The sequence below is a fragment of the Pseudogulbenkiania ferrooxidans 2002 genome (assembly GCF_000174355.1).
Taxonomy (GTDB): domain Bacteria; phylum Pseudomonadota; class Gammaproteobacteria; order Burkholderiales; family Chromobacteriaceae; genus Pseudogulbenkiania; species Pseudogulbenkiania ferrooxidans.
Window position 1 is genome coordinate 226,363 of sequence record NZ_ACIS01000003.1, and the last position, 110,809, is coordinate 337,171.

Genomic DNA, 110,809 nt, shown 5'->3' on the forward strand with positions numbered 1-110,809 from the left:
CGTAATGGGCTACATCCTCGTCACGCAGCGTGGCCGCTCCATCCTTCAGGTGCAGCCACTCGTCCTCGACCTTGGCGGCAAAGCCCTGCGGGGTGAGCGCCTTGACCAAGATCTTGATACGCGCCTTGAACTTGTTGTCGCGACGACCATAGCGGTTGTAGACCCGCAGGATGGCATCGAGATAGGTAAGGATGTGACGGGTCGGCAAAAACTCGCGGATCACCTCGCCCACAATCGGAGTACGGCCGAGGCCGCCGCCGACGATCACCTTGAAGCCGATTTCGCCGTCAGCCGCCCGTACCACGTGCAGGCCGACATCGTGCACCAGGGTCGCGGCGCGATCGTCGACCGACCCCGACACCGCGATCTTGAACTTGCGCGGCAGGAAGGCGAATTCCGGATGCAGCGTGCTCCACTGGCGGATGATTTCGCAATAGGGGCGCGGATCGATCAGCTCGTCGGCGGCCACGCCGGCGAAGGCATCGGTGGTGGTGTTGCGTACGCAGTTGCCGGAGGTCTGGATGGAGTGCATCTCGACGTCCGCCAGTTCCGACAGGATGTCGGGCACGCGCTCCAGCGCCGGCCAGTTGAACTGCATGTTCTGGCGCGTGGTGAAGTGGCCGTAGCCCTTGTCGTAAGTGCGGGCGATGTGCGCCAGCCTGCGCAGCTGGCGGCTCGCCAGGTGACCATAGGGAATGGCGATGCGGAACATCGGCGCGTGGCGCTGGATGTAGAGGCCGTTCATCAGCCGCAGGGGGCGGAACTCGTCCTCGGAAAGCTCGCCCGCCAAAAAGCGGCGTGTCTGGTCGCGAAACTGCTCAACGCGCTCGCGAACAATGCGGTAATCGACTTCGTCGTAACGGTACATGGTGTGGCTTTACTCTGTCTCTAGGCCGTTCAGCGCTTGATGATGGAAACGGCGGACTGCTTCACGTGCAAGCCGCATTCCTTGTTCTCGGGGTTCTCCCACCACCAGCGTCCGGCACGGATGTCTTCGCCGACGGAGATGGCCCGGGTACACGGGGCACAGCCGATCGACGGGTAATGGCGGTCGTGCAGCTCATTGTACGGCACCTGGTTTTCGCGGACATACGCCCACACGTCCTTTTCGCTCCACTCGATCAGCGGATTGAATTTCATCAGGCCGTTGGCGGCGTCGAACTCGCGGTCGCCCAGGTCCTGACGCGTCGGCGACTGCTCGCGGCGCAGGCCGGTGATCCACGCCTTCTGCCCGGTCAGGGCACGCTTGAGCGGCTCGATCTTGCGGATATGGCAACAGGACTTGCGGTTCTCCACGCTGTCGTAGAAAGCGTTGATGCCGGATTCGTTGACGAAGGACTCGACCGCCGCGGTGTTGGGGAAATAGACCTGCACCGGGTTGGCCGGATAGCGCTCATGCACCTGCTGCATCAGGGTATAGGTCTCGGCCGGCAGACGGCCGGTATCCAGACTGAAAATGCCGATCGGCAGCTGGAGCTTGGCGATCAGATCGGTCAGCACCATGTCCTCGGCGCCGAAACTGTTGGCCAGCACCGCCGGTGCATGATCGCGGGCGATTTCCTGCAGCAGGGCCTCGGTCTGGGCCAGCTTTGCCTCAAGGGTCATCAAACGCACTCCATAGAAACCTGAACGTAAACTTTTGCCATGCTAACGAACATCCTTATATTCCTAAAAGACTAATGTGTTAGTATTTAATTACTTCTGGTTTTAACGCGGATGTCCATCATGAAGCTGCAACAGCTACGTTATCTGGTCGAAGTCGCCAAGCAGGGGCTGAACGTGTCCGAAGCGGCCGAGAAACTGCACACCTCGCAACCCGGCATCTCCAAGCAGATTCGCCTGCTGGAAGACGAGCTTGGCATCCAGGTTTTCATCCGCAACGGCAAGCGCGTGGTATCGGTGTCCGAACCCGGCAAGGAAGTGCTGCGCATCGCCGAGCGCATCCTGCGCGAAGCCCAGAACCTCAAGCGTGTCGGCGACGAATTCTCGCGCGAATCGGAAGGCGCACTGACCATCGCCACCACCCATACCCAGGCGCGCTACGCTCTGCCCCACACCATCGCCGAATTTCTCAAGCGCTGCCCCAAGGTGCGCCTGTCGATCAAGCAAGGCAGTCCGACGCAGATTTGCGACATGGTGCTCTCCGGCGAAGCCGATCTCGCCATCGCCACCGAAGGCATCTCACTCTACAAAGAGCTGGCGATGCTGCCCTGCTACGAGTGGAACCGCTGCGTGGTGGTGCCCAAGGGCCACGAACTGAGCCAGCTGGACCGCCCCCTCACCCTGGCCGACATCGCCCGCCATCCTATCATTACCTACGACTTCGCCTTTGCCGGTCGCTCCAAGATCAACCAGGCGTTCACCGACGCCGGCCTGACCCCCACCGTGGTGCTCACCGCGATCGACACCGACGTGATCAAGACCTACGTCTCGCTGGGTCTCGGGGTCGGCATCATCGCCAGCATGGCCTACGAACCGGAGCGGGATTTGGCGCTGACCGCCATCGATGCCAGCCATCTGTTCGAACCGTCCGTGACCAAGATCGGCATCCGCCGCGACGCCTATCTGCGCGGCTTCGCCTATACCTTCATCGAACTGTTCGCCCCCCACCTGCACCGCCGCGAGATCGACGCGGCGCTGCTCGCCAGCGAACACGACAACGACTAGGCCGAACTGCAAAAACAAAACGCCCCGCCGGCATCGCGCTGGCGGGGCGTTTGGACGATCCCCGTAAGAGACCGGATCAGAGCGTCAGGCCGCCCGTCACCTCGATCGCCGCGCCATTGATGTAGCTGGCGTCGTCGGACGCCAGGAAGGCGTAGACGTTGGCGATTTCCGACGGCTCGGCCATGCGCCGCATCGGCACCTTCTCTTCCATCGCCTGGATCACCTTTTCCGGCATGGACTTCAGGATGGGCGTGGCAACGAAGCCCGGGCACACGGCGTTGGCGCGAATGCCCTTCTTGCCGAGCTCCTTGGCCCAGGTCTTGACGAAGCCGATCACGCCGAACTTGGACGCGGCGTAGTTGGTCTGGCCGAAGTTGCCGTACACCCCCACCACCGACGACGCGTTCAGAATCACGCCGCCACCCTGCTCGATCATGGTGTCGACCACGGCCTTGGCACAGTTGTAGACACCCTTCAGATTGATGTCGATGACCTTGTCGAACTGCTCGTCGGTCATCTTCGTCAGCTGCGCATCCATCACGATGCCGGCATTGTTCACCAGCACATCGATACGGCCGTAGCGCGCCTTCAGGTCCCCCACCATATCGGCGATCTGGCCCCGATTGGTGACGTTCACCTGATAACCCACCGCCTCGCCACCGGCGGCCTTCAACTCGTCCACCACCGCATTGACCGCGTCGATGTTCAAGTCGCATACCGCCACGATGGCCCCCTCCTTGACGAACTTCTCGGCGGTGGCCTTGCCGATGCCGCTGGCCGCACCGGTGATGATCGATACTTTCCCTCGCAAACGCATAGCATTCCCTTCATAACACGTGAGACTAGCAACCCGAACTTGGGCAGGACGTCGGCTCCACCATCACCCTTAACCCAGGGTCGCCATAGGCTTTTATTGTTGTTCTGGTACAAAACGCGTGATGCAGTGCACATAGTGCACCGCATCACGAAAAATATAGCCTATCCCGTTCACGGGACAAAGCTTTGTTTACAAACGGTTACCTTTATTCCAGGCCCTTGCTGCTCAGGTAGGACTCGTAATCGCCGGTGTAATGTTCGTAGCCACCCTTGCCGTCCAACTCCAGAATCTGGGTCGCCAGCGAGCTGACGAACTGACGGTCGTGCGACACGAAAATCAGGGTGCCCTTGAACGACTCCAGGGCCATGTTCAGCGACTCGATCGACTCCATGTCCATATGGTTGGTCGGCTCGTCCATCAGCATCACGTTCGGCTTGGTCAGGATCAGCTTGCCGTACAGCATGCGGCCCTTCTCGCCGCCGGACAGTACGCGCACCGCCTTGGTCACGTCGTCGCCGCCGAACAACAATCGGCCCAGGGTGCCACGGATCACCTGCTCGTCGTCACCGTCCTGACCCCATTCGCGCATCCATTCCGTCAGGGTCTTGTCGCTGTCGAACTCGGCCTCGTGGTCCTGCGCGTAGTAACCTACCTGCGCCTTCTCCGCCCACTTGATCTGGCCGGCATCGGCCACGACACCTTCGGCCAACTTGGCGTCGTACGCGCCCGCCAGCAGTTTCATCAGTGTCGATTTACCGGCACCGTTCGGGCCAATGATGGCCAGGCGCTCACCGGCGTCGAGGATCAGGTCGAGATTCTTGAACAGCGGCTTGTCGAAGGACTTGGACAAGCCCTCGATCGATACTGCCTGGCGGTGCAGCTTGTTCTTGTCTTCCACTTCAAAGCGGATGAACGGGTTCTGACGGCTCGACGGCTTGACCGTCACCATCTCCGCCTTCAGCTTGTCGGCCTGCTTGAGGCGGCTGGTCGCCTGGCGTGCCTTGGACTTGTTGGCCGAGAAGCGCGCGGCGAATTCGTGCAGTTCCTGGATGCGTTCCTTGGCCTTGGCGTTGCTCGACAACTGACGTTCACGCGCCTGCGTCGAAGCGATCATGTAGTCGTCGTAGTTGCCCGGGTAGATCTGGATGGTGTTGTAGTCCAGATCGGCCATATGGGTGCACACTTCGTTCAGGAAGTGGCGATCGTGCGAAATGATGATCATGGTGGAGTTGCGCTCGTTCAGCACGTGCTCCAGCCAGCGGATGGTGTTGATGTCCAGGTTGTTGGTCGGTTCGTCCAGCAGCAGCACATCCGGGTCCGAGAACAGGGCCTGGGCCAGCAGCACGCGCAGCTTGAAGCCCGGAGCGACCTCACTCATCGGGCCATTGTGCAATTCCAGCGGGATGCCGACACCGAGCAGGAGCTCGCCGGCACGCGCCTCGGCGGTATAGCCGCCGTATTCGGCGAATTTCGCCTCCAGCTCGGCCGCGTGCATGTAGTCGTCTTCGGTCGCCTCGAGGTTGGCGTAGATGGCATCGCGCTCGCTCATCGCCGCCCACATCTCGGTGTGCCCCATCAGCACCACGTCGAGCACACGCTGATCTTCGTAGCCAAACTGATCCTGGCGCAGCTTGCCCAGGCGCACGCCATTCTCGATGGCCACTTCGCCGGAGCTTTGCTCGAGATCGCCGCCCAGGATTTTCATAAAGGTGGACTTGCCGGAACCGTTGGCGCCGATCAGGCCATAACGGTTGCCTTCACCAAATTTGACCGAAACCTTCTCGAACAGAGGTTTCGCGCCAAACTGCATGGTAATGTTCTGTGTACTAATCACGCTGTAGATCCTTCAGCCAGATCGCCGTAAGTATCGGAAAAACGAAGGATTCTAGCACATCCACCCGCCCTTCCGCGATCACAGCACCGATCGGGCGCACGCCCTTTTGCCATGCAGGGGAATTCCGCTACAATCGAAGGCCTCTCGAAACCCTAATAAATAGGCTGAACTATGCTTACCGGTAGCTTGGTCGCGCTGGTCACCCCGATGCACGAGGATGGTCAGGTCGACTTCGAATCCCTCAAGCGTCTCGTCGACTTCCACATTGACAACGGCACGGACGGCATCGTCGCGGTCGGCACGACCGGCGAATCGGCAACCCTCGGCGTCGAGGAGCATATTGCCGTCGTCGAGGCGGTGGTCAAGCATGCAGCCAAACGTGTCGCGGTCGTTGCCGGTACGGGTGCCAATTCGACCGCCGAGGCGATCGAATTGGCAGAGCACGCCCGCAAGGTCGGCGTCGACATGACCCTGTCGGTGGTGCCGTACTACAACAAGCCGACCCAGGAAGGCATGTACCAGCACTTCCGCGCCATTGCCGAATCGGTCGACATCCCGGTCATCTTGTACAACGTGCCGGGCCGCACCGTCGCCGACATGAACAACGACACTGCGCTGCGCCTGGCCCAGATTCCCAACATCGTCGGCATCAAGGACGCCACCGGTGATATCGGCCGCGCGTGCGACCTGGCGCTGCGTGCGCCGCAAGGCTTCGCCCTCTACTCGGGCGACGACCCCACCGGCATGGCCTTCATGCTGTGCGGCGGCCACGGCGTCATTTCCGTTACCGCCAACGTCGCGCCGAAGCTGATGAGCGAGCTGTGCAAAGCCTCGCTCGCTGGCGATACGGCCCGAGCGCGCGCCATCAATGACAAGCTGCAAGGCCTGCACAAGCAGCTGTTCGTTGAACCGAACCCGATTCCGGCCAAGTGGGCACTGCAGCAGATGGGACGAATCCCTGCCGGGCTGCGCCTGCCGCTGACCCCGCTGACCGACGCTGCAACCACGGCCGTCCGCGCCGCGATGCAGCAGGCGGAAGTCCTCTAAAACCCCCATTCAATGGGAGAACGCATGAAACGAAGCGCGCCTGCCGCGATTCTGCTGCTGACCGGCCTGATGGCCGGTTGCAGTACCTCCGAACCGCTCCAGAACAAGCTCGACTACAAGTCGGAAGCACCGGCCCAGACCAACAAGCTGGAGGTTCCGCCTGATTTGACCGCCCCTCAGATCCAGAACCGCTACGAGCTGCCGCGCTCGGGGGTGGCCTCGCTGAACGAGCTCAACCAGGCCCAGGGCAGCAGCAAAGCCCCGGCCAGCACGGAGTCGGCCGCCGTCACCAAGGTCGACAACGTGCGCATGGAACGGGCTGGCTCGCAACGTTGGCTGGTCGCCGAGCACAAGCAGCCGGAGGAGCTCTGGCCGGTGCTGAAGGCGTTCTGGCAAGACAATGGTTTCGTGATCAAGACCGAAGATCCGCAACTGGGCATCATGGAAACCGACTGGGCCGAGAACCGCGCCAAACTGCCGAACGACGTGATCCGCAAGTTCATGGAAACCGTGGGCCTGGGCAACGTCTACTCCACCGCCGAGCGCGACAAATTCCGCATCCGCGTCGAGAAGACCGCCGCCGGGACCGAGGTGTACTTCTCGCACCGCGGCATGTACGAAGTGTTTGTCGACGAAGGCAAGTCGGAAACCAAGTGGCAGCCGCGTCCGGCCGATCCGCAGTTGGAAGCCGAACTGCTCGGCCGCTTCATGATCCGCCTCGGCCAGACCGAAGAAAGAGCGAAAGAAGCGATCAAGCAGACCCAGACCCCGGAAGCCCCGAACAGCCAAATCGTGAACGGCACACTGACGGTCAGCGACGGCTTCGACCGCGCCTGGCGTCGTGTCGGCTTGGCGCTGGACCGTATCGGCCTGGCGGTGTCGGATCGCAACCGCGCCCAGGGCATCTACTACGTCAAACCGGTTAAGGGTGAGGCGGAGAGCGGCAAGACTGAGAAATCCGGCGGCTTCTGGTCGAGCCTCGCGTTCTGGAGCAGTGGCGACAAGAACGAGGCGGCGCCGAAAGACGAGGAGTTCCTGGTACAGCTGAAGGAAGACAGTCCGGGCAAGACCCAGATTGCTCTCACCGATAAGGCAGGCAAACCGCTGCCGCCGGCGCAGACCCGTACGGCGCTTGGCAAGCTGCAGGCCGAGCTCCAGTAAGCCCCGCCTGACCATAAAAAAACCCGCTTCGCGCGGGTTTTTTTATGGCCGGCAGTGCACCGGGCATAAAAAAACCGACCCTAGGGTCGGTTTTTTGAACAGCACCAGATTACTGAGCAGCGGAAGCAGCAGCCGGAGCGGAGGCTTCAGCAGCAGCCGGAGCCGAAGCTTCCGGAGCAGCAGCCGGAGCGGAAGCTTCAACGGCCGGAGCGGAGGCTTCTACTTTCGGAGCTTCTTCTTTCTTGCCGCAAGCGGACAGAGCAACGGCGAGCAGGGCAGCAACGAGGAGCGACTGTTTCATTTTTAAGACCTTTGACTTTAAGTAATGAGAACAATTTTTCAGCAAAAATCGCTCCTGGCTAACCGGAAGCGACTGAAATTTTTCAGTGGGCAAATTGTAGCATGAAAAAAACGGCTGTACAGAGGGCACGGTCGGCAAAACCCCAACAGCACCATGAATTTTTTCTTGCAGTGCAGCAAACGGCTCCAAACAAGGGTTTTCCCACCTAGCAATTCGCTTCCGAACCAGCATTGAGGCAAAACAACCAATATCATGTTGCAATCATGCAACACTGTCGGCGATATGCCAAAACCCTGACAAATAGCCCTCATAGAGAACATCGGTCATCGCATCCGAAAATGCCTGCCCTGCCAGCTTGCGGGCGTTGGCGAAGCGTTGCCAGTCCGCCACGTCGGCTGCGTCGACCTCCAAGCGCTCGCCGTTGCAGTACAGCGCTTCGCCACGGAACAGTATCTGGCTCTTGGCGTCGAGCACCACCCCGGCCAGGGCCGCCTGTGCGGCAAACTCGTCGAATTCGAGCGGCTCGTCTGGCGCATCGTAAAACACATGCGGCTTGGGCTCGGTCAGGTAGTGGCCGAGGAAATCGCCCACCGTGTTGCCATCCCACTTGATGAGCTGCAGCATGCGCTCGACCTGGGTCACCATGGCGTCGCTGATGGCGGCGGGATCGGCCGTCTGCGACTGGAGGTCGGGATCGGCATAGCGGCCATCGAAGCAGGCCCGGTCCTGCAGGTATACCAGGAACTGGGTGGTCAGCTCCTGAACCGAAGGCGCCCTGAAGCCGATGGAGTAGGTCATGCCCGGCTCCAGCGCAACACCGTAATGGGCGTAGCGCGGCGGCAGGTAGAGCATGTCGCCGTGCTCCAGCACGAACTCCTGCTCCGCCTCGAAGTGCTCCAGCACCTTGATCGGGGCATCCTCGATGAAAGCCTCATCCTTCTGGGCGGAAATCTGCCAGCGCTTCTGGCCGCCGACCTGCAGCAGGAACACGTCGTAAGAATCGAAATGGGGACCGACCGTGCCGCCGGGGGGGCCGTAACTGATCATCAGGTCGTCAAGGCGCGCGTACGGAATGAAGTTGAAGCGCCACAGCAGTTCGTCGATATGCGGCACGTGGTGATTCACGTTCTGCACCAGGATGGTCCAGTCGCTGGCCGGCAGGCGCTTGAAGCGCGAGGGGCGGAACGGACCGCGCTCCAGCTTCCAGCGCCCCTGGTTGAATTCGATCAGGCGCGACTCGACATCGTCCTGCATAGCCAGCTCGGCCAGCCAGTCGAAATCGACGTGCGGTCCGACCTCCTTGAGCGCGCCACGGATCAACAGGGGCTTCTTGTGCCAGTATTCTTTCAGGAATTGTTCGGGCGTGATGCCGCCCAGGAGGCTCAGGGGAGTCATGGCAGTTTCTCGGTTAGCGGGTGCTGCAATGGTTTACAATACGCTTCAGGCGGTACCGCCCAGCATCTGTTTGCTGCAGGCGCAGGGAACGCTAGGCGTTCCGCGCCTGTCGAATTTATCTATTTATTGCACGGACAACTCTCATGCAAATCGCCAAAAATACCGTCGTTACCCTCCACTATGAGATGTTCGACGCTGACAATACCCTCCTCGACAAAACCGAGGAGCCCATCAGCTATCTGCACGGCGGCTACGACGGCATCTTCCCGCTGGTGGAAGAGGCACTGCAAGGCAAGGCGGTCGGCGACTCCATCGACGTGAAGATGGAGCCGGATGATGCCTTCGGCACGCCGGAAGAAGAGCTGGTCCGCGTCGAACCGCTGGACGTGTTCCCGGCCGACGTCGAAGTGGGCATGATGTTCGAGGCCGACGATCCGGAAACCGGCGATGTTCTGCTGTTCCGTGTCACCGACATCGCCGACGGCAAGGCCGTGGTCGACGCCAATCACCCGCTGGCCGGCCTGACCATCCGCTTCGTCGCCAAGGTGGTGGAAATCCGCGCCGCCAGCGCCGACGAAGTCAGCCACGGCCACGCCCACGGCGAACACGGCCACCACCACTGATCCCGGGCGGCCTTCGTGCCGCCTGCTTCAGCGCCGGAACCGGAGCAAGCCCAGCAGGGCGACGCCGGTTCCGATCGCCTGCCTCACCTCGTATTCCTCATGATGCTTCGGCCAACCTCGCACGGCCGCAAACACCATCACCAGCAGCAATAGCCCGCTCAGCACCAGCAGCAGCCGTTCCGTCACCCTCGCCGGCCATCCTTGCGGCCAGGCATGGTGCAGCGCCAGCCGCATCACACCCCAGCCCAGCAATGCCCCGGCCAGCACATCGAGCGGCCAGTGCACCCCGATCGCAAGGCGCGACCACCCGACCAGCGCCGCAGCCACGATCAGCAATGCCGTACTCCAGCGCCCCGCCTTCGGGTCGGCGCTCCAGGCCGTTGCCAGCAACGCCGACGCCATGGCATGACCGGAAGGAAAGGATCCGTTGCGCGGCAAGGCATCCAGCAACTGCACCGTTCCCGCCGGCAGAACCAGTGGCGGGCGCGGCACCGCGAAGAAAGCCTTGAGCAAGATCGCCAGGAGGATCGCCAAGAACGACCCCGCGATCAGTGCCGGCAAGCGCTGAGGCTGGCGCCAGGCGAGCGGCAGCAACAACGCGATCACGGTTTTCCAGTCGCCGAAAACGCTGGCGAGACGCCAGAACGCCCCCGGCAGCCGGCGGGCCGATTGGTGCAAAAACAGGAAGAGGTGCTGGTTCCAGTCGGGCCATAGCGCCAGCGTGACGGCCGGCAGCACGAGCAGCAGCGGCCACAGGCGGCAGGCCCGCTGCATCATCAGGTTGCCCTGCGCCCCAGCGTCACCCGGTCGAGCCCCGCCAGATCGGGCAGGGTCTCGACCTCGGCCAGACCGACGGCGTGGAACAGCGCACGCACGGCGTCGCCCTGGTCGTAGCCGTGCTCGACCATCAGCCAGCCGCCCGGCAGCAGCCGCTCAGGGGCACCGGCGGCGATTTCGCGCAGGCAGCTCAGCCCGTCGTCTTCGTCGGTCAACGCCCGGCGCGGTTCGAAGCGCACGTCGCCTTGCTCCAGATGGCGATCCGCCGCGGCGATGTAGGGCGGGTTGGACACGATCAGGTCGAAGACCGCGGCCGGAGGCAGCGGAGCATACCAGCTACCCTGGAAGAACGTCACCGGTGCCATCAGCCGCGCCGCGTTCTGGCGCGCGATCGCCAGCGCGGCGTCGGACACGTCCACCGCGCTCACCTGCCAGTGCGGTGCCTCCAGCGCCAGCGTCACCGCGATCGCACCGGATCCGCACCCCAGATCGACCACCTGTGCCGGGCTTCGGCCAACCCTGGCCAGTGCCGCCTCGACCAGGTGCTCGGTTTCCGGACGCGGGATCAGCACCGCCGGCGAGACCAGGAACAGGCGGCCGTAGAATTCGCGCTCGCCCAGCAGGTAGGCGATCGGCTCGCCACTCAGACGCCGTTCGGCCAGCGCGGCAAAGGCCGCCTCCTGCACCGGGCTCAGCTCCAGCTCGGGATAGCCGACCAGCTTGGCCGGGGTGAAGCCGGTCACCTGCATCAGCAGCAGCCGCGACTCCAGTCGCGGCAAGGGATAACGGCGCAGGGCTTCGTCGATGGTCATGATGGGCTTACAGCAGCAACAGGGTCGCCAGACCGAGGAAGATGAAGAACCCGCCGGAGTCGGTGCAGGCCGTGATCATCACGCTGGAGCCGACCGCCGGGTCCTTGCCGAATTTTTCCATGGTCAGCGGGATGTACACCCCCATGGTCGCGGCCAACATCAGGTTGAGGGTGGTCGCCGCCACCATCACCAGGCCCAGCGCCAGGTTGCCGTACAGGGCCCAGGCCAGCAGGCCCAGCACGCTGCCCCACACCAGCCCGTTCATGGCGCTGACGCCCAGCTCCTTGCGCCACAGCCGCGCCGCCTGCCCGGGTTGCAGCTGCCCCATGGCCAAGGCGCGCACGATCATGGTGATGGTCTGGTTGCCGGAATTGCCGCCGATGCCGGCGACGATCGGCATCAGCGCGGCGAGCGCGACGATCTTCTGGATCGACCCCTCGAACGCGCCGATCACGCGCGAGGCGACGAAGGCGGTGCACAGGTTGATCGCCAGCCAGGCCCAGCGGTTCTTCACCGAGTCGATGACCGGGGCGAACAGGTCTTCCTCTTCCTTCAGACCGGCCAGGTTGAGCACTTCGCTTTCCGACTCTTCGCGGATCACGTCGACCATCTCGTCCACGGTCAGGCGGCCGATCAGCAGGCCCTTGTCGTCGATCACCGGCGCCGTCACCAGGTCGTAGCGTTCGAACGCCAGCGCGGCGTCGGCGGCCTCTTCCTCGGGATGGAAGGTTACCACCTCGGTAGCCATCACCTCCTGCACCTGGGCGTCCGGGTCGGAGACCAGCAGCTTGCGCACCGGCAGCACGCCCTTGAGCACGCCCTCCTCGTCGGTCACGAAGATCTTGTCGGTGTGCGACGGCAGTTCGTCGAAACGGCGCAGATAACGCAGCACCACCTCGCAGCTGACGTCGGCGCGGATCTTGACCAGCTCGAAGTCCATCAGCGCGCCGACCCGGTCCTCGTCGTAGGACAGCGCGGACTGCAGCTGGGCACGCTCCTGCTCGTCGAGGCTGCCCATGACCTCGTACACCACCTGGCGCGGCAGGTCGGCGGCGAGATCGGCCAGTTCGTCGGTGTCGAGCTGCTCGGCGGCGGCCACCAGCTCGTGCTGCTCCATCGACTCGATGAGGGTTTCCCGCACCGCGTCGGAGACTTCCAGCAGGATTTCGCCGTCTTGCTCGGCCTTGACCAGATCCCATACCAGCAAACGGTCTTCGAGCGGCAGCGCCTCCAGAATGTGGGCGACGTCGGCGGGGTGGAGCTGGCTCAGCTTGTGCTGCAGTTCGACCAGGTTCTGCTTGTGAACCAGGTTCTCGACCAGGTCGTGCTTTTCCATCTCCTGGCGATGGACCAAGTCTTCGACCAGCCGGTGGCGCTCGATCAGGCGCTGCACCTGGCTCAGGTTTTCCTGCAGACGATCAGTGGGTTGTTTCTTTTCGACAACCGTCATGCACGCCTCCTTCCGCCTCAGCGGAAGTGCACGCGCACTGCGGTCCTGAAGGCGGGGATTATTCGATAATAGAGTAACGGGATTTCGTTACAGGATAACTGGGTAAGTCCATGCGTTAATGCCGTGCGCGGCACGGCCAAACGAAAAGAAAGGCGGGATTCTAGCACGTGAAGGCCCCGGGTTCCAGCCGGAAACCCGGGGAAAGCACGCCGGATCAGGGCAATTCGGCGTAGGAAAGGCGGCGCTGGATGATATGCGCCTTGCGCGCCAGGCCGCGCGCTCCGCGGTGCTCGTCGTAATAGCGCGGATTCGGCACCATGGCGGCCAGTCTGGCGGCTTGCGACGCGGACAGGTTGCTGGCTGCGGTGCGGTAGTAGTAGCGGGAAGCCGCCTCGGCGCCGAACACCCCGTTACCCCATTCGATCACGTTAAGGTAGATCTCGAAGATGCGCCGCTTGTCCATCACCGCTTCCAGCATCACCGTGATCATGGCTTCTTCCAGCTTGCGCCAGGGGGTCTTGTGTCCGGACAGGAACAGGTTCTTGGCCAGCTGCTGGCTGATGGTCGAGCCGCCGGCGACAATCTTGCCCCGTTTCATGTTCTTCTCGAAGGCACTCTCGATGCCGTCCCAGTCGAAGCCCTCGTGGTCGACGAACTTGGCGTCCTCGGCGGCGATGATGGCGCGCTTGAGGTTGGCCGAAATGCGCTGATACGGCACCCACTTGTGGTGCAGCTCGGCGTCCGGGTTCTCTTCCTGCAGGCGCGCCAGCTGCTCGTTCATGAAGGCGCTGGCGGACGGGTTGTTGGTGCGCCAGTACAGCACGTGCCCGAAAATCCACAGGTTATACAGCACAAGGGCGGCCACCAGGGCCGCCCCGATCTTGAGCAGGAGACGCATCAGGCCAGCACGTCTCGCAGCATGTTGGTGACCTTGCGGGTTTCCGGCTGCACGCCGTGCCAGATCGAGAACGATTCGGCGGCCTGCTCGACCAGCATGCCCAGGCCGTCGGCCAGCATGCCGGCGTTTTCCGACTGGGCACGCTTCAGGAACGGCGTCAGGCCCTTGCTGTAAACCATGTCGTAGGCCAGGGTGCGGGCGGTGAACACGCCGTACGGGACCGGCGGCAGCTCGTTGCTGAGGCTGGTCGAAGTGGCGTTGATCACCAGGTCGAAGGTCTTGCCTTCCAGTCCTTCATAGCCGGTGGCGTTGATCTCGCCCCAGGCGGCAAACTGGTGCGCCAGCGCCTCGGCCTTGATCAGGGTGCGGTTGGCGATGGTCAGCGCGGCCGGCTTCTGCTCCAGGATCGGCGCCAGCACACCGCGCACCGCGCCACCCGCGCCCAGGATCAGCACGCGCTGACCGGCGATCGGGAAGTCGAGGTTTTCCACGATGTCGCGCACCAGACCGACGCCGTCGGTGTTGTCGCCGTAGACCTTGCCGTCGCGGAAGGTCAGGGTGTTCACCGCCTCGGCGGCGCGCGCGCGCGCGGTCAGTTCGGTTGCCATGCGATAGGCGTTGCCCTTGAACGGCAGGGTGACGTTCATGCCCTTGCCGCCCGCCGCGACGAACTCGGCGACGACCTGCTCGAACTTGTCGAGTTCGGCGAACAGCTTCTCGTACTGGATGTCGAGCTGGCAGGCGCGGGCGAACTCCGTATGGATGAACGGAGACTGACTGTGGGAGATGGGGTTGCCGATGACGGCGTAACGGTCGGTCATGATTCTGCTTTCTCGATATTGCTCAACGACGGCCAATACGCTTGCAGCGCGCGGCGACGTCATTAATGGTAATTCTTTCAACTCTGCACTTTGCCGCGAAGCCCGACAAACATCAACCATTTATCCCTGAATCCAGGGCAAACCACGCCCTTTCCAACCATTGATCCGGCCGCGGTGCTGCTCGCCGTCCTTGTCGCCCTCGAATCCTTCCAGCACGTTGTAGACCGTGGCGTAGCCCGACGCCGTGGCCAGGCGTGCGGCTTCGTCGGAGCGGGCACCGGAACGGCACAGGAACAGCACGACCTTTTCCTTGTCCACCTGCTGCATCAGCTGATTGGCAAAATTCGGGTTGGGCACCATGCCGGGAAAGCTGCGCAATTCGATGCGCAGGGCGTCGGGCACCACACCGACGAACTGCCATTCGGCCTGGCTGCGCACGTCGACCAGCACCGCCTCGGGAATGCCCTGCAACAGTTCATACGCCTCATCCGGCGTCACCGCGCCGGCATAAGGCAACCCTTGGGAACTGCCGCGCTCGCCGGCCCGGTGCAGAATCTCGTTGATCTTGCTCATCATCACTCTCCTTGCAAGGGGATTACATTATTTGTTTACAGTGATTATCGGGAAAGCCCCGCTCCGGCGCAAACCATGCCGTATGCACCAATATCGAGCATGGCAATAATGTGACGCACCAAACCGGAGCCTGCCATGGCACGTGCAAGTCCGGCGAGGCTTGTGCCACAATGGGCAAGCCCGCCGGAACGGGCTGGCACGCTTCCTGCTAGTTTTAGTCGCAAACCCTTAGTACAACGCATACTCTGATGCACGTAGCCCAACAGGAGAACACCATGGCGGTTGCAGACGTTTTGAAACTGATCAAGGACAACGACGTCAAATTTGTAGATCTTCGCTTTACCGATACCCGCGGTAAAGAGCAGCACGTTTCCATCCCGGCCCACGTCGTCCTCGATGACGGCGAAGAGTGGTTCGAGCACGGCCACGCTTTCGATGGCTCCTCGATCGCCGGCTGGAAAGGCATCCAGGCTTCCGACATGCTGCTGATGGCCGACCCGGCCACGGCCAAGATCGACCCGTTCTACGACGAGCCGACCGTGTTCATGTCCTGCGACGTGATCGACCCGGCCGACGGCAAGGGCTACGACCGCTGCCCGCGCTCCATCGCCAAGCGCGCAGAAGCCTACCTGAAGGCATCCGGCATCGGTGACACCGCCTACTTCGGTCCGGAACCGGAATTCTTCGTGTTCGACTCCGTGACCTGGGGCGCCGACATGTCCGGCTGCCACGTCAAGATCCAGGCTGAAGAAGCTGCCTGGGCGTCCGCCGAACAGTTCGAAGGCGGCAACATGGGCCACCGTCCGGGCGTGAAGGGCGGCTACTTCCCGGTTCCGCCGGTCGACTCCTCGCAAGACCTGCGTTCCGCCATGGTGCTGCTGCTGGAAGAACTGGGCGTGCCGGTCGAAGTGCACCACCACGAAGTGGCTACCGCCGGCCAGAACGAAATCGGCACCAAGTTCAGCACCCTGACCCAGCGTGCCGACTGGACCCAGATCCTGAAGTACGTGGTGCACAACGTGGCCCACAGCTACGGCAAGACCGCCACCTTCATGCCGAAGCCGATCGTCGGCGACAACGGCTCGGGCATGCACGTGCACCAGTCGATCTGGAAAGACGGCGTGAACCTGTTCGCCGGTGACGGCTACGCCGGCCTGTCCGAAACCGCCCTGTACTACATCGGCGGCATCATCAAGCACGCCAAGTCGCTGAATGCGATCACCAACCCGGGCACCAACTCGTACAAGCGTCTGGTTCCGCACTACGAAGCGCCGGTGAAACTGGCCTACTCCGCCAAGAACCGCTCCGCCTCGATCCGTATCCCGCACGTGGCCAGCCCGAAAGGCCGTCGTATCGAAGCCCGCTTCCCGGATCCGTTGGCCAACCCGTACCTGTGCTTTGCCGCGCTGATGATGGCCGGTCTGGACGGCATCCAGAACAAGATTCACCCGGGCGATGCCGCCGACAAGAACCTGTACGATCTGCCGCCGGAAGAAGACAAGCTGATCCCGACCGTGTGCGCCTCGCTCGATGAAGCCCTGGCCGCGCTGGATGCCGACCGCGAGTTCCTGACCCGTGGTGGCGTGTTCTCCAACGAGTGGATCGACGCTTACATCGAACTGAAGATGCAGGAAGTGAACCTGACCCGCATGACCACCCACCCGGTGGAATTCTCGATGTACTACAGCCTGTAATTCACGGCCCGTACTCGAATCGAACGGCAGCCTCGGCTGCCGTTTTTTGTTTTTCTGCCCTGCTGCACGACCCGCCGGCTTATCCCCATGTGACGGATGACGCGGATTTGCTTATGATGAAATCACCTATCAGGATAGACCATGCAGGTTTCCCCCCACCCATGAAGACCATGATTTTCGGCCTGTTGCTGGCGTGCAGCCTGGCGCAGGCGCAGACCATCTACAAGTACGTCGACCCCAGCGGTCACGTCACCTTCTCGAATACCCCGATGAAAGGCGGCGTGCCGGTGAAATTGTCGCCGTTGTCGACGTATTCGAGCGAGGAGGCGAAGCCGAGCAGCTCGGCGCCGACCACCACCCCCAGCACGCCGCCCTTCAGCAGCGGCCGCTATCCCAACGTCGACAACGCCACCCAGCAGCAGCGCGACAACGGCCGGCGCAAGATCCTGGAACAGGAGCTGGCCAACGAGCAGAAGGCACTGGTCGAGGCCCAGAAGGCGCTGGAGGAAGGCCGAGCCACTCGGCTTGGTAACGAGCGCAACTACCAGAAATACCTCGACCGGGTGCAGCAACTGCAGAACCAGGTCACCGAGCACCAGAAGAACGTGGAAGCCTTGCGGCGCGAGTTGGGGCAGTCCGCTTCCAATGCACCAAAATAAGGCATAGCATCCCGGTAAAGAGGCTTGGGTCCGCTTGCCGCGCTGGCGTGGATATTGCTATACGGATAGCGGACACACTCTTCACGACCGGATTTCCATGACACCATCCAGCTTTGCCGGACTCGAACTGCTCGACACCCCGGTGCTGATCGTGCGGACCGACGGTTCGCTCGACTACGTCAATCCCGCCAGTGAAAACCTGTTGGCACTGGGACGGCGCGAACTGCTGCGCCATCAACTGACCGGACTGTTCCAAAACAGTGCAGCGCTGAAGCAGGCGCTGGATACCGCGTTCAAGAACAACGTCAGTTTCATCGAACACGACCTCGAACTGAAACTGCTGCACAACGAGCAGCCGCTGCACGTCGCCCTGTCGATCACGCCGATCGACAACGACGGTTCGCGCGCGCTGGTGGAGCTGCGCCCGCTCGACCAGCAGCTGAAAATCGCCAACGAAGAACGGCTGCTGCTGCAGCAGCAGGCCAACCGCGAACTGATCCGCAACCTGGCGCACGAGATCAAGAACCCGCTGGGCGGCATCCGCGGCGCGGCGCAACTGCTGGAGCACGAGCTGGGCGAACGCGACGATCTCAAGGAATACACCGAAGTCATCAAGGAGGAGGCGCTCCGGCTGCAGTCGCTGGTGGACCGCCTGCTGGCGCCGCATCGCCGCCACGTCTCGAGCGAGATCAACATCCACGAGGTGCTGGAGCGGGTGCGCAGCATCGTGCTGGCCGAATACCCGCAGGGGCTGATCATCTGGCGCGACTACGACATCAGCCTGCCGACGCTGGTGGCGGACAAGGAGCAGCTGATCCAGGTGGTGCTCAACATCACCCGCAACGCCATCCAGGCGATGAAGGGCAAGGGCGAGATCATCCTGCGCACGCGCGTGGCGCGCCAGGTCACGCTGGCGCGCAAGCGCTACACCCTGGCACTGAAATTGCAGATCATCGACAACGGCCCGGGCATTCCGGAAGAGATCCGCGACCACATTTTCTACCCGCTGGTCACCGGGCGCGCCGAGGGCACCGGCCTCGGCCTGACGCTGGCACAGGCCTTCGTCCACCAGCACGGCGGCAGCATCGAGTTCGAGTCCCGCCCGGGCTGCACCTGTTTCACCGTGATGCTGCCGCTGGGCACCTAGCCTGCCGGCAGCACGCGACAAATACACCGAGAGGGACACCATGCATACAAACCCGGTCTGGATCATTGACGACGACAAGGCGATCCGCTGGGTCCTGGAAAAGGCCCTGGCACGCGGCGGCATCGGCTTCGAGAGTTTCGCCAGCGCCGACGATGCGCTCAACGCGCTGTACGACGCCAGCCCGCGCGTCATCATCAGCGACATCCGCATGCCCGGCACCGACGGGCTGAAGTTCCTGTCCCGGGTCAAGCTGGAACATCCCGAGATACCGGTCATCATCATGACCGCGCACTCCGACCTCGATTCGGCGGTGGCGGCCTTCCAGGGCGGCGCCTTCGAGTATCTGCCCAAGCCGTTCGACGTCGACCAGGCCACCGCGCTGATCGAGCGGGCGCTGGCGGAGACGCGCGGCCCCTCCGAGACGCCGAACGGCGAGGAGGAGATGCCGGCCTTGCTGGGCCAGGCCCCGGCGATGCAGGACGTGTTCCGCGCCATCGGCCGCTTGAGCCAGTCGAGCGTGACGGTGCTGATCACCGGCGAATCTGGCACCGGCAAGGAGCGCGTGGCCGAGGCGCTGCACCGTCATTCGGTGCGCGCCAGCAAGCCGTTCATCGCGCTCAACACCGCCGCGATCCCGAAAGACCTGCTGGAGTCGGAACTGTTCGGCCATGAGAAGGGCGCCTTCACCGGCGCGCTGGCGTCGCGCCGCGGCCGCTTCGAGGAGGCCGAGGGCGGCACGCTGTTTCTCGACGAGATCGGCGACATGCCGATCGAGCTGCAGACGCGCCTGCTGCGCGTGCTGTCGGACGGGCACTTCTACCGCGTCGGCGGCCACACCCCGATCAAGGCCAACGTGCGCGTGATCGCGGCGACGCACCAGAACCTGGAGGAGCGGGTCAAGAGCGGCCAGTTCCGCGAGGACCTGTTCCATCGCCTGAACGTGATCCGCCTGCGCCTGCCGCCGATGCGCGAGCGCAGCGAGGATATCCCGATCCTGACGCGCTACTTCTTGTTGCGCAGCGCCAAGAACCTGGGGGTGGAGCCAAAGCGCCTGTCGGACGCGGCGATGGAACTGGTACGCCATTACCCCTTCCCCGGCAACGTGCGCCAGCTGGAAAACCTGTGCCAGTGGATCACGGTGATGGCACCGGGGCAGACGGTGGAGCTGAGCGACCTGCCGGCCGACATCCGCGACCCGGCGCTGCACCCGGTGCTGGAAGCCGGCGGCGAGGCCGCGGCCGGCCCGGCCACGGTGTTCGGCGGCGACTGGATGAAGGGCCTGGCCGACGAGGTGGCGCGCCGCCTGCGCGCCGGCGAGATCGGCATCATCGACGACCTGACGCGGCGCTTCGAGGAGACCTGCATCCGCAGCGGCCTGGCGCACACCGGCGGGCGCAAGGTGGAGGCGGCGCACCTGCTGGGCTGGGGCCGCAACACGCTGACGCGCAAGATCCAGGAGCTGGGCATGGAAGCGGCACACGGCGAGGAAATGAACCACGGCTGAGCGCCCTCGCCCATCCCGACCCCGCAATGGGAAGTTTCCCCTCACCGCCCGCCGTCAGTACCGCGGGCGGTTTTGTTTGCCAGGCAGACTACAACACCGTCAGCCCCGGTAGCGTGGCGAAGCTGGTTTCGCGCACCGTGGCGAGGAAGTCCTGCATGTAGGCGCTCTGGGCGTCGTCCTCGCGCAGCGCGGCGTAGAGTTCGCTGTTGAGCCCGGCCGCACCGATCGGCCGCGCCACCACGTAGCCGCGCTCGAGGTAGGGCTTGACTGCCCAGAACGGCAGCGCCGCCACGCCGCGCCGGCTCGCCACCAGCTGGATGATGGCGATGGTGAGTTCGCTGGTGCGGCGCGCCGGGTTGACGCCGGCCGGTGCCAGCACCTTGCGCACCAGCTCCAGCATGTCGTCCGGCACCGGGTAGCTGATCAGCGTCTCGCCGGCGAAGTCCGCGGCCGACCAGCTGCGCCGCTCGGCGAGCGGATGGTCGCGCGCCATGATCACCACCATCTCGTAGGAGAACAGCGGCTGGTGCACGATGCCGGGCTGCGCCTCGGCCTCGGAGACGATGGCGAGGTCGGCGCGCTGCGTCAGCAGCAAGCCGACCGGGTCGGCATGAAAGCCCGACACGATATCGAGCTCGACCGCCGGCCAGTGCTGGCGGAAGGTATCCATCGCCGGCATCAGCCAGTCGAAACAGGTGTGGCACTCCACCGCCACGCGCAACTCCCCCGCCTCCCCCTGGCGCAGCCGCATCAGGTCGCGCTCCGCCGCTGCCACCTTGCCCACCAGCTCGCGCGCCAGCGTAAGCAGCCGCTCGCCGGCCAGGGTGAAGCGCAGCGGCTGGCTCTTGCGCTCGAACAAGGCCAGGCCGTAGTGCTCCTCCAGCTGCTTCAACTGGTGCGACAGCGCCGACTGCGTCAGGAACACGCGCCGCGCCGCCTGAGACACGCTGCCGGTTTCGGCCAACGCCAGCAGGGTCTTGAGATGGCGGATTTCCAGGGCACTGTTGTTCATGAATGAAATCGATACAAAACGTCAAAATAATGAGTTTGTATCATACAGCAAAACCGCTCATGCTTGGCTCCAACGATTTTCGATTCTGCCTTTGACTTCCCTATCGATGACAAGCCTGCTTCAGTAGGCGAGCGAGCCAAAACAGCTTGAGCGTCGCCAGCGCACAGGAACCGGAATGGACAGGTAGTCCATGAGGGTTCCGAGCACTGCCGGCGCTCAAGATGTGAAGGCGCAGCCGCCTAATGGAGCAGGCTCCACAGGAGCATTGCCATGACTACTATCCATCTGCTCGGCTTCCCGCGTATCGGCGCCCGGCGCGAACTGAAGCAACTGCAGGAAAGCTACTGGCAGCAGGCCATCGACGAGGCCGCCCTGCTCAAGGGCGCGCGCGAGCTGCGCCAGCGCCACTGGCTGCTGCAGAAGGGCGCCGGCGTCGAGCTGGCGCCGGTCGGCGACTTTGCGCTGTACGACCACGTGCTCGACGCGCAGATCCTGGTGGGCGCCCTGCCCACGCGCTTCGGCTTCGACGCCGCCGCCCTCACCACCGCGCAGTACTTTGAGCTGGGACGCGGCAACGCCCACCAGCCGGCACTGGAGATGACCAAGTGGTTCGACACCAACTACCACTACCTGGTACCGGAATGGCACGCCGGCACGGCGTTTTCGGCCAACCCCGCAGCGCTGCTGGCGCAGCTGGGCGAGGCGCAGGCGCTCGGTCTCAAGGCGAAGCCGGTGCTGCTGGGGCCGCTGACCCTGTTGTGGCTGGGCAAAGTCAAGGGCGCCGCGTTCGACCGCCTCCGCCTGCTACCGGCGCTGCTCGAATGCTACCGCGAGCTGCTGGCCGCGCTAGCCGCCGCCGGCGCCGAGTGGGTGCAGCTCGACGAGCCGATCCTGGCGCTCGATCTTCCCCCCGACTGGCTCGCCGCGTTCGCGCCGAGCTATCAAAGGTTGGCCGAAGCCCCGGTGAAACTGCTGCTGGCGAGCTACTTCGGCAGCGTGGCCGAGCACGCCGATCTGCTGAAAGCCCTGCCGGTGGCCGGGCTGCACCTCGACCTGGCTCGCGCCCCGCAGCAGCTCGACGCCTTCCTCGCCGACTGGCCCGCCGACAAGGTGTTGTCCGCCGGGGTGATCGACGGGCGCAACGTGTGGCGCGCCGACCTCGGCGCCCTGCTGACGCCGCTCGAAGCGGCACGGGCACGACTGGGCGAGCGGCTGTGGCTGGCGCCGAGCTGCTCGCTGCTGCATTGCCCGGTGGACCTGGCGCAGGAGCTCACCCTCGACGTCGAGGTGAAGACCTGGCTCGCCTTCGCGGTGCAGAAGCTCAACGAGCTGAAGCTGCTGAAGCGCGGGCTGCGCGACGGCCGCGACGCCATCGCGCCGGAACTGGCCGGCAGCGACCACGCCCAGTCCTCGCGCCGCGCCAGCCCGCGTATCCACCGCCCGACGGTGCAGGCACGGCTGGCGGCGCTCGCCGGCGGCGGCAGCCAGCGCCACCGCCCTTACCCGCAACGCGCCGCCGCGCAGCGCGCCTGGCTGAACCTGCCCGTACTGCCCACCACCACCATCGGCTCGTTCCCGCAGACCGCCGCGATCCGCGCCGCGCGCGCCGCCTTCAAGCAAGGCGAGCTGGAGGCCGCCGGCTACGACGCGGCGATGCGCCGCGAGATCGAACTCGCCATCCGCCGCCAGGAGGCGCTCGGCCTCGACGTGCTGGTGCACGGCGAAGCGGAGCGCAACGACATGGTGGAATATTTCGGCGAGCAGCTTTCCGGCTACGCCTTCACCCGCTACGGCTGGGTGCAGAGCTACGGCAGCCGCTGCGTCAAGCCGCCGATCATCTACGGCGACGTCGAACGCCCCGCCGCGATGACAGTGCGCTGGGCGGTGTACGCGCAGAGCCTGACCTCGCGTCCGGTCAAGGGCATGCTGACCGGCCCGGTGACGATGCTGCAGTGGTCGTTCGTGCGCGACGACCTGCCGCGTAGCGAGGTGTGCCGACAGATCGCGCTGGCCTTGAACGACGAGGTGCTCGAGCTGGAAAACGCCGGCATCCGCGTGATCCAGATCGACGAGCCGGCCTACCGCGAGGGCCTGCCGCTGAAGCGCGCCGAGTGGCCGGCATACCTGGCCTGGGCCAGTGCGGCGTTCCGGCTCTGCTGCGCCGGTCTCGACGACGCCACGCAGATCCACACCCACATGTGCTATTCGGAGTTCAACGACATCCTGCCCGCGATCGCCGCGATGGACGCCGACGTCATCACCATCGAGACCTCGCGCTCGGACATGGAGCTCTTGAGCGCCTTCGGCGACTTCGCCTACCCCAACGAGATCGGGCCGGGGGTGTACGACATCCACAGCCCGCGCGTGCCGGGCGAGCAGGAGATCGAGAATCTGCTGAAGAAGGCGCTGGCCGTGATCCCGGCCGAGCGGCTGTGGGTCAACCCCGACTGCGGCCTGAAGACGCGCGGCTGGCCGGAAGTGGAAGCGGCGCTGGCGCACATGGTGGCGGTGGCACGCCGCCTGCGCGCCCGCCTCGCCGAAACCGTGGCCTGAGCCGCGCCGCAATATGAACACAGGGCAGCGTCGCCCGACGCTGCCCTGTGTTCATGCCCGAACCGGAGCAGAGTCTACTCGCTGCTGGTCAGCATGCCCGGCGTCATCATGACCTTGAGCCGCACCGACTCGAAACCGTGGCGCTCGCGGTGGTTGAGCCACCAGATCGCCCCCTTCTTCACGCTCCACAGGTCGGGCTGGCCCGACATCAGCTGTGCCGCCAGCCGGCCGAGGTAGGGCTGGTGCCCGACCACGACCACGGTCTTGCCCGGCTCGGGCCAGCCAGCCGCCTCGAGCACGCTCTCCGGCGAAGCGTCGGGATTGATCTCGGGCAGCACTTCGTAACTCTTCATCAGGAAGGCGGCGGTCTGCTGCGAGCGGCGCGCCTCCGACGCCAGCAGGGTGAATTCGCGCGGCAGGCGCACGCGCAGCCACGCCGCCATCAGGTGCGCCTGCTGCTGCCCCTTGCGCGTCAGGCGCCGCGCCAGATCGTCCGCGCCATCTTCGGCCTCGGCGTGGCGCCACAAAATCAGGTCCATGTCGTCCTCCTCGCTCCTTGTCGTTATCGCCCCGTTCCAGCATAGCGCCGGGGCAGGCAGACGGGCAGTGTAACCAGACCGGATGTCAGCTTGGTGTCAACGCGCTTAAAGGTGCATGAAGCCGAGCACGATCGGCACCAGCACCGCCGTCACCAGCCCGTTCAGTCCCATCGCCAGGCCGGCGAAGGCGCCCGCCGTTTCCGACAGCAGGAACACGCGCGCGGTTCCGATGCCGTGCGCCGCAATGCCGGTGGCCACCCCCATCACCAGGTCGTCGTCGAGGCGCAGCCGGGAGAACAGCGGCTTGACGATCACCGCGCCGAAGATGCCGGAGACGATGACGAAGGTCACCGCCAGCGCCGGAATGCCACCGATATGTTCGGCGATGCCGATGGCGATCGGCGTGGTCACCGCGCGCGGCATCAGCGACAGCAGGATTTGGTGCGGCAAGCCGAACGCCGCGCCGAGTCCCACCGCGCTGAGGATGCCGGTGAGACTGCCGGCGAGCAGGGTCAGCGACAACGGCAGCGCGGCGCGCTTGAGCCGCGACAGGTTGTGGTAGAGCGGAATCGCCAGCCCCACCGTGGCCGGGCCCAGCAACAGCTGGATGAACTGCGCCCCCTTCATGTACTCGGCGGGCGAGATGCCGCAGCCCAGCAGCACCGCGATCACCAGCAGGCTGCCGATCAGCACGCTGTTGGTGAGCGGATGGCCATGGGCACGGCGGTTGAGCCACAGCGCCAGGCGGTAGGCGGCCAGCGTCAGGCCGAGGCCGAGCAGCGGCGAGCCGCGCAGCCAGTCCAATGCAGGGGTGACGTTCATGCGGCGTCCCCCCGCCGCCGGCGCGCCAGCAGCAGCTTGAGCAGCACCGCCGGCACCAGCAGCGTGATCAGCGTGGCGCCGGCGAGCGTCGCCAGCAGCGACCAGCCGTGCGCCGTCAGCAACGACCAGTAGACGATCACGCCGGCGCAGGCCGGGATGAACAGCAGCGAGAAATGGCCGAGCAGCTGCGGCACGTGCGTGTTCAGGCTGGCGGGGATGCCCTTCTTCACGCACAGCGTCAGAAACAGCAGCAGCATGCCGAGCACCGCGCCGGGCAGCGGCAAGGCCAGGCTGCGACAGATCAGCTCGCCGGCGAGCTGGTAGCCGATCAGCCAGATCAGGGTTTCGATCACGATTCGATCCAATCAAGGTCAACAGAGGTAACGCCCACTCCGGCAGGCGAGCGGGCCGAAGCCACGGGGGTGCCGCCGAGACATGGCAAGCCTCCTTCAACCTTAACAAAATCACCGCGTCTGCACGACCGCGGGTTAACCCTCGCACGCGACACCCCGTGCCGTGCCGCAGGCGGAAACAGGACAGCGTTCGGCGGCTTTGGCATAATGCGCGCCATGCTTCCGGATACCGCTTGGGCTGCCACGCCCCCCTCCCTGCCGCCGGCCCTGTCGAGCTGCCTGACCGAGCCCGGCTCGCTCACCGAGCGGCTGATGCACTGCGGCCACGCTTTCGCCGTCCGCGTGCTGGCGCAGGGCGACGACCGCGTCCACGCCGACGAGGTGGAGCTGCTCGGGCTGCCCGCCGGCGCCGCGCTCTACGCCCGCCACGTGGCGCTGACGCTGGACGATACCCCGGTGGTGGTAGCGCGCAGCGTTACCCGCCTCGCCTGCCCGGCCTGGCACCCGATCCTGCAACGCGGCAGCCGCTCGCTCGGCTTCACCCTGTTCGGCGGCCACGCCGGCATCGTGCGCGAGCCGCTGGCCTACCGCGAGATCGACGCCTCCCACCCGCTGTTCGCGCTGGCGCAGGCGCACGACCCGGCTTCGGCCAACCTTTACCCCGCGCGCCGCTCGCGCTTCCTGCTGGCAAACACCCCGCTGATCGTGTGCGAGCTGTTCCTGCCGGCACTGGAGAGATTCCTGCCATGAACGCCCGCCTCGCCGACCGCTTCACCGTCTACAGCCAGCTGATGCGCATCGACAAGCCGATCGGCACCCTGCTGTTGCTGTGGCCGACGCTGTGGGGGCTGTGGCTGGCCGGCAACGGCCGCCCCGACGCCCTGGTGGTGACGATCTTCATCGCCGGCACCTTCCTGATGCGCTCGGCCGGCTGCGTCATCAACGACTACGCCGACCGCGACTTCGACGGCAAGGTGGAACGCACCAAGGCGCGCCCGTTCGCGCGCGGCGCCGTGAGCAAGAAGGAGGCGCTGCTGCTGGCCGCCGGGCTGTCGCTGATCTCCCTGCTGCTGGTGCTGCCGCTCAACCCGCTGACGCTGCTCTTGAGCGTGCCGGCGGTGTTCCTCGCCGGCAGCTACCCGTTCACCAAGCGCTTTCTGCCGATTCCGCAGGCGTATCTGGGCATCGCCTTCTCCTTCGGCATCCCGATGGCCTTCGCCGCGCTCACCGGTCACGTGCCGATGATCGCCTGGCTGCTGCTGCTGGCCAATACCTTCTGGACCCTGGCCTACGACACCGAATACGCCATCACCGACAAGCCGGACGACCTCAAGATCGGCATCAAGACTTCGGCCATCACCTTCGGCGACTACGACGTGGCGGCGGTGATGCTGTGCCACGCCGTGTTCCTGGCGCTGATGGTGCTGGTGGGCCAGGAGGCGCACCTGGGCGCCGCCTACTACGCCGGGCTGGCGCTTTCCGCGCTGCTGATGGTGCAGCAGTACTTCGCCATCCGCGGGCGCGACCGCCAGCGCTGCTTCAAGTCCTTCCTCGACAACAACCGCGTCGGCGCGGCGATCTTTGCCGGGCTGGTGCTGGACTTCTTGCTGCGCTGAGTTGTCCGAGTCGGAGAAGGAAAACGGGCCAGACGGCCCGTTTTTGTTGGAAGGTGAGGAGTCAAGTCGGCCAGCACGGCCAGCTCGTCTCCGCCGAGCAGTGGCTCGCGCAGCTGAACCAGTACCAATTCAGACCTCGCCGTTCGCACCTCAAGGAAGGCCTCGACATCGATTTCGTACACGCAGCTGGCAGCATACATATACGGCAGTTTCAACGACGTCAGGATCGGCCACTAGCCGGCATCATCAGCCCCACGGTGTACTTCCATGCGAAGGACCTGTACCTAAATATATGGCTGCCGAGCATGCACGGACCGCCCGGGTACATCAACTCGCCGACGTCACCCTCTACGATTTTGTTCATTCTCCCTCAGTATGAAAGCTTACTTTCCAGCTCATCGGCACGCTGGTCTGTTTTTTCCATGACACAGCGGGAATTGATCACTGTCTCACCACCCAGTTCTTCCTTGCATTCGTTATCACGTTGCCGTATCCAGCTGCGCTGATGTTGACGTAATGCCACTTTGTCAACAGACGAGCTTCCTTTCATCACCGCCTGGTAAGCGCGGTTTAGTCGGGCATCCTGCACAGCCATTTCCTGCTGATAACATACTGAGCGCTGTACATCCTTGCTGCCAGCCCTTTGCACACATAGGCGAAACTCCGCAGAGGGTAAGGCATTCGCACAAGATACAGAAACCATCAGCATTACGGCGACCCAAATTTTCTTCATGGCAAACATCCTTAGGGTTATAAAGACGCGCATTATTTCACTCTTGGCCCAATAAATACATTGGCATTTTTCCGTAGTACTCATGGCACAGGAGGGTCAGGAGGCCGACTCGGCATCACCTACCCTGCCGGGCAGGGGGTGGCGGTGCTATTGAGGGCCAGCAGCCATCCGCGGCCGCGGCCGCCAGCGCTGCTTCAAGTCCTTCCTCGACAACAACCGCGTCGGCGCGGCCATCTTTGCCGGGCTGGTGCTGGACTTCCTGCTGCGCTGATAGCCATCCGGCAAAAACACGAAACGGGCCAGACGGCCCGTTTTTGTCTATGTAGGATGAATGAAGCGTAACGCAACCCATCACGCGCTGACGATGGGTTACGGCACTGCGCATTACCCCCTGCTACGCCTTAAGCTCTCACGATGTCTGGAACGGCAGGCGATAACGCTGCCCTTCAACCTCCAGCGTCATGATCCAGTCCTGGCGCTGGCTCACGCACATCGGCAGCGTCACGCGCGCCTGCCAGCCGCCCGGCGCGGCCACGAAGCGATAGCGGTTGAAGCCCATGTCCATGTCGCGCATGCTGAACTCGGCTCCCGGCGCCTCCTTGGCCGCCCCGGTGAGGCGGATCTGGAACGGCTGTCCCGATTTGGCCGGGCTGGCGAACTGCAACTGCATGCCGTTGGGCAGACGGCAGCTGCTCTCGGCCGGGTCGCACGCCACCTCCTGCACCGCTGCCTCCGCCGGACGGCTCAGGTACCAGCTGATCAGCGCGAACTTCACCGCGCCCAGCAACACCAGCGCCACGCCGATGGTGGCCCACTTCAGCTGCGTGCGGGTCATCGCCACGCCCCTCGCATCAGCGCCACACCGTGCGCGCCGTGGGCGCGGGCATCGATCAGATCGGCGGCGCTCAGGCCACCCAGCGCGTACACCGGCAGCGGCGTGCCGCCGGCCAGCCGGCACTCGAAGCCGTCCCAGCCCAGCGGCGCGGCGCCCGGATGGCTGGCGGTGGCCTTGACGTGACCCAGCAGGGCGTAGTCCAGCCCCAGCCCGGCGGCTTGGTTCAATTCCGCGGTCGAGTGCACCGACGCCCCCACCCAGGCGAACGCCGGCCGCGCCGTGGCTTCGGCCAACCTCTTGCCGTTCAGGTGCACGCCGTCCACCGGCCAGCCGGCCAGCCAGGCCGGGTCGGCGTTGACCACGACCTTGCCGCCGCGCGGGTGCACGATGGCCGCCACGCGCTCGGCCAGCGCCGCCAGTTCGTCGCGCCCCAGCTGCGGCTCGCGCAGCTGGATCAGCGTCAGCTCGGGCCGCGCTTCCAGCGCCTCGAGAAAGGCCTCGATGCCGATCTCGTGCGCGCAGCTGATGGCGTACACGTCCGGCAGCTCCAGCGACTTCAGGATCGGCCCGTTGGCCGGCAGCATCGGCCCCACGGTGTAGTGCCCCGGCTGCTGCCAGGCGAAGGCCTGCTCCTCGTGCGGCTGCGGTGTGCCCTCCCAGGCCCAGATACGGTAGAAGGTCAGGTGCACCGAGGCGTGCTCGTAGTGATGCACCTTGGTCAGCCACGGCGTGGCGTGGGTGACGGTGATGCCCATCTCCTCGTGGAATTCGCGCACCAGCGCCGCGAACGGCGCCTCACCCGGCTCGACCTTGCCGCCGGGAAACTCCCAGTAACCGGCGTAGGGCTTGCCTTCGGGGCGGCTGCCGAGCATGAACGAGCCGTCCGGGCGCATCAGCGCGCCGGCGACGACGGGAATAATTTTGTGATCGGACTGCATGGGGGAACCGGAAAGCGATGGATGGCCGGAATGATAGCGCGTCGGGGCGGCTTTGTGTCGGACGGGGCGGATAAGTACCGGTTCTAGCAGGATTCTCCGCTCGGTCGAGGCCGCACGCGGAAAGGTTGGCCGAAGCCGCCGCCGTGGCATAGGCTGAACGATGGCCGAACCGCGCCGCAGGAGATCGCCCCATGAGCAAAGTATTCTTCGACGTTGCCGTCTCGCTCGACGGCTACATCGCCGGGCCCCATGCCCACCCGCACAACCCGCTGGGCGACGGCGGCCTCGGCCTGCACCAGTGGATGTTCCAGACCGCCACCTTCCACGAACGCCTCGGCAGCGGCGGCGGCGAGCGCTCGCCCGACGACGCGCTGGTGCGTCACGTGTTCGAGCGCGCCGGCGCCTACGTGCTCGGCCGGCGCATGTTCGACGAAGGCGAAGTCGGCTGGCCCGAGAACGCGCCGTTCCGCGCCCCGGTGTTCGTGCTGACGCACACCGCACGCGAACCGTGGGTGAGGCCCGGCGGCACCACCTTCTACTTCGTCACCGACGGCATCGACAGCGCCCTCGCCCAGGCACGCGCCGCCGCCGGCGGCAAGGACGTGCGCATCTCCGGCGGTGCGAACACCATCCGCCAGTACCTCGCCGCCGGCCTGATCGACGAGTTCACCCTGCACCTCGCGCCGGTGCTTCTCGGCGGTGGAGCGCGGCTGTTCGAGCCGCTCACGCCTGAGCAGCTCCGGGTCGAGCAGACGGCGGTGAGCCACTCCCCGCTCGCCACGCACCTCAGCTACCGGGTCATTACGGACACACCGCGCTGACGCCAGGTCAGTCCCAGGCCCACGCGAGCGCGACGATCAAAAGCGCCCACGCCTTCGCGGCGGGCGCGAAAAGGAGCCCTCATGCGAAAGATCATCGTATCCGAGTTCGTGACGCTGGACGGCGTCATGGAAGCCCCCGACGGCGAGCCCGGCCACCCGCACAGCGGCTGGGTGCGCGACTTCATGGGCCCCGAGCAGCTGCGCTACAAGCTCGACGAAGTGCTCGAGGCCGAATCGCTGCTGATCGGGCGGATCACCTACGAATCGTTCACCGCCGCTTGGCCGCAACGCTCGCAGCCCGGCCACGGCGCCGACCCGGACCTGGAACGGGTGGCCGAGCAGCGCAGCGAGATGCAGCAGTTCGCCGACAAGATGAACGCCATGCCCAAGCATGTCGTCTCCACCACGCTGCGCGACCCGCAATGGAACAACGCCCACGTGATCGGCGGCGACGTCGCCGGGGAAATCGCCCGGCTCCAGCAGCAAGAGGGTGGACCGATGCTGGTGATCGGCAGCCGAATGCTGGTGCACACGCTGATGGCGCACGATCTCGTCGACGAGTACCGCATCATGATCTTTCCGGTGCTTCTCGGCAGCGGCCGGCGGCTGTTTCCCGACTCGCCCGACAAAACGGTGTTGCGGCTGACGGACAGTCGAGTGTTTCCATCGGGAGTGGTGGTACATAGCTATTGCCGGGCGGCTGGGTAGGTTGGGCTGAACACAGTGAAGCCCGGCATTGCCTCGTTAAATGCAGGCAGACCTTTTTGAAGGCGGCTGATTGGCTGGGCTTGCCGGTCCCGCCCGGCAAACCCTTAATGTCATAAGAAAAGGATGCAATCCTAAAATGTCAATCAACGAGGGCTATTACTCCGCCCGCCGCTCTTCCTCCCCGCGCCCCGCCCAGTCGCAGGCAAACTGCCATGCCACCCGTCCGGAACGGCTGCCCCGCGTCAGGCTCCACTGCAGCGCCGCACGCTCGGCCTCGGCGTCCATCGCCAGCCCGAAGTGCTGCAGCCACTGCCCCACCGCCGCGAGGTAGGCGCGCTGGTCGAAGGGGTAGAACGACAGCCACAGCCCGAAGCGGTCAGACAGCGACACCTTCTCCTCCACCGCCTCGCCGGGGTGGATTTCGCCGTCGTGTTGCTGCGTCTGGCGGTTTTCGCTCATGCGCTCCGGCAGCAGGTGGCGGCGGTTGGAGGTGGCGTACACCAAGAGGTTGTCGGCACGGCGTGCCAGGCCGCCGTCGAGCGCGGTCTTGAGCGCCTTGTAGCCGTCGTCGCCTTCCTCGAACGACAGGTCGTCGCAGAACAGGATGAAACGCTCGGAACGGGTGGCCACCAGGTCGACGATCTGGGCGAGGTCGGCGAGGTGGTCCTTGTCGACCTCGATCAGGCGCAGCCCCTGCTCGGCGAACTCCGGCAGCAGCGCCTTGATCAGCGACGACTTGCCGGTGCCGCGCGCGCCGGACAACAGCACGTTGTTGGCTGGGCGGCGCTCGATGAACTGGCGCGTGTTGCGCACCAGCTGGGCGAGTTGGCGGTCGATGTGGGTAAGGTCGGAGAGGCGCACGCTATGTGGCGCGGGCAGCGCTTCGAGCCAGCCCGCCATGCCCTGGCGGCGCCAGCGGAAGGCCCGGGCGCTCCAGTCCGGCTCGGGGCGGGCTGGCGGCAGCAGCGGCTCGAGGCGCGCCAGCAGGGCTTCGGCGCGGGTGAGGAAGGATTCCAGCTTGTCCATGGGTCTCGTTCTTTCTCTTGAAGGTTGGCCTGGCGAAGCGCAAACGGAGGGCGTAAAAAAGGCCGGTTACCCGGCCTTAATCTTACAAACGGTTCCGGCCGCGGCGCGAGTCACAGCAGTTGGAGTGCGACCCCAAACGCAGGATGGGCGGAGCAAGGCGAAACCCATCGCTCAACTGATGGGTTACCGCCTCCACCCATCCTAACGTCGGCTCGAGACGCGCAGGAGCAGCCGCCTTATGTTCAGTCGCGCAGCGTGATTACCGGCCAGCCCTTTTCCTCGGCGTGCGCGCGCAGCGTGGCGTCCGGGTCGACCGCCACCGGGTGGCTGACGATGGACAACAGCGGGATGTCGTTGCGCGAGTCGCTGTAGAAGAAGCTCTGGTCGTAGCTCGCCAGCGTTTCGCCGCGCTGGGCGAGCCAGTCGTTGAGGCGGGTGATCTTGCCGTCCTGGTAGCTCGGCACCCCGGTGGGCTTGCCGGTGTAGTGGCCGTGCTCATCCACTTCCAGCTCGACCGCGATGAGGTGCTCGACGCCCAATTCGGCGGCGATCGGCCCGGTGATGAAGCGGTTGGTGGCGGTGATGATCAGCACCACATCACCCTGCGCCTCGTGCGCGGCCAGCAGTTCGCGCGCCTTCTGCGGGATGATCGGCTTGATGTGCTCTTCCAGGTAGTCGGCGTGCAGCGCGGCCAGTTCCTCGCGGCTGAAGCGCGTCAGCGGCTGCAGCTGGAAGTCGAGGAATTCGTAGATGTCGAGCGTGCCGGCCTTGTACTGTTCGTAGAAGTAGTCGTTCTGGCGCGCATGGTGCTCGGGGTCGAGCAGGCCGCGCTTGATCAGGAATTTCGGCCACTCGGTATCGGAGTCGCCGGCGATGAGGGTGTTGTCGAGATCGAAAAGGGCGAGGTTCATGGTTCCGTTGGGGCGGTGTGAAGGATATTCTTGACCAGCGGCACGGTAATCGGCCGGCGCAGCGCCAGCGAGTAACGGTCGAGCAGATCGAGCATGCCGATCAGGCTGGAGAGGTCGCGCCGCCAGTGCGTGAGCAGATAACGGAACACGTCGTCGGGAATCGCCAGCTGACGCTCGGCGGCGTGGGCGTGCAAGGCCGCCAACTTGTCGGCGTCGGACAACGGCTTGACCTCGAACACCAGGCCCCAGCCCAGGCGGGTACGCAGGTCGTCGCGCACCACCAGCGCCATCGGCGGCAGGCGCCCGGCCATCAAGAGGCGGCTCTCGCCGCCCTCTTTCAGCGAGTTGTAGAACGAGAACAGCGTGATCTGGTCGTCCGGCGCCAGGTCGTCGACGTGGTCGACGGCGATGAAGCTGGCTTCGCGCGCGAAATCGGGCAGGTGCTCGCGCTGGCCGTCGAGGTAGATCGAGGCGCGCCCCAGCGTCTCGGCGTGGGCGATCCAGGCCTGCAGCAGGTGGGTCTTGCCACTACCCGGTTCGCCCCAGAGGTAGATGAACCGCTCGTCGCCCGGATGGGTGAGCGCCGTGATCACTTCCCGGTTGCGTTCGGCGACGAAATTGTCGAAGGCGGGAAGCGGTGTGGGCGTGAGATCGAGAATCAGCTGGTCCAAAATAAGCGCAGGGCCGGAATTAAGTAGCCCATTTCATCAGGCGGCTGCGCCTTCGCATCTCGAGCGCCGGCAGTGCTCGGAATCCTCATGTACTTCATGTACATTCCGGTTCCTGTGCGCTGGCAGCACTCAACCTGCTGTGGCTCGCTCGCTTGCTGAAATAGGCTGCAAGTCGTCAAAAGCCTGATTTTACGCTGATCCGACGGGGTCGCGAAACCCGCAGGCCACACTCGCAACGCCCCAGCGCGTCCGCGACGGCAAAAAAGCGGCGGCACCGCAGCGTTCCCGGCAAAATTCGGTTAAAATACAGGCGCTTTTTTTCGCCCGCGACCGGAAAACCCGTTGCCGGCGGATACCCCAATCGGTTTGTTTCACCCGGCGAGCGCCTCCCGGGAGCTGAAACCGGCGCCTGGCGCCGACTCGGACTCCTCTGTGCGCGGGCCTCGCGGGGGGAAGAGCACAGACGCCGGAATTGACTGAACCGGTCAATGAGGCTGTCGCACGGCGCAGCAGCCCAGACCCGGGCCGCGCAGCAAGATTATGAACAGAAAGTGAGCTGACCTTGAACACCACGTCCCTCAGTTACCGTGATGCCGGCGTCGACATCGACGCCGGCGACGCGCTCGTCGAAAACATCAAGCCGTTCGCCAAGCGCACCATGCGCCCGGAAGTCCTCGGCGGCCTCGGCGGTTTCGGCGCACTGGTGGAAATCTCCAAGAAATACCAGGAACCGGTACTGGTTTCCGGCACCGACGGCGTCGGCACCAAGCTCAAGCTCGCCTTCGACTGGAACAAGCACGACACCGTCGGCATCGACCTGGTGGCGATGAGCGTCAACGACATCCTGGTACAGGGTGCCGAGCCGCTGTTCTTCCTCGACTACTTCGCCTGCGGCAAGCTCGACGTTCCCCAGGCCACCGACGTGATCAAGGGCATCGCCGCAGGTTGCGAGCAGGCCGGTTGCGCGCTGATCGGCGGTGAAACCGCCGAGATGCCGGGCATGTACCCGGTGGGCGAATACGACCTGGCCGGTTTCGCCGTCGGCGTGGTGGAAAAGAGCAAGGTCATCACCGGCCGCGACATCAAGCCGGGCGACGTGGTGCTGGGCCTGAAATCCAACGGCGTGCACTCCAACGGCTACAGCCTGGTGCGCAAGATCATCGAGCGCGCCCAGCCGGAACTGGACGCCGAGTTCGACGGCGGCAAGACCCTGCGCGAAGCCATCATCGCTCCGACCCGCATCTACGTGAAGCCGCTCTTGGCGCTGATGCAGCAGCTCAACGTCAAGGGCATGGCGCACATCACCGGCGGCGGCATCACCGAGAACACGCCGCGCGTACTGCCGGAAAACACCGTGGCGCAGATCGACGCCAAGAGCTGGGAGCTGCCGAAGCTGTTCCAGTGGCTGCAGGCCGAAGGCAATGTCGACGCCCAGGAAATGTACCGCACCTTCAACTGCGGCATCGGCATGGTGGTGATCTTGGATGCCGCCGACGCCGACCAGGCCGCGGCCATCCTGACCGAGCAGGGCGAAACGGTATCGCGCATCGGCGTGATCCGCGCGCGCAACGGTGACGAGCACCAGACCCAGGTAAACTGAGCGTCCCCGTTTGAAACACAACGCCGCTGGCTGACGGGCTGGCGGCGTTTGTCTTTGGTAGACTGACTGCGGCAAGGACGCTTGCCCACGTTCAAGCACCATGAAAAACATCGTCATCTTGATTTCCGGGCGCGGCTCCAACATGCAGGCCATCGTCGAGGCGCAGATTCCCGGTGCCAACATCGCCGCGGTGATCAGCAACCGCCCCGACGCCGCGGGTCTCGCCTGGGCCGCCGAACGCGGAGTGCCCACCGCCGCGCTCGACCACAAGGCCTTCGCCAGCCGCGAAGCGTTCGATGCCGCGCTGGCCGAGCTGATCGACGGCTACGCCCCGGACCTGGTGGTGCTGGCCGGCTTCATGCGCATTTTGACCCCGGACTTCACGCGCCGTTACGAAGGCCGCATGCTGAACATCCACCCCTCGCTGCTGCCCTCGTTCACCGGCCTGCACACGCACCAGCGCGCCATCGACATGGGCTGCAAGGTGGCCGGCTGCACCGTGCACTTCGTCACTGCCGATCTCGACCACGGTCCGATCGTGGCGCAGGGGGTGGTGACGGTGCTGGACGACGACAGCGAGGACACCCTGGCGGCGCGCGTGCTGAAGATCGAGCACCAGCTGTACCCGGAGGCGGTGCGCCGCTTCGTCGCCGGCGAGCTGGCCATCGTCGACGGCCGCGTCAAAGGCCGCGCCCAGGACGCCGGACAATGGCTGATTTCGCCCTCCCTGAACTGAGCCATGGCGCTTGGCGGGAACGTCCCGCCTCCCGCGCCGCTCGAATAGCCATGCGACTCTACCGTCCCCTGCTGCTGGCACTGGCGCTCTCGCTGCTGCTGCACTTGGGCGTGCTGCTGTCAGGCCATCTGCCGCACGCGGCGAGCCTGCCGGAACCGGCCAAGCTGCAGCCCTTGTCGGTGGCGATGCAGGCGATGACGCTGGCCCCGGAAGCCGGCCCCGTGCCGGCCGCGGCCCCGTCCAGCGGGCTGGTGGCCGTCCCGGCCGCGCACACCCCGGGCGTCAAGCGCCACCACCGCGCCCGCGTCGCGCACCGCGCCGATGCCGCATCCGCCCCCGTCGCCGAAGCGCCCCCAGCGGCCAAAGACATGCTGGCCGCCGCCACGGAAGCCCCCGCCGCCAAAGACGCGCCGGCCACCACCGAGCCCAGCCCGGCCGCGCCGCCGGCGGAACAGCAGGCCAACGGCAACAGCGAACCCGCCGCACCGCCGCCGCAAGCCGACGACAGCAGCGCTCTGGAAGCCAAGGGCGCCGCCAAGACGCGCCGCTTTCCCGACAACTCGCGCGTCGACTACCAGATCTACTACGGCAGCCTGATGGCCGGCCACGGCGAGATCAGTTGGCAACGCAGCGGCGCCAACTACACCCTGGACGCGCGCCTGACGCCGATCATCGGCCCCCACCTGCGCTACCAGTCGCGCGGCAGCGTCGGCAAGCGCGGGCTGACTCCGCTCGCCTACCAGGCCTGGCGCGGCGACAGCGAACGCGAATCGGCACGCTTCGACTGGAGCGCCAACACCCTCGCCTACGGCGACCACGGCGACAAGCAGGCCGAACTCGCCCCGGGCACGCAGGACATCCTGAGCCTGGGCTACCAGCTGGCGCTGACCGGCGGCAGCCTGCTGCCGCCGCAACAACGCATCACCACCGGCAAGAAGGTGTACGACTACCCGCTGGCGCCGGGTGGCGAAACCCGCTACCCGCCCGACCACGGCACGCTGCGCGTGGTCGTGTTCCGCGCCAAGAACGGCGACGACGTGACCGAATTCTGGCTGGCGCCGGACTTTGCCAACCTGCCGGTGCGCATCCTGCGCATCGACAAGGACAAGACACTGGACCAGCGCGCCCGCCGCATCGACATCAACGGCAAGACCGTCTGGTCTCTGTCGGAAAACCCCTAACGGAACCACGATGATCAACCAGACCCAGCTCTTCCACATCGAAACCGTGCTCGGCAAGATGGTCCGCTTCGACCGTCCCGCCGACGCCGTGCTGAGCGCCTACTTCCGCGAGCACGCCAATCTCGGCGCCAACGACCGCCACGTCATCGCCGAAACCGCCTTCGCCTGCCTGCGCCGCTTCAGCCAGCTCAAGGCGGTGATCGCACCGCAGAAGCCCACCCCGCGCCGTCTCGCGCTGGCCACGCTGGCGCGCGTGCGCGGGCTCAACCTGAAGGAATTCGGCGGCAGCCTGAAGGAAGAGGAACGCAACTGGGTGGCCGAGCTCAAGGGCAAGACGCTGCCGGACGAACTGGCGGTGCAGGCCGAACTGCCGGCCTGGGTGATCGAAAGGTTGGCCGAAGACACCCCGGAACAGATCATCGCGCTGGGACGCGGCATGATCGAGAGCGCGCCGCTCGACCTGCGCGTCAACACCCTGAAGATGAAGCGCGACGACGCCCTGCTGGCCTTGCGCCGCGACGGCTTCGAGGCCGAACCGACGCCGTTTTCGCCCATCGGCATCCGCCTCAAGGGCAAGCCGGCGCTCAACCGCCACCCGCTGTTCAAGGACGGCAGCATCGAGGTGCAGGACGAAGGCAGCCAGCTCCTGGGCCTGATCACCGGCGCGCGCCGCGGCGAGATGGTGGTGGACTTCTGCGCCGGCGCCGGCGGCAAAACGCTGCTCTTGGGCGCACAGATGGCCTCCACCGGTCGCCTCTACGCCTTCGACGTGTCGGAAAAGCGCCTCGCCAACTTCAAGCCGCGCCAGGCCCGCTCCGGCCTGTCCAACGTGCATCCGCAGCTGATCGCGCACGAGAACGACACCCGCGTCAAGCGCCTGGCCGGGAAGGCCGACCGCGTGCTGGTGGACGCCCCCTGCTCCGGCCTCGGCACCTTGCGCCGCAACCCCGACCTGAAATTCCGCCAGAGCCCGGAGAGCGTGGCCGAACTCAACGCCAAGCAGGCCTCCATCCTCGCCTCGGCGAGCCGCCTGGTGAAGGCCGGCGGACGCCTGGTCTACGCCACCTGCAGCCTGTTGCCGCAGGAAAACCAGGCCATCGTCGAAGCCTTCCTGGCCGAGCACCCCGACTTCACGCTGGTGCCGGTGTCGGACGTGCTGGCGGAACAGAAGATTCCGCTGGAGATGGGCGACTACCTGGCGTTGCGTCCGGACCGTCACAACACCGACGGCTTCTTCGCCGCCGTGCTGGCCAAACAAAAGCCGTGAGTCTATGATGAAACCCTGATATAGGTTTTCATCCACCCGCCCGACAACAGGCCGCCCGCGAGGCGGCCTGCGTTATTCGACCACCATGTCATATATCGCCCCCCAATGGCGCCGCCGCGACCGCCGCCTGGTGCTGCTGCACGACCTGATCAACCACTTCCGCTGGCGTACCCGCCTCACCCTCTGGCTCACCGCCGCGCTCGCCGGGCTGGTGGTGGCGGGCTTCGCGGTGCTGTCCGAGCAAGCCCAGCACGCCTTCCTGCGCCTGGTGGCGTTCAACCCGCTGTGCGCCTGGCTGCTGCCGGTGGTGGTGCCGATGCTGGCGGTGTGGCTGACCCGGCGCTACTTTCCCGGCAGCCAGGGCAGCGGCATTCCGCAGGCCATCGCCGCGATCCGCCTGAGCAGCGAGCGCCAGCCGGTACACCAGCTGGTTTCGCTGCGCATCGCCCTGGGCAAGATCCTGGTCGGCTGTTTCGGCTTGCTGGGCGGCATCTCGGCCGGGCGCGAAGGGCCGTCGGTGCAAGTGGCGGCCAGCATCATGCACGCCGCGCACCGCTGGCTGCCGCACGGCCGCGCCATCCGGCCGCAGGATCTGATCCTGGCGGGCAGTTCCGCCGGCATCGCCGCCGCCTTCAATACCCCGCTGGCGGGGATCGTGTTCGCGGTGGAGGAAATGGGACGGCGCCTCGAGTCGCGCACCAGCGGCGTGCTGCTGTCCACCATCATCCTCTCCGGCCTGATGGCGATCTCGCTGCTGGGCAATTACAGCTACTTCGGCTCGCTGCACATCCCGGCGCTGAGCAGCGCCATCGTCACGCCGATCATCGTCTGCGGCATTGGCTGCGGCCTGCTGGGCGCGTTGTTCAGCCGTGCCATGCTGTGGCCGCAACGCTACGCCGGGTGCCGCCTGTGGCGCTGGCGCGCCGCCCACCCGGTGCGCTTCGCCGGACTGTGCGGGCTGCTGCTGGCGCTGATGGGCTGGCTGAGCGGCGGCAGCTCGTTCGGCAGCGGCTACGCCGCCACCTCGCACCTGATCGACGGCAGCGCCACCTTACCTTGGCATGCGCCTATCCTGCGCTTCGGCGCCACCCTGGTCACCTACTTCATGGGCGTGCCGGGCGGCATCTTCGCCCCCTCGCTGGCGGTCGGCGCCGGCATCGGCAACGACTTGGCGAGCTGGTTCTTTCCGCTCGCCGGCCAGCACGTCATCATCGCCCTGTGCATGGCGAGCTTCCTCGCCGCGGTGACGCAGGCACCGCTCACCTCGGCCATCATCATGATGGAAATGATCGACAACCATGGCATGGTGATCAGCCTGATGGCGGCCTGCGTGCTGGCACGCTTCATCAGCGCCCGCATCAGTCCCGCGCTGTACCATCAGTTGTCGGAAGGGTTCATGCCGCCGTCGGTGCGACAAGATGAGCGCCGTGTCCGCGCGCAAATTGACCCGCCGCCAGCCGGACCGTAAAATAACCTATTGAAACGCTCGGGTATTGCGTCGCCAGACAGGGTTGCCTGTTCCGGAGCGCCAGCCTCAACCAACGCAAGGATTCTGCCATCCATGGATATCCAGGAAACCATCAAGCAAACCGTCACCAGCAGCCCGGTCGTACTGTTCATGAAGGGCTCGGCCCAGTTCCCGCAGTGCGGCTTCTCCGCGCGCGCCGTGCAGATCGTCAAGGCCTGCGGCGTGGACGACTTTATGACCGTCGACGTGCTGCAGAATCCGGAAATCCGCCAGGGCATCAAGGACTTCTCCAACTGGCCGACCATTCCGCAGCTCTACGTCAAGGGTGAATTCATCGGCGGCTCGGACATCATGTACGAGATGTTCCAGTCCGGCGAACTGCAGGAACTGCTGAAGGATATCGCCCAGGCGTGACCATGCGCCTGAGACGCCACAACCCGGTCGCCGCGCCGGGTTTTTTGTTGCCCGCACCAGACAGGGTTTTTCATTCGTCATATAATGAAAAGCTTGTATGTGCCTCCCGCATCGACTGACGCCATGACTGACGAATTTCTGCCCTATCAAGACGACGCCACCGAGCGTCTGATGTCTGCCAGCGCCATGTCCATCGACGAAATCTGGCGGGCGCTGGTCAACGACCAGCTGGTGCCCTACTTCCAGCCGGTGGTCGAGCTGCGTTCGCGCAAGGTACTCGGAGTCGAGGCCCTGGCGCGCTGGCGCCATCCCGCACTCGGGGTGCTGTCGCCGGTGACCTTCGTGCCGATCATGGAAGAGCGCGGCATGATCCGCGAACTGACCGAACTGATCCTGGAAAAGTCGCTGTACGCCTGCCGCGACTGGCTCGATCACGGCCGTCAGCTCACGGTGTCGATCAACCTGTCCGCCCTGTCGCTCACCGACCGCAACCTGCCGGGGCTGCTGGAAAGCAAGTGCCGCATCGCCGGCCTGCCGTCCTCCAGCCTGATCCTTGAGCTGTCGGAAAACACCCTGCGCCAGCACTGGGAGTTGGCCGAACCGCAGCTCGGCCAGCTGCGTGAGCGCGGTTTCGGCGTGGCCGTCGACGAATACGGCATCGGCAGCGGCCTGGCGACGCGCCTCAACGGCGAGCACTTCTCGACGATGAAGATCGACCGCGCCTTCGTGCACGGCGCCGGCAGCAATCCTCACCTGCGCGCCATCCTGCAGGAGAACCTGCTCCTGGCGCAGCGGCACGGCCTGTTCACGGTGGCCATGGGGATCGAGGAGAGCGCCGACCTGGCGCTCCTGAGCGAACTGGGCTGCGATGCGGTGCAAGGCTACCTGTGCTCGGCCCCGCTGCCCGCGGAAGGCTTGTTGCCGTGGATTTACCAGTGGGAAAAGGGCTAAAATCGCGGCATGGTGTAAACACCCGTTTAATCCCGCGTGAACGGCAGCGACCCTGCCGTTCACGGACACAATGCCAAACAGCCGGTATCCCGAAACGGGACGACCCGGCTGTTTTTTCACGAGCGAAGGAAGCCGCATGAACATCACCGTAGTGCACCACCCGCTGGTGCAGCACAAGCTCGGGCTGCTGCGCGAAGGCGCCATCAGCACCATGAAATTCCGCCAGCTGACCCAGGAACTGGCACGCCTGCTGGCCTACGAGGCCACCCGCGACTTCGAGCTGGAAACCGTCACCATCGAGGGCTGGTGCGGTCCGATCGAGGTGCAGCAGATCAAGGGCAAGAAGGTCACCGTGGTACCGATCCTGCGCGCCGGCCTCGGCATGCTCGACGGCGTGCTCGACCTGGTGCCGTCGGCCAAAATCAGCGTGGTCGGGCTGTACCGCAACGAGGAAACGCTGGAACCGGTGCCCTACTTCGACAAGTTCGTCGACAGCCTCGACGAGCGCATCGCCATCATCATCGACCCGATGCTGGCCACCGGCGGCTCGATGGTCGCCACCATCGACCTGTTGAAGCGCAAGGGCTGCAAGCAGATCAAGGCGGTGGTGATGGTGGCGGCACCGGAAGGCGTGAAGGTGGTGAACGAGGCCCATCCCGACGTGCAGATCGTCGCCGCCTCGCTCGACAGCCACCTCAACGAGCACGGCTACATCATCCCCGGCCTGGGCGACGCCGGCGACAAGATCTTCGGCACCAAGCACGGCTGATTCCCCCGACACGCCGCCGCCGAGCGCTCGTCCCGGCGGCATCGTGTCGAGATTGGGCGCGACACAGGAGGCGAGGCATGGACAGGTTCCGGCAGATTGACCACGATTTTCTGCTGCGGTTTCCCGCTGGGCTGAGCGATCCGGCCTGGCTGGAGCTGGGCAAGAAGCACCGCAGCGTGAACACGGTGATCGCACTGTGCCAGCAGGAACTGACGCAGCCAGCACTGGCGCGGGCGATCGCGCAGGGCCGTTACGCCCAAATCACGGAAGCCTGCCGCCAGATCATCGGCCGTTGCAGCACGGTCAGCACCTTCGAGAAGATGGCGTTCCGCAATTACCTGGGATTTGGCGACGTGCACCCGGCCTTCGTGCAGGCCCTGCACGACGTGCTGTTCTGTTTCGGCCCGGCAAGCTTCGAGCATTTCGTCGATGCACTGTCGTTATGCCGCCACGACAAGAACGCGAACGCCGCCAAATGGCCGATCGTCACCTGCTTCCTGGCCTACAGCGACCCCGAGCGGCACGTGTGCATCAAGCCCACCACCATCAAGACGCTGGCCGCCAGACTGGGCATCGACATCGCCTACCAGGCGCGCCCCAACTACGCCACCTACCAGCGCGTGCAGGAGATGGTGCGCGAATTCCGCCGCCACAGCCGGCTCGCCGCGGACCAGAACAACATCATCGCCCAGGCGGTCATGTACTGCACCGTCTAACGCCCGGCGCGGCTGCCGCGCCATTTGCATAACAAGGAAAAATCCATCATGTTCCAGCATGTAAAACTGGCCGTCTCGGGTGCCCAGATCCTGTTCGTCGCCTTCGGCGCACTGGTTCTGGTCCCGCTACTGACCGGCCTCAATCCGGCCATGGCCCTGCTCGGTGCCGGCGTCGGCACCCTGCTGTTCCAGCTGTGCACCGGCCGCCAGGTGCCGATCTTCCTCGGCTCCTCGTTCGCCTTCATCGGACCGATCATCTACTCGATGCAGACCTGGGGCATAGGCGCCACCATGTTCGGCCTGTTCTGCGCCGGCTTCATGTATTTCGTGTTCGCCGCCATCGTCAAATGGCGCGGCATGGAGCTGGTCAACCGCCTGCTGCCGCCGGTGGTGATCGGCCCGGTGATCATGATCATCGGCCTCTCGGTGGCGAACGCCGCGTCGAACATGGCGATGGGCCGTGCCGGCGGCCAGCAGGTGATGCCGTACGAGACCTCGCTGCTGCTGGCTGCGGTATCACTCGCCACCACCATCGTGGTGTCAATCTTCGCGCGCGGCATGTTCAAGCTGGTGCCGATCCTGGCCGGCGTCACCGTCGGCTACATCGTCGCCGCACTGCTGGGCGTGGTCGACTTCGCCAAGCTGGCCAACGCGCCGTGGTTCGCCGTGCCGCAATTCCACAGCCCGGAGGTGAACTGGGCGGCGGCGCTGTTCATGCTGCCGGTGGCGATCGCCCCGGCCATCGAGCACATCGGCGGCGTGATGGCGATCGGCGGCGTCACCGGCCGTGACTACACCAAGAGCCCGGGCCTGCACCGCACACTGTCCGGCGACGGCCTGGGCGTGTGCCTGGCCGGCCTGATCGGCGGGCCTCCGGTGACGACTTACGCCGAGGTGACCGGCGCGGTGATGATCACGCGCAACTTCAACCCGGTGGTGATGACCTGGGCGGCGCTGTTCGCCATCGCCATGGCGTTCTTCGGCAAGTTCAACGCGCTGCTGCAGTCGATCCCGATGCCGGTGATGGGCGGCATCATGGTGCTGCTGTTCGGCACCATCGCCTCGATCGGCCTGAAGACGCTGATCGAAGCCAAGGTCGACCTGATGGAGCCGCGCAACCTGGTGATCATCTCGGTGGTGCTGACCGCCGGCATCGGCGGCCTGGAGATCAAGCTGGGCTCGTTCGGGCTCGCCGGTGTCGGCTTGTGCTCGCTGCTGGCGATCGTGCTGAACCTGATCCTGCCGCGCCACGCCGCCACCCACGACGGCATCGTCGAGGGACAGGACCTGTAACAGCGGCTTCGACCAACCTGACAACGCCAACCCGCCCCGGCAACGAGGCGGGTTTTTTCATGGTCACGCCGGGCCACCCGGAAAAATGTCGCAATGCACAATAACAATGTCCTGATCGTGAACGACTCTGGCGTGTCAGGCTGGAACAATGTATCCAGTCAATCGAAGGAGCCCCGCCATGCGTACCCTGATCGCTTTCTGCCTGCTCTATTTCCTGCTGCTGCCGATGCTGGGCGGCGCACTGGCCTTCCTCGGCGGCACGCTGCGGGCGCGCTTTGCCGAGCAGCGCAAGGCCTACGCCGGCTACCATCCGATGAACCCGTTCTATCGCCTGTCGCCCTACCATTTCGGCAAGCGCTGACCTCCTGTCTTTCTCCTCCGTCAGTATTGGCGCCACGGTTCGATGGCGCTTTTTTTGTGCCTCGGGCGCTGGGGCGGACGGTTCCCCCCGACGGCCCGGTGCTGGCCGCTGGCGCCTCAGCTACGCCCACACAGAGGACCGCGCAGGCGAGCCATCAGCAGGCCGTCGACGAACTCGCCGTCGCGGAACGAATCGGCACGCAGGCGCCCCTCCTCCTCGAACCCCAGCTGTCGGTACAGCGCGATGGCCCGCTCGTTGTCGGCGTAGACGTGCAGTTCGAGCCGGGTCAGTCCCAGCCAGTTGTCGGCGTACTCCAGCAGCGCCCCCAGCAACCAGCGCCCCACCCCTTTGCCTTGCCAGTCTTCGTGCACCGCCAGCGCCAGCGAGGCGGTGTGGGCGCGGCGCAGCTGCGGCGGACGCATCACGGCGCCATAGGCGATGGCACGGTCCTCCGCGTCGCACGCCACCAGCGCGTGCGTGCTGTCCGGCAGCTCGGCCAGGCGCGTCTGCCAGTGCGACAGCGAGGGATACGGCAGCTGCAGCGAATTGCGCACCACCGAGGGACAGCTGAACAGGGCCTGCAAGGCGGGGGCGTCGGCGACGTCGGCACGGCGGATGGGGTAGCTCATGGCATCTCCTCGAGAAGGGAACAGCGGGCAACGCCGCGGGTCGCGCCGCGCCAGCCCGGCGTTCGACCATGACATAAAAACCGCGTCCCGCCCAGCCAGGACGGGTCCCGCGCGCGGAAGGCACGAAAAAGCCGCCCGCAGGCGGCTGGTACCAGGCTCTCGGCGCGCTCAGCCGGGGCGGCGCGTGGCGCGGTCCACCAGGTACATCAGGTGCTGGTAGGGAATGCCGGCGTGTTCCGACAGCCCGATCTCGCAGGTGGCGCTGGTGGAGAAGCCGCCGCAGCAGCCGTCCACCTGCTCCTTCAGCCCAGTCAGCGCCGAGGCGTTCAGTTCCGGATAGGTGAAGCCCTTGTCGCCGGCGAAACCGCAGCAGGTGATGCCGGCGGGCTCGGTGACCCGGCTCGAGCAGCGCCGCGCCAGCGCGTTGAGCGTCGCGCCTTGGCCCAGCTTCTTCATCGAGCACACCACGTGCAGCGCCACGTGCTCGTCGAGCGGGGTGAAGTGCAGGTGGGCGGCGGCCTCGGTCTCGATGAAGGTGGTGACGTCGACGATGCGCAGACGCGCATCCTGGATGCCCTCCAGCATCGCCGCGGTGCACACGCCGTTGTCGACGATCACCGGCCAGCGGCCGTTGTCGCTCGCCGTCAACAGCGCCGCCTTGAGCTCGGCCAGCTTGGCGGCGGCGGCGTCCAGCGCCCCCTTCGACTTGAACGGCGTGCCGCAGCACAGATTGTCCAAACCCGCCGGGTAGAGCAGCTGGTAGCCCGCCTTGCCCAGCACCGAGGCCACCACCTCGTTGAGCGGGCGCGGGTCGGGCATGGCGCCGGACGGGGCGAAGGTGCGGGTGAGGCAGGACGGCAGGTACACCACCTTGCGCGCGCTGCCGGCGGTGCCGGCGCCCAGGCGCGGCTTGGCCGCCGCGCGCGGGAAGTACGGCGTCCAGTGCGGCACGCGCCGGCCGAACACGCGGCGCAGGCCGCGCATCACCGCCCCGGTGGCGGCGTCGCCGGCCACGGTGTGGGTCGCGTCGAGCAGCGTGAGGCCGAGCCGCGCCCCGCGCGTGGCGCTGTCGTAGTGTCCGGCCAGCCAGTTTGCCGCCGCCCAGCCGGTGTCGCTCTGGTGGCCCTGGCGGATCTGCGTGGTCAGCTTGCCGGTGTTGATGCCGACCGGGCAGGCGGTTTCGCACAGGCCGCAGGTGGTACAGGTGTCGTCGCCGGCGTACTGGTACAGCGCCTCCAGCTCGGCCAGGCGGTCCGGCGCGTCCCCGGCGCTGCGCAGCGCCGCCATCTCGCGGTTGGCGACGATGCGCTGGCGCGGCGTCAGGGTGATGGCGCGGCTCGGGCACATCACTTCGCAGAAGCCGCACTCGATGCACTTGTCGACCAGCGCGTCGACCACCGGGATCGGCTTGAGGTCCTTGACGTGCAGCAGCGCGTCGCTGGTCAGGATCACGTCCGGGTTGAGAATGCCCTGCGGGTCGAAGATCGCCTTGATCTCCTGCATCACGCGGTACGCCACCGGCCCCCATTCCATCTCCACGAACGGCGCCATGTTGCGGCCGGTGCCGTGCTCGGCCTTGACCGCGCCCTCGTAGTCCACCGCCACCAGCCGGCATACCGCCTCGATGAAGGCCTCGTAGCGCGCGACTTCTTCGGCACCGGAGAAGTTGGGGGTGAACACGAAGTGCAGGTTGCCCTCCAGGGCGTGGCCGAAGATGATCGCCTCGTCGTAGTGGAACTGTTTGAACAGCGCCTGCAGGGCCAGCGTGCCTTCGGCCAGGTGCTCGATCGGGAACGCCACGTCCTCGATGATCACCGTGGTCTCGGCGGCGCGCATTGCGCCGACGCTGGGGAACATGCCCTTGCGGATGTTCCACAGCTGGGTGTACTCGCTGACGACGTCGGTGAAGGCCACCCCGGTCAGGGTGTCGATGTGGCCGATGAAGCCGGCGATCGCCGCGGTGTTGGCGGCCAGCGCGGCCGGGTCGGCGGCGCGGGTCTCGATCAGGATCGCGGCGGCGTCCTCCGACAGCGTCTTGATCAGCGCCGGCACGCCGGCCTTGTTCTCCACCGAGCGCAGGCTGGCACGGTCCAGCAGCTCCGCCGCGGCCACCACGTCCTTGTGCTGCGCCAGCACCTGTACCGCATCGCAGGCGGCCTTGATGGTAGGGTAGAACACCAGGGCCGAGGCCTTGTGCGGGTGCTCCACCACGGTGTGGTAGGTCACCTCGGAGACGAAGGCCAGCGTGCCTTCGCTGCCGACGATGAGGCGGGTGAGGATGTCGAGCGGGTCGGTGAAGTCCACCAGGGCGTTCAGGCTGTAGCCGGTGGTGTTCTTCATCTTGTACTTGCGGCGGATGCGGGCGGCCAGTTCGGCGTCGTCCCGCACCCGCGCCGCGAGCGCCGCCAGTTGCCCGAGCAGGCCGGCGTGGCTGGCGCGGAACGCCGCCACGCTGGCGGCGTCGGCGGTGTCGAGCACGCTGCCGTCGGCCAGCACCACGCGGATCGCGCGCAGCGTCTGGTAGCTGTTCTGCGCCGTGCCGCAGCACATGCCGCTGGAGTTGTTGTTGACGATGCCGCCGATCATGGCCGAGTTGATCGTCGCCGGGTCCGGGCCGATCTTGCGTCCGAACGGCGCCAGCGCGGCGTTGGCGGCGGCGCCGACCACGCCCGGCTGCAGGCGGATCGCCGCGCCGTTCTCCAGCACCTCCAGCCCCTTCCAGCCGTAGCTCGCCACCACCAGGATCGAGTCGCTGACGGCCTGGCCGGAGAGCGAGGTGCCGGCGGCGCGGAAGGTGACGGGCAGCACGAATTCCGCCGCCAGCGCCAGGATGGCCTGCACCTCGGCCTCGGACTGGGTCTTGACCACGATCTTGGGCGTCAGCCGGTAGCAGGAGGCGTCGGTGCCGTAGGCCAGCGTGGAGAGCGGATCGGTGTAGATCCGCCGCGGCTCGATCTGCTCCTGCAAGCGGTGGTGAAACTCGCGATACGCTCCCTGCAACATGGCCCTGTCTCCTCCTGCGTAGCGGACCGCCAGCGCCCGTACGCGTTCTATCGTGTCGATGAACGCGATGGTGCCACATTTCATCCTTCGGCCCATCAAGGGATAGCCCTTGGTCCGGTGCGGTCTTGCCGCCAGCGCGGCACGGCTGCTAGGCTCACGGCTGACACTTCGGGAAAAGGAGACGACATGCTGATGCAACGCGACAAGGCCACGCTGCTGGTGGTGGACATCCAGCAGAAACTGGTGCCGGCGGTGATCGATCCCGATGGGGTGGTGGCACGGGTGCGCTGGCTGCTCGGCGTGGCCCACGACACCGGCCTGCCGGTGGTGTTTTCCGAACAGTATCCGCAGGGCCTCGGCCACACCGTGCCGGAACTGCTGGCGGCCGCCCCCGCCGCCCCCGTGGTGGCGAAGCGGCATTTCTCCTGCGTCGCCGGCGACTGCCTGCCGGAGACGCTGCTGACGCGCGACCAGGTCATCGTCTGCGGCATGGAAACCCACGTCTGCGTGCTGCAGACGGTGCTGGAATTGCTGGCGGCGGGAAAACAGGTGTTCGTGGTGGCCGACGCGGTGACGAGCCGCTCGGCGCGCGATCTCGAACTCGGCCTGCAACGCATGCGCGACGCCGGCGCGGTGCTGGTGAGCCGCGAGATGGTGCTGTTCGAAATGCTGCGCGAAGCCGGCTCCGAGCTGTTCCGCAGCATGAGCAAGCGCTATCTGCAGGGCGTACAACCCTGAGGCGGAAAGGTCATTCGGGACGAGACGGCGGGCCAGAAAAAACGAAAGGTTGGCCGAAGCGGCTTCGGCCAACCTTGTCTTTCTCGAGATGACGGCTGAGCCGTTCTAGTTCTCCTCTATTACTTCCACTTCCGGCCCTGTCGAGCAGAAGTGCAGACTTGGCTCTGCTGCATGCACTACCATGGTGCATTCATCACCATAACGACGCAGGAAAAGGCGCCAAACAGGTGCAACCCTCCCCTTTACCCCGCATCGAAGCGGCGGCACGCTGGATAACCACAGCCTATTAAGCAAAAATCGTGCCAGGACATCTGTAAACGGCCGGCCAAGGCATCCCCAGCGCGTCAGTCCTTTCTTCAACGCCCTGCGGCCATGTGCTGACGGCGACCGACACGCTGCCACGAGCCCACGGCCCACGACTTCAATGACTGCCCTGCACCGCCTCCGGAGCAGAGTCCGCAGCGAAACGGTTGCTGCCAACACGATGGTAAACTACCGCCGAGATCCCACTCGAGGCATGCTGAGCGCCGGCAGGGCTGGCGCCAGCAGCGAGCGCCCCGACACCCCGATAACATCAAGGAAAAAGCAATGACCACATCCGCCAGCTTCAAGGACATTCTGGCCACTCTGCCCGACACCGCCGGCATCGCCGCACTGGTGCTGCTCGACGAACACGACGAACCGCAGGCTCGCCTGGAAAACCAGCCCGGTACCGCCGGCTCGGTCAAGGTCTACTACGCGCTGGTGCAGCGCTTCGGCCACATCGACCGCACCGCGGCCGCAGAAGGGCTGGCGCTCTACGCCGAGCACACCGCCGACGCCCGGCTCAACCCCGGCAAGCACCCCAATATCGACCGCCTGCTGGCCATCGCCGAAGCAGGCGCCCCCGGCCTCAAGGCGCGCCTCGTACTGCAGGGCGACTGAACACCTCCGGCCGCGGCGGCCAAACATGAAAAAAGCCCGCACATGTGCGGGCTTTTTGACGATTCCGGTATAACCGGGAATCAGGCTTCCGGTACCACGACAACCTTGATCGCCACAACCACGTCGTGGTGCAGGGCGACTTCCAGGTCGTATTCACCGATGGCCTTCAGCTGGCCGTTCGGCAGGCGAACTTCGAAACGCTTCACCGGCACGCCGAAGGCGGTCACGGCTTCAGCGATGTCGACGTTGGTTACGGAGCCGAACAGACGGCCATCCACACCGGCCTTCTGGGCGATGGTGATGGTAGCGTCGGTCAGCTTCTCGGCACGAGCCTGAGCGTCGGCCAGGATTTCGGCTTGCTTGGCTTCCAGTTCGGCGCGGCGAGCTTCGAAAGCTTCCAGGTTGGCGGCGTTGGCACGCTTGGCCTTGCCCTGCGGGATCAGGAAGTTACGAGCGTAACCGTCCTTGACCTTAACCACGTCACCCAGTTGACCCAGGTTGGCCACTTTTTCGAGCAGAATGATTTGCATCTTGTCGTATCCTTTCCCGGCTTAGTGTTGGTCGGTGTACGGCAGGAAGGCCAGGAAACGCGCGCGCTTGATCGCGGTGGTCAGCTGACGCTGATAACGGGCCTTGGTACCGGTGATGCGGGACGGGATGATCTTGCCGTTTTCGGCGATGAAATCCTTCAGGAGATCAACGGATTTGTAGTCGATTTCCTTGATGCCTTCTGCCGTGAAACGGCAGAACTTCTTGCGCTTGAAGAGTTGACGAGCCATTTTGACTAACCTTTTACAAATTCAACGTGTTCGATATGCAGTACTAACCGCGGGTTGCGCAGGCTGCGCTGGCTGAGGAAACCGCTGACGGTGACCATCTTGCCTGCCAGACTGCCGGAAAACTTCCGGGCCGCTTCGCCGATCAGGAGTGCCTGCACTTCGCAGCTCACATCCCTTTCGAACCCCGCTTCACGCTGCCGGGACTGATGCCTGAGCCACATTTCCAGCACCGGCAGGCCGGCGGGGGTGTATCTCAGGGCGTCTTCGCGTTCGACAGCGGCGGTCAGTACCAGCTGGTTCTGCAAGGTGGAGTCGCGATCAGGCAGCGACTTCAGCCTCGGCGGCCGGCTGTTGCGGTTCCAGCAGATTCTTGGCCTTCTCGTCCTTCATCATCGGGGACGCTTCGGTCACGGCGCGGTCCAGCTTGATGGTCAGGTGGCGCAGAACGGCGTCGTTGAATTTGAACGCGTGTTCGATCTCGGCCAGGGTCTCTGCTTGGCACTCGACGTTCATCAGAACGTAGTGAGCCTTGTGCAGCTTCTGGATCGGGTAAGCCAGTTGACGGCGGCCCCAGTCTTCCAGACGATGGATCTTGCCTTCGGCGGCCAGAACCATGCCCTTGTAGCGCTCGATCATGGCCGGAACCTGTTCGCTCTGGTCCGGATGGACGATGAACACGATTTCGTAATGACGCATGTGAACTCCTTGTGGCTATAAAGCCTTTCCGCCATGCGGTAGCAGAAAGGCAAGGGTTGAGAACCGCAGAATTCTACGCACCTTTACCGGAGAGGGCAACGAAAAACAGCCGCCGCCCCATGGATTTGGGCCAGCGGCTGTGGCGTCGTTGCCGAAACGATCAAATCATGGGCGGCGCTTGTGAAAGAAATCGTCGCGAGCGACCCAAGGCCGGCTTGAGAAGCGCAGCCGTACAAATGGTACGGCGAGTATCGCAGGGCCGGGATTGGAGCGCGCAGCAGATTTATTCACAAGCGCTCAGCCGACCACGTCGTAGCCAGCGTCACTCACCGCCTCGGCCAGCATGCCGCGCGTCGGCATGCCGGCGTCGCACAACACTTCGACCTTGCCGCTCGCCAGGTCCACTTCCACCTGGCGCACCCCTTCCAACTGACCCAGGGCGTTCTTGATACTGTTGGCGCAACCGTTGCAGGTCATGCCCTCGACGTGCAGGATGATTTTTTCCATGAAGCTTCCTTTCTCAGAATTTCTTGTAGCGTTCGATATCGCTCACCCGCCCGTTGCGGAAGGTGATGGTGGTGGTATGCGGCTCGACGCCATCCGCGTACCAGGTCATGGACTTGCGGTCGCCGTAGGCAAAGCCATGCCGCGTGCGGTAACGGACCGAGCCGCCGTCGCTGACGTAGTCGGGCGGCCCGGTGAGCTCGAGCACCTCGGCCTCGCTCATGCCGGTGTCGAGCCGGATGAAGACGCTGAACGGAATCGGCGCCGCCAGCGCGGCGAGCGGCCCGCACCACAGCGCGAGCATGAGCGCGCGCACCAGCCTGTCCATGTTTACCTCCCGCCGCCCTGGGCGGCGTCATTCCAATGCGCCTTAGAAACGATAACTTTGGCGGCGGCGTTGCGCGGACCGCGTGCGAATCTATCGCAGAGATTCGCTCAGGGAGCACTTGCCGTACTACTTGTGCTGTCTGCGGCCCCGCTCACTTGCCTTCGCGTTCTCGTTCCTAATGCTTTTTGGAATCAGCGCACCTTCTTCACCACGTCGATCAGCTCGGTCACCACGCCGGTGGCGTCGCCGGCGCGCAGCGCCTGCGCCACGCAGCCCTTCATGTGGTTTTCCAACAGTTGCAGCGACACCGCGTCGAGCGCCGACTTCACCGCGGCGATCTGGGTCAGTACGTCGACACAGTAGCGGTCGCCGTCGATCATGCCGCTGATGCCGCGCACCTGCCCTTCGATCCGCGCCAGGCGCTTGAGCAAGGCGCTCTTGTTGGGCTGCACGACCAGCTTGTCGCTGCCTGGGGGTTCATGGTCACAGCACTGCTGCATGACGACTCCTTGGAGGGAAAGGCAATCCGGCATTGTGACGTATCCGGCGCCCCGGTCAAAGGGCGCCCCCTGTTATCAGTTTAGGCCGGCGGCCACTCAGGCGCGCACCAGCAACTGTCCCATCATGCCCTGGTCCTCGTGCTCCAGAATATGGCAGTGGAACATGCGCAGGCCGGGCAAATCCTGGCGGAAGCGCAGCCGCACGCTCTCGCCGGCGGCGACGTTGACCACGTCGTGCCAGGCCAGGAACGGCTCGTCACGCCACTGGCCGTCCTCGGTGCGCGCCAGCACCTGGAACTGCGTGCCGTGCAGGTGGAAGGGGTGGTCCATGTGGGCGTTGCCGACGATCTCCCACTCCTCCACCTGGCCCACCTTGCCTTCGAAATCGATGCGCGCCATGTCGTAGGTCTTGCCGTTGATCAGGAACATCGCCTTCGGATCGGCCATGTTCTCGGAGAACTCCACGCGCCGCTTCACGGCCGGCGCCGGCAGCGCCGGCACCTCGGCGAGACGGGCCGGCAACGGCGCACTGGTGCGGCGACCGTGACGGTTCAGCGTCATGAGCGGCAGCACCGTGTCTTGCTCCGGGTGCATCGCCTTGCCGCGCGCGTACGGCAGCGCCACCAGGCCGGGCGTCTGGCCGGCACCGAAACGCCCGGTCACCACCAGCTCGGCGCGCTCGCCCGGCGACAGCAGCAGGTGCTCGATGCGGCGCGGCGAAGCGATGGCCCCGCCGTCGGTGCCGACCAGGTGCACCTCGTGCGCCGGCAGCGCGATCTTCAGGATGCGCGCGCTGGTGGCGTTCCACAGGCGCCAGCGCTGGCGTTCCCCCTCGGCCAGCGCCAGGGTTGGCCGAAGCGCGCCGTTGACCAGCACGAACTGGCCTTCGCGACCGTCGTGATGGTCGGCCATCGAGTTGGCAGCGATGCTGCCGTCGCCATCCAGCTTGAGGTCGGACAGCACCAGCAACTGCTCGGGCAAGTGCGCCAGCGGGTCGTCGCGACGACGCACGATGAAGGTCCCGGCCAGCCCCATGTAGGCCTGCTGCCCGGTGTAGCCGTGCGGGTGCGGGTGGTACCAGTAGGTGCCGGCCGAGCCCTTGGGCAGGGTGAAACGGTAGTGGCGCGAAGCTCCCGGCGGCACCGGGTCGTGCGGGTTGCCGTCCTGCTCGGCCGGCACCGGCATGCCGTGCCAGTGGATGGTGGTGGGCTGGGCGAGCCGGTTGGTGAAGGCGATCTCGACCGTGTCCCCCTCGTAGGCCTCGATCAACGGCCCCGGCACGCTGCCGTTGTAGGCCCAGAACGTGGTCGGCTGGCGCCCCGGCAGCAGCGGCAGCTTGATCGGCGCGGCGACCAATTCGCCGCTCACGCCTCCGGCGCCGCCGCGATTGACGAGCCGCTGCAGCGGCGGCAGCGGCCGCCCTTCGGGCAGCGTGACGCCGCCGGCATCGCCTGCCATCGCGGCCATGTCATGGCCGGCATGCGCGCCATGGTCCATGCCCGGCATGGCGGGCGGGGTGGCGGCCCAGGCCTGGCGCACGATCAGCGGCAGGGCGGTCAGCCCCAGCGACAACTCCAGGAAACGACGACGGTGCATGCGGTTCTCCTTCTCGGTTCTCTCGAATCATATACCCCTACAGGGTATTTTGAAAGATACCGCGCCAACACAAAAAGTTCCGGGGGAGCGGCACGCCGCTCAACGTTGGCCGAAACGAAACACCCCCGCGCAAGGCGGGGGTGTCGAAGGCCGGGCGGGAGCAGGCTCAGGCCTTGGCCTCGCCCTTCAGCACGCGCTGGCGCCGGCTCTCGGACAGCACCATGCCGGACGACACCGAGACATTGAGGCTCTCGACGCTGCCGAACATCGGAATCGACACCAGCACGTCGCAATGCTCGCGCGTCAGGCGGCGCATGCCCTCGCCTTCCGAGCCCATCACCCAGGCCAGCGGGCCGGCGGCGTCGAAGTGGTAGAGGTCGGTGTCGGCCTCCATGGTGGTGCCGGCGATCCACACCCCGGCGTCCTTGAGGTCGCGCAGGGTGCGCGCCAGGTTGGTGACGGTGATGTAGGGCACCACTTCGGCGGCGCCGCAGGCCACCTTGGAGACGGTGGCGTTCAGGGTGGCGGAGCGGTCCTTGGGCGCGATCACCGCGTGCGCGCCCATGGCGTCGGCGACGCGCAGGCAGGCGCCGAGGTTGTGCGGGTCGGTGACGCCGTCGAGGATCAACAGCAGCGGCGGTTCGGACAGGTTTTCCAGCACGTCGTCCAGACTGACGTAGCTGCGGCTGGCGTCGATCATCGCCACCACGCCCTGGTGGCGCGCGTTGCCGCTCATGCTGTCCAGGCGCGCCTTGTCGACGATGTGCAGCTTGATGTTTTCCGCCGCGGCCTTGTCGAGCACCGCCTGGGCGCGGGCGTCCTGACGGCCGCCGGCGAGCCAGATCTCGAGCAGGCTCTTGGGGTTCTGCCACAGCCGGGCGTTGACGGCGTGGAAGCCGTGGATGAGGCGCTTGTTGCTCATGAGGGAAAAGCCTGAAAACGGAAATGGCGGCTATTGTACCGCCATCGCCGCGCCTCAGCGCACTATCGCGCCACGCTCGCGCGTCAGCGGCTGTGGGCTTCGCTGCTGCAGGAAGGCCGGCAGTTCCGCCGCCGGCAGCGGCCGGCTGAACAGATAGCCCTGCAGCAGCTGGCAGCCCTTGGCACAGAGAAAGGCCGCCTGCGCCTCGGTTTCCACCCCCTCGGCCACCACGCTGAACGACAGCTTGCGCGCCATCGCCAGGATCGCCTCGGCGATCGCCGCGTTGTCGCCGTCGCCCGGCAACCCCTCGATGAAGGAGCGGTCGATCTTGAGCGTGTCGAGCGGGAAGCGCTTGAGGTAGGACAGCGACGAGTAGCCGGTGCCGAAATCGTCGATCGACAGCCGCACCCCGAGCGCCTTGAGCTCGCCCAGCAGCGATACCGCCTCGCTCGGGTTCTGCATCACCATGCTCTCGGTCATTTCCAGTTCCAGCCGGCCGGCGGCGATGCCGGCCTCGGCCAGCGCGCCGGCCACCTGCATGATCAGCCCCTGCTGCTCGAACTGGCGCGCCGACAGGTTGATCGCCAGGCGCGGCACGTGCAGGCCCAGGCAATCCCACTCGGCCAGCTGGCGGCAGGCCTGGCGGATGACCCAGTCGCCGATCGGGCGGATCAGGCCGGTTTCCTCGGCCAACGGGATGAAGCGTACCGGCGACACCAGGCCCAGCTCGGGGTGGCGCCAGCGCAGCAGCACCTCGAGCGCCTCCAGGCGATACGTCGCCGCCGCCACGATGGGCTGGAAGTGGAGCTCGAATTCGCCGCGCTCGAGCGCCTGGCGCAGGCCGCGCTCCAACTGCAGCCGTTCGATCGCCTGGGCGTTCATCTCGGCAGCGAAGAACTGGTAGGTGTTCTTGCCGGCCTCCTTGGCACGGTACATCGCCACGTCGGCGTTCTTGAGCAGGGTGCGGGCGTCGCTGCCGTCGTGGGGGTAGACGCTGATGCCGAGGCTGCCGGTGACGATCAGCTCCTGCCCCTCCAGCCACAAGGGTTGCGCCAGCACCGCCAGGATGTCTTCGGCCAACGTCGACAAGGTGGCCTGCGAGGCGAAATGGCTGACCAGCAGCGTGAACTCGTCACCGCCGAGGCGGGCGATCTGGCCGCGCCCCCCCACCACCTGCTCCAGGCGGCTGGCGGTCTCGCGCAGCAGCTCGTCGCCGGTCTGGTGGCCGAAGGAGTCGTTGATCAGTTTGAAACGGTCGAGGTCGAGGAACATCACCGCCACTTGCTGCCCGGAACTGGCGATCTGCTGGATGCGGTCTTCCAGGCACGCGATCAGCCAGCTGCGGTTGGGCAGGCGCGTCAGCGGGTCGTGGTTGGCAAGGAATTGCAGCCGCTCCTCGGCCTGCTTGCGCACCGTGATGTCGGCGAACACGCCGACGTAGTTGGTGATCGCGCCGGCGTCGTCGCGCACCGCCGAGATCGACAGCTCGGCCGGGTACCACTCGTGCGAGCGGCGCCGGTCCAGCATCTCGCCCTGCCAGTGGCCGTGCCGCGCCAGCCCGTCCAGCATCGCCACGCTCCAGCTGGTATTGTCGCGGAAGATGCGCGACACGCGCCCGATGACCAGCTCCGGCGGATAGCCGGTGATGCGGGTGAAGGCCTGGTTCACCGCGATGATGCGGTAATCGGCCCCGGTGATCAGGATGCCCTCGGCGGCGTTCTCGAACACCTTGCTGGCGAGCTTCTGGTTGGCGTCGGCCTGCACCCGGTCGGAAATGTCGACCACCACGCCGATGATGGCCGACCGGCCGCGATACTCGAACAGCCGGCTGTGGATTTCCACGTCCAGCAACTGGCCGTCCTTTCGCACCAGCCGCGCCGAGAAATGCATGATGGAGATGTTCTCGCTCAGGCGCTGGGTGATCTGCTGGCGCAGCCGCTGTCGCTCCTCGTGCGCCAGCACCGTCTCGATCCGCTCCCCCTGCAACTCCTCGCCCGGGTAGCCCAGCATCTCCGCCAGCTTGTCGTTGACGTAGGCCAGGCACTCGTCCTGAAGGATGTAGATACCGACCAGCGACTGCTCGATCAGGGCGTGATAACGGTTTTCCGCCTCCTGCTTGGCCTGCCGCTCGCGCTTGTTCTGGGTAATGTCGGTGGCGATACAGCCGATGCCGGCCGGCAGGCCGTCGGCGTCGAACAGCGGAAACTTGGTCACCAGGAAATCGCCGGGCAAGCCATCCAGCGTCAGCGTCTGCTCGTACTGGCGCGACTCCAGCGCGCTCAGCACCTGACGGTCCTGCTCGGCCGTCGCCCGCGCCTCCTCCGGCGGCAGGAAATCGGCGCTCTTCTTGCCGATCAGCTCGGCCGGGGCCTTGCCCAGCGCCCGCGAGTAGGCGCGGTTGACCAGCAGGTAACGCCCCTCCAGGTCCTTCAGCGACATCACGTTGGGGCTGTTCCGCAGCCAGGCTTCAAAACGCGCCAGCGAGTCCTGCAGCTGACGGATGCGGCGCGCCGCCGCTTCCGACTGCGTCGCCACCAGCTGTGCCGACAACACCAGCGCCAGGTTCAGCACGATGCCGTTGGCCGGCAGGGGGACGGGCTGGAACGACGGCCCGTCGAGAAACGTCGCCAACACCAGGATCAGCAGCCCCAGCAGTGTCGCGCCGCCGATGCCGGCGCGGCAGGCCGCCCACAACAGGCAGGGGTAGAGCAAGAGGTGGATGGGCACCAAGGACACGTGGCCGGCAACGAACACGGCGACCCACAGCGCCAGCGTCACCAGCGCGATGAGCAGCAACTCGAGGTAGCGGCGCCGGCTGTATTCGACCCCGGCGAACGCGGCCGGCACGCACAGCACCAGCGCCAGGGCCAGCGCACCGCATTGCAGCAGCGCCTGCACCAGCGGCACCCCGACCCCGGAAAATGCCTGCACACCCCACAGCAACAGCGCCGCCGCCGCGGCCGGCGCCAGCAGCAGCGACGACAGCAGCCGCAACAGCGACGAGAGCGAGTTCAGGGTCAGCCGGGCGTGGTGGATGCCGGCGAGCCGGGCGGCCCCGGCCACCAGATAGAGCGACAGCGCCAGCCCGCCGGCCCACAGCGGCCCGGCCCACTGGCTCGCCAGCCCCCAGGCCAGCAGCGGCCACAACCAGACGGAACGGGCGGGATGCCGCACCGCCCACAGCAGGAACAGGCCGTGCGGAATGAAACTGGCCGGCCCCGGCGCGGAGGTGGCGGCGTGCGGCCACAGAAGCAGCGAGGGAAGAAATACCAGCAGCGCCAGGCAGGAAGCCAGCCACTCCTTTCTGTTCACCATAAATCCTTTGTCGCGAGCCGCCGTCCCGGCGGGCCCTGGGTTCTGTTGTTATCGTCGTGTCGTCCGCGCATGGCGCCCGGCTGTACGGGATGACAGGCTGGTATAATACCGCGAGTCCCCTTCTTGTGAAGTCGTATGTTGACCACACCTCCCCCGCTGCCGCCGGCCGGCCAGAAGACCCGACTCGCCCCCCTGCCCGAGGGCCTGGACGCCGCCCTGTTCGCCCGTCTCGCCGGCCAGGGCCGGCTGGTCCTGGTACTGGCGGCCGACGCCCAGAGCGCGCAACGGCTGAAGGCGGAAATCCCGTTTTTCGCCCCGGACTGCCGCGTGGCGCTGCTGCCGGACTGGGAAACCCTGCCCTACGACCACTTCTCGCCGCACGCCGATCTGGTCAGCGAGCGGCTGGCCACGCTGTGGCAGATCCGCCAGCGCGAATGCGACGTGGTGATCGCGCCGGTCTCCACCGCGATGACGCGGCTGGCCCCGGTGGGCTACCTGCTGGGACGCACCTTCTTCCTCAAGGCCAAGACCCGGCTCGATGCCGACCAGCTGCGCGCCGACCTGGTTACTGCCGGCTACGCCCACGTCACCCAGGTCATGGCGCCGGGCGAGTTCTCGATCCGCGGCGGGCTGATCGACCTGTTCCCGATGGGCTCGGCGCTGCCCTACCGCATCGACCTGTTCGACGACGAGATCGACTCCCTGCGCACCTTCGACCCGGACAGCCAGCGCACGCTGTACCCGGTGCCGGAGATCCGCCTGCTGCCGGCGCGCGAGTACCCCAGCGACGAAGCCGGCATCACCGCCTTCCGCCAGCACTACCGCGAGCGCATGGAGGGGGACCCGTCCAAGAGCCGCATCTACCGCGACGTCAGCGCCGGGATGTCGCCGGCCGGTATCGAGTACTTCCTGCCGCTGTTCTTCGACACCACCGCGACGCTGTTCGACTACCTCGGCGAGGACGCGCTGGTGGTGACCCACCGCGACGTGGCGGGGGCGGCCGACACCTTCTGGCGCGAGGTCCAGGAGCGCCACCAGATGGCGCGCGGCGACACCGAGCGCCCGGTGCTGGCGCCGGCCGAGATCGTGCTGCGCCCGGACGAACTCATGGCCGCGCTCAAGCCCTATCCGCGCTTCGAATGTCCGGCCGAGCCCGCCCCGTCCGGCCTGCCGCCGCTGGCGGTGGAGCGCCGCACCGACAACCCCTTGCAGAAGCTGGCCGACTTCCTGGCGGGCCACCCCGGCCGCGTGCTGCTCTCCGCCGAGAGCCTGGGGCGGCGCGAGACCATGTACCAGTTCCTCAGCGAGAACGGCATCAAGCCGGTGCCAGTCGACAACTGGGCGGAATTTGCCGGCGGCACGATGAAGCTGGCGCTCACCGTGGCGCCGCTGTTCAGCGGCTTCGCCGTGGCCGAATCGCAGCTCGCCATTGTCACCGAGAGCGAACTCTATCAGCACGTGGCGCGCAGCCACACGCGCCGGGCGCGCGCCCGTGCCGGCTCCGACGCCATGCTGCGCGACCTGGCCGAGGTCAAGGTCGGTGACCCGGTGGTGCACGAGCAGCACGGCATCGGACGCTACCTCGGCCTGGTGTCGATGGACCTGGGCGAAGGCGAGACCGAGCTGATGCAGCTGGAGTACGCCGACGGCGCCAAGCTCTACGTGCCGGTGAGCCAGCTGCAGCTGATCAGCCGCTACGCCGGCGGCGCCACCGAGCAGCTGACGCTGCACCGCCTGGGCAGCCCGGCCTGGGACAAGGCCAAGAAGAAGGCCGCCGAGAAGGCGCGCGATACTGCGGCGGAACTCCTGAACCTGTACGCCCAGCGCGCCGCGCGCGAGGGGCATGCCTTTTCGCTCAACCACCACGACTACGACGCCTTCGCCGCCGGCTTCGGCTTCGAGGAGACGCCGGACCAGGCCAGCGCCATCGAGGCGGTGATCGCCGACATGTGCTCGGGCAAGCCGATGGACCGCCTGGTGTGCGGCGACGTCGGCTTCGGCAAGACCGAGGTGGCGTTGCGCGCCGCCTTCGTCGCGGTGCTGGGCGGCAAGCAGGTGGCGGTGCTGGTGCCGACCACGCTGCTGGCCGAACAGCACTTCCAGAACTTCTCCGACCGCTTCGCCGACTGGCCAGTGAAAATCGCCGAGCTGTCGCGCTTCAGGAGCGCCAAGGAAAGCAAGGCGGCGCTCGCAGGGTTGGCCGAAGGCACGGTGGACATCGTCATCGGCACCCACAAGCTGGTGCAGCCGGACGTGCAGTTCAAGAACCTGGGCCTCGTCATCATCGACGAGGAGCACCGCTTCGGCGTGCGCCAGAAGGAACAGCTCAAGCGCCTGCGCGCCAACGTCGACGTTCTGACGCTGACCGCGACGCCGATCCCGCGCACGCTGTCGATGGCGCTGGAAGGGCTGCGCGACTTCTCCGCCATCACCACCGCGCCGTCGCGCCGGCTGGCGGTGAAGACCTTCATCTCTCCGCTCGCCAACGGCGTGATCCGCGAGGCGGTGCTGCGCGAGCTGAAGCGCGGCGGCCAGGTGTTCTTCCTGCACAACGAGGTCGACACCATCCAGAACATGCAGGAGAAACTGGCCGAACTGCTGCCCGAGGCGCGCATCGGCGTGGCGCACGGCCAGCTGCGCGAGCGCGAGCTGGAGCAGGTGATGCGCGACTTCCTGCAGCAGCGCTTCAATTTGCTGTTGTGCTCGACCATCATCGAAACCGGCATCGACATCCCCAACGCCAACACCATCCTGATCAACCGCGCCGACAAGTTCGGCCTGGCGCAGCTGCACCAGCTCAGGGGCCGCGTCGGCCGCTCGCACCACCAGGCCTACGCCTACCTGCTGACGCCGGACGGCATGACGCGCGACGCACAGAAGCGGCTGGAGGCGATCCAGCTGTCCGAGGAACTGGGCGCCGGCTTCTACCTGGCGATGCACGACCTGGAAATCCGCGGCGCCGGCGAGGTGCTGGGCGAGGGCCAGTCGGGCGAGATGCAGGAAGTCGGCTTCGCACTGTTCACCGAAATGTTGAAACAAGCGGTGCGCGACCTGAAAAAAGGCAAGACGCCGGACCTCGACGCGCCCTTGGGCGTCACCACCGAGATCAACCTGCACAGCCCGGCGCTGCTGCCCGACGCCTACTGCCCGGACGTGCACGAGCGGCTGGTGCTGTACAAGCGGCTCGCCAGCTGCGAGAGCGAAGCCGACATCGACGCCATCCACGAGGAACTGATCGACCGTTTCGGCCTACCGCCGCAGACCGTCAAGACCCTGGTCGACAGCCACCGCCTGCGCCTGGCGGCGCGCCGGCTCGGGGTGCAGAAGCTCGACGCCAGCGAGGCGGGCATCCAGCTCACCTTCGTCAAGAACCCGCCGCTCGACCCGATGAAGATCATCCAGCTGATCCAGAGCAGGAAGAACTACAAGCTGGCCGGCCAGGACAAGCTGCGCGTCGAGGTCAAGGTCGACGACGTGGGCTTGCGCGTGGTGCGGGTGAAGGAACTACTGAAGGAACTGCAGTAGCCCGCGCAAAAGGTTGGCCGAAAGCCGAGCGCAGAATCAAAAAAGCCGTGCCCCCCTGGGGGCACGGCTTTTTCGTGGAAAACGCGCAGGGCTTGGGAACCTGTTCAGGGTCTGTCGCGAGCGGCCTTCAGCGGGGTGAAGAGCAGCGCAGAAACCGGAATGGACATGAGTCCATGAGGATTTCCGATCGCTGAGCGAATGCAAGATTCGCACGCAGGGCACATGAACCCCGATCAGGGACGCGCAGCAAGACCATGAGCAGGTTCTTACACCGCTTCCAGCGCCAACAGCTCCGCCATGGTCTGGCGGCGGCGGATCAGGCGTACCGCATCGCCGTCGATCAGCACCTCCGGCAACAGCGGGCGGCTGTTGTAGTTGGAGGACATCGACGCGCCGTAAGCGCCGGTGTCGTGGAACAGCAGGTAATCGCCCACCTGGCACGGCGGCAGATCGCGCGTCACCACCACGCCGCCGTCTTCCTGGGTGAACACGTCACCCGATTCGCACAGCGGCCCGGCCACCACGGTCGGCAGCAGCGCGTCGCCCGCCGGCTGCGGGCGGCCTTGGGCGACCAGCGAGATGCCGTGGTAGCTGCCGTACATCGACGGCCGCATCAGGTCGTTGAAGCCGGCGTCCACCAGCACGAAGTGACGGCTGCCCATATCCTTGACCGCGCGCACCTCGGCCAGCAGGGTGCCGGACTCGGCCACCAGGAAGCGGCCCGGCTCGATCTCGAGGCGTACCGGATGGCCCAGCCTGGCCTCGATCTCCTTGCGCGCCGCGTCCCACAGCCCGAAGTAGTGCGCGGTGTCGATGCGCGCCTCGCCGTCGCGGTAGGGAATCGACAGCCCTCCGCCGGCCGAGATCGCCTCGAGGTCGTGGCCCATGCCGGCGACCAGTTCCACCATGGCGCCGCACACCTGCTGCAGGTGGCCGTAGTCCACACCGGAACCGATGTGCATGTGCAGGCCGACCAGGGTGAGGCCATGTTCACGGATCACCTGCAGCGCGTCCGGCAGCTGTTCGTGCCAGATGCCGTGCTTGCTGTTTTCGCCGCCGGTATTGGTCTTGTTGCTGTGGCCGTGGCCGAAACCCGGGTTGATGCGCAGCCAGACGCGATGGCCCGGCGATGCTGTGCCGAGCTGGCGCAGCATGTCGATGGAACCGGCGTTGACCGGGATCTGCTCCTCGACCACGCGCGCCAACGTGGCCTGGTCGAGCAGGTCGGCGGTCAGCACGATGCCGGATGGCTCGTCGCCGCGGCCAGAGAAGCCGGCGGCCAGGGCGCGCTCGATCTCGCCCAGCGACACCGCGTCCACCACCACGCCCTGCTCGCGCATCAGGCGCAGGATATGGATGTTGGAGCAGGCCTTCTGCGCGAAGCGGATCACGTCGAAGGCGCGCAGCTGGGCGACGCGCTCGCGGATCACCGCGGCGTCGTAGAGCCATACCGGGGTGCCGTACTGGCGGGCGACGGCATTGAGCAGCTCGGGATTGCGGATAGTCATTCGAAAAAGCTCCTGGGCCACGGTGCAGCGCGGCGCGGTCAGTGAAGAAGCGGCATGGGGTGCCGGAACATACCCGTCATCATGCCCGAGCGGTGCCATTTCATAAAATATCGTTTTTCACCCTATCCATTCATGTACGATATGGATTGATTCCCTACCGCCACGCCACACCATGTCCCTCAGCCTGCGCCACATCGAAATCTTCTGGGCCGTGATGACCTCCGGCAGCGTCACCGGCGCCGCCGACCTGTTGCACACCTCGCAACCCACCGTCAGCCGCGAGCTGGCGCGGCTGGAAACGCTGACCGGCCTGACCCTGTTCGACCGCGTGCGTGGCCGGCTGCAACCCACGGCGCAGGCACTGATGCTGTTCGAGGAAGTGCAGCGCTCCTACTTCGGGCTGGAGCGCATCCGCAACACCGCCGCCTCGATCCGCCAGTTCCAGCAGGGCCAGCTCTCCATCGCCTGCCTGCCGGCGTTCTCGCAATCGCTGCTGCCCGAGGTGTGCCGGCGCTTCCTCGCGGTCTACCCCGAGGTCAGCCTCTCCATCGTGCCGCAGGAGTCGCCGCTGCTGGAGGAATGGCTGTCGGCACAGCGCCACGACCTGGGCCTGACCGAGCACGGCACCGCCCCGGCCGGCACCCGCATCGCCCCGCTGATGCGTGCCGACGAGGTGTGCGTACTGCCGGACGGCCATCCCCTGCTGGCCAGGACGGCGCTCGCCCCGGCCGACCTGGCGGGCCAGAACTTCATCAGTCTCTCCGCCACCGACCCCTACCGCCAGCAGCTCGACAGCCTGTTCGGCCAGGCCGGCATCGAGCGCCGCCTGGTGGTGGAGACGCACAGTGCAGCCTCGGTGTGCGCCATGGTGCGCGCCGGGCTCGGCGTGGCCGTGGTCAACCCGCTCACCGCGCTCGACTACGCCGGACATGGCCTCGCCATGCGCCGCTTCACGGTGTCGATTCCGTTCACCGTCAGCGTGGTACGCCCGGAGCACCGCCCCTCCTCGCAGTTGGCCGAACACTTCATCGAAGCGCTGCAACAGCAGGCGGCGGAACTCACCGAGCGCCTCGCCGCCGCCCTGGCGCGGGCATAAAAAAGCCCGGCCTGGGCCGGGCACGTCGCCGGGAGACCCGGATCTACGACGGCTGCGCCGCGCCGAGCTGGAAGAAGCGGCCGCTATTGACGAGATCGCGGATGCGCGCCGGATCGGTCTCGCCGTTGATGTTGGTGATCACCAGCTTGCCGTAGCCCTGGCGCAGATCGTTGCGGAAGTCATAGAAGGCGCCGATCACCGATAGCTTGCCCGACTCCACCTCTCCCGCGAACTTCAGCAACGCGGCGTCCACTTGGTTGTTGACGTTGAGCAGCACGCCGTCGGTGACGTCGATGCCCTTGGGAATGTTGATGGTGGCGAGTTCCTTGGCGATGGCCGGCTCGATGCCGGAATAGTCGCCGGAGGCCGCCTTCACCGCACCACACACGGCATGGCCGACGATCAGCAGCAGCGGCGTGTGCAGATGGCGCACGCCGTACTCCACCGATCCCTCGGCGGTGGCGAGCTGGTTGCCGATGTCGCGCACCATGAACAGGTCGTTGACGGCGTCGGCGGCGAAGCCGGCGGTCTGCACCCGCGAATCGGAGCAGGTAATCACCGTGGCGCGCGGCGTCTGCTTGTCGGCAAAGCGCTCGAAGTAGCCCGGCGCGTGCGTCTGCATGTAGCGCAGGTTGGCGTTGACAATGGCGTCGACCGCGCCCTTCACCTGGGCCAGCTCGGAACCGTGGCCATGTTCGTCGGCGTGGACGGATGTCGGCGCGGCCTGGGGAGCGATGGAGGGCGATTCGGTGGCCTGGGCCGTGCCAATCAGCAGCGCCAGGCCGCCAGCCAGCAGGCGGGCCGTCAGCGAAACGGTTCGAGTCATGAAGCGGGTTTCCTTGTTCAGCGTTTTGTCATGCCGAACTGTAGCGACCCGCCGCGTCGCGAATCAAGCCTGCGTGGTTTGGGCGCTCGCCCCCGGCTTGCGCTGGCTGATCAGCACCCCGCCGAACACCAGCAGGCAGGCGAGCTGCTGCTGAGCCGACAGCGTCTCCCCCAGGATGATCCAGGCCAGCAGCACCGTGAACACCGGGATCAGGTTGACGAAGGCCCCCGCCATCACCACCGGCACGCGGCTCACCGACCAGGTATAGAGCCCGTAGGCGCCAAGCGTGATCCCCGCCCCCAGGTACAGCACCCACAGGCTCGGCCACAGCGGCAAGGTCTGCGGCAGCGTCACCCACGGCGTGAACAGCAGCGCGCCGAACCACAGCATGCCGAGCACGGTCTGCGCCGCGGTGATCACCAGCGCCGAGTAGCGTACCGACAGCTTCTTGGCGATCAGGATATAACCGGTGGCGCACACCATCGCCAGGAACTCCAGCGCGTTGCCGAGCAGGGGGTTCGGTGCGTCGGCGCTCTGCTCGCCGGTCAGCGTCAGCCACAACACACCGGCGAACGATACCGCAATGCCCAACCAGACCGTACGCCCCAGCCGTTCCTTGAGAAACAGCAAAGCGCCAAGCGAGGTCAACAGCGGCAGCGTGGCGGTGATCACCCCAGCCTGCGAGGCACTGGTATACACCAGCGCGCGCGCCTCCAGCAGGAAGTACAGGCAGGGTTCGGCCAGCGCCAGCGCGGCAAGCCATTTCCAGTCGCCTTGCTGATAACGCCGTCGTACGCCGGGACGCAGCATCAGCGGCAGCAGGCAAAGCGTGGCGATCACCATGCGGGCAAACAGCACCACCATCGGGTCGAATACCGAAAACACGTATTTCAGCGCGATGAACGAGCTTGCCCACAACAACATGGCGAGCGACAGGGCCAGGTACGGCAGCATGACGGTCCTTGAAGAATGACAAAAGCGGCCACCAGGCTGAGGTGGCCGAGTTGAATAGACAAGTGTATTGTCGCAAAGACGGCTGGCGATTGTCGAACGTAGACGGCATACCCGCGGCCCTGTCGCGGACGACGGCGGCAAGCGCCGCTCGAGCAGGGCACACCGGCGCTGCCTGCCGGAAGGCCGCAGCGAAACCGGTGCCACAGAAGAAATCGGTCGCTGGCCGGCCCTGATCGCACAGGGAACAGCCCGGAACAGGATGCCCTCACTGTTCAGAAAGTAGCCATGCACAAAGCATAGACTGCCGTTAAACTAGTAAAAATAGCGGTAACAGCAACACATTGTTCTGACATGAAAACAACCTCGCACATCCCCTCCCCGGACGCCCTGCTCGCCTTCGATGCCCTGGCGCGCCTCGGCAGCTTCACCGCGGCGGCCGAGGCCATCGGCTGCGCCAAGAGCCGGATCAGCCAACTGGTAAAGGATCTGGAGCACGATCTGGGGACGGTGCTAGTGCTGCGCAACACCCGCCGCGTGGCGCTGACCGAGGCCGGGCGCCGCCTGGCCTGCCACGCCGCGCAGCTACGCAGCATGCTCGACAAGGTGCGGCCGGACATCGAGGAAGCCCAGGGCGCCATCGGCGGTCCACTGCGCGTGAGCTCGACCATGTCGTTCGCGCAGTACCTGCTGGCGCCGCTCTTGGGCGAGCTGGCCGAGCTCCACCCCGCGCTGGAAATGGAGCTGGTGGCCGAGAACCGGCTGCAGGACCCGGTGGAGGCCGGCCTCGACTTCTGCCTGCGCACCCGGGCGGTGCACGACGACCGGCTGGTGGCCAAGTCGATCGGTTTCGTCTATGAGGAGCTGTACGCCGCGCCGGCCTACCTGGCGCGGGCCGGCATGCCCCAGACGCCGGAAGATCTGCTCAAGCACCAGCTGCTGCACAACAGCTACAACGAAACCGGCCTCGACTGGCGCCTGGAAAAGGACGGCCAGTTCGTTTCGCTCGCCATCCGGCCGACGCTGCTGTGCGACCAGTACGCCGTAATCGCCAACGCCGCCTGTGCCGGTGTGGGCATCGGCCTGTTGCCGCAGTACGTAGTCAGCCCGCAGCTCGCGCGCGGCGAGCTCTGCCCCGTGCTGCCCGGCTGGCGCACCTCCGGCTGGCCGGTGTTCCTGGTCTATCCCTACCGCCATCCGATGCCGAAGAAATACGAAGCCTTCCTGCAGAGGGTGGTGCCGCGCCTGCGCGCCTTCCTGGGCGAGGACGGAGCCCATCCCTAGCGGCGATGTTATCCACCACACCGGCCTGACCAATGGCCTGCCTCAAGGCGAAAAAAGCAGGCCTTGGTGAAGCTAAGGCCAGACCTGACAGCGCCACAGAGGGCAGTTTGTGCGCCCAAGCTTCAGTCCTCGACGCGGAACCCGACCTTGATCGTGACCTGCCAGTGGGCGATGGCACCGTCGACGACATGGCCACGCGTCTCCAGCACCTCGAACCAGTCGATATGCTTGAGCGTGGCGCCAGCCTTGGCGATGGCGGTGCGAATGGCATCATCGCAGCCCTCGGAGGAGGAACCGACCAGTTCCACCATCTTGTAGACATGCTTGCTCATGTTGTTCTCCCTAGGTGATACGAAAGATCCCGTCCTGGCGGGTACAACTTCAGCATAGTGCCCGGCACGGCAACTGCCCGACGAATCGCCCCCCTCCTCCAGACCGTCGACGGCAGCGCACGGCAATAAAAAAGCCGCCCCGGTCAGGGGGCGGCTTTGAAGCCAGCGTAATGATCGCCGCTCAGCGCTTGTGAGCGATCAGGCGTTCAGTTCCTTGGCCAGGTAAATCCAGGTTTCGACCACGGTGTCCGGGTTCAGCGAGATGGTCTCGATGCCCTCTTCCACCAGCCACTTGGCGAAGTCCGGATGATCGGACGGGCCTTGGCCACAGATGCCGACGTACTTGTTCAGCTTGCGGCAAGCCTGGATCGCCATGTGCAGCATGGCCTTCACGGCGTCGTTGCGCTCGTCGAAGGTCGAGGCGATCGGGCCGCCGGAGTCGCGGTCCACGCCCAGGGTGAGCTGGGTCATGTCGTTGGAGCCGATGGAGAAACCGTCGAAGTGCTCCAGGAAGCGCTCGGCCAGTACCGCGTTGGTCGGCAGTTCGCACATCATGATCAGGCGCAGGCCGTTGTCGCCACGCTTCAGGCCGTTGGCGGCCAGGATCTCGATCACTTTTTCGGCTTCGGCCAGGGTGCGCACGAACGGGATCATCACTTCCACGTTGGTGAGGCCCATCACGTCGCGTACTTTCTTGATGGCGCGGCATTCCAGCTCGAAGCAGTCGCGGAACGATTCGGCCACATAGCGCGCGGCGCCACGGAAGCCCAGCATCGGGTTTTCTTCGTGCGGCTCGTACATCTGGCCGCCGATCAGGTTGGCGTACTCGTTCGACTTGAAGTCGGACATGCGCACGATGACCTTTTTCGGGTAGAACGCGGCCGCCAGCGTCGACACGCCTTCGGCGATCTTGTCGACGTAGAAGTCGACCGGGCTCTTGTAACCGGCGATGCGGTCGGTGATGGTGGCTTGCAGCTCGGCCGGCAGCGTGTCGAACTCGAGCAGCGCTTTCGGGTGGATGCCGATCTGACGGTTGATCACGAACTCCATGCGCGCCAGGCCAACACCTTCGTTCGGCAGCTGCGCGAAGTCGAAGGCCAGTTCCGGGTTGCCGACGTTCATCATGATCTTGACCGGGGATTCCGGCATCTTGTCCAGTTCGAGGTCGATGATCTCGACTTCGAGCAGACCATCATAGATGTTGCCGGTGTCGCCTTCGGCGCAGGACACGGTCACCTGCATGCCGTCACGCAGCACGTCGGTGGCATCGCCACAGCCGACCACGGCCGGAATGCCCAGTTCGCGCGCGATGATCGCGGCGTGGCAGGTACGGCCACCACGGTTGGTCACGATGGCGGCGGCACGCTTCATCACCGGTTCCCAATCCGGGTCGGTCATGTCGGTCACCAGCACGTCGCCGGCCTTGACGGTGTCCATCTCGGACGCGTCCTTGATCAGGCGCACGGTGCCCTGGCCGATCTTCTGGCCGATGGCGCGGCCTTCGCACAGCACGGTGGACTTGGTCTTCAGGCGGAAGCGGCGCAGGGTGTCCTTGCGGTCTTCCTGCGACTTCACGGTTTCCGGACGAGCCTGCAGGATGTACAGCTTGCCGTCGGTGCCGTCACGGCCCCACTCGATATCCATCGGGCGGCCGTAGTGCTTCTCGATGATCAGCGCGTACTGGGCCAGCTCTTCCACTTCGGCGTCGCTGATGGAGAACTGCTTGCACAGCGCCGGTTCGACGTTGACGGTCTTGACCGAACGGCCGGCTTGCGAGGCGTCGGTGAACTCCATCTTGATCAGCTTGGAGCCCAGCGTCTTGCGCAGGATGGCCGGGCGGCCAGCCTTCAGGGTCGGCTTGTGAACGTAGAATTCGTCCGGGTTCACGGCGCCTTGCACCACGGTCTCGCCGAGGCCGTAGGAAGCGGTGATGAAGACCACGTCTTCGAAACCGGATTCGGTATCGATGGTGAACATCACGCCGGCGGCGCCGGAGTCGGAACGCACCATGCGCTGCACGCCGGCCGACAGAGCCACTACGTCATGGGCGAAGCCCTTGTGCACGCGGTAGGAGATGGCGCGGTCGTTGTACAGGGAAGCGAAGACGTGCTTCATGGCTTCCTTGACGTTGTCCAGGCCACGGATGTTCAGGAAGGTTTCCTGTTGACCGGCGAACGAGGCGTCCGGCAGGTCTTCCGCGGTGGCGGAGGAGCGCACGGCTACCGAGATGTCGGCACCGCCGGAATCGGCCACCATCTTGTCCCAAGCTTCCTTGATGTCGGCATCAAGCTTGGCAGGGAACGGGGTATCGATAATCCACTGGCGGATTTCCTTGCCGACGCGGGCCAGTTCGGTCACGTCGTCGATATCCAGCTTGGCCAGCGCGGCGCTGATGCGCTCGGCCAGGCCATTGTGCTGCAGGAAATCACGATAGGCATCCGCCGTCGTGGCGAAACCGCCGGGTACACGGACACCCGAGTTAGCCAGCTGACTGATCATTTCGCCCAGGGAGGCATTCTTGCCACCTACCTGTTCAACGTCGGTCATGCGCAGCTTCTCGAACCAGATGACGTAGTTCTCTGCCATCACTTCACTTCCTGTATTGGATTGGAGACGATAGAAAGCCGCATTCTAGCCGATTAACGCCCGGCTTGCGTAGCGTCTTTTGCATTGCACAAGGTAAGGATTTGCCCTTAATCAAGGACTTCCATCCCGCCGTTCTGGCACCATCGCCCCCGCCCGGCGGGAAAAAGCCTTTTGTCATGTAGTGTTAACACTACTGTAAAGCCAAACGGGGCGGGAGATTAGCCCCCTTGCCGCCGGGCTGCGCGGTGAGAACGCTGACGGCGGCGGCCGGACGGGTATAATCGCCCCACGACTCTCCGCCATTTTTTTCGACAGGTGCATTCATGCCACACCTCCGCTCCGCCATTTTCGTTTCCGACCGCACCGGCATCACCGCCGAGGCCCTGGGCAACACCTTGCTGACGCAGTTTGACACCATCGAATTCAAGCGCGAGACCATCCCCTTCGTCGACACGGTGGAAAAGGCACAGGAAGTGGCCGAGATGATCCGCCAGCGTACCGCCGACGATCACCAGAAGCCGGTGGTGTTCACCAGCATCGTCAACGCCGAGGTGCGCCAGGCGCTGCGCGTCGACCATGCGCTGGTGATCGACTTCTTCGAGGCCTTCATCGGCGAACTGGAGGCGGAACTGCACCAGAAGGCCACGCTCTCGGTGGGCAAAGCGCACGGCATGATGAACGAGTCGCAGTACGATCACCGTATCGAGGCGGTGAACTACTCGCTCAACCACGATGACGGGGTGAAACTGAAGGATCTGCACGAAGCCGACGTGATCCTGGTCGGCGTGTCGCGCTCGGGCAAGACCCCGACCTGCCTGTATCTCGCGCTGCAATACGGCATCAAGGCGGCCAACTACCCGTTGACCCCGGAAGACCTGGGCAGCCCGACACTGCCCAAGATGCTGCTGCCGTTCCGCCAGAAGATCTTCGGCCTGACCATCGACCCGGCGCGCCTGCACCACATCCGCTCAGAGCGGCGCCCCGACTCCAAGTACGCCAGCATCGAGAACTGCCGCTCCGAGGTGAACGAGGCGGAATCGATGTTCCGTCACCACGCCATCCCGTTCATCAGCACCACGCACAAGTCGATCGAGGAGATCGCCTCGACCATCATGCACAAGGCCACCCTGACGCGGCGGTTCTAGAGTCTACCCACTAGGCGGCTGCGCCTTCGCATCTCGAATGCCGGCGGGACTGCGTGCCAATCCATTGCTGAACCAATCGAAGATTGGCACGCAGCGATTTGCTCAGCGCTGCGGAATCCTCATGTACTTCAGGTAGATTCCGGTTCCAGCACCCCATCGACATTCAACCTGCTTTGGCCCGCTCACCGACTGAAAAGGCCCTTGATACATCCGACTTGACTCCGCCGCCGAGTGCATGGTTTGATGAAAAACATGAATACCTCGTTCGCAATCGCTTTCTCGTTTGGTTGGTGGCGCCTGTCCTAGGCGGCACCGCGGTTGCGTACACCCGAAAACCCCGGAGCTGCCAGCAGGCGCTCCGGGGTTTTCGTTTCCCACCCCTCCTTGCTGGCAGTCTCCCTGAACCCTAGTGGAGCACAGCATGAATCTCGACAGCATCAGCCCGAACGACGTCATCCTCACCGGCGACCGTACTACCGGCCCGTTGCACCTGGGTCATTACGTCGGCTCGCTGCGTAACCGCGTCCTGCTGCAGGAGCATTGCACCCAGTTCCTGCTGCTGGCCGACGCCCAGGCGCTGACCGACAACATGGGCAACTACCTCAAGGTGCGCGACAACGTGCTGCAGGTGGCACTCGACTACCTCGCCGTCGGCATCGACCCCGCCAAGAGCACCATCTTCATCCAGAGCCTGGTGCCGGAACTGTCCGAACTGGCGTCCTACTACCTCAACCTGGTGACGGTGGCACGGCTGGAGCGCAACCCGACCATCAAGGACGAGATCAAGCAGCGCGGCTTCGAGCGCGACATCCCGGCCGGCTTCCTGACCTACCCGGCGGCGCAGGCCGCCGACATCACCGCCTTCAAGGCCACCATCGTGCCGGTGGGCGCCGACCAGGTGCCGATGATCGAACAGACCAACGAGATCGTGCGCCGCTTCAACGCCAGCGTCGGCCAGGAGCTGCTGGTGGAGACGCGCGCCGTGGTGCCGGAGCACGGCGCACGGCTGCCGGGCATCGACGGCAAGGCGAAGATGTCGAAGTCGCTCGGCAACGCGCTGGCACTGTCGGCCAGCCCGGACGAGATCCGCCAGGCGGTGAAGATGATGTACACCGACCCCAATCACCTGCGCGTGGACGACCCGGGCCAGGTGAAGGGCAACGTGGTGTTCAGCTACCTCGACGCCTTCGACGACGACGCCGCGGCCGTGGCCGAGCTGAAGGCGCACTACCGTCGCGGCGGGCTGGGCGACACGGCGATCAAGGCGCGGCTGGAAGACAAGCTGCAGGCGCTGCTGGAGCCGATCCGCCGGCGCCGCGAGGAATACGCGCGCGATCCGGCGGCGGTGCTCGCCCTGCTGAAGGAAGGCACCGGCAAGGCGCGCGAGGTGGCGGCCGTGACCCTCGCCGAGGTCAAGGGGGCGATGGGATTGAATTACTACTGATTCGGGACACCCGCACAATCAATAACTGAGGAAAGGAAACCTCCATGATCCGCATCGCTCTGGTCGGCGATTTCGACGCCACCGTCCCGGCCCATCAGGCCATCCCCCCTGCCCTGCAGCTGGCTGCAGAGGCGCTGGACAGGAAGGTCGAGGCGACGTGGCTGGGCACGGAGGGTATTCACAGCCTAGGCGACTTGCACGGTTTCCACGGTATCTGGTGCGTGCCCGCCAGCCCCTACCGCAGCATGGACGGGGCGCTGCGGGCCATTCGCCATGCGCGGGAGAATGGCGTGCCCTTCCTCGGCACCTGCGGCGGGTTCCAGCATGCAGTGATCGAGTACGCACGCCATGTACTTGGCTGGCACGACGCCGAGCACGCCGAGACGGCGCCGGAGGCGGAACGCGCGGTCATCGCCCCGCTCGCCTGCGCGCTGGTGGAAACGCGGGCCGTGGTGCGCTTCGTGCCCGGGACACGCTTGTCCGAGGCTTACGGCGAGCCCTCCAGCATCGAAGGCTACCGCTGCCGCTTCGGCCTGAATCCGCACTTTGCCAAAGAACTGATGCGCGGCCCGCTGCGCCTGGCCGCGCGCGATGAGGATGGCGAGGTGCGGGCAGTGGAACTGGACGGCCATCCATTCTTCGTCGCCACGCTGTTCCAGCCGGAACGCGCCGCGCTTCAAGGCCACTGCCCGCCTCTGGCCAAGGCTTTCGTACAGGCCGCTACAGGCCAACGTTGAAGAGAGACACCATGGATTTCATCTACCAATGCCAGAACCTGGACGAGGTGCGCGCGCAAATCGACCGCATCGACCAGGCGCTGGTGGCGTTGATCGCCGAGCGCGGACTGTACGTGCAGCAGGCGGCGGGCTTCAAGCACAGCACGGCCGAGGTCGAGGGCGGCAAGCGTGTCGATCAGGTGATACGCCGCGTGACGCGGCTGGCGGGCGAGCTGGGCGCCGACCCGGAACTCACCGCGGCGGTGTACCGCACCCTGATCGGGCACTTCGTCGCGAGCGAGATGCAGCTGTACCAGGCGCGACAGACGCCGCAATGAGGGCCCCAAACGCTTCGGCCAACCGGGAAGGTTGGCCGAAGCGTTTCAGGGCAGAGGATCAAGCCAGCGGCACGCTGACCTTCAGTCCGTCGTAGCCCACTTCCACCCCCGGCGGGCACTCCGCCGACAGCGCGTGGTATTCGAGGCCGTGCGTCATGTGGATCAGGATGGTGCGGCGGGCGCCGATGCGCTCGGCCCAGCGCAGCGAGTCGGCCACGCACAAGTGCGAGGGGTACGGCTCGCGTCGCAGGCAGTCGAGGAACAGCACCTCGAGCCCCTGCAGCTTCTCCAGGCTGTGCTCGGGGATGTCGGACAGGTCGGTGAGCCAGGCCACGTCGCCGATGCGCCAGCCCAGGCAGGGCCAACTGCCGTGCATCAGCGGGATCGGCGTCACCGTCACGCCGCCGAACCCGAACGGGCCACCCACCTCCTCGGTCAGCAGCACCGGTTTGTCCCAGGCCTTGGATGGCGCGTGCAGCGCGTAGTCGAAGCGGGAACGAACGTTGGCCAGCGTGAAGCTGTTGCCGAACAGCGTGATTGCCCCTTTTTTGACGTAGCAGAAGGCGCGCAGATCGTCGATGCCGTTGAGGTGGTCGGCGTGCGGGTGGGTATAGAGCACCGCGTCGACCCGGGTGATGCCCTCGCGCAGCGCCTGGTGACGCAAGTCCGGCCCGGTGTCGATCAGGAAGGCGGTGTCGCCGACACGCAGGTAGGCGCTGGCGCGGCTGCGCCGGTTCCTCGGGTCAGGCGAGGTGCAGGTGGGGCAATCACAGCCGATGGCCGGGGTTCCGGAGCTGGACCCGCAGCCGAGGACGGTCAGTTCGACACTCGACACGACTACTCGCTTTCATTCCAGTACCACCTAGAAACGACAACAGCGGCGGCGGCGTTCTTTTGCCTGCGCCTCAGCTTTGTTGAACCCCGTCCTGCCGGGCTGCGTTGTCTCGTTTCGACGGTTTCCTGGAATCACTCGTCAAAGGGTTGGCCGAAGGCCGGGGCCGCTCAGGCACCGGGTCACGGCCGCGGAATCTTGGCGAACAGGCGGAAGAAGTTGTCGGTGGTGGCTTGGGCCACCGCCTCGAAGCTCAGCCCGCGCAGTTCGGCGATATGTTCTGCGACATGCTTCACGTACGCCGGTTCATTGGTCTTGCCGCGAAACGGCACCGGCGCGAGGTAGGGCGAATCGGTTTCCACCAGCAAGCGGTCGAGCGGCACCTTCTGCGCCACCTCCTTCACCTGCAGCGCGTTCTTGAAGGTGACGATGCCGGACAGCGAGATGTAGAAGCCCAGGTCGAGCGCCTGCTGCGCCACCTCCCAGCTCTCGGTGAAGCAGTGCATCACCCCGCCCGCCTCGCCGGCGTTCTCCTCGCGCATCAGCTGCACGGTATCGGCGGCCGATTCGCGGGTGTGGATCACCAGCGGCAGGCCGACGCGGCGCGCGGCGCGGATGTGGGTGCGGAAGCGCTCGTGCTGCCAGGTAAGGTCGCCCTGGCACCAGTGGTAGTCGAGCCCGGTCTCGCCGATGCCGACCACCTTGGGGTGGGCGGCGTGCGCGACCAGTTCGTCCTCGCTGTACTCCTCGGCGTCCGGGTCGTCCGGGTGCACGCCGACGGTGGCGTACAGGTTGTCGTGCGCCTCGGCCAGCGCCAGCACCTCGGGGTATTTCGGGCGGCTGACGCCGATCACCAGGGCGTGGCTGACGCCGTTGTGGCGCATGTTCGCCAGCACTTCGGGCAGGCGCGCGGCGAGGTCGGGAAAATTGATGTGGCAGTGCGAATCGACAAGCATGGTTGCATCCTGCGCGCCCGCCCGGCGGGCGCTTATGTTCTCTCGGCGGCATGGGCCGCTTCGAACCTGTTCACGATCAGTCGCGAGCGGCCTTCAGCGGGGTGAAGAGCAGCGCATGAGCCCCGATCAGGGACGCGCAGCAAGATCGGGAACAGGTTCTTACATGGTATGGGTGGGACGGGTGGAGTTGAGCACACCGCCCAGCAAGGCCTCGATCTTGCTACGCGCCTGGCGCCCCTCGTCGCTGCCGGCGAACTCGACGCCGACGCCTTGGGCCAGGCTGTTGTTGGCGCCGGCCGGGGTGATCCACACCACCTTGCCTTGCACCGCCACCTTCTGCGGGTCGTCCATCAGCGTCAGCAGCAGGAACACCTCCTCGCCCAACGCCAGCGCCTTGCCGGTGGGGATGAAGATGCCGCCGTTGCGCAGGAAGGGCATGTAGGCGGCGTAGAGCGCGCCGCGCTCCTTGATGTGCAGCGACATGACGCCGGGGCGGTTGCCGTCCGGGCGAGTAACGACGTTCTCTTTCTCCAGTTCCATGCGCCGGGCTTTCCTTGCAGTGGTTTCAGCGCGCGGCCGTGCGGGCCGCGAACACGTTCAGATAGTCCATCAACAGCGCTTCGAGCTGCAAGCGTACGTTCAGCGTGTGCTGACCGAACGGGGCCAGCTGAATCAGGCTCTGGTAGCAGCCCATCAGCAAGGCGAGATCGGCACGCTCGGCCAGGGCCTGCAGTGCCGCCTGATGATCGGGATAATAGCGGAGTTGGCCCGCCAGCCTCAAACCGGCCAGATCGTGCAACCACTTCTGCAGCCACTCCAGCGGCAGCGCCAGCGGCAGCTTGTGGCGGTCGATCTGCTCGGCGAGAGAAATGGCGTCGGCCAGCGTCGGCCGCGCCAGGGCGTCGAGGAACTGCTGGCGCAGCTTGGCCAGCGCCGCGTCGTGCTCGAACAGCGGCGTGCCGCCGTGGTGCGCCAGCTCGGTGCGGGCGTTGTCCACCCCGGCGGCGTCAAGCCAGGCCAGCGCCTCGCCTTGCGTCGGCGCCGTCAGCGGAAAGGCGCGGCAGCGGCTCTTGATGGTCGGCAGCAGCCGCTGCGGGGCGTGCGCCACCAACAGGAACAGCACCTCGGCGGGCGGCTCCTCGAGGATCTTCAGGAGCGCATTGGCCGCCGCCGGATTGAGCGCCTCGGCCGGCTCGACCAGCACGATGCGTCGTCCAGAGCGGTGCGCGGTCAGGTGGGCGAAGTCGATCACCTCGCGCACCGCCTCGATCTTGATCACCGGCAGCTTGCGCGTCGGCTTGCTGCCCTCCTTGGCCTCGTCCTCGTCGTCGCCCAGCGGCGTGAGACGGCGGAAGTCCGGGTGGCTGCCGTGGGCGAACCAGCGGCAGGCCTCGCACTGGCCGCAGGCAGCGTGGTCGGGGCGCGGCGATTCGCACAGCAGCGAGGCCGCCAAATGTTCGGCGAAGGCCAGCTTGCCGATGCCGCTGGGACCGGTGAACAGCCAGGCGTTGGGCAGGCGCTCGCGTTCGCGGTTGAGGCGCTGCCAGTCGGCGGCTTGCCAGGGATAGAGCATCAGCGGCGCTCCCGCACGGCGTCGAGGCGGCGCATGACCTCGGCGCGCACCTGTTCGGGGGAACGGTTGGCGTCGACCACCGCGATACGCGGGTTGGCCGAAGCACGCTGCAGGTAGGCCGCGCGCACGCGGGCGTGGAAATCGGCCGCCTCCTGCTCAAAACGGTCGAGCACGCGCTCGCCACCGGCCATGCGCCGGGCGGCGACGTCGAGCGGCACGTCGAACAGCAGCGTCAAGTCCGGCTGCAGCCCCTGCTGCACCCAGTCTTCCAGCGCCTCGATGCGTGCGAACGGCAGTCCGCGCCCGCCGCCCTGGTAGGCGAAGGTGGCGTCGGTGAAGCGGTCGGACACCACCCAACGGCCGGCGGCCAGCGCTGGTTCGATCACGCGCGCGATGTGTTCCTGGCGCGCGGCGAACATCAGCAGCGTCTCGGTCTCCAGCGTCACCTCGGTGTCCACCGCCAGCAAGAGTTCGCGCAGCTTCTCGCCCAGCACCGTGCCGCCGGGCTCGCGCGTGAACACGGCGTCGATGCCCTGTTCGGCCAACCAGTCACGCACCGCGGCGAGCTGGGTGCTCTTGCCGGCCCCGTCCACGCCTTCCAGCGTGATGAATGTTCCGCGCCGCATCAGGAGCCTTTCTTCAGGATGAATTGGCGCACCGCGCCGTTGTGTTCGTCCAGGGTTTCGGAGAAATGCGTGGTGCCGTCGCCGCGCGCGACGAAGTACAGCGCGCGCGTGTCCGCCGGATGCGCCGCGGCGTCGAGCGCCGCCCGCCCCGGCAGGGCGATCGGCGTCGGCGTCAGGCCGGAGCGGGTGTAGGTGTTGTACGGGGTGTCGCGGCGCAGGCCGGCCTTGCCGATGTTGCCCTGGTAGCTGGCCCCCATGCCGTAGATCACCGCCGGGTCGGTCTGCAGGCGCATGCCGATCCTGAGGCGGTTGAGGAACACCGCCGCCACCTGCGCCCGGTCGCTCTCGCGCGAGGTTTCCTTCTCCACCAGGCTCGCCATGATCAGCAGCTCGTAGGGCGAGGCGTACGGCAGGTCGGGACGGCGCGCCAGCCAGATGCTCTCCAGCTGCTGCTGCATGGTGCGGTAGGCGCGGCGGTAGACCTCGAGATCGCTCGAGCCCGGGACGTAGAAATAGGTGCTGGGGAAGAACAGGCCTTCCGGATGCGCCTCGCTGGCGCCGATTTCGCGCAGGATCTGCTCGTCGCTCCAGCTGGCGGTGACGTGCTGCAGGTCGGGCTCGCTGGCCAGGGCCTGGCGGAACTGGCGGAAGGTCCAGCCCTCGATCGCCGTCACGCTGGCCTGGTCCGGATTGCCCTGGGCGAAGCGGCGCAGCACTTCCCACATCGCCACCGGGCGGGAAAATTCGTACAGGCCGGCCTTCACCTTGCGATCGGTGCCGCTGATGCGCATCAGCGCCACCATCACCCAGCGGTTGCGGATCATGCCGTCCTGGTCCAGCGCGCGCGCCACCTGGCCCAGCGTGCGGTTGGCGCCGACGGCGATACTATAGGGCGCCTTGGGCAGCGGGACCGGCACGGCCACCACCCAGGCGAGCCACAGCGCGAGCAGTGCCGCCAGGGAGGCAGTCATGCGGAAGAAAAACTTGTGCATCATGTTCAGATCAAGTTGGATGGACTGGCCGGCGGCGGGTCCGGCTGGTTTGGCGAAGCATCAATCATACCATGCCGCCTCTTGCGCACGTTTCGCCGCGAACCCGAATGGGACCGGGCCGGGGGCGGCAAGTTCGTCCCCTCGGCAACGCCTCGCGGTGGCCCGCGCCAGCCGCCGCCGCGCTATGATACCGGGCATGGATACCACGACATTCGCCGCCCCCCTGCTCCAGGCCTACCGCGAGCATCGCGCCGTGACGGTGGCCGCCGACGCCGGCCCCGCCAGCCGCGAACAGGCTTACGCCACGCAACGGGCGATCTGGCAGACCCTGGTCGGCCAAGCCCGCCCCACGGCATGGAAAGTGGGCGCCCCGACGCGCGAAGCCGAACCCACCGCCGCGCCGATCTTTCCGCACCGCATCGCCGCCTCTGGCACCCACTTGCCCGCCGCCTCGTTTCTTGGCCTGGGGATCGAGGCCGAAATCGCGGTGCGCTTCGGCCGCGACCTGCCGCCACGTGCCACGCGCTACACCCGCGACGAGATTCTCGACGCGATCGCCAGCGTCCACGTCGCCATCGAACTGATCGACACCCGGCTCGCCGCCCCCAAGGTGGCCGGTCCGCTGTGGAGCCTGGCCGACAACCTGGTGAATGGCGGCCTGATCGTCGGCGACGCCATACCGCAGTGGCGCGAACTGGATTTTGCCGCGCTCACCGTGCGTGTTTCGGCCAACGGCGGAGTGCGCGCCGAAACACAAGGCCGCCCGCCGCTCGACGACCTGTTCTTCTGCCTGCCATGGTGGATCGACCACGTCGGCGGGGCGCAGGCGGGAGACATCGTGGCGACCGGCGCCTGGAACGGCATGCACCCGGTGGGGCTGCCGGTCACAGTCCGTGTCGACTTCGTCGGCGTCGGCAGCGCCGAGGCGCGCATCGGCTAAGCCCATCGTCGGCAAGGAAAGGGCTGGATACGAATTTCAGCCGACGGTCGACGCCCGTCCGACGTCGAAACCGTCTCCTCCCTCGCCTCCCGGGACGGAGCGGTCATCCCGGTTTGCCTCCTGCTACGGCCGCCAGGAACGACCAAGACGAGGAAAAGAGGGACATGCCGCACCATCATCCACCCCGTCGTGATCGGACGTGGCCCGCCACGGCGGTGCTCGCCGGCCTCGTGGCCGGCAGCGTCGCCGCCGCGGCGCAGCTGGCACTGTGGTGGCTGACGTCGGTCCCCCTGCTGGCGACCCTACTGCGCGACGCGCGCCTGACGGCCGCCATCGCCATGGGAGTGAGCGTACTCGCTCCCGTGCCGGCGTGGCGTGGGGACGTATGGCTGCTGGCGACGCTGATCCACTTCGCCCTGTCCATCGCCTACGCCGTACCGGTGAGCCTGCTGGCCGGACGCCAGCGGGCGGGCGTCGAGCTCCTTGCCGGCGCCGGCTACGGGGCGCTCATCTATGGCGTCAACCTGTATGGTTTCACCACGCTCTTTCCCTGGTTCTCGGCCTCGCGCGGCGGCGTGACGCTGCTCACCCACCTGGTCTTCGGCAGCGTGCTGGTGGGGGTTTGCCGTTGGTGCGCGCGGCATTCCGGCCCCGCCGCCTGAGTCCACCGCCGCCCGCTCCTGGCCCCCCCCCCCCAACGGCGTGGCGAAGTCATGGGGCCTCAATCACGCAACAGACCGTCGCCACGCGTATATCATCAAAAGCAGGCTGAGCATCGGCTCGCCTCGAATTTCTTCCCCCTCGCCAACCCCGCAACGGATGAGCGGTACATGGGCATTGGTTCTGGACTGACATCTTCTCTACACCGCTATCGCTGGCTGATCGTGCTGGCGCTGCTCCCGCTCGGCCTCCTGCTGGCGGTGGCGGCGGCCGCCTATACCCTCGGCGTGCGCGCCCAGCAAGTGGGCTGGCAGGACGGACTGGAACTGACCGGCTGGCAGCGGCTGCAAAACGGCTGCGTCCAGGCCCAGGGCGAACGCCTGCGGGTCACGCGCTGGTACCCGCTCACGCTCCATGTCAGCCGTATGAGCCTGCCGCGCTGCGCCACCGGACCGTTCCAGGAGCCGGCGCCGCCCCCCTGGACGCCGCCGCTCGACCTCGCCATCGACGCCCTCGTCCTGCCCGGCCTGCCGCCACTAGCGGTGAAGGTGAGCCAGCGCGCGCAACGCTGGCAGGCGCAGGTGCAGTTCCGTCACAGCCAGGCCCGTGCGCTCTACGAGCGCGGCTCCGGGCGCTGGACGCTGCAAGGACAGATACAGCCAGCCGACCTCTCCCCGCCGGTACTGGGCACGCTGGCCGTATCCGGCCAGGGCGTGTGGCAGGAACAGCGTCTGGAAGGATCATTGCAGGCTCAGGGTCGGCAGCTGGGTTATGCCGGTCAGGCCCGACGCGCCGACGCGGCGCTATCGGCCCGCCTCGCCGCCCGGCGCTGGCAACTCGACGCCGAACTGGGCGCACCGCTGGCACTCGGTGCGGACTGGAGCCTGCAAGCCCGGCAAGGACTGCACGCCAGTGGCAATCTGCAAGGGGTGCAGTCGCTGCATCTGGACCTGCTGGCGAGCGGTCCGCAAGGCAAGGTACGCCTCGAGCTTGATACCGCCGGTGCCGGGGCGGCACACGGCCCGGGCCGACTGACGCTCACCGGCCCCGCCCTGGCCGGCGAGGTGCCCCTGCGCTGGAGCCGGCAACAGTTGGAGCTGCTGCCGGCAAGCTTGCGGCTGCCTGGGGAACTGCGCCTGAGCTGGTCCCGCCCCCTCACCGTGCCGCTGGCCGCACGCGGCGACAGCGCCATCACCGCCGAAGTGCAGTACCAGAATCTGCGCGTCAACACCGTCGACAGCCGCCTGTCCTGGCAGCAAGCCCGGTGGGAGTGGCAAGGACGGCTCGACCTCACCGGCAACAGCGCCGGCGTCGACCTCGCGGGGACATGGCAGGGCCGTATTGATGCCGGCGGCTTGAGCGGCGCTCCCGCCCGCCTCACGCTGAGCCGGCCCGACCTCAAGCTGGCGCTGCGCGTGCCCGTGGCCAGCCTGCGCCCGCCGCGCTGGGCGGCGCCGGTCGAGTTCGATGGCCACTATGGCCAGTTCCCGCTCCAGGGTACGCTCCAGGTCGGCTACGAACGAGAGCGCTGGCAAGGTACGCTGGATGGCCGCTCGCGGCTGCCGTTCTACACCCAGGGCGGCGAGCTGCAGTTGACACTGCCCTGGCACGGCCAACAGGGACAGTGGTTTCTGGATAGTGGCAGCCGCGTGACGATTGCCAAGGGGCTGATTGGCAGCACTCTGGTCAAGCCGATCGCCGTCAGCGCCAGCACGCCGCTGCGCTTATCCCCACAAGGCGTCTTCGGCGAGTTGCGGCTGCAGGCCGACGGCGTCGTGGCAACGCGCGGAACCCTGCCACCGCTCGACGGGCAACTCAGCGCGGCCGGGATGCAGGGCCGCGCCAGCCTGCGTATCCCGGCATGGCAATCCACACTCGCCGTGAGCGCTACGCGCCTTGCCCAAGCCAAGAAAACCGGCGTGCAAGGCACGCTGGAACTGAGCTCGCCGTTGTCGCCCGCCATGAGTCGCGGCCTTGGGGTCACCCTGCAGCAAGGCCGTGTCACCGGCCAGGGACGCTGGCAGTGGCTGGGGAGCGGACAGATGCAAGGCACGCTCTCGGCCTCCGGGGTCGCGCTCGACTGGGGCGGCATCCAGGCGACGGGGGGCAGCGGCAGCGCGCATGTCGAATTCGGCCAGGAGGGCCTGAAGCTGGCCAGCGCCGGCCCGATCACGCTGGCCGAACTCGACCTCGGCACGCGCGTGCGCAACGTCCGCCTCACGGCGCAATCCGACCTCAGCACCTGGCAGCTCGCCGATGTCCACGCCGAGGTACTGGGCGGGCAGATGAACGCCGCCAGCCTGCAATGGCCCTCGCCGCAGTATCAGCCGGTGACGGTGAGCCACATCGACCTGGCCGAGGTGGCCGCCCTGCAAAACGATCCGGAGCCGACCGTGCAGCTCGCCGGCCGCGTGGGCGGCCTGCTGCCGCTGCAGCTGACGAAAGACTCCCTGGCGCTGCAGGGGGGCCTGATCCGCAACGAAGGCCCGCTGGTGCTCAAGGTCCAGCCCTCCGCCGGCGTCGGCGCCATGGGCCAGTCCAACCGCGCGGTGCAACTGGCGCTGGACACGCTGGGCCATCTGGCGATCAACGATTTCCAGGCCCGCCTGGACATGCCGCCGGACGGCTGGCTCGACGCGGCGGTGACCATCAAGGGACAGAACCCGCAACAAAATGGCCAACCAGTCGTACTAAACTATACGCATCGGGAAAATCTGTTCGAGCTGTTACGCAGCCTGCGTATCGGCGATGAACTCTCCCGCCGGGTATTGAACCGAAAGCCGGCGGAGCGTTCTCACTGACATGACGTTGGAGGACTCATCATGAACCCCGTTTGGCTGCTGGCCCTGCTGCCCCTGGCCGCGTGTACCCCCCGGGTCGCACTGGAGGCCCCCAAGGAACCGATCACGATCAATCTGAACGTGAAGATCGATCACGAAATTCGCCTCAAGGTGGAAAAGGATGTCGATAAACTCATCAGCGAAGACAGCGCATTGTTCTAGGAGCACGCCATGAAGACGACGATACGAGGGATGGCGCTGCTGCTGCTCGTCTGCAGCACACTGGCCATGGCACTGGATCTGGATGGCGCCAAGTCGCAGGGGCTGGTCGGGGAGCAGCCCAACGGCTATCTGGGCGTGGTCAAGGCCACGCCGCAGGCGGTGGAACTGGCCGCGGACATCAACGCCAAGCGGCGCGCCGCCTACGACGCCATCGCCAAGAAGAACGGCGCCACCCTGGACCAGGTGGCGGCCCTGGCCGGCCAGAAAGCCATCGAGAAGGCCGCGCCGGGGGCCTACGTCCGCTCCGCGGACGGCCAGTGGGTCAAGAAGTAGCGGTAACCGCGATCAAGCACACGGCCGGCCGGGCGGATGATGCCCGGCCGGCCGTCGCGATGCACCGTCGGTAGTTCTGCGCGGGCGGCCGCCCAGGTGCCGGCTGATCACGGGACACAGGCGCGCGACCTCTGCGGTGCTCGAGTGCGCCCCCTTCCTTGAAACAGCCTCAGACGCTGCCCAGATAATCCGCCTTGCCGATATCGACACCGTTGTGCCGCAGAATGCCGTAAGCGGTGGTGAAGTGAAAATAGAAGTTCGGCAGAGCGAACCCGAGCAGATAGGTCTGACCCGTGAAATGGATTTCCTGGCTGCGCACCTTGAGGGTGATCGGCCGTTCCTCGCTGCCGTCGACCTGTTCCGGCGTCAGGGTTTGCAAGAACGCCACCGTCTTGGCGAGGCGCTCTCCCAGTTCGGCGAAGCTGGTTTCGGTGTCGGCGAAACTCGGCACCTCGACCCCGGCGAGGCGCGCACCACACCCCTTGGCGGTGTCGGACACGCTTTGCACCTGGCGCACCAGCGGGAACATATCGGGGGCGAGCCTGGCGTTGAGCAAGACCTCCGGCGCGATGTTTTTCGCCGCTGCGTGCGCGGCGGCCTTGTCAAGGATGGCGGCGAGGTTGGTGATGCCACGGATGAGGACCGGGATCGAGGCTTGATACATGGAAAGCGACATGGACAGGCTCCTGATGATGAGGGGAACGGGGCAACCGTCGGGGACCAGCGCGTCAACCCATGCCGGTGGCTGCAGTCACTTCACGATAGCCGATAACCCGCTCCGGGCAACGTCAGCTTGCCGCAACGCCCCCCGGTTCGCCGGGGTCCGGGAACAGGAGACGAGGAAACCCCGTCGCTAGCGCGCGGCGGGGTGGCAGTCGACACCATAGCGCGCCAGCAGCGCGGCGGGCTCGATCACCACCAGCGGCAGCACCTGCCCCGCCACCTTGAGTGAGGCGGGCAGGCGCGTGGAGGAGCCATCCCAATCCGTCGGAAAGGCGCTGCAGATGGCCGGCAGGTCGCGGTCGTCCACCAGTGCCAGCTCGCCGCCGATTTCCAGGTAGAGTTCGCCGCCTGGGGTCAGGTAGATGGTGCGCGAGCGGTCGTCTTCGGTATAAGGCACGGTGCGCCAGCCTTCGCCCTCGAGCCGCGCCACGAACGGGGCCTTGTCGAGCGCGACGTACACCTTCTGCGGACCGTTCTGCACGTAATAGCGCCCGTGCGCGTCCCGGCTGTAGTTACGGTTGAAGAATTCGGCCATCACGGCGTGCTCGAGCCGTTCCTCGCGCAGCCACCACTGGCCGCGCGCATCGAGCCTGAGCCAGCCATAGACGGCCGGGACGTTGGGCCACTTGGCCATTCCCGCCACTACCGCAGCATCCATTCCTGCTCCTCCTCGCCCTGCCCCCTGTGCGGAAAACGGGCCTCTTCTGATTTATGGCTTGCGAATCGGCTTCGGCCAACCTTCTTGCTCACAACGCGCGCAGTACCGCCGCCGGCGCGCTGCGCGTCACCCGCCGCACCAGCGGCCAGCCGGCCAGGCCGACCACCAGCATGCCGCTGATCACCCCGAGCGGCAACAGCCAGGGGTTGACGAACAGCGGCAGGTTGAACAGCTTCACCGCGGCGATGGCGCCGATCGCCGTCGCGCCCAGCGCCGCCATCAGCCCGGTTAGGGCCCCCAGCCACATCAGCTCGGCCAGCACCACGCTGCGGACCTGGCGCCGCGAGGCCCCCAGCGCCCGCATCAGGCCGACGTCGAACAACCGCTCGTCGCGGGTCGAGGCCAGCGCCGCCCACAGCACCAGCACGCCGGCGGCCAGCGCCAGCACGAACAAGGCCTCGATCGCGCGCGACAGCTGGTCGACCATGGCGCGCACCTCGGCGAGGATGGCACTGACGTCGATCACGGTGACGTTGGGAAACTGCGCCACCAGCTGGTTGATAAAGTCCTCGTCGGCGGGGGCCAGGCGGAAGCTGGTGATGTAGCTGGCCGGCTGGTCGGCAAACCAGGCGGGCGGCGCCACCACGAAGAAATTCACGCGGAAGCTGTCCCACGACACCTTGCGCAGGCTGGTGACGCGGGCCGAGTAAGGGGTGCCGCCCAGGGTGAAGGTGAGCGTGTCGCCCAGGCGGATGCCCAGGGTCTCGGCCAGCCCCTGCTCGACCGAAAACTGCGGTGCCGCACGCGCGCCCCACCATTGCCCGGCACTGACACGGTTGCCGCTGGGCAATGAGGCGCGCCAGGACAGGTTGAACTCGCGCTCGGCCAGATGCTGTGCCCGCTCCGAGGCGTAGGACGACGGCCGCACCGGGCGGTCGTTGATGGCGCTGAGCCGTGCCCGCACCATCGGTGCCAGCTCCGGCGCCGGCAAGGCGTGGCCGACGAACGCGCTCCTGAACGGTTCGATCTGCGCCGGCTGGACGTTGATAGCGAACTTGTTGGGGGCATCCGCCGGCACACTCCGTTGCCAGGCGGCGATCAGGTCGCCACGCACCACCGTCAGCGTCAACAGCGCCATCAGCCCGACCGACAACGCCACGATCTGGATCACCGCCAGCCATGGCCGACGCGCCATGTTGGCGATGCCGAAGCGCCAGCCGACCCCCACGCCGGTGGGCAAGCGGCGCATCAGCCATACCGCGACGAACGCCACCAGCCCTACTGCGGCGAGAAAGCCGGCGAGGCCGCCGAACAACCAGCCGGCCAGCGTCAGATCCCCCACCTGCCACGCCGTCAGGGCCAGCAGCGCCGCCACCGCCGCCAGCGGCGTGAGCCGTCCCGACGGCGAGGGACGCAGCTCGTCGCGCAGCACCGCCAGCGGCGGCACCCGGCGCAAGCTCAGCAGCGGCGGCAAGGCGAGCCCGAGCAGCAACACCAGCGCCGACAGCGGCCCGCTCAGCCACGGCAGCCGTCCGGGAGCTGGCAGCAAGCCGCCGACCCACTGTTGAGCCAACTGCATCAGCCCGCTTTGCAAGGCGTAGCCGGCCAGCGTGCCAAGCCCACCGGCCAGCAGCCCCAGCAACAGGAACAGCCCGGCGAACAAGCCCCATACTTCGTTGGCGCTGAGCCCCAGGCAGCGCAGTACCGCCACCGGCTGCCAGTGCCGCGCCAGGTAACGGCGCACCGCCATGCCCACCGCGGCGGCGGCCAGGGCCACCGTCAGCATGGCGGTCAGGCCGAGGAAGCGGCGCGCTCGCTCCAGGGCGGTGCGAATCTCTGGGCGTGCCTCCTCGACGCTCTCCAGGCGCATGCCGTTGTTCAGCTGTGGTTCGAGCCAGACCCTGAAGCCGGCCACGGCCGCGCTGTCGCCGGCCAGCATCAGCCGCCAGCGCAGGCGGCTGCCCGGCTGCACCAGCCCGGTGGCGGCGAGATCGGCGCGGTTGAACATCAGCCGCGGCACGAAGTTGTAGAGGTCGAGCGTGCCGTCCGGCTCGCGCAGGATCTCGCCCGCCAGCGTCAGCCGCGTGTTGCCCACCTCGAGCGCGTCCCCCAGCTTGAGCTTGAGCCGGCTGATCAGGCGAGCATCGGCCCAGGCGGTGCCCGGCAGCGGGTGCAATGCCCCGCTTCTCACCCCGCCTTCGGCCAACCTGACGCTGACCTCGCCGCGCAGCGGGTAGCGGTCGGTGACCGCCTTGTAGGTGGCGAGCGCCGCCTGGCCGTTGGCGAACACCATCGAGGGGAAGCTGATGTTTTCGGCCTGCGTCAGCCCGCGCCTCTGCGCTTCGGCGCGGATCGCCGCCGGTGCCGGCTCCGGGCTGTTGAGCACCAGGTCCGCCGCCAGCAACTGGCTGGCGTGGTCGGTGAGCGCGCGCTCGACGCGGTCGGAGAAGAAGGCCACGCTGCTCATCGCCGCCACCGCCACCAGCAGCGCCAGGCCGAGGACGGTCAGCTCGCCCGCCACCAGTTCGCGACGGGTGAAGCGCCAGGCCAGCAGGCAGCGCCCCCAGAACGTCATCGCCCGGCTCCGTTGAGTTTGCCGTCCACCAGCCGGTAGATGGCGTCGCAGCGCCCGGCCAGCTCGCTGTCGTGCGTCACCAGCACCAGCGCCGTGCCCTGCTCGGCGTTGAGCTGGAACAGCAGGTCGATGATCTGGCGCCCGGTGGCCGGGTCGAGGTTGCCGGTCGGCTCGTCGGCGAACAGCAGCAGGGGCTCGATGACGAAGGCGCGTGCCAGCGCCACGCGTTGCTGCTCGCCACCGGAAAGGTGGCGCGGATAATGCTGCAGGCGCTGCCCGAGCCCGACCCGCTCCAGCATGGCGCGGGCCGCCTCGCGCGCATTGCGCCGGCCGGCCAGTTCGAGTGGCAGCATGACGTTTTCCAGCGCGGTGAGTTGTGGCATAAGCTGAAAGTTCTGGAACACGAAGCCGACCTTGTCGCGGCGCAGACGCGCGCGATCGTCCTCGGAGAGCCGGGTCAGCGATTGCCCGAACAGCGCCACCTCGCCAGCCGACGGGTGATCGAGCCCGGCCAGGAGCGACAGCAGGGTCGACTTGCCGGAGCCGGACGCCCCGACGATGGCGACACTTTCGCCCTCGTACAGGGTCAGACTGGCAGAGCGCAGGATGGACAGCGATTCGCCATGAAACTCCACCTGCTTGGCTATCCCCACGGCGGACAAAACCGCCTTGTCATCGATGGATGTGAGCATGTTCAGTTATCTGCGTCTGATCGCATTGTTGTTGATGGCCCTGCCGCTGCAGGCGGCGACGGTACTGGTGTTCGGCGACAGCCTGTCGGCCGGCTACGGCCTCTCCCCCGGTCAGGGCTGGGTGACACTGCTGGAACACAGTCTGGCACCGCGCCATCGCGTGATCAATGCCAGTATGTCGGGCGAAACCACCGCCGGCGGCCTGTCGCGTCTGCCCGCCGCGCTCAAGCGCCACCGCCCCGACGTGGTGGTGCTGGAACTGGGCGGCAACGATGGCCTCAGGGGCCTGCCGCTGGACGCGATGCAGCACAACCTGGAACAGATGATCCGTCTCGCCAGGCAGGGCAAGGCGCAGGTGCTGCTGGTCGGCCTGACCCTGCCCCCCAACTATGGCCCGAAATACGGAGCCGAGTTCCACGCCGTCTACGAGACGCTCGCCAGGAAATACCGGCTGCACTACGTCCCGCGCCTGATGACCGACTTTGAGGCCGATCCCAGCAAGTTCCAGCCCGACGGCATCCATCCGCGTGCCGAGGTGCAGCCGCGCATGATGGAAACGGTGCGTGCCAAGCTGCCGCTGTCCTGAGCCCGTCTTCGGCCAACCTGTCCCGTGAAGACGTCCCGCCACGCCGACTACCCAGCGCAGCACTTTACCTTCTACAGTGAAGAAGCCCGAGCGGCACTCACCAAGGAGAACTACATGGCACAGCGCATCCTGATCATCTGCGGCGACTACGTCGAAGACTACGAACTGATGGTCCCGTTCCAGGCCCTGCAGGCGATGGGCTACACCGTCGACGCGGTCTGCCCCGGCAAACAGGCCGGCGAGCAGATCAAGACAGCGATCCATGACTTCGAAGGCGCGCAGACCTACTCGGAGAAACCGGGTCACAACTTCACCCTCAACGCCAGTTTCGACCAGATCGACGCCGCGAACTACCAGGCCCTGCTGGTGCCCGGCGGCCGCGCCCCCGAATACCTGCGCCTGGATGCGCAGGTGCTGCGCCTGGTGCGCCACTTCGCCGACACCGGCAAACCGATCGCCGCCATCTGCCACGGCGCGCAGCTGCTGGCCGCGGCCGACGTCATCCGTGGCCGCAAGGTATCGGCCTACCCGGCCTGCGCTCCAGAAGTGCGGCTGGCCGGGGCCGAGTACATAGAGATCGCCGTGACCGCCGCCGTCACCGACGGCCGCTTGGTCACCGCGCCGGCCTGGCCGGCCCATCCCGCCTGGCTGGCCCAGTTCGCCGCCGTGCTGGGTGCGCCCTGAGACGGCACGGCCACGCGCACGGCGCTCCCCCCCAAAAGGACGTAAAAAAACCCCGCAGCACGCTGCGGGGTTTTTCGTGGTCCATGTTCCGCGCTGCGGATTACAGGTCCTTGGCGTTTTCCGCCAGGTAAGCGGCCACGCCTTCCGGGCTAGCCTGCATGCCCTTCTTGCCCTTGCTCCAGCCGGCCGGGCACACTTCGCCGTTCTCTTCGAAGAACTGCAGCGCGTCGACCATGCGCAGCATTTCGTCGATGTTGCGGCCCAGCGGCAGGTTGTTCACCACCTGATGCTGCACCACGCCCGACTTGTCGATCAGGAAGGAACCGCGGAACGCCACGCCACCGTCGGCTTCCACGTCGAAGGCCTTGCACAGTTCGTGCTGGATGTCAGCCACCAGCGGGTAGCCGACCTGGCCAATACCGCCCTTGTCCACCGGGGTGTTGCGCCAGGCGGCGTGGGTGAAGTGGCTGTCGATGGACACGCCGATGACTTCCACGTTGCGCTTCTTGAACTCTTCCAGGCGGTGATCGAAGGCGATCAGCTCGGACGGGCAGACGAAGGTGAAATCCAGCGGGTAGAAGAACACCACAGCGTATTTGCCGGCGGTAGCGTTCTTGAAGTTGAAGTTTTCAACGATCTGGCCATCGCCTTGAACCGCGGCGAAGGTCTTCTCGGCACAATCGAAGAACGGGGCTTGTTTGCCTACCAGTACAGCCATGGAATTGCTCCTTTCAGGTCATCACAGGATGGACCGTCCACCAGCGGTGGGCGGCCATCGTCAATGCGGGGTTTTATAAATCAGGGTGAACGGTCGCCGCCAATTGGAATTCCATATCATACCGATAGCGAATGCCAATCATAATGGTCACCGTAGTGGTGTCTTATCGTTGTGGTACCCGCACGGCGGTTTTTCAAGTGGCGCCAAGGCGGGTCCTCCGCTCATGAGCAACAGGCCACCGCGACGTCCACACCTGAAGACATGGAAGAACGCCGGGCACGGAGCGATGCCCCATGCACGGGTAGCAAGGACGGCTTGACCGGAGGCACTGATCATGGCGGAGCGACGGCAAGCGATGGTCACACTGGAAACACCGCCGGTCAATTCGTGAGTGATCCGGACAGCGTTGACCGGCATCAATGCTGCGGCCGAATATCCGAGTAAATTACTCAACATTACGCAGCGTCGACGGGCGCGTTTCGGGAAGCCAATCAGGCCCGACCGGCGCCTTACCCGGCCCTTTGCCACGGCAGCCCCAGTCCTCCGCGATGGACGATGCCGCTCCCTCGTCGGGGCGGACGGGCGCCACTCAGCGCAGCAATGAAAGGTGATCACATGAACACAAAGCAGACACCGCCTCGGGACGCCGGGGCGCAACGGCCAAGCCCCGACTGGGATGCCCGCGCCCCTGCCGTCCTCCAGGACCAAATCCGGGCTTACGACGACATGCGACATCGTTGCCCGGTAGCCTACAGCGAGTACCTGAACTGGTCGCTGTTCCGCCACCACGATGTGATACAGGCCCTGACCGACCCCAAGACCTTCAGCAACGCGGTTTCCAGCTATCCCTCAATCCCCAATGGCATGGACCCACCCGAGCACACGGCCTACCGCATGCTGATCGATCCTTATTTTGCCCCCGAGGCCATGGCCCGATTCGAGCCGGTGTGCCGGCGTATCGCCGTCGACCTAGTGCGCGAGCTGCCGTCGGCGGGTGAAGTGGAACTGATGGGCCAATTCGCCGAGGACTTCGCCCTGCAAATCCAGTGCGCCTTCATGGGGTGGCCGGTGGCACTGCACGCCCCCCTGCGCCGCTGGACCCACCGCAATCGCGCAGCCACCCTGGCGGCCGATCGCGCGGCCATGGCGGCCGTCGCGCTCGAATTCGACGGCTACATCCGGGCGCAACTCGACGCCCGCCGGGCCGCGGGTGACCAGGCCCCCGATGACGTGACCCGCCGCCTCCTCGGGGAAACGCTGCAGGGCCGGACACTGAGCGACGCCGAGATCGTCAGCATCGTGCGCAACTGGACGGTCGGCGAGCTGTCCACCATTTCCTCCTGCGTCGGGATTCTCACCCAGTACCTGGCCGAACAGGCCGAGTTGCAGCAGCGGCTGCGACAGCAGCCGGAGCTGTTGCCGGCCGCCATCGACGAGATCCTGCGCATTCATGCGCCCCTGATCGCCAACCGCAGGATCGCCACCCGGGATGTGGAAATCGGCGGCTGCCAGTTGAAAGCCGGCGACCGCGTCACTCTGATATGGGCGTCGGCCAATCGCGACGAAACCGTCTTCGGCGACGCCGACGAATTCCGACTTGACCGCGAGCCGGCCGACAACCTCCTCTACGGCGCCGGAATTCATGTCTGCCCCGGCGCTCCGCTGGCCCGGCTCGAATTGAAGATCGTGATGGAAGCCCTGCTCAGTCAAACGGAGCGAATCGGAACATTGGCAGGCAAGACTCCGGTGCGGGCGAGCTATCCGGCCAGCGGCTACGCCTCGCTGCCGTTGTGGATCGAGCGAGCCGCCGGCCCCGCCCACCAGGCCTGAGACGACCGCCGCACGCCGGCACGACGTCCAGGCACAAGCTGCAAGCGCCAAAAAAAAAACGGGAGCCAAGGCTCCCGTTTGTCATGGTGAGATACAGGCTCAGGCCTTGCTCTCGGCCTTCTGACGCAGACGCAGGTTCAGTTCGCGCAGCTGCTTCTCGTCCACCGCGCCCGGCGCGTTGGTCAGGAGACACTGCGCGCGCTGGGTCTTCGGGAAGGCGATCACGTCGCGGATCGACTCGGCGCCGGCCATCAGCGTGACCAGACGGTCCAGACCGAACGCCAGGCCGCCGTGCGGCGGAGCACCAAACTTCAGGTTGTCGAGCAGGAAGCCGAACTTGTTCTGCTGTTCTTCCGGCGTGATCTTCAGGGCGGCGAACACCTTTTCCTGTATCTCGGCGCGGTGGATACGCACCGAACCACCACCGATTTCCCAGCCGTTCAGCACCATGTCGTAGGCACGCGCCAGGCACGCGCCCGGGTTGCTGTCCATCAGGTCCTCGTGGCCCGGTTTCGGGCTGGTGAACGGATGGTGGCAGGCGGTCCAGCGGTCGTCGTCCTCGTCATACTCGAACATCGGGAAGTCGACCACCCACAGCGGACGCCATTCCTTGACGAAGTAGCCACCCGCCAGGCCACGCTCGTGGCCGATCTTGATGCGCAGCGCGCCGATCGCCTCGTTCACCACCTTGGCCTTGTCGGCGCCGAAGAAGATGATGTCGCCATTGTCGGCAGCGGTACGCGCCATGATCTCGTTCAGCGCGTTCACCGACAGGAACTTCACGATCGGCGACTGCAGGCCGCTGTTCTCGTCGTTGCTGATCTTGCTCTTGTCGTTGACCTTGATGTAGGCCAGGCCCTTGGCGCCGTAGATGCCGACGAACTGGGTGTAGTCGTCGATCTCCTTGCGGGAGAGCGCCGCGCCACCCGGCACGCGCAGGGCCACGACACGGCCGTTAGGCAGGTCGGCAGCACCGCGGAACACCTTGAATTCCTCGGTCTTCATCAGGTCGGTGAGTTCGGTGAACTGCAGGCTGACGCGCAGGTCCGGCTTGTCGGAGCCGTAGTAGTGCATGGCGTCGGCGTAGCTCATGCGCGGGAAGTCGCCCAGTTCCACGTCCATCACGTCGCGGAAGATCTGGCGCGCCATGTCTTCGGTGATGTCCATGATCTGGTCCTCGTCCAGGAACGAGGTCTCCAGGTCGATCTGGGTGAATTCGGGCTGACGGTCGGCACGCAGGTCTTCGTCGCGGAAGCACTTGGTGATCTGGTAGTAGCGGTCGAAGCCGGCCACCATCAACAGCTGCTTGAACAGCTGCGGCGACTGCGGCAGCGCGAAGAATTCGCCCGGGTGCACGCGGGACGGCACCAGGTAGTCGCGCGCGCCTTCCGGCGTGGAGCGGGTCAGCATCGGGGTTTCGATGTCGATGAACCCCTGCTGGTCGAGGTACTGGCGCACGCCCATCGCCACGCGGTAGCGCAGGCGCAGGTTCTTCTGCATCGCCGGGCGACGCAGGTCGATCACGCGGTGGGTCAGACGCACGTTTTCCGACAGGTTCTCGTCGTCGATCTGGAACGGCGGGGTGGCGGCCGTGTTCAGTATCTCGATGTCCTTGGCCAGGATCTCGATCTCGCCGGAAACCAGGTGGGCGTTGGCGGTGCCGGCCGGACGCTCGCGCACGATGCCGGAGATCGACAGCACGAATTCGTTGCGCGCGCTGTCGGCGGTCTTGAACGCTTCCGGGGTATCCGGATCGATCACCACCTGCACCAGACCCTCACGGTCGCGCAGGTCGATGAAAATCACGCCGCCGTGGTCGCGACGACGATGCACCCAGCCCTTCACCGTCACGGTCTGGCCGAGATAGGCCTTGTCAATCAGCCCGCAGTAATTGGTTCGCATAATATCCTGAATTGAATCGTAAAAATTCGGTATCAAGGCCCAGAGTCTATTTCAGTAGGCGAGCGAGCCAAAGCAGCTTGAGTGCCACCAGCGCTCAGGAACCGGAATGTACACGCAGTACATGAGGATTCCTGATCGCTGAGCGAATCACTGTGTGCAAATCTTTGCCTTGCTCAGCGATGGATTCGCACGCAGTACTGCTGGCGCTCAAGATGCACAGGCGCAGCCGCCTAATGAGATGGGCTCTTATTCGTCCTTGCCTGGGGGCGCAACCACCCCCATGGAAATCACATACTTCAGCGCGGCGTCCACACTCATCTCGAGCTCGCGCGTGTCCTTCTTCGGCACCATGATGAAATAGCCCGAAGTCGGGTTGGGCGTGGTCGGCACGTACACGCTGACGTATTCCTCACCGTCCAGGTGCGAAGCCACGTCGGCGGCCGGGGTGCCGGTCTGGAACGCCACGGTCCAGGAGCCCTGGTGCGGAAACTGCACCAGCAGGGCCTGACGGAAAGCCTGACCGGAATCCGACAGCAGCGTGTCGCTGACCTGCTTGACGCTGCTGTAGATCGACTTCACCACCGGGGTGCGCGAAATCAGTGCATCCCAGAAGCTGAACAGGCGCTGACCCAGCACGTTGGCGGCGAGCATGCCCGTGCCGAGCAGGATCAACACCGACAGCAGCACGCCCAGGCCCGGTATGTGAAACCCGATCAGGGCTTCCGGACGCCAGTGCTCCGGCAATAGGGTCAGGGTCTGGTCCAGCGTGCCGACGATCAGGTTTAGCACCCACAGCGTCACCGCCACCGGAAGCCAGATCAGCAGGCCCGTAACCAGGTGCCCCTTGAAATTAAGCTGCAGACGCGGCATCAACTGCAGCTACCACAGCCGCCGGTACCGCAGCTGTGGCCGCCGGCCGGCGCCGAGGAACTGCCGTTCTTGAAATCGGTGGCGTACCAGCCCGAACCCTTGAGCTGGAACCCGGCCGCCGTCAGTTGCTTGCGGTAGTCTGGGCTGCCGCACTCGGGGCAGGCGGCAATCGGCGCATCGCTCATTTTCTGCAGGTGTTCTTTGGCAACCCCACAGGCATCGCAACGGTATGCATAAATCGGCATGTTTCTCTCCTTCACCTGCCATTGACAATGGCATAGACGGCATGTTTCTTGCTACAGTGAACGCTTGCCAGTACTGGCTTCCGCTCAGATGGGGACATTCCCTCCGCAACGCAAGCAGCTGTTCACAAACGGGTGATTATATCTGACTGCCAGTGCAACACAAAAATACTGTTTCGTCACACCACCGCAATCCCACACGGCGAAGCTGTGGTCTGAACGCGTCAGTAGGAAAAAGGGAAGCTCATGAAAAACATCCAGTCACCGCTCGCCGGCAAGAAAGGCCTGATCATCGGCATCGCCAACGAGCACAGCATCGCCTACGGCTGCGCCAAAGTTCTCAAGGCGCAGGGAGCGGAGTGTGCCGTCACCTACCTCAACGAAAAGGCCGAAAAGTACGTGCGCCCGCTGGCGGACACGCTGGCATCCCCCCTGGTGCTGCCGCTCGACGTGGAACAGCCGGGCCAGCTCGCCGCAGTGTTCGACGCCATCGGCCAGCAGTGGGGCGAACTGGACTTCGTCATCCACTCCATCGCCTTCTGCCCGATGCAGGATCTGCACGGGCGCGTCACCGACGTGTCGCTGGCCGGTTTCCAGCAGGCGATGCAGGTATCGTGCTATTCCTTCATCGAAACCGCGCGCCTGGCCGAGCCGCTGATGAAACACGGCGGCACGCTGATCACCATGAGCTATTACGGCGCCGACAAAGTGGTGCAGAACTACAATATCATGGGACCGGTCAAGGCGGCGCTGGAGAGCGTCACGCGCTATCTGGCGCACGAACTGGGCAGCCAGGGCATCCGCGTGCACGCGGTGTCGCCGGGGCCGCTGAAGACCCGCGCCGCCTCCGGCATCGCCCATTTCGACCAGCTGATCGACGACGCCATCGCGCGCGCGCCGCAGAACCGCCTAGTGGACATCGAGGACGTCGGCCAGACCTGCGCCTTCCTGATTTCGGACGCGGCGCGTTCGCTGACCGGCGACACCTTCTATGTCGACGGCGGCTCCCACATCATGGCCTGAGAGAGACACCGAGCATGACGCATGACGATCAAGCTTTCGACGATATCCTGCAACAGGCCGAGCAGCTCGGGCCGCTGCCGATGGCGGTGGCGCATCCGTGCAGCCGCGAGGCGCTCATGGGCGCGGTGGAGAGCGCCGACCACGGCATCGCCCGGCCGATCCTGATCGCGCCGCAGGCCAAGCTGAAGAAACTGGCCGAGGAACTCGGCGTCGACCTCACCCGCTTCGAGACCATCGACGTGCCGCACAGCCACGCCGCCGCGGAGCAGGCGGTGGCGCTGGTGCGCGACGGCTACGCCGACATCCTGATGAAGGGCAGCCTGCACACCGACGAATTCATGACCGAGGTCACGGCGCGCAGCAGCGGCATCCGCACCGAGCGCCGCATCAGCCACGTGTTCATCATGAAGGTGGAGAGCTACCCGCGCTACCTGTTCATCACCGACGCGGCGATCAACATCGAGCCCGACCTCACCGCCAAGCGCGACATCTGCCAGAACGCCATCGACCTGTGCCATGCCTTGGGCATCGCCTGCCCCAAGGTGGCGATCCTGGCGGCGGTGGAGACCATCAACCCGGAGATGCGCTCCACCATCGACGCCGCCGCGCTGTGCAAGATGGCCGACCGCGGCCAGATCACCGGCGCCATCCTGGACGGCCCGCTCGCCTTCGACAACGCCATCTCGCGCGAGGCGGCGGCGACCAAGGGCATCGTCTCGCCGGTGGCGGGCGACCCGGACATCCTGCTGGTGCCCGACCTGGAATCCGGCAACATGCTGGCCAAGCAGCTGTCCTACCTCGCTGCCGCCGCCTCCGCCGGGATCGTGATGGGCGCGCGCGTGCCGATCGTGCTGACCAGCCGCGCCGACGACTCCAACGGCCGGCTCGCCTCCACCGCGGTGGCAAACCTGCTGGCGCACGGCAAACAAAGGCGGGAGCCGCTGGCATGAAGAAAGTGCACCTGGCGATCAACGCCGGCTCGGCCACGCTGAAGTTCCGCGCCTACAGCGCCGACGGCCACGGCCTGTTGGTCAAGGGGCTGGTGGAGCACTTCGGCCAGGACGGCGGGCGCTTGACGCTGACCGACGGCAAGGGGCTGCCGCTGCTGCAACAGGAGCTGGCCGGCAACGGCCGCGACCTGGCGGTGGCGGCGGTGATCAACGCCCTGGCCGACCGCCAGATGACGGTCGCGGCGGTAGTGCACCGCGTGGTGCACGGCGGCAACCGCTTCAGCGAACCGGTCCGGCTCACGCCGCAGGTGCGCGCCGGACTGGAGGAGTTCGTCGCGCTCGCCCCGCTGCACCAGCCGGTGAGCCTGGCGGTGATCGACGCCTTCACCGCACTGGACGAGCGGCTGCTGCAGATCGCCTGCTTCGACACCGCCTTCCACACCAGCCAGCCGGAGGTGGCGACGCGTTTCGGCATCGCCCGCCACTGGCATGCCGAAGGGGTGCGGCGCTACGGTTTTCACGGCCTCTCCTACGCCGCCATCGCGCGCCGCCTGCCCGAACTGGGGTTGGCCGAAGCCAAGGTGGTGGTGTGCCACCTGGGCAGCGGCGCCAGCGCCTGCGCCATGGTGCAGGGGCGCAGCGTCGCCAGCAGCATGGGCTTTTCCGCGGTGGACGGCCTGCTGATGGGCACCCGCCCCGGCGCCCTCGACCCCGAAGTGCTGCTGTACTGGATAGAGCACGAGGGCATGGGGGTGGCCGAGGTGCGGCGCGAGCTCTACAAGAACTCGGGCCTGCTGGGGGTATCGGGCCTGTCGGCGGACATGCGCGAGCTGCTCGCCAGCCACGTGCCGGCGGCGCGCGAGGCGGTCGAACTGTTCTGCTACCGCGTGGTCCGGGAAATCGGCGCGCTGGCGGCGGCGATGAAGGGGCTGGACGCGGTGATTTTCACCGCTGGCATCGGCGAGCGCTCGCCGGAAATCCGCGCCCGCGTCGTCAAGCAGCTGGCCTGGCTCGGCTTCGAACTGGATCTTTCGGCCAACCTGGCGCAAGCACGCCGCCTGACGACGTCGGCCAGCCCGCGCAGCGCCTGGATGATTCCCACCGACGAGGAAGGCGAAATGCTGCGCAGCGCCGCCCTGCTGTTGGGTTGAGCGCCGCCGTCAGCCCTGCGCCCAGTCGTTGAGCATCAGGCCGAAGCCGATGCCCTGGTTGCGATGGTTGTAGTCGATCAGGCTCTCGCCGTAGCCATTGAAGTACTGCAGGTAGCCGCGCAGGCGGCCGGCCAGCGGGAAGGTCCAGCCCAGTTGCAACGCCCCCTTGCCGGACGACGGGTTGTAGCGCGCCAGCGCCGCCAGGGTATGGTCGTTCCAGCGATACTGGGCCTGCAGGTCGCCATAGCCGTAGTAGCGCAGGATGTCGGGGTTGTCGTCGCTCTCTACCGGCTCCGGCAGCCGCTGCCACGCGCGCGCCGTCAGCGTCAGCGGACCGCGCTCCATGCCGAGCAGTCCGTACACCCGGTTCCAGCTGCGCGACAGCGGGTCGCTCTGGCCGTTGGACTGATGCACAAAGCCGGCGCCCAACAGCCGTACCCGCCAGCCCAGCACGGACCAATCGACCGGCAGGCTGGCCATGACTTCAGGCTCGTAATCGGTTTCGCGAAACGGCGACGACTGCGGCTTGTTGTAGAGCTGCCAGTGCGACTGCTGGGTATAGCCGAACCACAGGTCGGCCGGCGTGCCCAGCACGTTCTGCCAGACCTTGCTCTTGAACGAGAGCTGGAACTTGACTTCGGTGTGGTCGAGATCCTGCGCAGTGGTGCCGTGTGTCGGCGTGGACGGGGCCGTGTTGGGAGCGACCTGGTACCAGCCGGGCAGGAAATACGAGGGCCGGTGGCCGCGCAGCAGGAAGGTACGGTGCGGAGCATCCTGATCCAGATCCCACAGCTTGGCCAGCGCCGTACTCTCCGGCACCGGCTCGGCACGCTCTTCCGCTGCAGGAGGAATGGCAGCAGGCGCGGGCATTGCTTCGGTGGTGTTTACGGCAGGCTCCGCCAAGGCCGGAGCGGTGGCAAGGGCGGTGGCAGGCGGCCGGGCCGCCGTGGCGGCAGCGTCGAAACAGGCGAGCCGTGCCTCGGCCGCGGGCAAGGCGGCGCATCGGCCCAGCGCCTCCCCGGCGCTCTCGGCATGGCTCATCAGCGGCAGCAGGAGCGGCAAACCCGGCAGCCAGCGCAGAATGGACATGGGCGTCATCGGCAAAAAAAGAAGGTATGACCCCCTGCCGGCGCCGACGGTTCCAAAAAAACAAAAGGCCCCGCGATGCGGGGCCTTTGCATATTCGCTGTCCTTGCGGACGGATCAGGCAGCCATGGCCTTGATCTGGGCGGACAGACGGCTCTTGTGACGAGCAGCCTTGTTCTTGTGGAACACGCCCTTGTCGGCAATGCGGTCGATCACTTTAACGGAAGCCTGGAACACGTCTTTGGCAGCAGCCTTGTCACCGGCTTCAACAGCCTTGATCACTTTCTTCACTGCGGTACGGAACGCAGTACGCAGGCTGGCGTTATGCGCGCGCTGCTTGAGAGCCTGGCGTGCACGCTTGCGAGCTTGTGCGCTATTAGCCATGAAACTTTCTCCTGATGAGCGGAATCTGAAACCCGCGATTCTAAGCCCTATACTCTGGTTTTGCAACAGCAATCCGTCCCGCGTAAACTAGCCGGCTTGCAAATCCTCCCAACCGGTTTTTCCGCCCAATGAACCTTCTCAAGGCTCTTGCCACCGTCAGCAGCATGACCATGGTGTCGCGCGTGCTGGGTTTCATCCGCGACGCCATCATTGCCCGCGTCTTTGGCGCCGGACTCGCCACCGACGCCTTCTTCGTGGCGTTCAAGCTCCCCAACCTGCTGCGCCGGGTGTTTGCCGAGGGGGCGTTTTCCCAGGCTTTCGTGCCGGTGCTGGCGGAATACAAGCAGCAACGGGGCGAGGACGAGACGCGGCACTTTCTCGCCGCGGTGTCCGGCATGCTGGCGCTGGTGCTGCTGGCGGTCACCGTGCTCGGCATGCTGGCCGCGCCGTGGATCATCTGGATCTCGGCACCCGGTTTCGCCAACGATACCGGCAAGTTCGACCTGACCGTCCAGCTGTTGCGCATCACCTTCCCTTATATCCTGTTCATTTCGCTGTCGTCGTTGGCGGGCAGCGTGCTCAACACCTGGAACCGCTTCTCGGTGCCGGCGTTCACGCCGACCTTCCTGAACATTTCGTTCATCCTGTGCGCCCTGCTGCTGGCGCCCTACTTCCACCCGCCGGTGCTGGTGCTGGCGTGGGCGGTGTTCATCGGCGGCATCCTGCAGCTGGCCTACCAGCTGCCCTACCTGAAGCAGGTTGGCATGCTGCCGTGGCCGCGCCTGGCGCTGAAGGACGCGGCGGTGTGGCGCATCATCCGGCAGATGGGACCGGCGATTTTCGGGGTGTCGATCGCGCAGATCTCGCTGGTGATCAACACCATCTTCGCCTCGTTTCTGGCCTCCGGCAGCGTGTCGTGGATGTACTACGCCGACCGCCTGATGGAGTTCCCCACCGGCGTTTTGGGCGTGGCGCTCGGCACCATCCTGCTGCCGTCGCTGTCCAAGCACGCCGCCAGCCGCGCCAACGACGAGTATTCCAAACTGCTGGACTGGGGCATGCGCCTGTCGCTGCTCTTGGCGGTGCCGGCCACGGTCGGCCTGGCGGTGCTGTCCCAGCCCCTGATCGCGACGCTGTTCATGTACGGCAAGTTCTCGGCGCACGACGCGCTGATGACGCAGCGCGCCCTGATCGCCTACGCCATCGGCCTGTTGGGTCTGATCCTGGTGAAGGTGCTGGCGCCGGGCTTCTACGCGCGCCAAAACATCAAGACGCCGGTGAAGATCGCCATCGTCACCCTGTTGCTGACCCAACTGATGAACCTGGCCTTCGTGTTTCCGCTCAAACACGCGGGGCTGGCGCTGTCGATCGGGCTGGGCGCCTGCCTCAACGCCGGGCTGCTGCTCTACCTGCTGATCAAGCAGGGGGTGTATGAACCGCAGCCGGGCTGGCGCTCCTTCCTGCTGCGCCTGGGCGTGGCGGTGGGCGGCATGGCGGCGCTGCTGGTGGCGGCGCTGTGGCTGCCGATCAACTGGCACGGCCACTCGTGGCAGCGCGTGGGCTGGCTGTCGGCCATCATCATGGCCGGGGTGGCGATGTATTTCGGCCTGCTGTTCGCGCAGGGTTTCCGACCCAGCGATTTCATGCGCCGCGAACACTGAGCAACGGGACAGGGCCGGCCTTGGCCCTGTCCGGAATAAGGAAAGTAACGAGACGATGGCGAGCAACACCAAGACCCCCGAACAGTCGCCGCTCGGCAAGACCGTGCAGTACCAGGACCAGTACGCACCGGAGCTGCTGTTCCCGATCCCGCGCCAGCAAAAGCGCGACGAGATCGGCGTGGACGGCTCGGCGCTGCCGTTTGCCGGCGTCGACATCTGGACCGGCTACGAGCTGTCGTGGCTCAACGCCCGCGGCAAGCCGCAGGTGGCGATCGCCACCTTCCGCATCCCGGCCAACACCCCGAACCTGATCGAGTCGAAGTCGTTCAAGCTCTACCTGAACAGCTACAACCAGACCCGGCTCGACAGCATGGCGCGATTGCAGGCCCAACTCGCGCTGGACTTGTCGCGCGCGGCCGGTGGCCCGGTCGCCGTCAGCCTGACGAGCCCGCAGGATTTTGCGCGGGAACGGATCGACGAGCTGGCCGGCGAGTACATCGACGACCTCGACATCGAGGTCAGCGACTATCACCCCGATCCGGCACGGCTTTCGGCCGATCTGTCGCACATCGTCAGCGAGACGCTGTGCTCCAACCTGCTGAAGTCGAACTGCCTGGTGACCGGCCAGCCTGACTGGGGCAGCGTGCAGATCCATTACATCGGACCGCGCATCGAGCGCGAGAGCCTGTTGCGCTACCTGATCGGCTTCCGCCAGCACAACGAGTTCCACGAGCAGTGCGTGGAGCGCATCTTCACCGACGTGCTGCGCGCCTGCCAGCCGCAGCAACTCACCGTGTACGCGCGCTATACCCGGCGCGGCGGCCTCGACATCAATCCCTTCCGCAGCAATGGCGGAGAGCCGGCGCCGGCCAACGTGCGCACCGCGCGCCAGTAAAGGCCCAAGGTTGGCCGAAGCCCTTCGGCCAACCTCGTCACGCAGTCCGCCGCGCCTTGCGGCAGGCCATCAGCACCACCGCCCCCACCTTGAACAGGCCGGCCGCCACCGTCAGCGACAGGTGCGCGGCGATCAGCAGCGGCATCGCCACCTCCGCTTCGCGGAAATAGGCGGTGTAGACCCCGACGCTGAACACCGACAACGACACCAGCATGGTGACCAGGGCAATACGTTCCATTCCTTGTTGCATGATTCGCACCTTTTGCCGACGGCGCTGCACGTGCCAGGTGACAGCACCCTTTTTAAACATGTACTATTGATACATCTTTAGTGGCGGCGCGTCCAGTATCAGAACATGCTGATATAGGTATCGCCGATAAGATGTATTTTTTTGACAACTTATAAGGACTTCACATGCTCAGCAGCCAGCACCGCGAACTCGTCAAAGCCACCGTACCGGTTCTGCGCGAACACGGCGTCGCCCTGACCAGCCATTTCTACCGCCGCATGTTCAGCCACAACCCGGAACTCAAGCACGTGTTCAACCAGGCCAAACAGGAGGCCGGCCAGCAGCAGCAGGCGCTGGCGCTGGCGGTACTGGGCTACGCCGAACACATCGACGATCCTTCGGTCCTGGCGCCGGTGGTAATGCGCATCGCCCACAAGCACGTCGGCCTGGGCATCCGTGCCGAGCATTACCCGATCGTCGGCCATCATCTGCTGTCCTCGATCAGCGAAGTGCTGGGCGAAGCCGCCAGCGACGAGTTGCTGGAAGCCTGGCGCCTGGCCTACGGCCAGCTCGCCGACCTGCTGATCGCGGCGGAGCAGCAGCTCTACACCGACGGCGCGCTGAGCCGCGGCGGCTGGTCCGGCGTACGCAGCTTCACCGTCACCCGCAAGGTGGCGGAAAGCAGCGAGATCACCTCGTTCTACCTCTCCCCGTCCGACAAGGGCGCGGTACCCGGCTTCCGTCCCGGCCAGTACATCACGCTGAAGCGTTTCGTGCCGGAACTGGGGCTGCTGCAGCCGCGCCAGTACAGCCTGTCGGACGCACCAGGCCAGGATTACCTGCGCATCTCGGTCAAGCGCGAGCCCGGCAACGGCAGCACCCCGGCCGGACGCATCTCCAACCTGCTGCACGACACCGTGCACGAAGGCGACCAGCTCGAACTGGCCCCGCCGGGTGGCGACTTCTTCCTGCACGAAGAACGCAGCACCCCGGTCGTGCTGATCAGCGGCGGGGTTGGCGTGACGCCGATGATCGCCATGCTCAACCATCTGGTGCTGACGCGAAGCCCGCGCCGCGTCGCCTTCGTCCACGGCTGTCGCAACGGTGCGGTGCACGCCATGAAGCGCCACGTCAACCAGCTGGCGGCGGAATGCGACAACGTCAGCAAGGTGGTGTTCTACGAAGAAGTGGGTGCCGAAGACCGCCTGGGCGAAGACTATGACCAGCAAGGCCGCGTCGACCTGGGCGCCGTGCGCGAGCAGGTGCTGCTGCCGGATGCCGACTACTACCTGTGCGGCCCCTTGGCGTTCATGCTGGCGCAGCGCGACTGGCTGCTGGCGGCCGGGGTGGACGGCGGGCGCATCCACTACGAAGTGTTCGGCTCGCATACCATAGCCGGCTGATTGTGCCGCGCGGGTGGGAGGGGTATCCTGCCCGCATCACTCGAGACAGAACGAATCATGCAGTTGACCCGCTTCACCGACCTCGGCCTCAGGGTATTGATGTACCTGACCCACCGCGAACGCGACACCCCGGTCACCATCCCGGAAATCGCCGAGCGCTTCGCCGTGTCGCGCAACCACCTGGTCAAGGTGGTGCACTTCATGGCACAGCAGGGCTGGCTGGTCACCACCCGAGGCAAGGGCGGCGGGCTGGCGCTGGCGCGCCCGGCCGATCACTACCGGCTGGGCGACGTCATCCGCACTCTGGAAGGCATGAGTGACCTGATCGACTGCGCCGAGCCGCCCTGTGCGCTGCGCAGCGGCTGCCAGCTCAAGTCGGCGCTGGACGTCGGCCTCACCGCCTTCTTCGAGGCGCTCAACCGCTTCACGCTGGCCTCCGCCGTCGCCGCGCCGACCGGCGAGGCCATCGTCCGCCTGCACCGCAGGCCCCGTCCGCTGGAGCCGGGCACCGTCTCCTAACGCCCTCCGCCGCCCTATCCGGTGGTTCGACGCTGGCACGGCGCCGCTCCGCGCGACACCGCACCGGACACCGCTCTCCCCGCCCTGCATCGGCCGCTCCGGCCCTGTGCGCTCCCCGCCACCGGGCCGCGGCGATCGCCCGGGACGGACTGGCCACGTCTGCCGCCGTACTTTGCCCTGCCGGCATCCCCCACATATCGCCCCCTCTGCGGAACATGGCCGGAAGTTTGCTTGCCTAAACCGGGTCGGCGCCATGCTATGACCACCCAGTCCCGCCTGAGTGGCCCCGCCACCTCTCACCCAGCGTTGCAGATTCCCCGGCAACACATCCCCGCAACAGAACGGCTCTAGCCTGTAGCAGGCTGGCTTCTTCGAGAAAGGGAACACCCATGAAGACCACTGAGATCGCCTTGGCCTTGCAAGGCGGCGGCGCGCACGGCGCCTTTACCTGGGGCGTACTGGACAGGCTGCTGGAAACACGCCGCTATCACCCCGCCGCGCTGAGCGGCGCCAGTGCCGGCGCCATGAACGCGGCGCTGCTGGCCTACGGCTGGATGGAGGATGGTTACGACGGCGCGCGCGAGGCGCTGGGACAGTTCTGGCAACGGCTGTCGGCGCTCTACCCCTGGCCGGCGGCGCACGCCCCGCCCGTGGCGCTGCAAGGGCTGCTGCAGCTGTCGCACTTCCTGACCTCGGACCAGCTCAACCCGTTCGACTACAACCCGCTGCGCGAGCTGATCGCCAGCAGCATCGACTTCGCCCGGCTGCGCACCACCCCGATCCAGCTGTTCATCGCCGCGACCCACGTCAACAGCGGACGCCTCAAGCTGTTCCATGCCCACGAGCTGAGCGTGGAGCACCTGCTGGCTTCCGCCTGCCTGCCGCAGCTGCACCACACCGTACACATCGACGGCGAAGCCTACTGGGACGGCGGCCTCACCGCCAACCCGCCGCTGTTTCCGCTGGCCTACCAGGGGCGCGCCCGCGATATCGTGCTGGTGACGCTGGTGCCGCAACAGTGGGAGGAGATGCCTGGGCGTGCCGGCGCGGTCGAGCGCCGCCTCAACGACATCAGCTTCGGCTCGTCGCTGCATACCGAGTTGCAGGGGCTGGCCATCGCCAAGCGCGAAGCCGGCAGAAGTCTGTTCGGCCTGGGCCGCCTGGAGCGACACCTGCGCCAGCTGCGCCTGCACCATATCGATGCGGACGCTACCACCGGCGCGCTCGACAGCCTGAGCAAGCTCACGCCGCATCACGGCCTGGTGCAGCAGTTGTTTGCCGCCGGGCGCGAGCGGGCGCAGGCCTGGCTGCAAGAGCACGGTGCGGAAGTCGGGAGAAAAAGCACGATGCGGCTGTGGCGGCGCATCGGCTGACACGGGGCGACGTCGTCGCGGCGAAAGGGGAGCCTGCGGCACGAGCGCGCCACGACCGCACTGCGGCCGTGGCGGGAAGGGAAAGGATCAGATGGTGCGCGAGTAGCGCGCCTTGGTCTGGCGCTCGCGCAGGTGGCGGTCGAAAGCCATGGCGATGTTGCGGATCAGGAAGCGGCCTTTGGGCTCAACCATCAGGAAGTCGCCGTCGAAAGTGAGCAGGCCCTGCTGCTGGAACTCGCGGATGGCCGGCATCTCGGCGGCAAAGTACTCGGCGAAGTTGATGCCGTGCACCTGCTCGATGGCTTCCACCGACAGCGCGAAGCGGCACATCAGCGCCTGGATGATGGAGCGGCGCAGGATGTCGTCGCCGTCCAGCACCATGCCGCGCAGCACCGGCAGGCGGTTTTCGTCGAGTGCGGCGTAGTAGCTCTCGAGATCCTTCTCGTTCTGGCTGTAACAGGGGCCGACCTTGCCGATCGACGACACGCCGAAGCCGATCATGTCGCAGTCGGCGTGCGTGGAGTAGCCCTGGAAATTGCGCTGCAGCCGGCCCTGGCGCAGCGCCACGGTGAGGTCGTCGTCCGGCTTGGCGAAGTGGTCCATGCCGATGAACACGTAGCCGGCGGCGGACAGCTGTTCCACCGAGTGCTGCAGGATGTCGAGCTTGACCGGCGGCAGCGGCAGGTCGGCCTCGTTGATGCGCCGCTGCGGCATGAATACGGTAGGCAGGTGGGCGTAGTTGTAGAGCGCGATACGGTCCGGCCCCATGGCGATCACCTTGTCGACCGTGGCCGCCACCGACTCCTGGGTCTGCAGCGGCAGGCCGTAGATCAGATCGACGCTCACCGAGCGGAAGCCGGCCTCGCGCGCGGCGTCGATCACCACGCGCGTCTCCTCTTCGCTCTGGATGCGGTTGACCGCCTGCTGCACGCGCGGCTCGAAATCCTGCACCCCGACACTCATCCGGTTGAAGCCCAGGCGCGCCAGATGCAGCACGGTGTCGCGCGTCACCTTGCGCGGATCTATCTCGATGGAATATTCTCCCTCCGCCAAGAATTCGAAGCGGGTCCGGAGTATCCCCATCAGCCGTTCCAGCTGTTCATCCGACAGGAAGGTCGGGGTGCCACCGCCGAAGTGCAGCTGGATCACTTTTTCGCGCTGCCCCAGCACGTCGGCCACCAGGCCGACTTCCTTCTCCAGGTAATCGAGGTAGCGGTCGGCGCGGCTCTTGTCCTTGGTGATGATCTTGTTGCAGCCGCAGTAATAGCACACGGTATTGCAGAACGGCAGATGCACGTAGAGCGAGATCGGACGGCTGTTGGCGCCGATCTTGCGCTGCTGCAGCCAGTGACGGTAGTCCTTGGCGCTGAAGTCGTCGGTGAAGCGGTCTGCGGTCGGGTACGAGGTATAACGCGGGCCGGCGCCGTCGAGACGGGCAATCAGGGCGCGGTCGAACTCGCAACGTGTGGGCGAAAACGGTGGGTGGGTGGTGTTCATGATGTCTCGCGATGGAAAAACCAGTGGTGGACTGGTAAATTTGCGGCAAACCTCCCAGAAACGCTTTGACCGACATCAAGGCCCAACGCTTTGACCAACATCAAGGCTTACTTAACAGAAGCGGACATGCCGCATGACTGACTCGACTGTTGTTCCCCTGCAAGCCCTCAAGGTCTCCTGCTCCAACTGCACGCTGCGCGAATTGTGTCTGCCCCTGGGTCTGAACCGTGAGGAAATGACGCGACTGGATGCGGTGATCCGCCAGAGCCGGCGCCTGAAACGTGGCGAAGCGCTGTTTCGCAACGGCGAGGGCTTCAAGTCACTGTACGCGGTACGCACCGGTTTCTTCAAGACCTGCATCTCCAGCCAGGACGGACGCGAGCAGGTCACCGGCTTTCACATGTCGGGCGAACTGATGGGACTGGACGGGATTTCGGCCAACGTGCACGGCTGCAACGCCGTCGCGCTGGAAGACAGCGAGGTGTGCGAACTGCCGTTCAGCCGCATGCAGAACCTGGCGCTGGAGATTCCCTCGCTGCAACACCACTTCTACCGGCTGATGAGCCGCGAGATCGTGCGCGATCACAACGTGATGATGCTGCTGGGCAATATGAAGGCGGAGGAACGGCTGGCCGCCTTCCTCATCAACCTGTCGCAGCGCCTGACGGTGCGCGGTTTCGCCGCCAACGACTTCATCCTGCGCATGAGCCGCGAGGAGATCGGCAGCTTCCTGGGGCTCAAGCTGGAGACGGTGAGCCGTACCCTGTCCAAGTTCCAGCAGCAGGGCTGGATCGCGGTGGACCACAAGCACATCCAGCTGGAGCAGCCCGAGCAGCTCAAGCAGTTGGTCGCCGGCTGCGCCAACGCCCACCCGACGCCGAACCACTGAGAACCTGTTTACGATCTCGCGAGCTAGAGCGAGACAAGGCAAAAACGGCTGAGGATGCGGAGTTTACACGTAGTAAATGAGCATTCCGAAGTCGTTTTTAACGCCGTATCGCCGAAGCGCAGCAGATCGTAAACAGGTTCTGAGCCCTTCCGCGCCCCCGCGGTCCTAGCGTCCGCGGGCGGCCCACCGGCCAGCGCGGCATCAATGGCGTTCAGCGCCCCCCGCTTCCCGCCTTGCCATTGGCCAGTTCCTGCACCGTGTCGAGCAACTCGGCCAGTCGCGCCGGCGGCGGCCAGTTCGGCGGGCAGACAAAACCGCGCGCCACTTCCTCCCAGTCCCCGCCCCCCAACGGCAAGACCTCGGCCACCAGCTGTGGCGCCTCTGCCGCCGCCAGGTGGCGGCGCAGCGCGTCCTCGTCCAGCGTCTCGGCCTCGTCCACCCGCGCCGGCGCCAGCCAGCGCAAGCGCGGCAGCCACACCCAGCGCGACGCCAGCGAGCGCCGCGGCCACGGCGCCAGCAGCGGGCGCGCCCAGCCGGTGAGGAGGTCGGGAGCCAGCGGCGGCTCGAGCAGCACGGCATGGGGATAGAACAGCCAGCCCGCCAGCCTTGCCGCGGTGCGGCAGCCGACGAAGCCGGGCGGCAACAAGGGTTGCGCCGCCGCGTGGCGCGACAGCGCGAGCTGATCCTGCAGCTTGGCCGCCTTCAGCGCCCAGGCATCGCGCAGGCTGGGGCCGACCAGGGTATGACGACCTTCGCCCAGCATCAGGTAGAACTTGCTGGCGGTCTCGAGGTGCCACGGCTCGCCGTCGATACGCAGCAGGAAGTCGAATTCGCCGACGGTGCGCTGCTGGCCGTTCTGCACCTGCAGATTGGCCGCCACGCACTCGATGTGCGGTGCAAGGTCGAACCAGAACGCCAGCAGGTTTTCGGCGTAGCGGCCGAGACGGGTGGTGGGGCGGGCGGCGAGCCAGGCGACGAGCGGGGCGGGATCATGATCGAGTTCGGCCAACAGCGCCGGGCCGGCGTCGCCCAGCAGGCGCTCGGGCGGGATGTCGGCACCGGTCAGCCACGGCGTTGGCGCGGTCAGCAGGAAGGCCAGATCGCGCACCGCCGGGTGCGCGTAGGGCAGGTAGAAGGTGCTACTGCTGGCGTCGGCCGTCATCGCGATGGGCCACGCGCTGTACCTGCTTGAGGAAGCCGCGCAGGATGTCGATCTCCTCGCGCAGCAGGTGGGCGCGGTTGAACAGCGTGCGCAGCCGGCGCATCAGGCGCTCGCCGTTGCGCCGCTCGTAGTAGCCGATGTCGGCCAGGGTCTGGTCGAGGTGGCCGCAGAAGCCCTCCACCTCGTCGCGCGTCGCGCTCTCCGCTTCGGCGCGCAGGTAGTCGACGTCGACGCCGGTGTGGCTGAACAGCTCGTAGGTCATCACCTGCACCGCCATCGCCAGGTTCAGCGAGAAGTACTCCGGGTTGCCGGGAATGGTCACCAGCCGGTTGCACTGCTCGACCTCGTCGATCGACAGGCCGAAGGTCTCGTTGCCGAACACCAGCGCCACCTGCTCGCCGTCGCGCGCACGCGCCACCAGTTCCGGCGTGGTCTGGCGCGGGGTGGACAGCGGCGTGGTCAGCTCGCGCCGGCGGCTGGTGAGGGCGCAGGCCACGGTGACATCGGACAGCGCCTCGGCCAGGGTGTTCACCACTACCGCGTGCTGCAACAGGTCGACCGCGCCGGAGGCCAGCGTGTCGGCCTCGGGGCTGGGGAAGGTCTTGGGCTCGACCAGGTAGAGCCGCGACAGCCCCATGGTCTTCATCGCCCGCGCGGCCGAGCCGATATTGCCCGGATGGCTCGGTCGCGCCAGCACCACACGAATGTTCTTCAAAAAATCAGGGACTTCGGGTTTCTTCATTGGCCATTTCGCATTAAAATAGACGGCTTATCAAAAGCCCGCCCATGTGCCGGGTTTTTTCGTTCCTTAACCCAGATTGTTTCATGCTACGACTTTCCCTCGCGGGAAAGCCGGGGCATTTGTCTTTACTAGAGGCCGTCAATGCATCCCATGCTCAACGTCGCGGTGAAAGCCGCCCGTCGCGCCGCCAGCGTCATCCAGCGCGCGTCGCACAACGTCGACACCATCCGCGTCGAGAAGAAGCAGCACAACGATTTCGTTTCCGAAGTCGACCGCGCCGCCGAAGAAGCCA

Annotated in this window: 110 protein-coding genes (2 of these 110 running past the window's edge); 51 read left to right on the forward strand and 59 right to left on the reverse strand. The window is 66.0% G+C overall.

Translation table 11 applies throughout. The features are described from left to right. Positions 1-868, reverse strand: partial view of a nitrite/sulfite reductase gene (locus FURADRAFT_RS06130; RefSeq protein WP_008953262.1) — the 5' portion only. Its footprint begins 791 nt before the window's first position; only the first 868 of its 1,659 coding nucleotides appear in the window; its start codon is at positions 866-868; its stop codon lies beyond the left edge, outside the window. A gap of 29 nt (positions 869-897) precedes the next feature. Then, positions 898-1,605 carry a phosphoadenylyl-sulfate reductase gene (locus FURADRAFT_RS06135; protein ID WP_008953263.1) on the reverse strand — a complete coding sequence of 236 codons (708 nt, stop codon included), beginning with the start codon at positions 1,603-1,605 and terminating at the stop codon, positions 898-900. A 120-nt stretch (positions 1,606-1,725) separates the two neighbouring features. On the opposite strand from FURADRAFT_RS06135, the gene cysB reads away from it, so the two are divergent. Beyond that, the gene (cysB, locus tag FURADRAFT_RS06140; RefSeq protein ID WP_008953264.1) at positions 1,726-2,667 is read left to right on the forward strand and encodes an HTH-type transcriptional regulator CysB; all 942 of its coding nucleotides are present in this window, start codon (positions 1,726-1,728) and stop codon (positions 2,665-2,667) included. Positions 2,668-2,743: 76 nt separating this feature from the next. Here the strand turns inward: cysB and FURADRAFT_RS06145 are convergent, their stop codons facing one another. Both FURADRAFT_RS06145 and FURADRAFT_RS06150 read right to left on the reverse strand, forming a co-directional pair. Next, a complete protein-coding gene (locus FURADRAFT_RS06145; protein WP_008953265.1) occupies positions 2,744-3,484 on the reverse strand; it encodes a beta-ketoacyl-ACP reductase in 741 nt (246 codons plus the stop codon). Positions 3,485-3,689: 205 nt separating this feature from the next. Next, entirely contained in the window at positions 3,690-5,318 is a 1,629-nt protein-coding gene (locus FURADRAFT_RS06150) for an ABC-F family ATPase (RefSeq protein WP_008953266.1), read from the reverse strand. Between the two features lie 171 nt (positions 5,319-5,489). On the opposite strand from FURADRAFT_RS06150, the gene dapA reads away from it, so the two are divergent. Together dapA and bamC are read left to right on the forward strand one after the other, a co-directional pair. Next, entirely contained in the window at positions 5,490-6,365 is an 876-nt protein-coding gene (gene dapA, locus FURADRAFT_RS06155; protein ID WP_008953267.1) for a 4-hydroxy-tetrahydrodipicolinate synthase, read from the forward strand. Positions 6,366-6,389: 24 nt separating this feature from the next. After that, entirely contained in the window at positions 6,390-7,526 is a 1,137-nt protein-coding gene (bamC, locus tag FURADRAFT_RS06160; protein WP_008953268.1) for an outer membrane protein assembly factor BamC, read from the forward strand. 109 nt (positions 7,527-7,635) lie between these two features. Here bamC and FURADRAFT_RS20995 read toward each other — a convergent pair whose 3' ends face one another. Then, positions 7,636-8,088, reverse strand: a complete 453-nt coding sequence (locus tag FURADRAFT_RS20995) for a hypothetical protein (RefSeq protein ID WP_236261547.1) — start codon at positions 8,086-8,088, stop codon at positions 7,636-7,638. Continuing rightward, positions 8,089-9,222: a ribosomal protein uL16 3-hydroxylase gene (locus tag FURADRAFT_RS06165; RefSeq protein ID WP_008953269.1), complete on the reverse strand. Its 1,134-nt coding sequence runs from the start codon at positions 9,220-9,222 to the stop codon at positions 8,089-8,091. Between the two features lie 143 nt (positions 9,223-9,365). On the opposite strand from FURADRAFT_RS06165, the gene FURADRAFT_RS06170 reads away from it, so the two are divergent. Beyond that, the gene (locus FURADRAFT_RS06170) at positions 9,366-9,845 is read left to right on the forward strand and encodes an FKBP-type peptidyl-prolyl cis-trans isomerase (protein WP_008953270.1); all 480 of its coding nucleotides are present in this window, start codon (positions 9,366-9,368) and stop codon (positions 9,843-9,845) included. A gap of 27 nt (positions 9,846-9,872) precedes the next feature. On the opposite strand, the gene FURADRAFT_RS06175 is transcribed toward FURADRAFT_RS06170, so the two are convergent. The 6 genes from FURADRAFT_RS06175 to FURADRAFT_RS06200 form a co-directional block, all read right to left on the reverse strand. Continuing rightward, complete coding sequence (locus FURADRAFT_RS06175; protein ID WP_008953271.1) at positions 9,873-10,622, reverse strand: phosphatase PAP2 family protein; 750 nt, start codon at positions 10,620-10,622, stop codon at positions 9,873-9,875. Continuing rightward, complete coding sequence (prmC, locus tag FURADRAFT_RS06180) at positions 10,622-11,434, reverse strand: peptide chain release factor N(5)-glutamine methyltransferase (protein ID WP_008953272.1); 813 nt, start codon at positions 11,432-11,434, stop codon at positions 10,622-10,624. Before prmC ends, FURADRAFT_RS06175 begins: the two co-directional genes overlap by 1 nt. A 7-nt stretch (positions 11,435-11,441) precedes the next feature. After that, positions 11,442-12,884: a magnesium transporter gene (gene mgtE, locus FURADRAFT_RS06185; protein ID WP_008953273.1), complete on the reverse strand. Its 1,443-nt coding sequence runs from the start codon at positions 12,882-12,884 to the stop codon at positions 11,442-11,444. Positions 12,885-13,098: 214 nt separating this feature from the next. Then, entirely contained in the window at positions 13,099-13,782 is a 684-nt protein-coding gene (gene mtgA / locus FURADRAFT_RS06190) for a monofunctional biosynthetic peptidoglycan transglycosylase (RefSeq protein ID WP_008953274.1), read from the reverse strand. Next, positions 13,782-14,603 carry a shikimate dehydrogenase gene (aroE, locus tag FURADRAFT_RS06195; RefSeq protein ID WP_008953275.1) on the reverse strand — a complete coding sequence of 274 codons (822 nt, stop codon included), beginning with the start codon at positions 14,601-14,603 and terminating at the stop codon, positions 13,782-13,784. The genes mtgA and aroE overlap by 1 nt, the downstream gene beginning before the upstream one ends. 120 nt (positions 14,604-14,723) lie before the next feature. Continuing rightward, positions 14,724-15,179 (reverse strand): rhodanese-like domain-containing protein, encoded by a 456-nt coding sequence (locus tag FURADRAFT_RS06200; RefSeq protein ID WP_236261548.1) that lies wholly within the window; start codon positions 15,177-15,179, stop codon positions 14,724-14,726. Between the two features lie 272 nt (positions 15,180-15,451). On the opposite strand from FURADRAFT_RS06200, the gene glnA reads away from it, so the two are divergent. The 4 genes from glnA (at position 15,452) to ntrC (ending at position 20,180) form a co-directional block, all read left to right on the forward strand. Further along, entirely contained in the window at positions 15,452-16,870 is a 1,419-nt protein-coding gene (gene glnA / locus FURADRAFT_RS06205) for a glutamate--ammonia ligase (RefSeq protein ID WP_008953277.1), read from the forward strand. 161 nt (positions 16,871-17,031) lie between these two features. Next, positions 17,032-17,529, forward strand: coding sequence for a DUF4124 domain-containing protein (locus FURADRAFT_RS06210; protein WP_008953278.1), 498 nt, complete (start codon positions 17,032-17,034; stop codon positions 17,527-17,529). A 97-nt stretch (positions 17,530-17,626) separates the two neighbouring features. Then, positions 17,627-18,676, forward strand: a complete 1,050-nt coding sequence (gene glnL / locus FURADRAFT_RS06215; protein ID WP_008953279.1) for a nitrogen regulation protein NR(II) — start codon at positions 17,627-17,629, stop codon at positions 18,674-18,676. A gap of 40 nt (positions 18,677-18,716) precedes the next feature. Continuing rightward, positions 18,717-20,180, forward strand: coding sequence for a nitrogen regulation protein NR(I) (ntrC, locus tag FURADRAFT_RS06220; RefSeq protein WP_008953280.1), 1,464 nt, complete (start codon positions 18,717-18,719; stop codon positions 20,178-20,180). A gap of 88 nt (positions 20,181-20,268) precedes the next feature. Here ntrC and FURADRAFT_RS06225 read toward each other — a convergent pair whose 3' ends face one another. Next, a complete protein-coding gene (locus tag FURADRAFT_RS06225; protein WP_008953281.1) occupies positions 20,269-21,192 on the reverse strand; it encodes a LysR family transcriptional regulator in 924 nt (307 codons plus the stop codon). 270 nt (positions 21,193-21,462) lie between these two features. Between FURADRAFT_RS06225 and metE the strand changes: the two genes are divergently transcribed. Further along, positions 21,463-23,745, forward strand: coding sequence for a 5-methyltetrahydropteroyltriglutamate--homocysteine S-methyltransferase (gene metE / locus FURADRAFT_RS06230; RefSeq protein WP_008953282.1), 2,283 nt, complete (start codon positions 21,463-21,465; stop codon positions 23,743-23,745). A 74-nt stretch (positions 23,746-23,819) separates the two neighbouring features. Here the strand turns inward: metE and FURADRAFT_RS06235 are convergent, their stop codons facing one another. From FURADRAFT_RS06235 to FURADRAFT_RS06245, 3 genes are all read right to left on the reverse strand, one after another. Beyond that, entirely contained in the window at positions 23,820-24,284 is a 465-nt protein-coding gene (locus FURADRAFT_RS06235) for a SixA phosphatase family protein (protein ID WP_008953283.1), read from the reverse strand. Between the two features lie 105 nt (positions 24,285-24,389). Beyond that, entirely contained in the window at positions 24,390-25,106 is a 717-nt protein-coding gene (locus FURADRAFT_RS06240; RefSeq protein WP_008953284.1) for an LrgB family protein, read from the reverse strand. Next, positions 25,103-25,459, reverse strand: a complete 357-nt coding sequence (locus tag FURADRAFT_RS06245; protein WP_008953285.1) for a CidA/LrgA family protein — start codon at positions 25,457-25,459, stop codon at positions 25,103-25,105. Before FURADRAFT_RS06245 ends, FURADRAFT_RS06240 begins: the two co-directional genes overlap by 4 nt. Positions 25,460-25,675: 216 nt before the next feature. Here FURADRAFT_RS06245 and FURADRAFT_RS06250 point away from each other — a divergent pair, with 216 nt between their 5' ends. Both FURADRAFT_RS06250 and ubiA read left to right on the forward strand, forming a co-directional pair. Beyond that, positions 25,676-26,209, forward strand: coding sequence for a chorismate--pyruvate lyase family protein (locus FURADRAFT_RS06250; RefSeq protein WP_232503521.1), 534 nt, complete (start codon positions 25,676-25,678; stop codon positions 26,207-26,209). Further along, entirely contained in the window at positions 26,206-27,075 is an 870-nt protein-coding gene (gene ubiA, locus FURADRAFT_RS06255) for a 4-hydroxybenzoate octaprenyltransferase (RefSeq protein WP_008953287.1), read from the forward strand. The genes FURADRAFT_RS06250 and ubiA overlap by 4 nt, the downstream gene beginning before the upstream one ends. A 370-nt stretch (positions 27,076-27,445) precedes the next feature. Here ubiA and FURADRAFT_RS20100 read toward each other — a convergent pair whose 3' ends face one another. From FURADRAFT_RS20100 to FURADRAFT_RS06265, 3 genes are all read right to left on the reverse strand, one after another. Further along, positions 27,446-27,808: a lysozyme inhibitor LprI family protein gene (locus FURADRAFT_RS20100; protein WP_160165309.1), complete on the reverse strand. Its 363-nt coding sequence runs from the start codon at positions 27,806-27,808 to the stop codon at positions 27,446-27,448. Between the two features lie 409 nt (positions 27,809-28,217). Next, complete coding sequence (locus FURADRAFT_RS06260; protein WP_008953289.1) at positions 28,218-28,643, reverse strand: hypothetical protein; 426 nt, start codon at positions 28,641-28,643, stop codon at positions 28,218-28,220. Continuing rightward, on the reverse strand, positions 28,640-29,581 hold the full coding sequence (locus FURADRAFT_RS06265) for a Nudix family hydrolase (RefSeq protein ID WP_008953290.1): 942 nt from the start codon (positions 29,579-29,581) through the stop codon (positions 28,640-28,642). Before FURADRAFT_RS06265 ends, FURADRAFT_RS06260 begins: the two co-directional genes overlap by 4 nt. A gap of 191 nt (positions 29,582-29,772) precedes the next feature. On the opposite strand from FURADRAFT_RS06265, the gene FURADRAFT_RS06270 reads away from it, so the two are divergent. Together FURADRAFT_RS06270 and FURADRAFT_RS06275 are read left to right on the forward strand one after the other, a co-directional pair. After that, a complete protein-coding gene (locus tag FURADRAFT_RS06270) occupies positions 29,773-30,402 on the forward strand; it encodes a dihydrofolate reductase family protein (protein ID WP_008953291.1) in 630 nt (209 codons plus the stop codon). Positions 30,403-30,483: 81 nt separating this feature from the next. Further along, complete coding sequence (locus FURADRAFT_RS06275) at positions 30,484-31,110, forward strand: dihydrofolate reductase family protein (RefSeq protein WP_008953292.1); 627 nt, start codon at positions 30,484-30,486, stop codon at positions 31,108-31,110. 156 nt (positions 31,111-31,266) lie between these two features. Here FURADRAFT_RS06275 and FURADRAFT_RS06280 read toward each other — a convergent pair whose 3' ends face one another. From FURADRAFT_RS06280 to hda, 3 genes are all read right to left on the reverse strand, one after another. Beyond that, positions 31,267-32,136, reverse strand: a complete 870-nt coding sequence (locus FURADRAFT_RS06280; RefSeq protein ID WP_008953293.1) for an ATP-binding protein — start codon at positions 32,134-32,136, stop codon at positions 31,267-31,269. Positions 32,137-32,378: 242 nt separating this feature from the next. Next, positions 32,379-33,047, reverse strand: coding sequence for a histidinol-phosphatase (locus FURADRAFT_RS06285; RefSeq protein WP_008953294.1), 669 nt, complete (start codon positions 33,045-33,047; stop codon positions 32,379-32,381). Further along, positions 33,044-33,718, reverse strand: coding sequence for a DnaA regulatory inactivator Hda (gene hda / locus FURADRAFT_RS06290; protein WP_008953295.1), 675 nt, complete (start codon positions 33,716-33,718; stop codon positions 33,044-33,046). The genes FURADRAFT_RS06285 and hda overlap by 4 nt, the downstream gene beginning before the upstream one ends. A 562-nt stretch (positions 33,719-34,280) precedes the next feature. Here hda and purM point away from each other — a divergent pair. From purM to FURADRAFT_RS06345, 11 genes are all read left to right on the forward strand, one after another. After that, positions 34,281-35,318: a phosphoribosylformylglycinamidine cyclo-ligase gene (purM, locus tag FURADRAFT_RS06295; RefSeq protein WP_008953296.1), complete on the forward strand. Its 1,038-nt coding sequence runs from the start codon at positions 34,281-34,283 to the stop codon at positions 35,316-35,318. 100 nt (positions 35,319-35,418) lie between these two features. Continuing rightward, a complete protein-coding gene (gene purN / locus FURADRAFT_RS06300) occupies positions 35,419-36,054 on the forward strand; it encodes a phosphoribosylglycinamide formyltransferase (RefSeq protein ID WP_008953297.1) in 636 nt (211 codons plus the stop codon). Between the two features lie 50 nt (positions 36,055-36,104). Beyond that, positions 36,105-37,235, forward strand: coding sequence for a DUF3108 domain-containing protein (locus FURADRAFT_RS06305; RefSeq protein ID WP_040652470.1), 1,131 nt, complete (start codon positions 36,105-36,107; stop codon positions 37,233-37,235). Positions 37,236-37,248: 13 nt separating this feature from the next. Then, a complete protein-coding gene (locus tag FURADRAFT_RS06310; protein WP_408003237.1) occupies positions 37,249-38,502 on the forward strand; it encodes an RsmB/NOP family class I SAM-dependent RNA methyltransferase in 1,254 nt (417 codons plus the stop codon). Between the two features lie 85 nt (positions 38,503-38,587). After that, positions 38,588-39,970, forward strand: a complete 1,383-nt coding sequence (locus tag FURADRAFT_RS06315) for a chloride channel protein (protein WP_008953300.1) — start codon at positions 38,588-38,590, stop codon at positions 39,968-39,970. 93 nt (positions 39,971-40,063) lie between these two features. Further along, complete coding sequence (gene grxD / locus FURADRAFT_RS06320; RefSeq protein WP_008953301.1) at positions 40,064-40,384, forward strand: Grx4 family monothiol glutaredoxin; 321 nt, start codon at positions 40,064-40,066, stop codon at positions 40,382-40,384. Positions 40,385-40,507: 123 nt separating this feature from the next. After that, entirely contained in the window at positions 40,508-41,335 is an 828-nt protein-coding gene (locus FURADRAFT_RS06325; RefSeq protein WP_008953302.1) for an EAL domain-containing protein, read from the forward strand. A gap of 136 nt (positions 41,336-41,471) precedes the next feature. After that, positions 41,472-42,104: a uracil phosphoribosyltransferase gene (gene upp / locus FURADRAFT_RS06330; protein ID WP_008953303.1), complete on the forward strand. Its 633-nt coding sequence runs from the start codon at positions 41,472-41,474 to the stop codon at positions 42,102-42,104. Positions 42,105-42,181: 77 nt separating this feature from the next. After that, a complete protein-coding gene (locus FURADRAFT_RS06335; RefSeq protein WP_008953304.1) occupies positions 42,182-42,820 on the forward strand; it encodes a hypothetical protein in 639 nt (212 codons plus the stop codon). Between the two features lie 48 nt (positions 42,821-42,868). Then, the gene (locus tag FURADRAFT_RS06340) at positions 42,869-44,113 is read left to right on the forward strand and encodes a uracil-xanthine permease family protein (protein WP_008953305.1); all 1,245 of its coding nucleotides are present in this window, start codon (positions 42,869-42,871) and stop codon (positions 44,111-44,113) included. Between the two features lie 178 nt (positions 44,114-44,291). Next, positions 44,292-44,474, forward strand: a complete 183-nt coding sequence (locus tag FURADRAFT_RS06345; protein WP_008953306.1) for a hypothetical protein — start codon at positions 44,292-44,294, stop codon at positions 44,472-44,474. Between the two features lie 116 nt (positions 44,475-44,590). Here FURADRAFT_RS06345 and FURADRAFT_RS06350 read toward each other — a convergent pair whose 3' ends face one another. Beyond that, a complete protein-coding gene (locus FURADRAFT_RS06350; protein WP_008953307.1) occupies positions 44,591-45,103 on the reverse strand; it encodes a GNAT family N-acetyltransferase in 513 nt (170 codons plus the stop codon). Positions 45,104-45,271: 168 nt separating this feature from the next. Beyond that, complete coding sequence (locus FURADRAFT_RS06355) at positions 45,272-48,106, reverse strand: FAD-binding and (Fe-S)-binding domain-containing protein (protein ID WP_008953308.1); 2,835 nt, start codon at positions 48,104-48,106, stop codon at positions 45,272-45,274. A gap of 186 nt (positions 48,107-48,292) precedes the next feature. Between FURADRAFT_RS06355 and FURADRAFT_RS06360 the strand changes: the two genes are divergently transcribed. Next, a complete protein-coding gene (locus FURADRAFT_RS06360; protein ID WP_008953309.1) occupies positions 48,293-48,844 on the forward strand; it encodes a hydrolase in 552 nt (183 codons plus the stop codon). Between the two features lie 588 nt (positions 48,845-49,432). Next, positions 49,433-49,768 (forward strand): DUF2322 family protein, encoded by a 336-nt coding sequence (locus FURADRAFT_RS06365; RefSeq protein WP_008953310.1) that lies wholly within the window; start codon positions 49,433-49,435, stop codon positions 49,766-49,768. A gap of 80 nt (positions 49,769-49,848) precedes the next feature. Here FURADRAFT_RS06365 and rplI read toward each other — a convergent pair whose 3' ends face one another. The 10 genes from rplI to FURADRAFT_RS06415 form a co-directional block, all read right to left on the reverse strand. After that, positions 49,849-50,298, reverse strand: a complete 450-nt coding sequence (gene rplI / locus FURADRAFT_RS06370; RefSeq protein WP_008953311.1) for a 50S ribosomal protein L9 — start codon at positions 50,296-50,298, stop codon at positions 49,849-49,851. Between the two features lie 21 nt (positions 50,299-50,319). After that, positions 50,320-50,547, reverse strand: coding sequence for a 30S ribosomal protein S18 (gene rpsR, locus FURADRAFT_RS06375; RefSeq protein WP_008953312.1), 228 nt, complete (start codon positions 50,545-50,547; stop codon positions 50,320-50,322). A gap of 5 nt (positions 50,548-50,552) precedes the next feature. After that, positions 50,553-50,852: a primosomal replication protein N gene (priB, locus tag FURADRAFT_RS06380; RefSeq protein ID WP_008953313.1), complete on the reverse strand. Its 300-nt coding sequence runs from the start codon at positions 50,850-50,852 to the stop codon at positions 50,553-50,555. Positions 50,853-50,865: 13 nt separating this feature from the next. Beyond that, positions 50,866-51,243, reverse strand: a complete 378-nt coding sequence (gene rpsF, locus FURADRAFT_RS06385) for a 30S ribosomal protein S6 (RefSeq protein ID WP_008953314.1) — start codon at positions 51,241-51,243, stop codon at positions 50,866-50,868. 297 nt (positions 51,244-51,540) lie between these two features. After that, positions 51,541-51,750, reverse strand: coding sequence for a heavy-metal-associated domain-containing protein (locus tag FURADRAFT_RS06390; protein WP_008953315.1), 210 nt, complete (start codon positions 51,748-51,750; stop codon positions 51,541-51,543). A gap of 13 nt (positions 51,751-51,763) precedes the next feature. Beyond that, positions 51,764-52,075: a hypothetical protein gene (locus tag FURADRAFT_RS06395; protein ID WP_008953316.1), complete on the reverse strand. Its 312-nt coding sequence runs from the start codon at positions 52,073-52,075 to the stop codon at positions 51,764-51,766. Between the two features lie 191 nt (positions 52,076-52,266). Then, a complete protein-coding gene (locus tag FURADRAFT_RS06400; RefSeq protein WP_008953317.1) occupies positions 52,267-52,575 on the reverse strand; it encodes a metal-sensitive transcriptional regulator in 309 nt (102 codons plus the stop codon). Positions 52,576-52,671: 96 nt separating this feature from the next. Then, a complete protein-coding gene (locus FURADRAFT_RS06405; RefSeq protein ID WP_008953318.1) occupies positions 52,672-54,171 on the reverse strand; it encodes a multicopper oxidase family protein in 1,500 nt (499 codons plus the stop codon). Positions 54,172-54,337: 166 nt separating this feature from the next. Next, positions 54,338-55,093 carry a 23S rRNA (guanosine(2251)-2'-O)-methyltransferase RlmB gene (gene rlmB, locus FURADRAFT_RS06410; RefSeq protein ID WP_008953319.1) on the reverse strand — a complete coding sequence of 252 codons (756 nt, stop codon included), beginning with the start codon at positions 55,091-55,093 and terminating at the stop codon, positions 54,338-54,340. Positions 55,094-55,147: 54 nt separating this feature from the next. Continuing rightward, positions 55,148-58,408 carry a sensor domain-containing protein gene (locus tag FURADRAFT_RS06415; protein WP_008953320.1) on the reverse strand — a complete coding sequence of 1,087 codons (3,261 nt, stop codon included), beginning with the start codon at positions 58,406-58,408 and terminating at the stop codon, positions 55,148-55,150. Between the two features lie 135 nt (positions 58,409-58,543). On the opposite strand from FURADRAFT_RS06415, the gene mfd reads away from it, so the two are divergent. Then, positions 58,544-61,933: a transcription-repair coupling factor gene (gene mfd, locus FURADRAFT_RS06420; protein ID WP_008953321.1), complete on the forward strand. Its 3,390-nt coding sequence runs from the start codon at positions 58,544-58,546 to the stop codon at positions 61,931-61,933. A 266-nt stretch (positions 61,934-62,199) separates the two neighbouring features. Here mfd and lysA read toward each other — a convergent pair whose 3' ends face one another. Next, a complete protein-coding gene (gene lysA / locus FURADRAFT_RS06425) occupies positions 62,200-63,441 on the reverse strand; it encodes a diaminopimelate decarboxylase (RefSeq protein WP_008953322.1) in 1,242 nt (413 codons plus the stop codon). Positions 63,442-63,613: 172 nt separating this feature from the next. On the opposite strand from lysA, the gene FURADRAFT_RS06430 reads away from it, so the two are divergent. Then, complete coding sequence (locus FURADRAFT_RS06430) at positions 63,614-64,537, forward strand: LysR family transcriptional regulator (RefSeq protein WP_008953323.1); 924 nt, start codon at positions 63,614-63,616, stop codon at positions 64,535-64,537. A 43-nt stretch (positions 64,538-64,580) separates the two neighbouring features. Here the strand turns inward: FURADRAFT_RS06430 and FURADRAFT_RS06435 are convergent, their stop codons facing one another. Both FURADRAFT_RS06435 and FURADRAFT_RS06440 read right to left on the reverse strand, forming a co-directional pair. Then, positions 64,581-65,363, reverse strand: coding sequence for a carbonic anhydrase (locus FURADRAFT_RS06435; protein ID WP_008953324.1), 783 nt, complete (start codon positions 65,361-65,363; stop codon positions 64,581-64,583). A gap of 63 nt (positions 65,364-65,426) precedes the next feature. Next, positions 65,427-66,317, reverse strand: a complete 891-nt coding sequence (locus FURADRAFT_RS06440; RefSeq protein WP_008953325.1) for a DMT family transporter — start codon at positions 66,315-66,317, stop codon at positions 65,427-65,429. A gap of 351 nt (positions 66,318-66,668) precedes the next feature. Here FURADRAFT_RS06440 and FURADRAFT_RS06445 point away from each other — a divergent pair, with 351 nt between their 5' ends. Continuing rightward, entirely contained in the window at positions 66,669-67,598 is a 930-nt protein-coding gene (locus tag FURADRAFT_RS06445; protein WP_008953326.1) for a LysR family transcriptional regulator, read from the forward strand. Between the two features lie 122 nt (positions 67,599-67,720). Here the strand turns inward: FURADRAFT_RS06445 and FURADRAFT_RS06450 are convergent, their stop codons facing one another. Together FURADRAFT_RS06450 and ppsA are read right to left on the reverse strand one after the other, a co-directional pair. Beyond that, positions 67,721-67,930 carry a dodecin gene (locus FURADRAFT_RS06450; RefSeq protein ID WP_008953327.1) on the reverse strand — a complete coding sequence of 70 codons (210 nt, stop codon included), beginning with the start codon at positions 67,928-67,930 and terminating at the stop codon, positions 67,721-67,723. 198 nt (positions 67,931-68,128) lie between these two features. Then, on the reverse strand, positions 68,129-70,516 hold the full coding sequence (gene ppsA / locus FURADRAFT_RS06455) for a phosphoenolpyruvate synthase (RefSeq protein WP_008953328.1): 2,388 nt from the start codon (positions 70,514-70,516) through the stop codon (positions 68,129-68,131). Between the two features lie 323 nt (positions 70,517-70,839). Here ppsA and ppsR point away from each other — a divergent pair, with 323 nt between their 5' ends. The 4 genes from ppsR (at position 70,840) to FURADRAFT_RS06475 (ending at position 74,159) form a co-directional block, all read left to right on the forward strand. After that, positions 70,840-71,661, forward strand: a complete 822-nt coding sequence (gene ppsR / locus FURADRAFT_RS06460; RefSeq protein WP_008953329.1) for a posphoenolpyruvate synthetase regulatory kinase/phosphorylase PpsR — start codon at positions 70,840-70,842, stop codon at positions 71,659-71,661. A 421-nt stretch (positions 71,662-72,082) separates the two neighbouring features. Continuing rightward, entirely contained in the window at positions 72,083-73,105 is a 1,023-nt protein-coding gene (trpS, locus tag FURADRAFT_RS06465) for a tryptophan--tRNA ligase (protein WP_008953330.1), read from the forward strand. Between the two features lie 44 nt (positions 73,106-73,149). Next, a complete protein-coding gene (locus FURADRAFT_RS06470) occupies positions 73,150-73,842 on the forward strand; it encodes a CTP synthase C-terminal region-related (seleno)protein (protein ID WP_008953331.1) in 693 nt (230 codons plus the stop codon). 11 nt (positions 73,843-73,853) lie between these two features. Further along, the gene (locus tag FURADRAFT_RS06475; protein ID WP_008953332.1) at positions 73,854-74,159 is read left to right on the forward strand and encodes a chorismate mutase; all 306 of its coding nucleotides are present in this window, start codon (positions 73,854-73,856) and stop codon (positions 74,157-74,159) included. A gap of 58 nt (positions 74,160-74,217) precedes the next feature. Here the strand turns inward: FURADRAFT_RS06475 and FURADRAFT_RS06480 are convergent, their stop codons facing one another. The 6 genes from FURADRAFT_RS06480 to mltG form a co-directional block, all read right to left on the reverse strand. Continuing rightward, a complete protein-coding gene (locus FURADRAFT_RS06480; RefSeq protein WP_008953333.1) occupies positions 74,218-74,994 on the reverse strand; it encodes an MBL fold metallo-hydrolase in 777 nt (258 codons plus the stop codon). 179 nt (positions 74,995-75,173) lie between these two features. Next, a complete protein-coding gene (locus FURADRAFT_RS06485) occupies positions 75,174-75,947 on the reverse strand; it encodes a TatD family hydrolase (protein ID WP_008953334.1) in 774 nt (257 codons plus the stop codon). A 159-nt stretch (positions 75,948-76,106) separates the two neighbouring features. Beyond that, positions 76,107-76,487: a PilZ domain-containing protein gene (locus FURADRAFT_RS06490; protein WP_008953335.1), complete on the reverse strand. Its 381-nt coding sequence runs from the start codon at positions 76,485-76,487 to the stop codon at positions 76,107-76,109. Between the two features lie 25 nt (positions 76,488-76,512). Further along, the gene (locus FURADRAFT_RS06495; RefSeq protein WP_008953336.1) at positions 76,513-77,520 is read right to left on the reverse strand and encodes a DNA polymerase III subunit delta'; all 1,008 of its coding nucleotides are present in this window, start codon (positions 77,518-77,520) and stop codon (positions 76,513-76,515) included. Next, positions 77,520-78,146: a dTMP kinase gene (gene tmk / locus FURADRAFT_RS06500; protein WP_008953337.1), complete on the reverse strand. Its 627-nt coding sequence runs from the start codon at positions 78,144-78,146 to the stop codon at positions 77,520-77,522. Before tmk ends, FURADRAFT_RS06495 begins: the two co-directional genes overlap by 1 nt. Continuing rightward, the gene (gene mltG / locus FURADRAFT_RS06505) at positions 78,146-79,141 is read right to left on the reverse strand and encodes an endolytic transglycosylase MltG (protein WP_008953338.1); all 996 of its coding nucleotides are present in this window, start codon (positions 79,139-79,141) and stop codon (positions 78,146-78,148) included. The genes tmk and mltG overlap by 1 nt, the downstream gene beginning before the upstream one ends. Before the next feature lie 193 nt (positions 79,142-79,334). On the opposite strand from mltG, the gene FURADRAFT_RS06510 reads away from it, so the two are divergent. From FURADRAFT_RS06510 to FURADRAFT_RS06530, 5 genes are all read left to right on the forward strand, one after another. After that, positions 79,335-80,078 (forward strand): 2-keto-4-pentenoate hydratase, encoded by a 744-nt coding sequence (locus tag FURADRAFT_RS06510; protein WP_040652474.1) that lies wholly within the window; start codon positions 79,335-79,337, stop codon positions 80,076-80,078. A gap of 164 nt (positions 80,079-80,242) precedes the next feature. Next, the gene (locus FURADRAFT_RS06515) at positions 80,243-80,740 is read left to right on the forward strand and encodes a hypothetical protein (RefSeq protein ID WP_008953340.1); all 498 of its coding nucleotides are present in this window, start codon (positions 80,243-80,245) and stop codon (positions 80,738-80,740) included. Positions 80,741-80,908: 168 nt separating this feature from the next. Then, entirely contained in the window at positions 80,909-83,539 is a 2,631-nt protein-coding gene (locus tag FURADRAFT_RS06520) for a YdbH domain-containing protein (protein WP_008953341.1), read from the forward strand. Positions 83,540-83,560: 21 nt separating this feature from the next. Continuing rightward, positions 83,561-83,740 (forward strand): YnbE family lipoprotein, encoded by a 180-nt coding sequence (locus FURADRAFT_RS06525; RefSeq protein WP_008953342.1) that lies wholly within the window; start codon positions 83,561-83,563, stop codon positions 83,738-83,740. Positions 83,741-83,749: 9 nt separating this feature from the next. Further along, on the forward strand, positions 83,750-84,073 hold the full coding sequence (locus tag FURADRAFT_RS06530; protein WP_008953343.1) for a YdbL family protein: 324 nt from the start codon (positions 83,750-83,752) through the stop codon (positions 84,071-84,073). A 169-nt stretch (positions 84,074-84,242) separates the two neighbouring features. Here FURADRAFT_RS06530 and FURADRAFT_RS06535 read toward each other — a convergent pair whose 3' ends face one another. The 4 genes from FURADRAFT_RS06535 to FURADRAFT_RS06555 all read right to left on the reverse strand — a co-directional run bounded on the left by FURADRAFT_RS06535 (position 84,243) and on the right by FURADRAFT_RS06555 (position 88,721). Next, on the reverse strand, positions 84,243-84,749 hold the full coding sequence (locus FURADRAFT_RS06535; RefSeq protein ID WP_008953344.1) for a DUF1993 domain-containing protein: 507 nt from the start codon (positions 84,747-84,749) through the stop codon (positions 84,243-84,245). Between the two features lie 177 nt (positions 84,750-84,926). Beyond that, the gene (locus tag FURADRAFT_RS06545; protein WP_008953345.1) at positions 84,927-85,454 is read right to left on the reverse strand and encodes a DUF2946 family protein; all 528 of its coding nucleotides are present in this window, start codon (positions 85,452-85,454) and stop codon (positions 84,927-84,929) included. 88 nt (positions 85,455-85,542) lie between these two features. Continuing rightward, positions 85,543-88,029 (reverse strand): ABC transporter permease, encoded by a 2,487-nt coding sequence (locus tag FURADRAFT_RS06550; protein WP_008953346.1) that lies wholly within the window; start codon positions 88,027-88,029, stop codon positions 85,543-85,545. Then, a complete protein-coding gene (locus tag FURADRAFT_RS06555; protein ID WP_040652478.1) occupies positions 88,026-88,721 on the reverse strand; it encodes an ABC transporter ATP-binding protein in 696 nt (231 codons plus the stop codon). The genes FURADRAFT_RS06550 and FURADRAFT_RS06555 overlap by 4 nt, the downstream gene beginning before the upstream one ends. Here FURADRAFT_RS06555 and FURADRAFT_RS06560 point away from each other — a divergent pair. Then, positions 88,720-89,307 (forward strand): arylesterase, encoded by a 588-nt coding sequence (locus FURADRAFT_RS06560; protein ID WP_008953348.1) that lies wholly within the window; start codon positions 88,720-88,722, stop codon positions 89,305-89,307. The genes FURADRAFT_RS06555 and FURADRAFT_RS06560 overlap by 2 nt on opposite strands. A 24-nt stretch (positions 89,308-89,331) precedes the next feature. After that, a complete protein-coding gene (locus FURADRAFT_RS06565) occupies positions 89,332-89,991 on the forward strand; it encodes a DJ-1/PfpI family protein (RefSeq protein ID WP_328269382.1) in 660 nt (219 codons plus the stop codon). Between the two features lie 100 nt (positions 89,992-90,091). On the opposite strand, the gene FURADRAFT_RS06570 is transcribed toward FURADRAFT_RS06565, so the two are convergent. Further along, complete coding sequence (locus FURADRAFT_RS06570) at positions 90,092-90,709, reverse strand: peroxiredoxin (RefSeq protein ID WP_008953350.1); 618 nt, start codon at positions 90,707-90,709, stop codon at positions 90,092-90,094. Positions 90,710-91,324: 615 nt separating this feature from the next. Between FURADRAFT_RS06570 and FURADRAFT_RS06575 the strand changes: the two genes are divergently transcribed. Continuing rightward, complete coding sequence (locus FURADRAFT_RS06575) at positions 91,325-92,539, forward strand: cytochrome P450 (RefSeq protein ID WP_008953351.1); 1,215 nt, start codon at positions 91,325-91,327, stop codon at positions 92,537-92,539. Between the two features lie 99 nt (positions 92,540-92,638). Here FURADRAFT_RS06575 and aspS read toward each other — a convergent pair whose 3' ends face one another. The 3 genes from aspS to FURADRAFT_RS06590 form a co-directional block, all read right to left on the reverse strand. Next, positions 92,639-94,441 (reverse strand): aspartate--tRNA ligase, encoded by a 1,803-nt coding sequence (aspS, locus tag FURADRAFT_RS06580; protein ID WP_008953352.1) that lies wholly within the window; start codon positions 94,439-94,441, stop codon positions 92,639-92,641. Positions 94,442-94,687: 246 nt separating this feature from the next. Next, positions 94,688-95,311 (reverse strand): DUF502 domain-containing protein, encoded by a 624-nt coding sequence (locus FURADRAFT_RS06585; protein ID WP_008953353.1) that lies wholly within the window; start codon positions 95,309-95,311, stop codon positions 94,688-94,690. Further along, positions 95,311-95,556: an FmdB family zinc ribbon protein gene (locus tag FURADRAFT_RS06590; RefSeq protein ID WP_008953354.1), complete on the reverse strand. Its 246-nt coding sequence runs from the start codon at positions 95,554-95,556 to the stop codon at positions 95,311-95,313. Before FURADRAFT_RS06590 ends, FURADRAFT_RS06585 begins: the two co-directional genes overlap by 1 nt. Positions 95,557-95,799: 243 nt before the next feature. On the opposite strand from FURADRAFT_RS06590, the gene fabI reads away from it, so the two are divergent. From fabI to FURADRAFT_RS06605, 3 genes are read left to right on the forward strand one after another with little or no spacing between them, the layout of a single operon-like run. Beyond that, entirely contained in the window at positions 95,800-96,576 is a 777-nt protein-coding gene (gene fabI / locus FURADRAFT_RS06595) for an enoyl-ACP reductase FabI (protein WP_008953355.1), read from the forward strand. 14 nt (positions 96,577-96,590) lie between these two features. Further along, positions 96,591-97,526, forward strand: coding sequence for a phosphate acetyltransferase (locus FURADRAFT_RS06600; protein WP_008953356.1), 936 nt, complete (start codon positions 96,591-96,593; stop codon positions 97,524-97,526). After that, entirely contained in the window at positions 97,523-98,677 is a 1,155-nt protein-coding gene (locus FURADRAFT_RS06605) for an acetate/propionate family kinase (protein WP_008953357.1), read from the forward strand. Before FURADRAFT_RS06600 ends, FURADRAFT_RS06605 begins: the two co-directional genes overlap by 4 nt. 9 nt (positions 98,678-98,686) lie before the next feature. On the opposite strand, the gene FURADRAFT_RS06610 is transcribed toward FURADRAFT_RS06605, so the two are convergent. Beyond that, complete coding sequence (locus FURADRAFT_RS06610) at positions 98,687-99,766, reverse strand: phospholipase A (protein ID WP_008953358.1); 1,080 nt, start codon at positions 99,764-99,766, stop codon at positions 98,687-98,689. A gap of 114 nt (positions 99,767-99,880) precedes the next feature. Then, the gene (gene rpsT / locus FURADRAFT_RS06615) at positions 99,881-100,147 is read right to left on the reverse strand and encodes a 30S ribosomal protein S20 (protein ID WP_008953359.1); all 267 of its coding nucleotides are present in this window, start codon (positions 100,145-100,147) and stop codon (positions 99,881-99,883) included. A gap of 128 nt (positions 100,148-100,275) precedes the next feature. Here rpsT and murJ point away from each other — a divergent pair, with 128 nt between their 5' ends. Then, a complete protein-coding gene (gene murJ / locus FURADRAFT_RS06620; RefSeq protein WP_008953360.1) occupies positions 100,276-101,808 on the forward strand; it encodes a murein biosynthesis integral membrane protein MurJ in 1,533 nt (510 codons plus the stop codon). 55 nt (positions 101,809-101,863) lie between these two features. Further along, the gene (gene queF / locus FURADRAFT_RS06625; RefSeq protein WP_008953361.1) at positions 101,864-102,703 is read left to right on the forward strand and encodes an NADPH-dependent 7-cyano-7-deazaguanine reductase QueF; all 840 of its coding nucleotides are present in this window, start codon (positions 101,864-101,866) and stop codon (positions 102,701-102,703) included. A 37-nt stretch (positions 102,704-102,740) separates the two neighbouring features. Here queF and FURADRAFT_RS06630 read toward each other — a convergent pair whose 3' ends face one another. Next, the gene (locus tag FURADRAFT_RS06630) at positions 102,741-102,953 is read right to left on the reverse strand and encodes a hypothetical protein (protein WP_008953362.1); all 213 of its coding nucleotides are present in this window, start codon (positions 102,951-102,953) and stop codon (positions 102,741-102,743) included. Positions 102,954-103,117: 164 nt separating this feature from the next. Here FURADRAFT_RS06630 and hmpA point away from each other — a divergent pair, with 164 nt between their 5' ends. From hmpA to FURADRAFT_RS06645, 3 genes are all read left to right on the forward strand, one after another. After that, complete coding sequence (hmpA, locus tag FURADRAFT_RS06635; protein ID WP_008953363.1) at positions 103,118-104,335, forward strand: NO-inducible flavohemoprotein; 1,218 nt, start codon at positions 103,118-103,120, stop codon at positions 104,333-104,335. A 57-nt stretch (positions 104,336-104,392) separates the two neighbouring features. Next, the gene (locus FURADRAFT_RS06640) at positions 104,393-104,854 is read left to right on the forward strand and encodes an RrF2 family transcriptional regulator (protein ID WP_008953364.1); all 462 of its coding nucleotides are present in this window, start codon (positions 104,393-104,395) and stop codon (positions 104,852-104,854) included. Between the two features lie 389 nt (positions 104,855-105,243). Then, entirely contained in the window at positions 105,244-106,227 is a 984-nt protein-coding gene (locus tag FURADRAFT_RS06645; RefSeq protein ID WP_008953365.1) for a patatin-like phospholipase family protein, read from the forward strand. A gap of 87 nt (positions 106,228-106,314) precedes the next feature. Here FURADRAFT_RS06645 and hemN read toward each other — a convergent pair whose 3' ends face one another. Then, a complete protein-coding gene (gene hemN / locus FURADRAFT_RS06650) occupies positions 106,315-107,724 on the reverse strand; it encodes an oxygen-independent coproporphyrinogen III oxidase (RefSeq protein ID WP_008953366.1) in 1,410 nt (469 codons plus the stop codon). Positions 107,725-107,857: 133 nt separating this feature from the next. Here hemN and fnr point away from each other — a divergent pair, with 133 nt between their 5' ends. Further along, a complete protein-coding gene (gene fnr / locus FURADRAFT_RS06655; RefSeq protein WP_008953367.1) occupies positions 107,858-108,613 on the forward strand; it encodes a fumarate/nitrate reduction transcriptional regulator Fnr in 756 nt (251 codons plus the stop codon). Between the two features lie 211 nt (positions 108,614-108,824). Here fnr and FURADRAFT_RS06660 read toward each other — a convergent pair whose 3' ends face one another. Both FURADRAFT_RS06660 and FURADRAFT_RS06665 read right to left on the reverse strand, forming a co-directional pair. After that, positions 108,825-109,775, reverse strand: coding sequence for a DUF1853 family protein (locus tag FURADRAFT_RS06660; protein ID WP_008953368.1), 951 nt, complete (start codon positions 109,773-109,775; stop codon positions 108,825-108,827). After that, positions 109,753-110,517 carry an RNA methyltransferase gene (locus FURADRAFT_RS06665; RefSeq protein WP_008953369.1) on the reverse strand — a complete coding sequence of 255 codons (765 nt, stop codon included), beginning with the start codon at positions 110,515-110,517 and terminating at the stop codon, positions 109,753-109,755. The genes FURADRAFT_RS06660 and FURADRAFT_RS06665 overlap by 23 nt, the downstream gene beginning before the upstream one ends. 141 nt (positions 110,518-110,658) lie before the next feature. Between FURADRAFT_RS06665 and FURADRAFT_RS06670 the strand changes: the two genes are divergently transcribed. Continuing rightward, a protein-coding gene (locus tag FURADRAFT_RS06670; protein ID WP_008953370.1) for an inositol monophosphatase family protein crosses the window boundary here: on the forward strand, positions 110,659-110,809 show its 5' end (the start). It continues 638 nt past the right edge of the window; 151 of the gene's 789 nt are visible here — the first part of the coding sequence; its start codon is at positions 110,659-110,661; the stop codon falls past the right edge of the window.

Bases quoted from the DNA above. Each gene is read 5' to 3' on its own strand.
- FURADRAFT_RS06135 (WP_008953263.1), bottom strand. From the start codon at position 1,605: ATGACCCTTGAGGCAAAGCTGGCCCAGACCGAGGCCCTGCTGCAGGAA.
- cysB (WP_008953264.1), top strand. From the start codon at position 1,726: ATGAAGCTGCAACAGCTACGTTATCTGGTCGAAGTCGCCAAGCAGGGG.
- FURADRAFT_RS06145 (WP_008953265.1), bottom strand. From the start codon at position 3,484: ATGCGTTTGCGAGGGAAAGTATCGATCATCACCGGTGCGGCCAGCGGC.
- dapA (WP_008953267.1), top strand. From the start codon at position 5,490: ATGCTTACCGGTAGCTTGGTCGCGCTGGTCACCCCGATGCACGAGGAT.
- bamC (WP_008953268.1), top strand. From the start codon at position 6,390: ATGAAACGAAGCGCGCCTGCCGCGATTCTGCTGCTGACCGGCCTGATG.
- FURADRAFT_RS06165 (WP_008953269.1), bottom strand. From the start codon at position 9,222: ATGACTCCCCTGAGCCTCCTGGGCGGCATCACGCCCGAACAATTCCTG.
- FURADRAFT_RS06170 (WP_008953270.1), top strand. From the start codon at position 9,366: ATGCAAATCGCCAAAAATACCGTCGTTACCCTCCACTATGAGATGTTC.
- FURADRAFT_RS06175 (WP_008953271.1), bottom strand. From the start codon at position 10,622: ATGATGCAGCGGGCCTGCCGCCTGTGGCCGCTGCTGCTCGTGCTGCCG.
- prmC (WP_008953272.1), bottom strand. From the start codon at position 11,434: ATGACCATCGACGAAGCCCTGCGCCGTTATCCCTTGCCGCGACTGGAG.
- mgtE (WP_008953273.1), bottom strand. From the start codon at position 12,884: ATGACGGTTGTCGAAAAGAAACAACCCACTGATCGTCTGCAGGAAAAC.
- mtgA (WP_008953274.1), bottom strand. From the start codon at position 13,782: ATGCGTCTCCTGCTCAAGATCGGGGCGGCCCTGGTGGCCGCCCTTGTG.
- aroE (WP_008953275.1), bottom strand. From the start codon at position 14,603: ATGACCGACCGTTACGCCGTCATCGGCAACCCCATCTCCCACAGTCAG.
- FURADRAFT_RS06200 (WP_236261548.1), bottom strand. From the start codon at position 15,179: ATGATGAGCAAGATCAACGAGATTCTGCACCGGGCCGGCGAGCGCGGC.
- glnA (WP_008953277.1), top strand. From the start codon at position 15,452: ATGGCGGTTGCAGACGTTTTGAAACTGATCAAGGACAACGACGTCAAA.
- FURADRAFT_RS06210 (WP_008953278.1), top strand. From the start codon at position 17,032: ATGAAGACCATGATTTTCGGCCTGTTGCTGGCGTGCAGCCTGGCGCAG.
- glnL (WP_008953279.1), top strand. From the start codon at position 17,627: ATGACACCATCCAGCTTTGCCGGACTCGAACTGCTCGACACCCCGGTG.
- ntrC (WP_008953280.1), top strand. From the start codon at position 18,717: ATGCATACAAACCCGGTCTGGATCATTGACGACGACAAGGCGATCCGC.
- FURADRAFT_RS06225 (WP_008953281.1), bottom strand. From the start codon at position 21,192: ATGAACAACAGTGCCCTGGAAATCCGCCATCTCAAGACCCTGCTGGCG.
- metE (WP_008953282.1), top strand. From the start codon at position 21,463: ATGACTACTATCCATCTGCTCGGCTTCCCGCGTATCGGCGCCCGGCGC.
- FURADRAFT_RS06235 (WP_008953283.1), bottom strand. From the start codon at position 24,284: ATGGACCTGATTTTGTGGCGCCACGCCGAGGCCGAAGATGGCGCGGAC.
- FURADRAFT_RS06240 (WP_008953284.1), bottom strand. From the start codon at position 25,106: ATGAACGTCACCCCTGCATTGGACTGGCTGCGCGGCTCGCCGCTGCTC.
- FURADRAFT_RS06250 (WP_232503521.1), top strand. From the start codon at position 25,676: ATGCTTCCGGATACCGCTTGGGCTGCCACGCCCCCCTCCCTGCCGCCG.
- ubiA (WP_008953287.1), top strand. From the start codon at position 26,206: ATGAACGCCCGCCTCGCCGACCGCTTCACCGTCTACAGCCAGCTGATG.
- FURADRAFT_RS20100 (WP_160165309.1), bottom strand. From the start codon at position 27,808: ATGAAGAAAATTTGGGTCGCCGTAATGCTGATGGTTTCTGTATCTTGT.
- FURADRAFT_RS06260 (WP_008953289.1), bottom strand. From the start codon at position 28,643: ATGACCCGCACGCAGCTGAAGTGGGCCACCATCGGCGTGGCGCTGGTG.
- FURADRAFT_RS06265 (WP_008953290.1), bottom strand. From the start codon at position 29,581: ATGCAGTCCGATCACAAAATTATTCCCGTCGTCGCCGGCGCGCTGATG.
- FURADRAFT_RS06270 (WP_008953291.1), top strand. From the start codon at position 29,773: ATGAGCAAAGTATTCTTCGACGTTGCCGTCTCGCTCGACGGCTACATC.
- FURADRAFT_RS06275 (WP_008953292.1), top strand. From the start codon at position 30,484: ATGCGAAAGATCATCGTATCCGAGTTCGTGACGCTGGACGGCGTCATG.
- FURADRAFT_RS06280 (WP_008953293.1), bottom strand. From the start codon at position 32,136: ATGGACAAGCTGGAATCCTTCCTCACCCGCGCCGAAGCCCTGCTGGCG.
- FURADRAFT_RS06285 (WP_008953294.1), bottom strand. From the start codon at position 33,047: ATGAACCTCGCCCTTTTCGATCTCGACAACACCCTCATCGCCGGCGAC.
- purN (WP_008953297.1), top strand. From the start codon at position 35,419: ATGAAAAACATCGTCATCTTGATTTCCGGGCGCGGCTCCAACATGCAG.
- FURADRAFT_RS06305 (WP_040652470.1), top strand. From the start codon at position 36,105: ATGCGACTCTACCGTCCCCTGCTGCTGGCACTGGCGCTCTCGCTGCTG.
- FURADRAFT_RS06315 (WP_008953300.1), top strand. From the start codon at position 38,588: ATGTCATATATCGCCCCCCAATGGCGCCGCCGCGACCGCCGCCTGGTG.
- grxD (WP_008953301.1), top strand. From the start codon at position 40,064: ATGGATATCCAGGAAACCATCAAGCAAACCGTCACCAGCAGCCCGGTC.
- FURADRAFT_RS06325 (WP_008953302.1), top strand. From the start codon at position 40,508: ATGACTGACGAATTTCTGCCCTATCAAGACGACGCCACCGAGCGTCTG.
- upp (WP_008953303.1), top strand. From the start codon at position 41,472: ATGAACATCACCGTAGTGCACCACCCGCTGGTGCAGCACAAGCTCGGG.
- FURADRAFT_RS06335 (WP_008953304.1), top strand. From the start codon at position 42,182: ATGGACAGGTTCCGGCAGATTGACCACGATTTTCTGCTGCGGTTTCCC.
- FURADRAFT_RS06340 (WP_008953305.1), top strand. From the start codon at position 42,869: ATGTTCCAGCATGTAAAACTGGCCGTCTCGGGTGCCCAGATCCTGTTC.
- FURADRAFT_RS06345 (WP_008953306.1), top strand. From the start codon at position 44,292: ATGCGTACCCTGATCGCTTTCTGCCTGCTCTATTTCCTGCTGCTGCCG.
- FURADRAFT_RS06350 (WP_008953307.1), bottom strand. From the start codon at position 45,103: ATGAGCTACCCCATCCGCCGTGCCGACGTCGCCGACGCCCCCGCCTTG.
- FURADRAFT_RS06355 (WP_008953308.1), bottom strand. From the start codon at position 48,106: ATGTTGCAGGGAGCGTATCGCGAGTTTCACCACCGCTTGCAGGAGCAG.
- FURADRAFT_RS06360 (WP_008953309.1), top strand. From the start codon at position 48,293: ATGCTGATGCAACGCGACAAGGCCACGCTGCTGGTGGTGGACATCCAG.
- FURADRAFT_RS06365 (WP_008953310.1), top strand. From the start codon at position 49,433: ATGACCACATCCGCCAGCTTCAAGGACATTCTGGCCACTCTGCCCGAC.
- rplI (WP_008953311.1), bottom strand. From the start codon at position 50,298: ATGCAAATCATTCTGCTCGAAAAAGTGGCCAACCTGGGTCAACTGGGT.
- rpsR (WP_008953312.1), bottom strand. From the start codon at position 50,547: ATGGCTCGTCAACTCTTCAAGCGCAAGAAGTTCTGCCGTTTCACGGCA.
- rpsF (WP_008953314.1), bottom strand. From the start codon at position 51,243: ATGCGTCATTACGAAATCGTGTTCATCGTCCATCCGGACCAGAGCGAA.
- FURADRAFT_RS06390 (WP_008953315.1), bottom strand. From the start codon at position 51,750: ATGGAAAAAATCATCCTGCACGTCGAGGGCATGACCTGCAACGGTTGC.
- FURADRAFT_RS06395 (WP_008953316.1), bottom strand. From the start codon at position 52,075: ATGGACAGGCTGGTGCGCGCGCTCATGCTCGCGCTGTGGTGCGGGCCG.
- FURADRAFT_RS06400 (WP_008953317.1), bottom strand. From the start codon at position 52,575: ATGCAGCAGTGCTGTGACCATGAACCCCCAGGCAGCGACAAGCTGGTC.
- FURADRAFT_RS06405 (WP_008953318.1), bottom strand. From the start codon at position 54,171: ATGCACCGTCGTCGTTTCCTGGAGTTGTCGCTGGGGCTGACCGCCCTG.
- rlmB (WP_008953319.1), bottom strand. From the start codon at position 55,093: ATGAGCAACAAGCGCCTCATCCACGGCTTCCACGCCGTCAACGCCCGG.
- FURADRAFT_RS06415 (WP_008953320.1), bottom strand. From the start codon at position 58,408: ATGGTGAACAGAAAGGAGTGGCTGGCTTCCTGCCTGGCGCTGCTGGTA.
- mfd (WP_008953321.1), top strand. From the start codon at position 58,544: ATGTTGACCACACCTCCCCCGCTGCCGCCGGCCGGCCAGAAGACCCGA.
- lysA (WP_008953322.1), bottom strand. From the start codon at position 63,441: ATGACTATCCGCAATCCCGAGCTGCTCAATGCCGTCGCCCGCCAGTAC.
- FURADRAFT_RS06430 (WP_008953323.1), top strand. From the start codon at position 63,614: ATGTCCCTCAGCCTGCGCCACATCGAAATCTTCTGGGCCGTGATGACC.
- FURADRAFT_RS06435 (WP_008953324.1), bottom strand. From the start codon at position 65,363: ATGACTCGAACCGTTTCGCTGACGGCCCGCCTGCTGGCTGGCGGCCTG.
- FURADRAFT_RS06440 (WP_008953325.1), bottom strand. From the start codon at position 66,317: ATGCTGCCGTACCTGGCCCTGTCGCTCGCCATGTTGTTGTGGGCAAGC.
- FURADRAFT_RS06445 (WP_008953326.1), top strand. From the start codon at position 66,669: ATGAAAACAACCTCGCACATCCCCTCCCCGGACGCCCTGCTCGCCTTC.
- FURADRAFT_RS06450 (WP_008953327.1), bottom strand. From the start codon at position 67,930: ATGAGCAAGCATGTCTACAAGATGGTGGAACTGGTCGGTTCCTCCTCC.
- ppsA (WP_008953328.1), bottom strand. From the start codon at position 70,516: ATGGCAGAGAACTACGTCATCTGGTTCGAGAAGCTGCGCATGACCGAC.
- ppsR (WP_008953329.1), top strand. From the start codon at position 70,840: ATGCCACACCTCCGCTCCGCCATTTTCGTTTCCGACCGCACCGGCATC.
- trpS (WP_008953330.1), top strand. From the start codon at position 72,083: ATGAATCTCGACAGCATCAGCCCGAACGACGTCATCCTCACCGGCGAC.
- FURADRAFT_RS06470 (WP_008953331.1), top strand. From the start codon at position 73,150: ATGATCCGCATCGCTCTGGTCGGCGATTTCGACGCCACCGTCCCGGCC.
- FURADRAFT_RS06475 (WP_008953332.1), top strand. From the start codon at position 73,854: ATGGATTTCATCTACCAATGCCAGAACCTGGACGAGGTGCGCGCGCAA.
- FURADRAFT_RS06485 (WP_008953334.1), bottom strand. From the start codon at position 75,947: ATGCTTGTCGATTCGCACTGCCACATCAATTTTCCCGACCTCGCCGCG.
- FURADRAFT_RS06490 (WP_008953335.1), bottom strand. From the start codon at position 76,487: ATGGAACTGGAGAAAGAGAACGTCGTTACTCGCCCGGACGGCAACCGC.
- FURADRAFT_RS06495 (WP_008953336.1), bottom strand. From the start codon at position 77,520: ATGCTCTATCCCTGGCAAGCCGCCGACTGGCAGCGCCTCAACCGCGAA.
- tmk (WP_008953337.1), bottom strand. From the start codon at position 78,146: ATGCGGCGCGGAACATTCATCACGCTGGAAGGCGTGGACGGGGCCGGC.
- mltG (WP_008953338.1), bottom strand. From the start codon at position 79,141: ATGATGCACAAGTTTTTCTTCCGCATGACTGCCTCCCTGGCGGCACTG.
- FURADRAFT_RS06510 (WP_040652474.1), top strand. From the start codon at position 79,335: ATGGATACCACGACATTCGCCGCCCCCCTGCTCCAGGCCTACCGCGAG.
- FURADRAFT_RS06515 (WP_008953340.1), top strand. From the start codon at position 80,243: ATGCCGCACCATCATCCACCCCGTCGTGATCGGACGTGGCCCGCCACG.
- FURADRAFT_RS06520 (WP_008953341.1), top strand. From the start codon at position 80,909: ATGGGCATTGGTTCTGGACTGACATCTTCTCTACACCGCTATCGCTGG.
- FURADRAFT_RS06525 (WP_008953342.1), top strand. From the start codon at position 83,561: ATGAACCCCGTTTGGCTGCTGGCCCTGCTGCCCCTGGCCGCGTGTACC.
- FURADRAFT_RS06530 (WP_008953343.1), top strand. From the start codon at position 83,750: ATGAAGACGACGATACGAGGGATGGCGCTGCTGCTGCTCGTCTGCAGC.
- FURADRAFT_RS06535 (WP_008953344.1), bottom strand. From the start codon at position 84,749: ATGTCGCTTTCCATGTATCAAGCCTCGATCCCGGTCCTCATCCGTGGC.
- FURADRAFT_RS06545 (WP_008953345.1), bottom strand. From the start codon at position 85,454: ATGGATGCTGCGGTAGTGGCGGGAATGGCCAAGTGGCCCAACGTCCCG.
- FURADRAFT_RS06550 (WP_008953346.1), bottom strand. From the start codon at position 88,029: ATGACGTTCTGGGGGCGCTGCCTGCTGGCCTGGCGCTTCACCCGTCGC.
- FURADRAFT_RS06560 (WP_008953348.1), top strand. From the start codon at position 88,720: ATGTTCAGTTATCTGCGTCTGATCGCATTGTTGTTGATGGCCCTGCCG.
- FURADRAFT_RS06555 (WP_040652478.1), bottom strand. From the start codon at position 88,721: ATGCTCACATCCATCGATGACAAGGCGGTTTTGTCCGCCGTGGGGATA.
- FURADRAFT_RS06570 (WP_008953350.1), bottom strand. From the start codon at position 90,709: ATGGCTGTACTGGTAGGCAAACAAGCCCCGTTCTTCGATTGTGCCGAG.
- FURADRAFT_RS06575 (WP_008953351.1), top strand. From the start codon at position 91,325: ATGAACACAAAGCAGACACCGCCTCGGGACGCCGGGGCGCAACGGCCA.
- aspS (WP_008953352.1), bottom strand. From the start codon at position 94,441: ATGCGAACCAATTACTGCGGGCTGATTGACAAGGCCTATCTCGGCCAG.
- FURADRAFT_RS06585 (WP_008953353.1), bottom strand. From the start codon at position 95,311: ATGCCGCGTCTGCAGCTTAATTTCAAGGGGCACCTGGTTACGGGCCTG.
- FURADRAFT_RS06590 (WP_008953354.1), bottom strand. From the start codon at position 95,556: ATGCCGATTTATGCATACCGTTGCGATGCCTGTGGGGTTGCCAAAGAA.
- fabI (WP_008953355.1), top strand. From the start codon at position 95,800: ATGAAAAACATCCAGTCACCGCTCGCCGGCAAGAAAGGCCTGATCATC.
- FURADRAFT_RS06600 (WP_008953356.1), top strand. From the start codon at position 96,591: ATGACGCATGACGATCAAGCTTTCGACGATATCCTGCAACAGGCCGAG.
- FURADRAFT_RS06605 (WP_008953357.1), top strand. From the start codon at position 97,523: ATGAAGAAAGTGCACCTGGCGATCAACGCCGGCTCGGCCACGCTGAAG.
- FURADRAFT_RS06610 (WP_008953358.1), bottom strand. From the start codon at position 99,766: ATGTCCATTCTGCGCTGGCTGCCGGGTTTGCCGCTCCTGCTGCCGCTG.
- rpsT (WP_008953359.1), bottom strand. From the start codon at position 100,147: ATGGCTAATAGCGCACAAGCTCGCAAGCGTGCACGCCAGGCTCTCAAG.
- murJ (WP_008953360.1), top strand. From the start codon at position 100,276: ATGAACCTTCTCAAGGCTCTTGCCACCGTCAGCAGCATGACCATGGTG.
- queF (WP_008953361.1), top strand. From the start codon at position 101,864: ATGGCGAGCAACACCAAGACCCCCGAACAGTCGCCGCTCGGCAAGACC.
- FURADRAFT_RS06630 (WP_008953362.1), bottom strand. From the start codon at position 102,953: ATGCAACAAGGAATGGAACGTATTGCCCTGGTCACCATGCTGGTGTCG.
- hmpA (WP_008953363.1), top strand. From the start codon at position 103,118: ATGCTCAGCAGCCAGCACCGCGAACTCGTCAAAGCCACCGTACCGGTT.
- FURADRAFT_RS06640 (WP_008953364.1), top strand. From the start codon at position 104,393: ATGCAGTTGACCCGCTTCACCGACCTCGGCCTCAGGGTATTGATGTAC.
- FURADRAFT_RS06645 (WP_008953365.1), top strand. From the start codon at position 105,244: ATGAAGACCACTGAGATCGCCTTGGCCTTGCAAGGCGGCGGCGCGCAC.
- hemN (WP_008953366.1), bottom strand. From the start codon at position 107,724: ATGAACACCACCCACCCACCGTTTTCGCCCACACGTTGCGAGTTCGAC.
- fnr (WP_008953367.1), top strand. From the start codon at position 107,858: ATGACTGACTCGACTGTTGTTCCCCTGCAAGCCCTCAAGGTCTCCTGC.
- FURADRAFT_RS06660 (WP_008953368.1), bottom strand. From the start codon at position 109,775: ATGACGGCCGACGCCAGCAGTAGCACCTTCTACCTGCCCTACGCGCAC.
- FURADRAFT_RS06665 (WP_008953369.1), bottom strand. From the start codon at position 110,517: ATGAAGAAACCCGAAGTCCCTGATTTTTTGAAGAACATTCGTGTGGTG.